General features: G+C 52.6%; 113 protein-coding genes, 2 tRNA genes and 1 riboswitch (1 of these 116 only partly in view). Of the genes, 86 read left to right on the forward strand and 29 right to left on the reverse strand.

Annotated features, from left to right (window positions below):
* Nucleotides 1-75 precede the first annotated feature (75 nt).
* From glpK to CIG75_RS08950, 4 genes are all read left to right on the forward strand, one after another.
* Entirely contained in the window at nucleotides 76-1,584 is a 1,509-nt protein-coding gene (gene glpK, locus CIG75_RS08935; RefSeq protein ID WP_094236337.1) for a glycerol kinase GlpK, read from the forward strand.
* Nucleotides 1,585-1,688: 104 nt separating this feature from the next.
* Nucleotides 1,689-3,104 (forward strand): leucyl aminopeptidase family protein, encoded by a 1,416-nt coding sequence (locus CIG75_RS08940; protein ID WP_094236338.1) that lies wholly within the window; start codon nucleotides 1,689-1,691, stop codon nucleotides 3,102-3,104.
* A gap of 25 nt (nucleotides 3,105-3,129) precedes the next feature.
* A complete protein-coding gene (locus CIG75_RS08945; RefSeq protein WP_094236339.1) occupies nucleotides 3,130-3,414 on the forward strand; it encodes a hypothetical protein in 285 nt (94 codons plus the stop codon).
* 24 nt (nucleotides 3,415-3,438) lie between these two features.
* The gene (locus tag CIG75_RS08950) at nucleotides 3,439-3,798 is read left to right on the forward strand and encodes a hypothetical protein (RefSeq protein WP_094236340.1); all 360 of its coding nucleotides are present in this window, start codon (nucleotides 3,439-3,441) and stop codon (nucleotides 3,796-3,798) included.
* A 47-nt stretch (nucleotides 3,799-3,845) separates the two neighbouring features.
* On the opposite strand, the gene CIG75_RS08955 is transcribed toward CIG75_RS08950, so the two are convergent.
* Both CIG75_RS08955 and CIG75_RS08960 read right to left on the reverse strand, forming a co-directional pair.
* Nucleotides 3,846-5,075, reverse strand: a complete 1,230-nt coding sequence (locus CIG75_RS08955; protein WP_094236341.1) for an S-layer homology domain-containing protein — start codon at nucleotides 5,073-5,075, stop codon at nucleotides 3,846-3,848.
* Between the two features lie 5 nt (nucleotides 5,076-5,080).
* Nucleotides 5,081-6,076, reverse strand: a complete 996-nt coding sequence (locus CIG75_RS08960) for a DNA-3-methyladenine glycosylase family protein (RefSeq protein ID WP_094236342.1) — start codon at nucleotides 6,074-6,076, stop codon at nucleotides 5,081-5,083.
* A gap of 74 nt (nucleotides 6,077-6,150) precedes the next feature.
* Between CIG75_RS08960 and CIG75_RS08965 the strand changes: the two genes are divergently transcribed.
* Together CIG75_RS08965 and CIG75_RS08970 are read left to right on the forward strand one after the other, a co-directional pair.
* Entirely contained in the window at nucleotides 6,151-7,092 is a 942-nt protein-coding gene (locus CIG75_RS08965) for a GNAT family N-acetyltransferase (protein ID WP_094236343.1), read from the forward strand.
* A 67-nt stretch (nucleotides 7,093-7,159) separates the two neighbouring features.
* Complete coding sequence (locus tag CIG75_RS08970) at nucleotides 7,160-7,978, forward strand: DUF2797 domain-containing protein (RefSeq protein WP_094236344.1); 819 nt, start codon at nucleotides 7,160-7,162, stop codon at nucleotides 7,976-7,978.
* A gap of 72 nt (nucleotides 7,979-8,050) precedes the next feature.
* Here the strand turns inward: CIG75_RS08970 and CIG75_RS08975 are convergent, their stop codons facing one another.
* Nucleotides 8,051-8,293 (reverse strand): YuzB family protein, encoded by a 243-nt coding sequence (locus CIG75_RS08975; RefSeq protein ID WP_094236345.1) that lies wholly within the window; start codon nucleotides 8,291-8,293, stop codon nucleotides 8,051-8,053.
* Between the two features lie 136 nt (nucleotides 8,294-8,429).
* Here CIG75_RS08975 and CIG75_RS08980 point away from each other — a divergent pair, with 136 nt between their 5' ends.
* Both CIG75_RS08980 and CIG75_RS08985 read left to right on the forward strand, forming a co-directional pair.
* On the forward strand, nucleotides 8,430-8,747 hold the full coding sequence (locus CIG75_RS08980) for a hypothetical protein (protein ID WP_094236346.1): 318 nt from the start codon (nucleotides 8,430-8,432) through the stop codon (nucleotides 8,745-8,747).
* A 2-nt stretch (nucleotides 8,748-8,749) separates the two neighbouring features.
* The gene (locus CIG75_RS08985; RefSeq protein ID WP_094236347.1) at nucleotides 8,750-10,042 is read left to right on the forward strand and encodes a helix-turn-helix domain-containing protein; all 1,293 of its coding nucleotides are present in this window, start codon (nucleotides 8,750-8,752) and stop codon (nucleotides 10,040-10,042) included.
* Nucleotides 10,043-10,088: 46 nt separating this feature from the next.
* On the opposite strand, the gene CIG75_RS08990 is transcribed toward CIG75_RS08985, so the two are convergent.
* From CIG75_RS08990 to lepB, 3 genes are all read right to left on the reverse strand, one after another.
* On the reverse strand, nucleotides 10,089-11,105 hold the full coding sequence (locus tag CIG75_RS08990) for a hypothetical protein (RefSeq protein ID WP_094236348.1): 1,017 nt from the start codon (nucleotides 11,103-11,105) through the stop codon (nucleotides 10,089-10,091).
* 12 nt (nucleotides 11,106-11,117) lie between these two features.
* Nucleotides 11,118-12,926: an HSP90 family protein gene (locus tag CIG75_RS08995; protein WP_227874389.1), complete on the reverse strand. Its 1,809-nt coding sequence runs from the start codon at nucleotides 12,924-12,926 to the stop codon at nucleotides 11,118-11,120.
* 117 nt (nucleotides 12,927-13,043) lie between these two features.
* Nucleotides 13,044-13,583 carry a signal peptidase I gene (gene lepB, locus CIG75_RS09000; protein WP_094236349.1) on the reverse strand — a complete coding sequence of 180 codons (540 nt, stop codon included), beginning with the start codon at nucleotides 13,581-13,583 and terminating at the stop codon, nucleotides 13,044-13,046.
* Between the two features lie 253 nt (nucleotides 13,584-13,836).
* Between lepB and CIG75_RS09005 the strand changes: the two genes are divergently transcribed.
* From CIG75_RS09005 to CIG75_RS09035, 7 genes are all read left to right on the forward strand, one after another.
* A complete protein-coding gene (locus CIG75_RS09005) occupies nucleotides 13,837-14,388 on the forward strand; it encodes an NADPH-dependent FMN reductase (protein ID WP_094236350.1) in 552 nt (183 codons plus the stop codon).
* A 19-nt stretch (nucleotides 14,389-14,407) separates the two neighbouring features.
* Entirely contained in the window at nucleotides 14,408-14,839 is a 432-nt protein-coding gene (locus tag CIG75_RS09010; RefSeq protein WP_094236351.1) for a sirohydrochlorin chelatase, read from the forward strand.
* The gene (locus CIG75_RS09015; RefSeq protein WP_094236352.1) at nucleotides 14,817-15,059 is read left to right on the forward strand and encodes a hypothetical protein; all 243 of its coding nucleotides are present in this window, start codon (nucleotides 14,817-14,819) and stop codon (nucleotides 15,057-15,059) included. The genes CIG75_RS09010 and CIG75_RS09015 overlap by 23 nt, the downstream gene beginning before the upstream one ends.
* A 15-nt stretch (nucleotides 15,060-15,074) precedes the next feature.
* Nucleotides 15,075-15,269 (forward strand): Fe-S cluster assembly protein IscX, encoded by a 195-nt coding sequence (iscX, locus tag CIG75_RS09020; RefSeq protein ID WP_094236353.1) that lies wholly within the window; start codon nucleotides 15,075-15,077, stop codon nucleotides 15,267-15,269.
* A 112-nt stretch (nucleotides 15,270-15,381) separates the two neighbouring features.
* Nucleotides 15,382-15,615 (forward strand): hypothetical protein, encoded by a 234-nt coding sequence (locus CIG75_RS09025; protein WP_094236354.1) that lies wholly within the window; start codon nucleotides 15,382-15,384, stop codon nucleotides 15,613-15,615.
* A gap of 113 nt (nucleotides 15,616-15,728) precedes the next feature.
* Nucleotides 15,729-16,358, forward strand: coding sequence for a DUF1450 domain-containing protein (locus tag CIG75_RS09030; RefSeq protein ID WP_193791338.1), 630 nt, complete (start codon nucleotides 15,729-15,731; stop codon nucleotides 16,356-16,358).
* A gap of 96 nt (nucleotides 16,359-16,454) precedes the next feature.
* Entirely contained in the window at nucleotides 16,455-17,954 is a 1,500-nt protein-coding gene (locus CIG75_RS09035) for a leucyl aminopeptidase (protein ID WP_157729466.1), read from the forward strand.
* A 40-nt stretch (nucleotides 17,955-17,994) separates the two neighbouring features.
* Here CIG75_RS09035 and CIG75_RS09040 read toward each other — a convergent pair whose 3' ends face one another.
* Entirely contained in the window at nucleotides 17,995-18,873 is an 879-nt protein-coding gene (locus tag CIG75_RS09040; protein WP_227874390.1) for a HoxN/HupN/NixA family nickel/cobalt transporter, read from the reverse strand.
* A gap of 104 nt (nucleotides 18,874-18,977) precedes the next feature.
* Between CIG75_RS09040 and CIG75_RS09045 the strand changes: the two genes are divergently transcribed.
* The 3 genes from CIG75_RS09045 (at nucleotide 18,978) to CIG75_RS09055 (ending at nucleotide 22,643) form a co-directional block, all read left to right on the forward strand.
* Nucleotides 18,978-19,742: a S1C family serine protease gene (locus tag CIG75_RS09045; RefSeq protein ID WP_094236357.1), complete on the forward strand. Its 765-nt coding sequence runs from the start codon at nucleotides 18,978-18,980 to the stop codon at nucleotides 19,740-19,742.
* A 143-nt stretch (nucleotides 19,743-19,885) separates the two neighbouring features.
* Nucleotides 19,886-21,274 carry a TldD/PmbA family protein gene (locus tag CIG75_RS09050; RefSeq protein WP_094236358.1) on the forward strand — a complete coding sequence of 463 codons (1,389 nt, stop codon included), beginning with the start codon at nucleotides 19,886-19,888 and terminating at the stop codon, nucleotides 21,272-21,274.
* A gap of 7 nt (nucleotides 21,275-21,281) precedes the next feature.
* Complete coding sequence (locus tag CIG75_RS09055) at nucleotides 21,282-22,643, forward strand: TldD/PmbA family protein (RefSeq protein ID WP_094236359.1); 1,362 nt, start codon at nucleotides 21,282-21,284, stop codon at nucleotides 22,641-22,643.
* A gap of 12 nt (nucleotides 22,644-22,655) precedes the next feature.
* On the opposite strand, the gene CIG75_RS09060 is transcribed toward CIG75_RS09055, so the two are convergent.
* A complete protein-coding gene (locus CIG75_RS09060; RefSeq protein WP_094236360.1) occupies nucleotides 22,656-23,891 on the reverse strand; it encodes an MFS transporter in 1,236 nt (411 codons plus the stop codon).
* A gap of 223 nt (nucleotides 23,892-24,114) precedes the next feature.
* On the opposite strand from CIG75_RS09060, the gene CIG75_RS09065 reads away from it, so the two are divergent.
* A complete protein-coding gene (locus CIG75_RS09065; protein WP_094236361.1) occupies nucleotides 24,115-24,909 on the forward strand; it encodes a hypothetical protein in 795 nt (264 codons plus the stop codon).
* 12 nt (nucleotides 24,910-24,921) lie between these two features.
* On the forward strand, nucleotides 24,922-25,080 hold the full coding sequence (locus CIG75_RS20680; RefSeq protein WP_157729467.1) for a hypothetical protein: 159 nt from the start codon (nucleotides 24,922-24,924) through the stop codon (nucleotides 25,078-25,080).
* Between the two features lie 102 nt (nucleotides 25,081-25,182).
* On the opposite strand, the gene CIG75_RS09070 is transcribed toward CIG75_RS20680, so the two are convergent.
* Nucleotides 25,183-25,644 carry a hypothetical protein gene (locus CIG75_RS09070; protein WP_157729468.1) on the reverse strand — a complete coding sequence of 154 codons (462 nt, stop codon included), beginning with the start codon at nucleotides 25,642-25,644 and terminating at the stop codon, nucleotides 25,183-25,185.
* Between the two features lie 333 nt (nucleotides 25,645-25,977).
* Between CIG75_RS09070 and nth the strand changes: the two genes are divergently transcribed.
* Nucleotides 25,978-26,649 (forward strand): endonuclease III, encoded by a 672-nt coding sequence (gene nth, locus CIG75_RS09075; protein ID WP_094236363.1) that lies wholly within the window; start codon nucleotides 25,978-25,980, stop codon nucleotides 26,647-26,649.
* Between the two features lie 3 nt (nucleotides 26,650-26,652).
* On the opposite strand, the gene CIG75_RS09080 is transcribed toward nth, so the two are convergent.
* Nucleotides 26,653-27,324, reverse strand: a complete 672-nt coding sequence (locus CIG75_RS09080; protein ID WP_094236364.1) for a TRM11 family SAM-dependent methyltransferase — start codon at nucleotides 27,322-27,324, stop codon at nucleotides 26,653-26,655.
* 231 nt (nucleotides 27,325-27,555) lie between these two features.
* On the opposite strand from CIG75_RS09080, the gene CIG75_RS09085 reads away from it, so the two are divergent.
* The 5 genes from CIG75_RS09085 to CIG75_RS09105 all read left to right on the forward strand — a co-directional run bounded on the left by CIG75_RS09085 (nucleotide 27,556) and on the right by CIG75_RS09105 (nucleotide 30,921).
* A complete protein-coding gene (locus CIG75_RS09085) occupies nucleotides 27,556-27,912 on the forward strand; it encodes a Lin0512 family protein (RefSeq protein ID WP_094236365.1) in 357 nt (118 codons plus the stop codon).
* A 157-nt stretch (nucleotides 27,913-28,069) separates the two neighbouring features.
* Nucleotides 28,070-28,780 carry a C40 family peptidase gene (locus CIG75_RS09090; protein WP_094236366.1) on the forward strand — a complete coding sequence of 237 codons (711 nt, stop codon included), beginning with the start codon at nucleotides 28,070-28,072 and terminating at the stop codon, nucleotides 28,778-28,780.
* An 89-nt stretch (nucleotides 28,781-28,869) separates the two neighbouring features.
* Nucleotides 28,870-29,805, forward strand: coding sequence for a cysteine synthase A (gene cysK / locus CIG75_RS09095; protein WP_094236367.1), 936 nt, complete (start codon nucleotides 28,870-28,872; stop codon nucleotides 29,803-29,805).
* 1 nt (nucleotide 29,806) lies between these two features.
* Nucleotides 29,807-30,148, forward strand: coding sequence for a rhodanese-like domain-containing protein (locus CIG75_RS09100; RefSeq protein WP_094236368.1), 342 nt, complete (start codon nucleotides 29,807-29,809; stop codon nucleotides 30,146-30,148).
* Nucleotides 30,148-30,921: an SDR family NAD(P)-dependent oxidoreductase gene (locus CIG75_RS09105; RefSeq protein ID WP_094236369.1), complete on the forward strand. Its 774-nt coding sequence runs from the start codon at nucleotides 30,148-30,150 to the stop codon at nucleotides 30,919-30,921. Before CIG75_RS09100 ends, CIG75_RS09105 begins: the two co-directional genes overlap by 1 nt.
* A gap of 35 nt (nucleotides 30,922-30,956) precedes the next feature.
* On the opposite strand, the gene CIG75_RS09110 is transcribed toward CIG75_RS09105, so the two are convergent.
* Complete coding sequence (locus CIG75_RS09110) at nucleotides 30,957-31,337, reverse strand: hypothetical protein (RefSeq protein WP_094236370.1); 381 nt, start codon at nucleotides 31,335-31,337, stop codon at nucleotides 30,957-30,959.
* 151 nt (nucleotides 31,338-31,488) lie between these two features.
* On the opposite strand from CIG75_RS09110, the gene CIG75_RS09115 reads away from it, so the two are divergent.
* The 6 genes from CIG75_RS09115 (at nucleotide 31,489) to CIG75_RS09140 (ending at nucleotide 37,372) form a co-directional block, all read left to right on the forward strand.
* Nucleotides 31,489-31,689 carry a cold-shock protein gene (locus CIG75_RS09115; RefSeq protein WP_094236371.1) on the forward strand — a complete coding sequence of 67 codons (201 nt, stop codon included), beginning with the start codon at nucleotides 31,489-31,491 and terminating at the stop codon, nucleotides 31,687-31,689.
* A gap of 138 nt (nucleotides 31,690-31,827) precedes the next feature.
* Nucleotides 31,828-32,439 carry a YkoP family protein gene (locus tag CIG75_RS09120; protein WP_157729470.1) on the forward strand — a complete coding sequence of 204 codons (612 nt, stop codon included), beginning with the start codon at nucleotides 31,828-31,830 and terminating at the stop codon, nucleotides 32,437-32,439.
* A gap of 12 nt (nucleotides 32,440-32,451) precedes the next feature.
* Complete coding sequence (locus CIG75_RS09125) at nucleotides 32,452-32,913, forward strand: hypothetical protein (protein ID WP_094236373.1); 462 nt, start codon at nucleotides 32,452-32,454, stop codon at nucleotides 32,911-32,913.
* Between the two features lie 270 nt (nucleotides 32,914-33,183).
* Nucleotides 33,184-35,613 (forward strand): transglycosylase domain-containing protein, encoded by a 2,430-nt coding sequence (locus tag CIG75_RS09130; RefSeq protein ID WP_094236374.1) that lies wholly within the window; start codon nucleotides 33,184-33,186, stop codon nucleotides 35,611-35,613.
* Between the two features lie 232 nt (nucleotides 35,614-35,845).
* Nucleotides 35,846-36,409 carry a GTP cyclohydrolase I FolE gene (folE, locus tag CIG75_RS09135; RefSeq protein WP_094236375.1) on the forward strand — a complete coding sequence of 188 codons (564 nt, stop codon included), beginning with the start codon at nucleotides 35,846-35,848 and terminating at the stop codon, nucleotides 36,407-36,409.
* Nucleotides 36,410-36,505: 96 nt separating this feature from the next.
* Nucleotides 36,506-37,372, forward strand: coding sequence for an NAD(P)H-dependent flavin oxidoreductase (locus CIG75_RS09140; RefSeq protein ID WP_157729471.1), 867 nt, complete (start codon nucleotides 36,506-36,508; stop codon nucleotides 37,370-37,372).
* Nucleotides 37,373-37,489: 117 nt separating this feature from the next.
* On the opposite strand, the gene CIG75_RS09145 is transcribed toward CIG75_RS09140, so the two are convergent.
* Nucleotides 37,490-38,182: a metallophosphoesterase gene (locus CIG75_RS09145; protein ID WP_094236377.1), complete on the reverse strand. Its 693-nt coding sequence runs from the start codon at nucleotides 38,180-38,182 to the stop codon at nucleotides 37,490-37,492.
* Nucleotides 38,183-38,217: 35 nt separating this feature from the next.
* Here CIG75_RS09145 and CIG75_RS09150 point away from each other — a divergent pair, with 35 nt between their 5' ends.
* The 8 genes from CIG75_RS09150 (at nucleotide 38,218) to CIG75_RS09185 (ending at nucleotide 47,346) form a co-directional block, all read left to right on the forward strand.
* The gene (locus CIG75_RS09150) at nucleotides 38,218-39,468 is read left to right on the forward strand and encodes a rhomboid family intramembrane serine protease (RefSeq protein WP_094236378.1); all 1,251 of its coding nucleotides are present in this window, start codon (nucleotides 38,218-38,220) and stop codon (nucleotides 39,466-39,468) included.
* Nucleotides 39,469-39,615: 147 nt separating this feature from the next.
* On the forward strand, nucleotides 39,616-41,310 hold the full coding sequence (locus tag CIG75_RS09155; protein WP_094236379.1) for a methyl-accepting chemotaxis protein: 1,695 nt from the start codon (nucleotides 39,616-39,618) through the stop codon (nucleotides 41,308-41,310).
* Between the two features lie 98 nt (nucleotides 41,311-41,408).
* A complete protein-coding gene (locus tag CIG75_RS09160; RefSeq protein ID WP_094236380.1) occupies nucleotides 41,409-41,891 on the forward strand; it encodes an NUDIX hydrolase in 483 nt (160 codons plus the stop codon).
* Between the two features lie 24 nt (nucleotides 41,892-41,915).
* A complete protein-coding gene (locus tag CIG75_RS09165; protein WP_094236381.1) occupies nucleotides 41,916-42,374 on the forward strand; it encodes a SprT family protein in 459 nt (152 codons plus the stop codon).
* 83 nt (nucleotides 42,375-42,457) lie between these two features.
* Nucleotides 42,458-43,402 carry a hypothetical protein gene (locus CIG75_RS09170; RefSeq protein WP_094236382.1) on the forward strand — a complete coding sequence of 315 codons (945 nt, stop codon included), beginning with the start codon at nucleotides 42,458-42,460 and terminating at the stop codon, nucleotides 43,400-43,402.
* 22 nt (nucleotides 43,403-43,424) lie between these two features.
* A complete protein-coding gene (locus CIG75_RS09175) occupies nucleotides 43,425-43,673 on the forward strand; it encodes a hypothetical protein (protein WP_094236383.1) in 249 nt (82 codons plus the stop codon).
* 33 nt (nucleotides 43,674-43,706) lie between these two features.
* Nucleotides 43,707-45,938 carry an ATP-dependent helicase gene (locus CIG75_RS09180; protein WP_094236384.1) on the forward strand — a complete coding sequence of 744 codons (2,232 nt, stop codon included), beginning with the start codon at nucleotides 43,707-43,709 and terminating at the stop codon, nucleotides 45,936-45,938.
* 184 nt (nucleotides 45,939-46,122) lie between these two features.
* Nucleotides 46,123-47,346 carry an aminopeptidase gene (locus CIG75_RS09185; RefSeq protein ID WP_094236385.1) on the forward strand — a complete coding sequence of 408 codons (1,224 nt, stop codon included), beginning with the start codon at nucleotides 46,123-46,125 and terminating at the stop codon, nucleotides 47,344-47,346.
* A gap of 24 nt (nucleotides 47,347-47,370) precedes the next feature.
* Here CIG75_RS09185 and CIG75_RS09190 read toward each other — a convergent pair whose 3' ends face one another.
* From CIG75_RS09190 to CIG75_RS09205, 4 genes are all read right to left on the reverse strand, one after another.
* Nucleotides 47,371-48,441, reverse strand: coding sequence for a GDSL-type esterase/lipase family protein (locus tag CIG75_RS09190; protein WP_157729472.1), 1,071 nt, complete (start codon nucleotides 48,439-48,441; stop codon nucleotides 47,371-47,373).
* An 8-nt stretch (nucleotides 48,442-48,449) separates the two neighbouring features.
* Nucleotides 48,450-51,542, reverse strand: a complete 3,093-nt coding sequence (locus CIG75_RS09195; protein WP_094236387.1) for an efflux RND transporter permease subunit — start codon at nucleotides 51,540-51,542, stop codon at nucleotides 48,450-48,452.
* Complete coding sequence (locus tag CIG75_RS09200) at nucleotides 51,539-52,768, reverse strand: efflux RND transporter periplasmic adaptor subunit (RefSeq protein ID WP_094236388.1); 1,230 nt, start codon at nucleotides 52,766-52,768, stop codon at nucleotides 51,539-51,541. The genes CIG75_RS09195 and CIG75_RS09200 overlap by 4 nt, the downstream gene beginning before the upstream one ends.
* A gap of 373 nt (nucleotides 52,769-53,141) precedes the next feature.
* Entirely contained in the window at nucleotides 53,142-53,483 is a 342-nt protein-coding gene (locus CIG75_RS09205; RefSeq protein ID WP_094236389.1) for a hypothetical protein, read from the reverse strand.
* 154 nt (nucleotides 53,484-53,637) lie between these two features.
* Here CIG75_RS09205 and CIG75_RS09210 point away from each other — a divergent pair.
* The 3 genes from CIG75_RS09210 (at nucleotide 53,638) to CIG75_RS09220 (ending at nucleotide 56,235) form a co-directional block, all read left to right on the forward strand.
* Nucleotides 53,638-53,713, forward strand: a tRNA-Thr gene (locus CIG75_RS09210).
* Nucleotides 53,714-53,899: 186 nt separating this feature from the next.
* Complete coding sequence (locus CIG75_RS09215; protein ID WP_094236390.1) at nucleotides 53,900-55,210, forward strand: UDP-glucose dehydrogenase family protein; 1,311 nt, start codon at nucleotides 53,900-53,902, stop codon at nucleotides 55,208-55,210.
* Nucleotides 55,207-56,235 (forward strand): glucose-1-phosphate thymidylyltransferase, encoded by a 1,029-nt coding sequence (locus CIG75_RS09220; protein WP_094236391.1) that lies wholly within the window; start codon nucleotides 55,207-55,209, stop codon nucleotides 56,233-56,235. Before CIG75_RS09215 ends, CIG75_RS09220 begins: the two co-directional genes overlap by 4 nt.
* Nucleotides 56,236-56,270: 35 nt before the next feature.
* Here CIG75_RS09220 and CIG75_RS09225 read toward each other — a convergent pair whose 3' ends face one another.
* The 3 genes from CIG75_RS09225 to CIG75_RS09235 are packed head-to-tail and all read right to left on the reverse strand — an operon-like array spanning nucleotide 56,271 to nucleotide 60,501.
* A complete protein-coding gene (locus tag CIG75_RS09225; RefSeq protein ID WP_094236392.1) occupies nucleotides 56,271-57,221 on the reverse strand; it encodes an NAD-dependent epimerase/dehydratase family protein in 951 nt (316 codons plus the stop codon).
* On the reverse strand, nucleotides 57,218-58,345 hold the full coding sequence (locus CIG75_RS09230) for a glycosyltransferase family 4 protein (RefSeq protein ID WP_094236393.1): 1,128 nt from the start codon (nucleotides 58,343-58,345) through the stop codon (nucleotides 57,218-57,220). Before CIG75_RS09230 ends, CIG75_RS09225 begins: the two co-directional genes overlap by 4 nt.
* The gene (locus tag CIG75_RS09235) at nucleotides 58,342-60,501 is read right to left on the reverse strand and encodes a CotS family spore coat protein (protein WP_094236394.1); all 2,160 of its coding nucleotides are present in this window, start codon (nucleotides 60,499-60,501) and stop codon (nucleotides 58,342-58,344) included. The genes CIG75_RS09230 and CIG75_RS09235 overlap by 4 nt, the downstream gene beginning before the upstream one ends.
* Before the next feature lie 205 nt (nucleotides 60,502-60,706).
* Between CIG75_RS09235 and CIG75_RS09240 the strand changes: the two genes are divergently transcribed.
* From CIG75_RS09240 to CIG75_RS09275, 8 genes are all read left to right on the forward strand, one after another.
* Nucleotides 60,707-61,894, forward strand: a complete 1,188-nt coding sequence (locus tag CIG75_RS09240; RefSeq protein WP_094236395.1) for a threonine synthase — start codon at nucleotides 60,707-60,709, stop codon at nucleotides 61,892-61,894.
* A gap of 113 nt (nucleotides 61,895-62,007) precedes the next feature.
* Nucleotides 62,008-63,612, forward strand: coding sequence for a glycosyl hydrolase family 18 protein (locus CIG75_RS09245; protein WP_094236396.1), 1,605 nt, complete (start codon nucleotides 62,008-62,010; stop codon nucleotides 63,610-63,612).
* 556 nt (nucleotides 63,613-64,168) lie between these two features.
* Nucleotides 64,169-65,434, forward strand: a complete 1,266-nt coding sequence (locus CIG75_RS09250; RefSeq protein ID WP_094236397.1) for an MFS transporter — start codon at nucleotides 64,169-64,171, stop codon at nucleotides 65,432-65,434.
* Nucleotides 65,435-65,658: 224 nt separating this feature from the next.
* Nucleotides 65,659-66,132, forward strand: a complete 474-nt coding sequence (locus CIG75_RS09255) for a DUF6884 domain-containing protein (protein ID WP_094236398.1) — start codon at nucleotides 65,659-65,661, stop codon at nucleotides 66,130-66,132.
* A gap of 107 nt (nucleotides 66,133-66,239) precedes the next feature.
* Complete coding sequence (locus CIG75_RS09260) at nucleotides 66,240-67,244, forward strand: substrate-binding domain-containing protein (protein WP_094236399.1); 1,005 nt, start codon at nucleotides 66,240-66,242, stop codon at nucleotides 67,242-67,244.
* Nucleotides 67,245-67,248: 4 nt separating this feature from the next.
* The gene (locus CIG75_RS09265) at nucleotides 67,249-68,232 is read left to right on the forward strand and encodes a 2-hydroxyacid dehydrogenase (protein ID WP_094236400.1); all 984 of its coding nucleotides are present in this window, start codon (nucleotides 67,249-67,251) and stop codon (nucleotides 68,230-68,232) included.
* Nucleotides 68,233-68,275: 43 nt separating this feature from the next.
* The gene (pepV, locus tag CIG75_RS09270; protein WP_094236401.1) at nucleotides 68,276-69,658 is read left to right on the forward strand and encodes a dipeptidase PepV; all 1,383 of its coding nucleotides are present in this window, start codon (nucleotides 68,276-68,278) and stop codon (nucleotides 69,656-69,658) included.
* 98 nt (nucleotides 69,659-69,756) lie between these two features.
* Complete coding sequence (locus CIG75_RS09275; protein WP_094236402.1) at nucleotides 69,757-70,365, forward strand: adaptor protein MecA; 609 nt, start codon at nucleotides 69,757-69,759, stop codon at nucleotides 70,363-70,365.
* Nucleotides 70,366-70,430: 65 nt separating this feature from the next.
* Here the strand turns inward: CIG75_RS09275 and CIG75_RS09280 are convergent, their stop codons facing one another.
* From CIG75_RS09280 to CIG75_RS09290, 3 genes are all read right to left on the reverse strand, one after another.
* Nucleotides 70,431-70,889, reverse strand: coding sequence for a DUF441 domain-containing protein (locus CIG75_RS09280; RefSeq protein ID WP_227874423.1), 459 nt, complete (start codon nucleotides 70,887-70,889; stop codon nucleotides 70,431-70,433).
* Nucleotides 70,890-70,978: 89 nt separating this feature from the next.
* Nucleotides 70,979-71,779, reverse strand: coding sequence for a phosphosulfolactate synthase (gene comA, locus CIG75_RS09285; RefSeq protein WP_094236404.1), 801 nt, complete (start codon nucleotides 71,777-71,779; stop codon nucleotides 70,979-70,981).
* Nucleotides 71,780-72,134: 355 nt separating this feature from the next.
* Entirely contained in the window at nucleotides 72,135-73,418 is a 1,284-nt protein-coding gene (locus CIG75_RS09290) for an MFS transporter (RefSeq protein ID WP_094236405.1), read from the reverse strand.
* 143 nt (nucleotides 73,419-73,561) lie between these two features.
* Nucleotides 73,562-73,675, forward strand: a riboswitch (SAM riboswitch).
* 74 nt (nucleotides 73,676-73,749) lie between these two features.
* Between CIG75_RS09290 and CIG75_RS09295 the strand changes: the two genes are divergently transcribed.
* From CIG75_RS09295 to CIG75_RS09305, 4 genes are all read left to right on the forward strand, one after another.
* Entirely contained in the window at nucleotides 73,750-74,907 is a 1,158-nt protein-coding gene (locus CIG75_RS09295) for a trans-sulfuration enzyme family protein (protein WP_094236406.1), read from the forward strand.
* An 18-nt stretch (nucleotides 74,908-74,925) separates the two neighbouring features.
* Complete coding sequence (locus CIG75_RS09300; RefSeq protein WP_094236407.1) at nucleotides 74,926-76,086, forward strand: trans-sulfuration enzyme family protein; 1,161 nt, start codon at nucleotides 74,926-74,928, stop codon at nucleotides 76,084-76,086.
* A gap of 850 nt (nucleotides 76,087-76,936) precedes the next feature.
* A complete protein-coding gene (locus tag CIG75_RS20685) occupies nucleotides 76,937-77,164 on the forward strand; it encodes a hypothetical protein (protein ID WP_157729473.1) in 228 nt (75 codons plus the stop codon).
* A gap of 228 nt (nucleotides 77,165-77,392) precedes the next feature.
* A complete protein-coding gene (locus CIG75_RS09305) occupies nucleotides 77,393-78,667 on the forward strand; it encodes a Glu/Leu/Phe/Val family dehydrogenase (protein ID WP_094238393.1) in 1,275 nt (424 codons plus the stop codon).
* A gap of 55 nt (nucleotides 78,668-78,722) precedes the next feature.
* Here the strand turns inward: CIG75_RS09305 and CIG75_RS09310 are convergent, their stop codons facing one another.
* A complete protein-coding gene (locus CIG75_RS09310; RefSeq protein ID WP_094236408.1) occupies nucleotides 78,723-79,700 on the reverse strand; it encodes an asparaginase in 978 nt (325 codons plus the stop codon).
* A 125-nt stretch (nucleotides 79,701-79,825) separates the two neighbouring features.
* Here CIG75_RS09310 and prsW point away from each other — a divergent pair, with 125 nt between their 5' ends.
* The 4 genes from prsW to ypeB all read left to right on the forward strand — a co-directional run bounded on the left by prsW (nucleotide 79,826) and on the right by ypeB (nucleotide 83,010).
* Complete coding sequence (gene prsW, locus CIG75_RS09315; protein ID WP_157729474.1) at nucleotides 79,826-80,512, forward strand: glutamic-type intramembrane protease PrsW; 687 nt, start codon at nucleotides 79,826-79,828, stop codon at nucleotides 80,510-80,512.
* Between the two features lie 68 nt (nucleotides 80,513-80,580).
* Nucleotides 80,581-80,745 carry a hypothetical protein gene (locus CIG75_RS20940; RefSeq protein WP_172844441.1) on the forward strand — a complete coding sequence of 55 codons (165 nt, stop codon included), beginning with the start codon at nucleotides 80,581-80,583 and terminating at the stop codon, nucleotides 80,743-80,745.
* A 123-nt stretch (nucleotides 80,746-80,868) separates the two neighbouring features.
* Entirely contained in the window at nucleotides 80,869-81,669 is an 801-nt protein-coding gene (gene sleB / locus CIG75_RS09320; RefSeq protein ID WP_094236410.1) for a spore cortex-lytic enzyme, read from the forward strand.
* 18 nt (nucleotides 81,670-81,687) lie between these two features.
* Nucleotides 81,688-83,010 carry a germination protein YpeB gene (gene ypeB / locus CIG75_RS09325; protein WP_094236411.1) on the forward strand — a complete coding sequence of 441 codons (1,323 nt, stop codon included), beginning with the start codon at nucleotides 81,688-81,690 and terminating at the stop codon, nucleotides 83,008-83,010.
* A gap of 31 nt (nucleotides 83,011-83,041) precedes the next feature.
* Here the strand turns inward: ypeB and CIG75_RS09330 are convergent, their stop codons facing one another.
* Nucleotides 83,042-83,728: an N-acetylmuramoyl-L-alanine amidase family protein gene (locus tag CIG75_RS09330; protein WP_094236412.1), complete on the reverse strand. Its 687-nt coding sequence runs from the start codon at nucleotides 83,726-83,728 to the stop codon at nucleotides 83,042-83,044.
* A 121-nt stretch (nucleotides 83,729-83,849) separates the two neighbouring features.
* On the opposite strand from CIG75_RS09330, the gene CIG75_RS09335 reads away from it, so the two are divergent.
* The 7 genes from CIG75_RS09335 to CIG75_RS09365 all read left to right on the forward strand — a co-directional run bounded on the left by CIG75_RS09335 (nucleotide 83,850) and on the right by CIG75_RS09365 (nucleotide 89,705).
* Entirely contained in the window at nucleotides 83,850-84,527 is a 678-nt protein-coding gene (locus CIG75_RS09335; protein WP_157729475.1) for a flagellar brake protein, read from the forward strand.
* 53 nt (nucleotides 84,528-84,580) lie between these two features.
* The gene (locus CIG75_RS09340) at nucleotides 84,581-85,084 is read left to right on the forward strand and encodes a hypothetical protein (protein WP_094236414.1); all 504 of its coding nucleotides are present in this window, start codon (nucleotides 84,581-84,583) and stop codon (nucleotides 85,082-85,084) included.
* A 167-nt stretch (nucleotides 85,085-85,251) separates the two neighbouring features.
* Nucleotides 85,252-85,932: a (d)CMP kinase gene (gene cmk, locus CIG75_RS09345; protein WP_094236415.1), complete on the forward strand. Its 681-nt coding sequence runs from the start codon at nucleotides 85,252-85,254 to the stop codon at nucleotides 85,930-85,932.
* Between the two features lie 12 nt (nucleotides 85,933-85,944).
* Nucleotides 85,945-86,535: a lysophospholipid acyltransferase family protein gene (locus tag CIG75_RS09350; protein WP_094236416.1), complete on the forward strand. Its 591-nt coding sequence runs from the start codon at nucleotides 85,945-85,947 to the stop codon at nucleotides 86,533-86,535.
* A 212-nt stretch (nucleotides 86,536-86,747) separates the two neighbouring features.
* The gene (gene rpsA / locus CIG75_RS09355; protein ID WP_094238394.1) at nucleotides 86,748-87,890 is read left to right on the forward strand and encodes a 30S ribosomal protein S1; all 1,143 of its coding nucleotides are present in this window, start codon (nucleotides 86,748-86,750) and stop codon (nucleotides 87,888-87,890) included.
* A 23-nt stretch (nucleotides 87,891-87,913) separates the two neighbouring features.
* Nucleotides 87,914-88,969, forward strand: a complete 1,056-nt coding sequence (gene fni, locus CIG75_RS09360; RefSeq protein WP_094236417.1) for a type 2 isopentenyl-diphosphate Delta-isomerase — start codon at nucleotides 87,914-87,916, stop codon at nucleotides 88,967-88,969.
* Between the two features lie 25 nt (nucleotides 88,970-88,994).
* Nucleotides 88,995-89,705: a DUF1028 domain-containing protein gene (locus tag CIG75_RS09365; RefSeq protein ID WP_094236418.1), complete on the forward strand. Its 711-nt coding sequence runs from the start codon at nucleotides 88,995-88,997 to the stop codon at nucleotides 89,703-89,705.
* 114 nt (nucleotides 89,706-89,819) lie between these two features.
* Here CIG75_RS09365 and CIG75_RS09370 read toward each other — a convergent pair whose 3' ends face one another.
* Nucleotides 89,820-90,482 carry an HAD family hydrolase gene (locus tag CIG75_RS09370; RefSeq protein ID WP_094236419.1) on the reverse strand — a complete coding sequence of 221 codons (663 nt, stop codon included), beginning with the start codon at nucleotides 90,480-90,482 and terminating at the stop codon, nucleotides 89,820-89,822.
* A gap of 319 nt (nucleotides 90,483-90,801) precedes the next feature.
* Between CIG75_RS09370 and CIG75_RS09375 the strand changes: the two genes are divergently transcribed.
* From CIG75_RS09375 to CIG75_RS09455, 17 genes are all read left to right on the forward strand, one after another.
* Nucleotides 90,802-91,455, forward strand: a complete 654-nt coding sequence (locus tag CIG75_RS09375; protein ID WP_094236420.1) for a YphA family membrane protein — start codon at nucleotides 90,802-90,804, stop codon at nucleotides 91,453-91,455.
* On the forward strand, nucleotides 91,448-92,338 hold the full coding sequence (locus tag CIG75_RS09380) for a YIEGIA family protein (protein WP_094236421.1): 891 nt from the start codon (nucleotides 91,448-91,450) through the stop codon (nucleotides 92,336-92,338). Before CIG75_RS09375 ends, CIG75_RS09380 begins: the two co-directional genes overlap by 8 nt.
* Nucleotides 92,339-92,361: 23 nt before the next feature.
* A complete protein-coding gene (locus tag CIG75_RS09385; protein WP_094236422.1) occupies nucleotides 92,362-92,550 on the forward strand; it encodes a capping complex subunit for YIEGIA in 189 nt (62 codons plus the stop codon).
* On the forward strand, nucleotides 92,550-92,999 hold the full coding sequence (locus CIG75_RS09390) for a DUF3189 family protein (RefSeq protein WP_094236423.1): 450 nt from the start codon (nucleotides 92,550-92,552) through the stop codon (nucleotides 92,997-92,999). The genes CIG75_RS09385 and CIG75_RS09390 overlap by 1 nt, the downstream gene beginning before the upstream one ends.
* A 2-nt stretch (nucleotides 93,000-93,001) precedes the next feature.
* Nucleotides 93,002-93,487, forward strand: coding sequence for a DUF3189 family protein (locus CIG75_RS09395; RefSeq protein WP_094236424.1), 486 nt, complete (start codon nucleotides 93,002-93,004; stop codon nucleotides 93,485-93,487).
* Nucleotides 93,488-93,560: 73 nt separating this feature from the next.
* Entirely contained in the window at nucleotides 93,561-94,889 is a 1,329-nt protein-coding gene (gene der, locus CIG75_RS09400) for a ribosome biogenesis GTPase Der (RefSeq protein ID WP_094236425.1), read from the forward strand.
* Between the two features lie 33 nt (nucleotides 94,890-94,922).
* The gene (plsY, locus tag CIG75_RS09405; protein WP_227874391.1) at nucleotides 94,923-95,513 is read left to right on the forward strand and encodes a glycerol-3-phosphate 1-O-acyltransferase PlsY; all 591 of its coding nucleotides are present in this window, start codon (nucleotides 94,923-94,925) and stop codon (nucleotides 95,511-95,513) included.
* Between the two features lie 12 nt (nucleotides 95,514-95,525).
* Nucleotides 95,526-96,569 (forward strand): NAD(P)H-dependent glycerol-3-phosphate dehydrogenase, encoded by a 1,044-nt coding sequence (locus CIG75_RS09410; protein WP_094236426.1) that lies wholly within the window; start codon nucleotides 95,526-95,528, stop codon nucleotides 96,567-96,569.
* A 94-nt stretch (nucleotides 96,570-96,663) separates the two neighbouring features.
* On the forward strand, nucleotides 96,664-97,044 hold the full coding sequence (gene gcvH / locus CIG75_RS09415) for a glycine cleavage system protein GcvH (protein WP_094236427.1): 381 nt from the start codon (nucleotides 96,664-96,666) through the stop codon (nucleotides 97,042-97,044).
* Nucleotides 97,045-97,055: 11 nt separating this feature from the next.
* The gene (locus CIG75_RS09420) at nucleotides 97,056-97,886 is read left to right on the forward strand and encodes a lipoate--protein ligase family protein (protein ID WP_094236428.1); all 831 of its coding nucleotides are present in this window, start codon (nucleotides 97,056-97,058) and stop codon (nucleotides 97,884-97,886) included.
* A 309-nt stretch (nucleotides 97,887-98,195) separates the two neighbouring features.
* Nucleotides 98,196-99,674 carry a stage IV sporulation protein A gene (gene spoIVA, locus CIG75_RS09425; RefSeq protein WP_094236429.1) on the forward strand — a complete coding sequence of 493 codons (1,479 nt, stop codon included), beginning with the start codon at nucleotides 98,196-98,198 and terminating at the stop codon, nucleotides 99,672-99,674.
* Nucleotides 99,675-99,880: 206 nt separating this feature from the next.
* Nucleotides 99,881-100,153, forward strand: coding sequence for an HU family DNA-binding protein (locus CIG75_RS09430; RefSeq protein ID WP_094236430.1), 273 nt, complete (start codon nucleotides 99,881-99,883; stop codon nucleotides 100,151-100,153).
* 142 nt (nucleotides 100,154-100,295) lie between these two features.
* On the forward strand, nucleotides 100,296-101,912 hold the full coding sequence (locus tag CIG75_RS09435) for an acetate--CoA ligase (RefSeq protein WP_094236431.1): 1,617 nt from the start codon (nucleotides 100,296-100,298) through the stop codon (nucleotides 101,910-101,912).
* A gap of 36 nt (nucleotides 101,913-101,948) precedes the next feature.
* Nucleotides 101,949-102,821, forward strand: a complete 873-nt coding sequence (locus tag CIG75_RS09440; protein WP_094236432.1) for a DUF1028 domain-containing protein — start codon at nucleotides 101,949-101,951, stop codon at nucleotides 102,819-102,821.
* A gap of 110 nt (nucleotides 102,822-102,931) precedes the next feature.
* Nucleotides 102,932-104,284, forward strand: coding sequence for a hypothetical protein (locus CIG75_RS09445; RefSeq protein ID WP_094236433.1), 1,353 nt, complete (start codon nucleotides 102,932-102,934; stop codon nucleotides 104,282-104,284).
* A gap of 532 nt (nucleotides 104,285-104,816) precedes the next feature.
* Nucleotides 104,817-104,893, forward strand: a tRNA-Pro gene (locus CIG75_RS09450).
* Nucleotides 104,894-105,055: 162 nt separating this feature from the next.
* Nucleotides 105,056-105,883 (forward strand): tyrosine-type recombinase/integrase, encoded by an 828-nt coding sequence (locus tag CIG75_RS09455; protein WP_094236434.1) that lies wholly within the window; start codon nucleotides 105,056-105,058, stop codon nucleotides 105,881-105,883.
* Nucleotides 105,884-105,935: 52 nt separating this feature from the next.
* Here CIG75_RS09455 and istB read toward each other — a convergent pair whose 3' ends face one another.
* Both istB and istA read right to left on the reverse strand, forming a co-directional pair.
* A complete protein-coding gene (istB, locus tag CIG75_RS09460; protein ID WP_094234918.1) occupies nucleotides 105,936-106,664 on the reverse strand; it encodes an IS21-like element helper ATPase IstB in 729 nt (242 codons plus the stop codon).
* On the reverse strand, nucleotides 106,661-108,160 hold the full coding sequence (gene istA / locus CIG75_RS09465) for an IS21 family transposase (RefSeq protein WP_094236435.1): 1,500 nt from the start codon (nucleotides 108,158-108,160) through the stop codon (nucleotides 106,661-106,663). The genes istB and istA overlap by 4 nt, the downstream gene beginning before the upstream one ends.
* A gap of 80 nt (nucleotides 108,161-108,240) precedes the next feature.
* Between istA and CIG75_RS09470 the strand changes: the two genes are divergently transcribed.
* The 3 genes from CIG75_RS09470 (at nucleotide 108,241) to CIG75_RS09480 (ending at nucleotide 112,693) form a co-directional block, all read left to right on the forward strand.
* Nucleotides 108,241-108,540 (forward strand): tyrosine-type recombinase/integrase, encoded by a 300-nt coding sequence (locus CIG75_RS09470; RefSeq protein ID WP_094236436.1) that lies wholly within the window; start codon nucleotides 108,241-108,243, stop codon nucleotides 108,538-108,540.
* 166 nt (nucleotides 108,541-108,706) lie between these two features.
* Entirely contained in the window at nucleotides 108,707-111,688 is a 2,982-nt protein-coding gene (locus tag CIG75_RS09475) for a hypothetical protein (protein ID WP_094236437.1), read from the forward strand.
* A 297-nt stretch (nucleotides 111,689-111,985) separates the two neighbouring features.
* Nucleotides 111,986-112,693: an HNH endonuclease signature motif containing protein gene (locus CIG75_RS09480; protein WP_094236438.1), complete on the forward strand. Its 708-nt coding sequence runs from the start codon at nucleotides 111,986-111,988 to the stop codon at nucleotides 112,691-112,693.
* 414 nt (nucleotides 112,694-113,107) lie between these two features.
* Here the strand turns inward: CIG75_RS09480 and CIG75_RS09485 are convergent, their stop codons facing one another.
* Both CIG75_RS09485 and CIG75_RS09490 read right to left on the reverse strand, forming a co-directional pair.
* Entirely contained in the window at nucleotides 113,108-113,818 is a 711-nt protein-coding gene (locus tag CIG75_RS09485) for a PaeR7I family type II restriction endonuclease (protein ID WP_157729476.1), read from the reverse strand.
* A 33-nt stretch (nucleotides 113,819-113,851) separates the two neighbouring features.
* Nucleotides 113,852-115,343: the 3' portion of an Eco57I restriction-modification methylase domain-containing protein gene (locus tag CIG75_RS09490; RefSeq protein WP_172844443.1), read on the reverse strand. 188 nt of this gene lie beyond the right edge of the window; 1,492 of the gene's 1,680 nt are visible here — the last part of the coding sequence; the start codon falls outside the window, past its right edge — the gene reads right to left on this strand; its stop codon occupies nucleotides 113,852-113,854.

Genomic DNA, 115,343 nt, shown 5'->3' on the forward strand with positions numbered 1-115,343 from the left:
AAGAAGGGTTGGCTTCTGGCCTAATTTTCAAAATTCAATTAAAATAAAGACAGATGAGAAAGGGGGGCGCACTTCATGTCGGACAAAAAGCAACGAGGCTATGTGGTGGCGCTCGATCAAGGCACAACTTCTTCGCGGGCGATTGTGTTTAACCGAAACGCCCAAGCGGTTGCAGCAGATCATCTTCCTCTTTCACAGCACTACCCAGCGCCTGGTCATGTCGAACATGATGCGCTCGAAATCTGGGACACGCAGTTGCTTGTATTGCAAAACGCCTTGCAATCTGCGGGCATCTCAGCTGACGAGGTGGCGGCAATCGGCATCACCAATCAGCGGGAGACGACGGTGATCTGGAACAAGGCGACCGGGCAGCCGATCCACAACGCCATCGTCTGGCAGTGTCGCCGAACGGCTGGGCGCTGTGACGAGCTCCGACTGGCTGGATGCGCGGACATGATCCGCGCCAAGACGGGATTGGTTCTCGACGCCTATTTTTCGGCAACCAAGGCCGAGTGGATGCTCAATGCGTCGCCTGAACTGCGCGAGCAGGCAGAACGTGGAGAGCTTCTGTTCGGAACGATCGACACTTGGCTGATCTGGAAGCTGACCGCAGGGAGACTCCACATCACCGATGTGACCAACGCCTCGCGCACGATGCTGTTCAACATCCATTCACTCGATTGGGATGATGAACTGCTCGCCCTCTTTGGCATTCCTCGTGCGATGTTGCCGGAAGTGCGCGGGTCGAGCGAAGTGTACGGCAAGACTTGTACCGGCGTGCTGGGCGTGGAAGTACCGATCGCGGGCATCGCAGGGGATCAGCAGGCCGCCTTGTTCGGACAGGGCTGTTTTACACAAGGCATGGCGAAAAACACATATGGCACCGGATGCTTTTTGCTGATGAATACCGGATCGAAGCCAACCGTGTCGCATCAAGGGCTGTTGACCACCATCGCTTGGAAGGTTGGAGATGATGTGCAGTACGCGCTGGAAGGCAGCGTTTTTATCGCTGGAGCTGGAGTCCAATGGCTTCGCGATGAACTGCGCATCGTAGAAGATGCTGCCGAATCGGAACAGCTGGCCATTTCGGTGCCTGATACGGGCGGTGTCTACATCGTGCCTGCTTTCACCGGGCTTGGCGCGCCATATTGGGATGCGTATGCGCGAGGTTCGATCTTCGGACTGACCCGCGATACGTCGCGAGCGCACATCGCACGGGCGATGCTGGAAGCGATCGCCTATCAAACCCGCGACGTGCTCGATGCGATGCAAGCGGATGCCGGCCTTGAGATCACACAGCTGCTCGTCGATGGTGGCGCGACGCAAAACAACTTCTTGATGCAGTTCCAAGCTGACCTGCTCGGTGCGAAGGTCGTGCGGCCCCAGCACCATGAGTCCACAGCCAGAGGTGCCGCTTTTTTGGCTGGGCTTGCGATCGGTTTTTGGGGAAGCATGGAAGACTTGCAGCGCATCGGTTGGGAAGAGACCGCATTTCTGCCGCAGATGGAGGCGGCGGAACGCGAGCTACGCTATGCGGGGTGGAAGCGGGCGGTCGAACGTACAGGGGGATGGATATCGCCCTAGTGGGAAAAACTTTCCTTGGTGTTTTCAGGTGAAAAAGGTATAATGACAGAGAAGAATATTTCCATATGCGAAAGTTTTGAAAGCGCGAAAAGGGGGACCTTGAGATGAATTTTAACCTCGGTACATATCAAGCGGGCAAGACGACGATCCTGCCTGTGTTTATCGGTCAAAATGTGGAGAAACTCGGCCTGAAGCTGAGCGATTATCATGGTAAGAAGAAGGATCATGTCGTATGGTTTGATGCGGAAGGCACTCGCTTTGTCGTCATCGGCCTCGGCGATGTGAAGAAGTTCGATCTGAACAAATTCCGTGACGTGGTAGCTTTTGGCGCGCGCGCAGCACGCAAAGAAGGCGTTTCTGACGTGACCGTCCTGCTTCCGGAAGGCACCTCTTTCTCCAATGAAGACCTCGTGCACACAGTAGCTGAAGGCTATGTGATGGGCGAGTACCAATTTAATAAATACAAGGCGAATAAAGAAGAAAGCACGGTGAAAAACATCACCGTCGCTTCCCTCGATGGCGACTTGACCGGTCTGGAAGGCGCGCTGAACCGCGGTAAAATCTACGGTGAAGGCACTGTGATCGCTCGCGAGCTGAACAATGAGCCGACCAACAAAATGCGTCCGTTCGATCTGGCAGACTACGTGGTAAATCTGTTCAAAGACTCGGGTGCTACAGTTGAGCTCTTCAAAGGCGCAGAGCTCGAAGAAAAGCAGTACAACGGCCTGATCGCAGTCGGTCGCGGTTCCGCGCACAAGCCGGTCATGATCAAGATCAACTTCCAAAACGACACCTCCAAACAAGCGACCGCACTGGTCGGCAAAGGTCTGACCTTTGACGTAGGCGGTTATTCCTTGAAGCTGTCCCGCGACCTGTCCGACATGCGGATGGACATGGGTGGTGCGGCCGCTACTGTCGGTGCAATGTACATCCTGACCCGTCTGAACGCTCCGGTCAATGTGGTCGGCATCATCGCTTCTGCAGAAAACTTGATCGACAACAACGCGCTGCTGCCGGGCGAGATCATCGAATACCGCAACGGTAAGTCCGTTTCGATCGGCAACACCGACGCGGAAGGCCGCCTCGTGCTGGCGGATGCGCTGATCCTCTCCCAAGAGATCGGTGCTGAGCGTGTCATCGACATTGCGACCCTGACTGGCGCTTGCATGCGTGCACTGGGTTCCAAAATGTCCGGCCTGTTCGCTAACGATGAAAGCGTTGCAAACGCGGTAAAAGAAGCGGCAAACTACACCGGTGAAAAAGTGTGGGAACTCCCGCTGTTCGACGAGTACGAAGATCTTCTGTACTCCCCGATCGCCGATATGGCGAACATCGGCTCCGGCGACCTGGCAGGCGCGATCACCGCGGCGCTGTTCCTGCGCAACTTTGTCGGCGAGAACCAAAAGTGGGCGCATGTCGATATGGCAGGCCCGATGGCTGTCAACCGTTCGCACTCGTACAGCAATGAAGGCGCAACCGGCTATGGTGCACGTTTGCTGGCCGATTTTGCACAGCGCTAATCGCGCTGACTGAGAGGCAACAAGCATGTCCTATTATCGTTTTTGGTGGCGGACGTGTCTCATCTTTTGCCCAACCGTCTTTCTGATCCTGTATCTGAGTGGAGTCTCGTTGCTCTATTCGCTGCTTTCGGGACTTGGCGTGGCAGTGATCGGGTTGCTTTTGATCTTGCCATTCATCTTTATCTTCTCTCGGGTGGACCGTTCGATGTGGTCCCCCGAAGAGGAGATCAAGCGCAAACTTCGCTACCAGCAGAAGTTGCGAGAGTGGGAAGGCCAGGATGACGAGGAGGAAGAAGAGCGCGAACGCTAACCATTGGAAGCGAGGAGCCTGGAAATGTATTACGCTTATGTTCTCGAACAGAGCCGAAAAGCAAAAGCGACGCGCAGCGCCTATGAGCATTGCAAGTCGCATACGAAATCGCCGCTTTTGCCGCCGGTCACCATCGCCGATTTTCCGTTGACAGACGGGGTGGCGGTGCCGCAGCAGGATAAGCACCGCGTGCTCAACCTGCGCCTGCACGATGAGCATCTCAGCCCATATCTGAAGTCGAACGCTTCCTTGTTCCATCTGCTGATGATCGACGACAAGACCGAAACAAAGATCTATCGTGCAGAAAATGGCTGGATGCTCGTCTTTGAAGGCATTCAAGCTCAACCGAAACCTTTTGGACAAAACGGATTCGATCTGCGGTAGAGTTGACGGTACGAAAAACACCATCCTCGGGGATGGTGTTTTTTCATTTACTCAGGGTATTTGAGCAGAGGTGGGAAGACGTCAATATTGACGACCGTGTTGTTGAGAATCGTGAGTCCTACTTTGTCACCGACTTTGACATCGGCAAACGTTTTCGTTTTGCCATTCATGATGACCGGAGCATCTGTTGCGATGTCGAGCGTCAGTTTTTTACTCGCCTGTTTTAAGGCGGTCTTCGATTGCAGCAACACGGTGATCTTCCCTTTCTTGTTCGCTTGCGGAGCTGTGTAGGCCAGCACCTGCCCGTGTGCAAACGATTCGAACTGCTCATGTTGCGGTGCTTGCTTTTTCGCCTGGATAAAGACGATTTGGCCCCGCTCATTCAGGAAGACGCGCACGTTCATCCCAACTTGCAGTTGGGAGGCGGAGGAGATCTTTTCATCGATGAACACGTAATAGGTGCTGGCGAACTTCAGGTTGAGGTCTTGATGTGTGCGGCTTTTAAAAGTCAAGCCTTCAGATGTGACCATGGCGATCGTGCCGGTCAGTTGACCTTGGGTCTGCACTTGAAGGTCCTCATCATATTCAAAGCGGTTTTCTGCATGGCAGAGGATGACGGCCATCTCGTTGCGTTTGACCGGCTTGTTCGGCTGGAACGTTTTGTCCGGATAGCCGAGCAGGATACCTTTTTCGACAGCGACCGCTATGTATCCCACCGCGTCCGCTTTAATTGCAGAAGCGTCTTTGAAGGACAATTTGTCTTCTCGATGTGCTTCTGCTTCCGCTTGTAGTCCGATAGCGCGAACGACCAGTTCGGTCACCCATTTGCGATCTGCGCTTGCCTGTGGGGCGAGCAGGCTGTCTTGATCAAGCAAGTCGTTTTGAATGGCAAGCGCGACGAACGGGCGTGCCCACGTTGAAACTTTTGCTGCGTCTTGCAGTGCGAGCGGTACTTCTTTTAGAGCGAGCGCATTGTCGGTCAATCCCATCGCGCGGACGGTCATGACGATCGCTTCTTCGTGTGAGACGTTGGCGCTCGGATGGAATTGACCAGAGCCGTCGCCGCGGATGATACCTTTGGTACTAGCTTCGGTGATAAAGCGCAACGCCCAATCATCTCGATGTACATCGAGGAAGCGCAGACTTGCTTGGAAAGCGCCTAGGATCGAGCCGCTCGTTCTGGTGTCATTGTTTGCAGGCATCGTTGCCAGTGCAGATGTGCTGCTGAGTGTTGTGATCATCGTTGTGGCGAGTAGAAGGGAGAGTCTTTTTTTCATTCGAATCACTCCTTGTCTCGTTCTGCCATATTTTTCGAATTTTTGCGCTTTGCTTTGGGGGTGACCGTTTGTTGTTTCTGTGCGGCGCGGGCGAGTCCGAGCGCTGTCCAAAGATAATAGGTGAAATAGGATTCGTGACCTCGCCAAGGAACTGCAAATTCGCGTACTTCCTGTTCGGTCGGTTGATGATCCAAGCCCCAAAAGTGCTGGATCGCATTGCGCAACCCAATGTCGGCAGCAGGAAGCAGGTCTGGTCGGCCAAGGCCGAAGAGCAAGACGCATTCGGCCGTCCAGCGACCGATGCCGCGCAGTTTGATCAGATAGTCGATCGCCTCTGCGTTGCTCATACCTTGCAGGGAATGGAGGTCGATACTGCCGTTTGCTACACCGCGTGCAAAGTCGATCACATACTCAGCCTTGCGCTGGGAAAATTTCATCGCTCGCAATTGTTCATAGTTGAGCGCTGCGATCTGTTCAGGCGACGGGAACGCATAGTGCGTGGAGCCATTCACGTCGATGGAGGAGGCGCAGAGTTCGACGAGTGAGCGTTTGAGATTTTCGGCGAAAGTCAAGTTGACCTGCTGGCCGATAATCGAGAGTATCGTCGATTCAAACGGGCTGGAGTCGAGCAACAGGTGCATGCCGGACAGGTCGGAAGTGATCGTTTTCAGCACCGGATCGGTCGCCGCTTGCTGATAAAAAGGCAACAGCGGACGGTCGATCGACAGCATATGGCGCCAGATGTCGGCCGCTTGGTCGGCCCTAGCATCGCTATGGGCTCCCTGCACGTCGAGCCTGATGACAGGGGCGTTGGGTGTGGAGGGCGTATCTAAAGTGATGTGCACCAAAACAGGGTGACCGCCGATGATGTGCGCACGGGACAGCGCGTTCTCTCCGATCGAATAGAGGTAGGAATTGGACGAGTTCTCCACCCGCTTTTGAAAATAATCAAAACGATAGGGCGCTTGCGGTGTCAAACGGTAAGACTTGCTGATCGACATGTTCCAGTATCCCCCTTTCTCTAATTTTACTGTATAGTAGAATTGAGCAGAGAGTCAAATGAACGGAGGGATTCATGATGAACTTTCAGATTCGCTTAGTCGAAACGGGTGATGTGTGGGATATCACACGCTTGGTGCACAGATCTCGCGGTTTGGAAGGTGCGATCTTGGAGGCGCAGGTGGAGCAAGAGGTGGCCCGCTTTCAAGAGCAGGGTTTGGTGGCAGAGATTGAATCACAAACGCTGGTGGCGCTTGATGGTGCACGGTTTGCTGGCATTTTGCGCTACGGAGGATTTGAAACTGAGCTCCAACTGCAGCGCCCAGACGTCGATCCGGCTTATGATGAGCGGGAAGTGACTAAGGCGTTTTTGCAAAATATTTGGTCTTATGCTGGTCCTAAGATCCTCAAGGCGACCTATGTGGATTATCATACGCGCTTGGGAGCGCTCGGTGATGTGTTTGAAGCGGCCGGTTTCACGCGCTGGGTGGATCGAATAGATATGCGGCTGAAATTGACCGCAGAGATCGCACCTGGTCAGAAGGGGCTGACGTTTCAAAGTTACTCGGAGGCGATCAACGAACGCTTTTTTCAGGTCTACAAAGCATCATATCAAGATAACCTCGATCCGATGATGGAGTGGGGCGCAACCTATCCGGAGAAAAGTTTCAAGATGTTTCAGACGCGATTTGGCGAATTCGATCGGGACCTGTGGGTGCTGGCGACAGATGCGGACGGACGTGATGTCGGGTTTGCGATCTTTCACGATTTCCCAGGCGGTCGCTATGCCGGGGATACGGTGCTCTTGTATACTGGGGTGGCTCCGATCGCGCGGGGCAAAGGCTTCGGTGGCGAGATCGTGCGTGAAGGAGTGCGGCGCGTGCGAGCGAAGTATGGCCCGGGACATGCGGTATCGCTCAGCGTGACACAGGGCAATGAACCGGCTGCGAATAACTATAAGAAGTTGGGATTCCGACCGACTGAAGCGTTCTCCGTCTACAAAATGGTCAGAGGTTAGGGTCGATACCCATCCCTATTTTTGATACACTTGTAAAGAGAAGAGCAGGTTGGAAAGGAAGTGGGTTATGACGACGTATCAAGGCTATTTGAGCCACTTGACACATCAACCGCATGCTCCGGTGAGTTACACGCTGGAAATCGGTGAACATAAGATCCCATTAAATGAAATGATCGGGACGGAAATTCGCTTGTCGTTCCTGCACGAAATGGCATGCGGCACCTGTGGCCGAAAAGTGAAAAAACTGTACGGTGGTGGCTACTGCTATCCGTGTGTGACGACGCTCGCTGAGACCGATCTTTGTATCGTCAAGCCGCACGAATGCCACTTTGATAAAGGCACTTGCCGCGATGAGGAGTTTGCGCAGACGCATTGCATGATTCCTCACTATGTATACCTTGCGCTGTCGTCTGGTATCAAGGTCGGCTTGACCCGCAAGAATCGCGAGTTGACCCGCTGGGTGGACCAAGGTGCGATCAAGGCGATTCCGATCGCAGAACTTCCGACCCGCAAGATGGCTGGCGAATTGGAGATGGCGATCGCAGAGCATATTGCCGACAAGACCGACTGGCGCAAGATGCTCAAGGGTGTGGTCGAAGATGTGGATCTGTTCGAGATGCGCGCCAAGATCAAACAACTTGTGCCCGAACAGTTCCAGCAGTACCTGTTCGATGTGGAAGAACTCTATGAGTTCACCTATCCGATCTTGGAGACGCTGGAGAAGATCAAATCGATCGGTTTTGACAAAGCGCCGCTGATCTCCGGCAAACTGCTCGGGATCAAAGGACAGTATCTGATTCTCGACTGCGGTGTGCTCAACATCAAGAAACACACAGGGTACAAGGTGGAAGTTCAATTTCAAAAAGCGGATGAGTTGACCGCATAAACTGCATCGATGCGCGATGCTGATGCAAGGAGGGCCTGACCGATTTGTAACCGGCCGGGCCCTCCTCCTGTGCTAGAGCAGTTCGGCAAGTTCTGCTTCGATCGCCGCTCCGAGTTTGTTCCAAAGTTCGTCCGTCGTGTCAGCCCAGTGAATCTCGCCGTTAACATAGGCATAAGGGTGAACTGCACACTCCGAACAGTTGCTGAGGCAGGGCGTGCGGATGACGCTCGTGCCAGGATATGTGGTCTCCAAACGTTCCAGATCCAATCCGGAAGCCGGGTTGACATCGCAAACTTCCACAATCACGATTCCCATTGTCTCGACGACTCCTTCGTTTGTTGCTTTTGGTGTTTAGTGTACCAAGAATGGGCAGGGTTTACTAGGTGACCGCTTGCAGACACTATTAGATACATATCATTCATATGCTGGTAAAGAGGAGCTGTTTGAAAGTATGGACGTGCAAAAAAGTTCGCTAGGTTTTGCTGAAATTACTCATTTCTCGATGAGCGATGCAAAAGGAAAAATGGAGTTTGCTGTGATTCCACTGCCGCCGCAATATCTGCTGGGCATGGCGATGGGGTCGAAGCTGGTGATCTTGTCGGCGCCGTATGAAGGTACCGCATTGTTCCAAGCGGGCGTTACGGCCGATGAAGTACAAGCTCAGTTTAACCTGCCAAACCGTGAAGAAGCGTTGCGTCTTTCGGTGATGCTGACCACCGCCTTTATGGAAATGCCAGGTGCCGGTCATACGCCGCACATCATTTTCTAATCGTGTCCACGCTTGGCGAGAAAATCCGCATGTTGCGGAAAAAAGTCGGTCTGTCACAGCGTGCTTTAGCAGAAGGATTGGTTACCAAAAGCATGATCTCGCAGATTGAAACCAACAAAATCCAACCTTCTGCCGATCTGTTGACGAGGATTGCACAACGGCTTTCTGTGCGTCCAGAGCAGTTGTTGCCGACAAAACATGAAGATCATGAACGTCTGGTCTGCTACAAGCAGGCTCAGGCGTTTTTAACATTGCGACACTTTGCCGAAGCGTTACCGTTGCTACAAACATGTTTGGAAGATCCCCACCCCTCATGGTCGCTGTTGCGGTTAACGTATCGGACGGCTTGCTGTCAGCAGCAGTTGGGGGCATATCAGGAGGCGCGGCGGCTCTATGAAAAGGCGTTGCACCATGCGATTTGTGAAGAGCAGACTGGTGAGATGATCCGTCTTCATGTGCGGCTTGGGGAAGTGGCACAGTCGTTAGGGCAATTGGAACTGGCGTTGGTCGAGTGGCGGCGGGCCGAGCGGGAACTAGAACGCCATCCTGCTCCACCAGAAGAGCCGCTTCTAGCGCTCGATGTCTGTTTGTATCTGGCGAACGGACTGCGCAAATTGGGCGGCTCACGGGAGGCGCTGCATCATTATCGGCTTGCCGAGCAGTTTTTGCAACGTCTGCCGGAGCAGACGAGAAGACGCGCTGAGGTGCAGTTCGGCATTGGCTTGGTGCTGGAGAAGCTGGAGCAGTTTGAGACAGCAGAAAGCTGTTTCGAGCATGCTGCTTCGTTGTATCTAAGAGCGATCGACAAGCGGATGGCGACGCTCGCGAGGATCTCCCGCGGGCGTTTGCTCGGCAAGACGGGGCGGCATGAGGAAGCGTTGACCGAATTGAGAGCTAGCTTGCAGGAGGCGAAGAGCTTGAGTTGTCCAGAAGTGGAGGTGCGCGCCTATTGTGAGTTGAGCCAAGCGTGCGAGGCGATGGGGAAGCGGATGCTGGCCGAGTCACTTTTGCAAAAGGGGCTTGCTGTGAAGTGCGAATGCCCTGTCGAGCGTGGTTTGACCTTTTTGGCACTGGCCGAGCTGCATAGGGATGCTCAGCGTTACGAGGAAGCGTTGGAAGCGGTTAGGCAGGCGTTATACTTGTTGCATGAGAACATGGAAGAGTTACTCGTGGTCTATCAACTGTTGACCGACTTGTACAAGCGGCAGGAGGATTACGAGCAGGCAAGCTTTTGGGCGGAACGTGCCGATCGTTTGGTTGGCAAGCAGATGCAACAGCGGGGCTGGAAAGCATAGGAAAACCCTCGACCAAGCTGTCGAGGGTTTTTTGGAACGCGCAGGATCAGTAGAGCAACGCGAGCGTCTTGTCGATCAAAGTGGCGTGATAGGTGTTGCCATTGCGTTGATCGAACGCGTCCGCGAGGGCGCGTGTTTCGGTGATCAACCAAGGCAACAGATCATTTTGCTGACCCTCGCGGTGCAGGCGTTCGTATAACAGCCAGCCAGCGAGGAAATAGCGGAATTTGTTGCGCAGATGAGAGGTGTCCTGCGCTTGGCGAAGATGCTTGTGAAACAATGTTATCGCTTGCTCGGGATCGGTCAGGGCGAGAAAGCGGATGTGGTTGGCGAAACCGTGCATAAAGGACGGCTCATTCTCGATTTTGGCATAGCCGCGTTTCTGTAGCTCCTGCGCATCTTCGAGGCGATCCAATCTGACGAGCGCTTCCAGCAGATCGTGCAGGGTGTTGTGCGGGACGGTCGAGCAGGCGAGCTGTCCGTTCAAAATCGTCTCCGCTAGCGCCAGCGCTTTTTCGTCTTCGCCAAGCCAAACCATGTATTCGACCTGATGTGCCCGCTCGCAGGCGTTGCAGTCGCAAAAATCATCGATCGCAGCAGCTAGCCAAAGGCGGTACGCAGTGTCAGCGCGCGCTCTGTCGCCCGCATACATCGCCTGAGCGTGCTGTTGGCGATAGTACGGACGCAAGGAGAGGCCCTGCGCTTCGTAGCGGGTTTTCATGTCCTCCATCAACGCATCGACCTGTGTGCGTGTGATCTGCGGCAAGGCATCGATGTGGCCGACAACCCATTTGTACTGCCAGAGCATCCTGGTGGGTTCGAACTGGTAGGGATGTTTGTCCATCTGGGTCAAGCACCAGGAGAAAGCGACGAGCATGCGCATCGGGTCACCAGCGCCGACAGACGCATCGATCAGCTTTTCGCGCAATTCGAAGGAGTCGATCAGTTCGTTGTGTGCATCGGCAAGTTGGATCGCCTGTTGGAGCAACGCTACTTTGGCATCGCCGTCGGGAAGCATGTCCGCTTGGCTTTCCAACTGTGAGAGTTGAGCCTGATAGTTCATCGTCACCCTCCTTTATCTCATGCCCAATTCGATCAGGTTGAACAGGCCGTTGTTGAGCAGTTTCATCTCGCGGTGGTTGAGTGGATGATGCCCCATCAACAGCGCCTGTACATAGATCATCTCGATGGCCATCTGTTGCAGTTTCGGGTCGGCCGACTGCACCAGTTTGAGGATGACCGGGTTGTTGAAGTTGAAGCAAAGCTGCCCGTGTGCGGCAGGTGCGCCAAATGCGGCGTTCAACGACTCGAGGATGGAAGCGAACAACGGATTGGATTCCTCCTGTGTCCGCTCCACGGAGCGCAGAAATGTCGCTTCCTCGCTGGTCGAATAGAGGGCGGGTAGTTCCAACGGCAGAAATTTTTTAATCTCCGCATTACAGCCGAACGATTGTAACACGGTGTTGGCGGTGCGCATGAATTGAAAGGCCAATTGTTGTTCAGGAATTGTCAAATCCTCTAACGACTCGGTGATGTCGAGCGGATCGACGCGCTCCACGCTGTACTCTGGGAAAAAGTCGGGAAGACGCTCGATCAACTCCGCGTCGAACACATAACCGCCGTTGATCACACACATCGACTGCGCGGCCGATACACGGGAGATCTGTCTGTATTCATCGAGTGAAGGTGTGTAGCGGATCAACTTGTTCCTTTCTAAAATTTGCTCCATCGTCAGGCGACCCTGCGACGTTTCGAACGGCAACCACTTGATAAACAGCCGATAGAGTTGGTCGTCTTGCACCGCCAACGCTTTGATCGACAGAAAGTGGATCGCGATCAGCTTGTGCAGGCGGGGCAGGTCGTGTTCGGCGAGGTAAATCAGATAGTCGCGCAGGCAGTTCCCGAGCGTTTCCCGCACGACAGACAGCTTGCTGTCCTCGTAAAATTCTTCGCGTGAAGCTGTCGGCAACAGGTCGTTGGTGTTGATGATACATTTGACAAAAAAGGCCCAATTCGGCAAAATGTTGTCCACATTTTCAGAGAGCAACATCTGCTTGAGATAGACTTGATGGTTCGTCTTGGTGGTGATCGCGGCGCGGTGAGGCAGCACGAACGCGATACCAGTCACATCACCCGTCTCTGAGCGTAGCGGGATATAATCGATAAACGATTCCCCGAAAAAGCGTCTGCCATAGTCGAGCATCGCCTCGTGGGAGACGGTCTGCTGCCAGTTGGGTAACAGCCAGAGAGGTTTGCTTTCATTGATCGTCTGCGTGCGGATGCCATCCGAGACGGAGACGGGGTAGGGGAGCAGCCCGCCATAATGACGGCAGAGATCGCGAACGGTCGCGATGTCAAAATACTCTTCGAAGCCGAGCTTGCTACGCAGGTAGATCCGCGTGCCCGGTGTGAAGTTGCCTTCTAACTGGCGGATCGTATAGGTGCCGTCCGGTCTACCGCGCCATTCGACAGCGGTCTCGCTGTGAATGGAACGGGTGATCACGACGATCTCATCACTGACGACAAAGCAGGAGAGCAGACCGATGCCGAAGCGGCCGATAAAATCGGTGTTGCGCATCTCTTCTGCGCGCTTCGAGGATTCGCCGATGATCGCCAAAAACTGATGAACTTCATCTTCGGTAAGTCCCACGCCGTTGTCTTCAAAGATCAGCGTGCGAGGACCGTCGGCGGAAGCAATCACTTCGAGTGAGATCTGCCCGGAAAAGTCTGTGTCGGTCTTGGCCCGAGCTCGGATAGCATCGGTCCCATTTTGCAACAGTTCACGAATATAAACGCGCGGCGAGCTGTACAGATGGCCGGACAGCAGCTCGATCATGCCTTGTAGATTTACTTTGAAACGGTAATTTTGCTCTTGGTGCTGCAACTTATTTTCACCTTCCTATATCGGTTAAAACATGAGTAAATTTTTCTTTATCCATGCACATCATATCATAAAAAAGAGCCCCTGAGCGCAGGTGCTCTTTTACGATCTGTCAACAATTTATTGTTGGGTATCAACCCAGTGCAAAGACGGGTAGAGCACGAAATCAACACGGCCCTTGAGAATTTCTTCGGGTACGAACCCGACACGCGGATCGCGAGAATCGAGCGACGCGCCAGGGTGCCGATTGTCGCCCATCACGAAGACGTGTCCGTCTGGCACGATGGTCGGCGGGAAATCATTGGTGATCGTGTCGATGTACTTCTCCGCCTGTTTCTCTCCGTTGAGGTAGAGCACGCCTTGGCTGATCTTCACTTCATCGCCCGACAGTCCGATGATGCGTTTAATGTAGTCGCGAGTGTCGTTCGGTGCAGGGAAGACGACGATGTCGCCGCGCTTTGGTTCTTCCAAGTCGTAGGCTAATCGATTCAGATAGACGCGCTCATGGTTTTCTAAGGTCGGTTGCATCGATTGACCTTCAATCTTGGTGATCGCAAAGACGTGCTCGCGGATGAGGAGATTGATGAGAAAAGCGACTACTAAAAGGGATGCCCAGCTGAGCCCTTCGCGAAGCCATTTGTTTTTGATTTTTTTGAACATGTAGAAGAACCCCCTTATTTATTTTTCGATTAATTCTGCATTATTCTTACTATTCTCTTTTTGACAGGAGGATTCCTACAGAAAGGGTACCAATAATTGTCTAAATTTTGACGAGTCAGCGTTCCATTTCACATGTCGCAAGGAGGGAATCTTTTTTCGGAAAAAGCATTGCAGATTTCCAGACTTAGGGTATATTATGAATAGTTACATAAGGGAATTCTTATTCTTATACAGATAATTGGAGGTAGTAGTTATGAAAATTGTAGCTCTCATTGGTAGCTTGCGTACCGATTCGACCACGATGAAAGCGGCACAGGTCGCGATCAACGCGGCAAAAGCAGCGGGCGCAGATGTGGAAATTTTCGATCTGCGTGAACGTCCGCTTCCGTTGTATGATCCGAACGATGAAAACAAATACGAAGAAGAGAACGTCAAATATTTTGTAGAACTGATGAACCAAGCGGACGCCTTCATCCTGGGCTCGCCAGAATATCACAACGGTATCTCCGGCGTGTTCAAAAACGCGCTGGACTTTGTAGGATACAATCAGTTCGCTGGCAAACCAGTTGGCCTGATCGCTTCTGCTGGTGGCGCGGTTGCGACCAATACGTTAAACCAAATGCTGACCATCTTGCGTTCTCTGCACGCCTATGTCGTGCCGCAGTTCGGTTCGGTCGGCTACAATGATTCCTTTACGGAAGATGGCAAATTTACCAACGAGAAGTCGCAGGAGCGCTTTGAGCAAATTGGTAAATCGGTCGTCAACTTGACGAAAGCTATGAAACAGTCTGTTGAGGTGAACTAGTTTTTCTCGACGGAGGGGTATGATGACAACAGGCGTTCTTTTTGTTGCGCACGGCAGTCTGCTGTCTGCTGCGAACCAGGAACTGTTCGATCTGATCGAAGCAGTCAAGGCGCGGGGTACATACGCGCTGGTCGAGCCAGCTTTTTTGGAAGGGGCATCGCCAAGCCTTCCAGAGGGCTTGTCTACGTGCGTGGCAAAAGGGGCGGACAAGGTGGTCGTCATCCCCTATTTTTTATTGCTTGGCAAACATGTGACGGATGACTTGCCGCGCGCAATAGCTGCGGCGAAGGAGCGGTTTCCGCCGGTCGAGTTTGTTCAGGGGGAGCATTTGAGCTTCTCGGAACGGCTTGGGGCGGCGGTGCTGAGCAGAATTCGTGAAACAGGTGTGTTACAATGGGAAGCAGAATCTGCTGAAAGAGGCGAACGTCATGGAAGCGATGGAGACGTTTGAGTGCCCGTCATGCGGTCATGTGGTCAAACCGGACGCGCTGGTGGGAGAAAAAGGCCATCAGGAGGCGACCTGTATGTCTTGCGCGGCCAAGTATGCGCGGACGTTTGCAAGATATGAGGACGAATGGGTGTTCGGGCTTTGGCGGAGCAAGGAGACGGGTCGTGTCGCTTGCTCATATTACAAGACCGCATTTGGCACCGATGCTTTTGATTGTGACTAAGGAGGGAGATTGGCAATGAATTGGGAAGATGCACAAGACATTGCAGAAGCGTTGAACGAACTGCATCCCGATGAGGATGTGCTGTCGTTGCGCTTTGCAACGCTGCGCCGCTGGGTGTTGGAACTTGAGGGTTTCGAAGGGAATCCGGAGGATACCAATGAGAAGATTCTCGAGGAAATCCAGATGGCTTGGTACGATCTCGTTTCGTAATCCGAACCGATCAGTCTCAGAAAACGCCGCCCGTGCTTGCGGGAGGCGTTTTTTTATTCGAACAGGGGCATCCTACTCCTACATACTTTTGTCAGGTGAGGAGGAAGTTGTCGTGGAGCAGGTGTGTCCGCTGTGCAACGGATTGACGGATGCAGGGATTACATGCAAAAATTGTGGGGAAGCGATGAAGGACGGCGGGATGTGGAGCGATTATATCGGACCATATGCACCTTATGAGATGACCGCGCATGTCAAGCAGCAAAACGGGGGGCAATGCACACATCTTATGCATTGTGCACACTGCGGGAATGAGGCGTATGCGATCATTCAGAGTGACTTCATTTGAACGGAATGTTAGAATAGGATGAAAGCGCGTACTTTTTGTGGAATTGCATCTACAATTTGATGTAAAATAAAGAAGTCGTTGCGTTAAGTTTTTTTCTAAAGGAGATGTCTGTCGTGGCTTCATCTGTGAAATGGGTGTTCTGTAAGCAAAACCTTGAGAAGCATTCCCAGCGAGTTTACGATGCGTTGCTCTCTAAATATCCGGAAGAAAAAGTAGACATTAAGGATTGTGCAGGTGCAGACCTGTGCTCTTTGTGCTTGGATGTGCCGTTTGTGCTTCGCAACGGTTCGATCTTGCATGCGAAGGATGAGCGCGACCTGTACTTTAAAATTGACAGCTCGATGCAGTTCCTGAGCCGTGAGCGACTCGTTCCGCTCCCACCGGCGCCGCCGGCAGCAGAAAAAGACGCAGCTGCCAAACCAGCTGCTGCGAAGCCTGCCGCTGCACCAAAAGCTGAAGCACCAAAAGCTGATGCGCCAAAAGCTGAAGCACCGAAGGCTGAAGCACCAAAAGCTGAAGCACCGAAGGCTGAAGCACCAAAAGCTGAAGCACCGAAAGCTGAAGCACCGAAAGCTGAAGCCCCGAAAGCTGAAGCTCCGAAGGCTGAAGCTCCGAAGGCTGAAGCACCAAAAGCTGAAGCCCCGAAAGCTGAAGCTCCGAAAGCTGATGCACCGAAAGCTGATGCACCGAAAGCTGATGCAGCTGCGGAGACGAAAGCGGACGAAACGCCTAAATTGGACTAAGATTCACCGACCAGAATTGGTCGGTTCTTTTTCTTCATGCATCTACATAAGTAATAGGTTAGCCAAACTAATTAATTTGAAGGGAGAATGAATATCGTGAACATTAATCTCCAACTGCAATCTGTTGTGAATGTGGAAGCTGACGTTCTTGTTGTCAGTCTATTTGAAGGGGTGACCGAACTAAGCGGTGCAATTGGCGCTGTCAATGAAGCACTGGGTGGTCAAATCACCGCTCTGATCGAAACGGGCGACCTGACGGGTAAGTTCAAACAAACCCGCCTCCTCTACAGCTTTGGCAAATTGAATGCGAAGCGCGTCTTGATCGTAGGGCTAGGCGAAGCAGTCGAGTTTTCCAGCAACCGTGCTCGTTCCATCGCTGCGATCGCTGCGAAGTCGGCACGGGAGTTGGGCGCTTCCACTTTGGCGACGATCGTCCACGGTGCGGGACATGGTGATCTTCAGGTTGAACAGGCTGCACAAGTGCTGGCAGAAGGCACTTTGCTCGGTCTTTACCAGGTGAAAAACCTCAAGAAACATCAAGCTGTTGCGAAACTGACCGATTTGATCGTCGTCGAATCGGCGGAAGCAAACCAAGCGGAAATTGCAAAGGGGCTGGAAATTGGCCAGATCTATGCGCAAGGCACCAACTTTGCTCGTGACCTGATTAATGAACCGGCAAACATCTTGACCCCGACCCGTCTTGCCGAACTGGCGACCGATGTGGCTGTGAAAACGGGCATGGGCATCACGGTGCTCGGCGAAGCGGAAATGCGAGATCTCGGCATGAACGCGCTCCTCTCCATCGGCCAAGGCAGTGACGAGGAATCGAAATTGATCGTGCTGTCTTACTACGGCAACCCAGACTCGGAAGAAGTTCTCGGTCTCGTCGGTAAAGGCGTCACCTTTGACACCGGTGGTTACTCATTGAAACCGATGGCAGGCATGGAAAACATGAAGACGGACATGGGTGGCGCAGGTGCTGTCATCGGTGCGATGCAGGCGATCGGACAACTGAAGCCGAAAGCGAACGTCGTAGCGGTGATCGGTGCGGCAGAAAACATGATCTCCGGCAATGCGATCAAGCCTGGCGACGTGGTGGTGGCGATGAACGGCAAGTCGATCGAAATTGTCAACACCGATGCAGAAGGCCGCGTCGTGCTGGCCGATGCGCTGACCTATGCGATCGAGAAGTGCAAGGTGAGCAAGGTGGTCAACGCCGCCACGCTGACCGGTGCGATCTCCATCGCGCTGGGCCGCAAATTGTGCGGGATGTTCTCAAATGACTCCGATTTCGCGTCGGAAGTTAAAGATGCATTCCACAGCTCCGGTGAGCGGGTCTGGGAAATGCCGCTGGTCGAAGAATACCAAGCGGCTTATAGCTCCAACGTTGCCGATATGAAAAACTCCGGCGGACGTGACGGCGGTTCGATCACGGCCGCACTGATCTTGCGCGAGTTTGTCGATAATACCCCGTGGGTACATCTGGACATCGCGGGTGTGGCGCGCGACCAAGAGGGCGGCGGTGACCTCAATCCGAAAGGCGCTACCGGTTTCGGCGTGCGCACGATGATCGAATTGGCGCTGGCCCAAAAGTAATTTGGCATAAAAAACCCCGACGTTGTGGTCGGGGTTTTTTTTATCCGAAAAGACTAAGTTTGGAGATCGATTCATAGGTGACGAGGAAGCCGATCAGCACGATGATACCGGCACTGAGCGTCGCCATCACCTCGCCAAAGCGACGGCGTTCAAGGAAGCGGACTTTGTGTTCCGCCTTCAGCAACAGAATGCCGAGCAGCGACAAAGCCAGCGCTCCGCCGATCGAAAAGGCCACTACTAGCCCGACGCCAAGACTGACCTGTCCTGCCGAAATTGCGGCGAGCAACATGACGAGCGCGCTCGGACAAGGGATGAGTCCAGTCAGAACTCCAATCGTCAACAAGCGGCGGATGGAACGTTCCTGTGTGGCGACGACTGCCAACGCCCCCGAAGAGTCATGTCTGTGCCCGTGGTGGTGATCATGTGTATGGTGGTCATGCGCATGGCTGTGCAAATGGTGGTCATGAGAATGGTCATGCGTGAGTCCGTGGTTCCCTACCGCTAGCTCTGAGATGTGATGAACGTGCCCGTGGCTGCAGACATACGTTTCCTGTGCATCGCTCCCGAGCCGCCCGAGCGAGACAACAGGTGGGTACAGGCGCAAAAAGACCATGCGCAAGCCGATCACAGTGATCACCGCGCCCGAGAGCAGACCGAGCCATGCTTCAATCTGTTCAGGGAGCCAGAACTGTAAGGCGGTTGTGGTGACAAATGCCAGAAACAAGATGGAGAGCGTATGCGAGATGGCCGAAGTAAAACCGAGAAAAACCGCGTCGCGAAGCCTGGCCCGCGAGGAAATCAGATAGGCGGTCATCACCCCTTTGCCGTGACCTGGCTCCAAGGAATGCAGCGCGCCAAGGCCGAGGGCCATCAGGATGGCAACAAAAAGATTCAAATGGGTCACCTCCGTTACTGACAAGGCTTGTCATCCTATATCTATGCGAGACATGCGCCCTTTTTGCTATCGGGGACAGACTTAGGCGAACCGAGTGTGAGGGCAAGCACATAGGATGATGTTACGAGGTGAGTGGAGTGAAAAAGCGCGTACCGAAAAGTGGCTATCACTCGGCGTCAGGTCGTCGCCGCACAACATCAAAGCTCGCGTTCCCAAACTTTGTGAATATTGCAAATCGATTTAAAGATGCAGTCGTGAATATCGAGGTCGTCAAACGTGAGCGACAAAGCAACAGTTCTCGCCGCCGCGATTCGATCGGGCGATCGGATGATGATTTGCGCAGGACGACGAACATCGGGACGGGATTCTTTTTTGACAAGCGAGGATACATCCTGACGAACGAGCATGTGATTCACAGTGCTGACGAAGTGTATGTTCGCTTTTTTGACGAGGAAGATGATGTTCTGGCCGAGGTGATCGGCTCCTCCTATGAACTCGACCTAGCAGTCTTGAAAGTCAAGCCTCCAAAAAGCTTACGTACGCTACCTTTTGGCGCATCAAAGAACATCCAAGTCGGTGAATGGGTGGTAGCGATCGGTTGTCCACTCGGCTTAGACCACAGCGTCACCGTCGGAATCATCTCCGCCAAGGAGCGCCCAATCACGATCGGCGACCGCAAGTATGCTCGCCTGATCCAAACGGATGCCGCGATCAACCGTGGCAACAGCGGCGGTCCGCTGATCAACATGCGCGGTGAAGTGATCGGTATGAACACTGCCGTCAGCGCCTCTTCGCAAGGCATCGGCTTTGCGATTTCGGTCGATGTGATCAAAGACGCGATCGATGACCTGATGGATGGGGTGCCGAAACGAAAACTCAAGCGTAGGAAATAGTGAAAACCACCTGTCATGGGTGGTTTTTGTTTGTACCGCCGTGTTGGAGTCTTTTCTTCGGCTCACGAAAATTTTCGGGCAATAAGTCTGACTTTTGTGTTACGATTACAAGATAAACCAAAAGGTAACGAGGGGGTACACACATGCTGTCTCAAGCTTTGATCGAAGACGTACTGGCAGCGGCTCTGGAGACCGGAGGCGATTTTGCCGATGTGTTCGTGGAAGATAAGACGATTACGACGATCCACATGATTGGAGGCAGCGTCGAGTCCGCTTTATCTGGCCGAGATTATGGCATCGGAATTCGTGTGATTTCCGGTCTGTTTGCCGTTTATGCGTATACGAATGATCTTCGTCGCGAGAACTTATTGAAAGTGGCTCGCTCAGCAGCGCAGGCGATTCGGGGAACGAAGCGTGACATCACGCTCGATCTGCGGGTAACCACGTTGCAATCGGCCCACCCGGTTCTGATTGTGCCAAGCTCAGTGAGCAAAGCGCAGAAAGTGGAAGCGATGCGCCGCGCACATGTGGCGGCGACCGCATATGATCCGGTCATCTCCCAGACTTCCGTTTCGTACAAAGATGAAGACCAAAAGGTGCTTATCGCCAATTCCGAAGGTCTGTTCACCGAAGACCGCCGGACCCGCACCCGGCTGTTCATCGAAGCGGTTGCAACTATTGGCAATGACAAATCGGTCGGTACCGCGACACCGGGTGCGCAAAGCGGTTATGAGTTTATCGAGAACTTGAACATCGAAGAGCAAGCCCGCATTGCTGCACATACGGCCAAAACGATGGTCAATGCCGAATTTGCGCCGAGCGGCAAGATTCCGGTCATCATCGACAATGAATTTGGCGGCGTTATTTTTCATGAAGCGTGTGGTCATGGTTTGGAATCGACTTCAGTTGCGAAAAAAATATCTGTCTTCTCCGACAAACTCGGGGAACAGGTCGCCTCTCCACTTGTCACCGCCATTGACGACGGTACCATTCAGAACGCTTGGGGCTCTTCGACAATCGATGATGAGGGCACACCGACTCAGCGCAACCTGCTGATCGAAAACGGGATTCTCAAAGGCTATCTGATCGACAAGTTGGGCGCTAAGCGCATGGGCATGAAGTCTACCGGTTCGGCTCGCCGCGAGTCGTACAAGTTTGCTCCGGCTTCGCGCATGAACAACACCTACATCGCAGCGGGCAACTCCACGCCCGAAGAGATCATCGCCAACACTGAGTATGCGCTCTATGCGAAATATCTCGGCGGCGGATCGGTCAACACGGCGACAGGCGACTTTAACTTTGTTGTTCGCGAAGGCTACATTGTCAAGAATGGCAAGATCGAGAAGCCAGTGCGCGGCGCAACCTTGATCGGCAAAGGCATGGACGTGTTACAAAAGATCGACATGGTCGGCAAAAACTTAGGCTTTGGCCAAGGAATGTGCGGCTCGATCTCTGGCAGTATCCCGGCCGATGTCGGTCAACCGATGATTCGCGTGGCGGAGCTTACGGTCGGCGGACGGAAAGGGGAGTGACGGAGCGATGACGATGGAACTCAGTCAGTTGAAACAGTACGTGTTTGAAAAAGGGCGCGAGTACGGTTTTTCCGAAATGGAGATTTATTATCAAGCGGACCGCGCTTCCACGGTGCGAATTTTTAAAGGAGACATCGATTCCTTCAACACGATTGAACGAGCGGGCCTGTCGTTTCGCGGCGAATACCAAGGCAAGATGGGTAGCGCGTTCACCGAAAAACTCGATGAAGAATCGATTGACCAACTGTTACTGGCGGCACGGGAAAACGCAGAAGTGACGCAAAGCGACGAGATTGCGGAGCTTTATGAAGGTTCTGCGCATTATCAGGAGGTAGCTAAATTCTCCGAGGAACTGTTTAACACCGATGCATCCACGCTGATCCAAACAGCGCTTGAGATGGAAAAAGCAGGATTGGCAGCCGACCCGCGCATCGAATTGCTGAACACCTGCGTGCTGGTCAACAGCAACAATGAAATCATGATCGTCAACACAAAAGGTCTTGATTGCCGCTCGGCCAGCACGACGGCCGTCTGCCAAGTCTCTGCGCTGGCGAAAGCTGACGGTGCAGTGGCGACCGCATACGATTCCGATTTCAGTTCGTCAAGCCTTGCCGATCTGAACGTGAAGATTTTTGGTGATCGGGTCGGCCGCGACTCGGCCGAGAAACTGGGTGGCCAGACGGTCGATTCGGATGATTATGAGGTCATCTTCCGCAACAATGCGATCGCGACGCTGTTGCAAACCTACTCGCCGATCTTCTCTGGCTCCAATGCGGAAAAAGGGCTTTCGGTGCTCCAAGGCCGCCTTGGGGAAGCTGTTGCAGGGAGCAACATCACGATGGTTGACGACGCGCATCTGCCAGGGGCGCCGGGCAATACGCCCTTCGACTCGGAAGGGGTTGCGACAGGGCGTACGAACGTGATTGATAACGGGAAGCTGGTCTCCTTCCTGCACAACTTGAAAAGTGCGAAAAAGGCGGGTGTCGCTTCGACTGGTAACGCTTTTAAAGCGGGTTACCGAGGCGATTTGACCACGCTACCGAACAACTTGTATATCGAACCGGGCAATCAATCGCTTGACGATTTGATTGCAGGTACGAAGCGAGGGATCATGATCATTGAGTTGCAAGGGTTGCACTCGGGCACCGATCTGATCTCGGGCGAGTTTTCACTCTCCGCCCTCGGTCACTACATCGAGGACGGTAAAATTGTCCGCCCAGTCAATCTGATCACAGTCTCGGGCAACATCCTCCAACTGCTGCAAAACGTGGAAGCCCTCGGCAACGACTTGCGTTTCCAAGGCGTCGGACGCGGGGCCTGCGGCGCACCTTCGTTGAAGATCAAATCACTTTCCATTTCTGGGAAATAAAAAGAACGGACCTCAGGTCCGTTCTTTTTTCTGTGTTCGTGCATACAAGATGAAGGCGAAAAGCGGGAGCGCCAGCACAGCAACCATGACGAGTAACAGGTTGCTGAAACTGGTATGGTCGTAGAGCAGTCCACCCAATAACGGACCAAGCATGCGTCCAACAGTGGCCGCACTGCCGATCAGCCCTTGTAAAAATCCGGCCCTTGATGGCGGAGACAGTTGCGAGACGGCGGCTGGAACGCCCGGCCAGAGCAACATTTCTCCAAATGTCAGGATCACCATGCCGGCCAGATAGATCGCAAAGTTGTTGGCCGTTAGCAACAGCGAGAAACTGAGGAAAAACAAAGCGATGCCAAGGTACATCTGAGAGGATAAGGATTTGAAGAACTTTACGGTATAGGAAAGCAAAGGCTGCCCGACGAAAATCAACACACCGTTCAGCGTCCACAGCATGCTGTACATGGAAAGACTGATGCCATTGGCTTGCATGTGAACTGCAATTGAAGTCTGCCATTGCACATAAACTAACCAAGCGACCAGCAAGCCAACAAATAAGGACATGACTGGCAGCCAAGGAATTTTCGGTTCCGTCCGAAGACGGGTAGCTGCCATCTCTTGGGCAGAGGTGCTTTGCCCCACCTGTGCGGCGACCGTGTCAGCAGTCGCGGGGCGATCATGAATTTTAAAAAGTACAAAAATGGCAAAGATGACAAAAGTGATCGCAGCTGAGAAAAAGGCCAGTTTAAAAGAATAGGATGCGACCAATCCACCCGCTGCTGTACCTGCTGCCACGCCGAGGTTATTGGCGACGTAGATGAAGTTAAACGCACGCCGTCCTCCTTCCGGCCATGATTTGGCCGCCAAGGCGTTCATAGCGGGAAAGACGAGGGAAGCGGATAAACCGTACAAGAACATCACAGCTACATACAGTGGCCACGAGTCAAAAAATCCGATCAAACTCATCAGGACGGAAGAACTGAACAGTCCGAGCAACAGCACGGGACGTCCGCCGATCTTATCAAACAACGTTCCACCTGTCAGCTGACCGATCGATGCACCTGCCGAGTGCAATAAGAGTACGATGCCAGCGACGGTGAGCGGACGACCCAATTCGTCGTGAATGTAGATCGAGTTCAACGGCCAGATAAAGGACAACCCAGCCACATTTAAAAACGCACCGAATGCGAGAAACCATAAAATTTTGGGGTAGGTGTTCAGCGCGCCACGAAGGCGGGTCATCATGCCCATGCAAAATCATCTCCAAATCTTTCGACTATGACGTGCCTATTCTATCAAACAAGTGTTGAAGCGACAATAGAGATGGATTGTATTCAAGAATCCCAAAATGGGGTGGGATGCACTATTCTTTATGAAGCTGTCAGGATGTCTTATACTCGATTGCTCTTGCTTTGACTTTTCTTTATAGTGGAGACAGAATGGACGGTCAGAGCTAACTCAGGAGGGGAATTGCATGCAAAGGTGGCTGGAGCGGGCACGCGAAGCGGTGTGGCCGATGTGGAGTTATGAAGAGATGATCCAAATCAAATTGCTCTTCCTCGATTATTTAGGTAAGTCGTTTGAGATCGGACAATTGGAAGAGAGCGTGCGGCTTGCGGAGCATCTGGAGGCATTCGGCGGTGAGGAGCAAGCGATGTTGTTTGCCACTGGAAACATGGTCAGCGCACCGCAAGCGGCGCTGGGAAATGCGGCGATTCATGATGCACCACTGTTGTTTCCGACGGTGCTGGCGGCGATTGAGCTGCAAAATAAAGGTGGCAAAGAGTTGACTGCAGCGCTTGGCGCAGGGCTGGAAGCTGCGCATCGCTTGGGCGATCATCCGCAAGCGCAATTGCTGGGTGCGTTACTTGGAGTCGCCAACGCATTCGAACTGGATGAAGATGGTTGGCAGATTCTGCTCGGTGCCGTATTGAACAACCGAAATTTTAATGCTTCCTCAGGGATGGCGCGTGCGTTGCTTGCACACGATCTGATCGTCGCAGGGGCGCTGGCACGTGATGAATGGAGCGACATGATGACCGAGAGAGGCGAGGTACCGGTAGAATGGTTGCAAGCGTTGCAGCTGGAATCTGAGGAGTCAGGTCTGAACAGCTTTCTCAATGCGATCGATCTGAACACAGATGAGATCGTCGCCACGTTCCGCGCAAGGTCTGCGGGCAAGATTCCCGCTCCACATATTGAATATTATATCGACGCGGTGATGGGGCTGGAGGATATCTGTTGTGTCCCGCTCTTCTATAGAAGGTAAGAGGACGAGCTTGTGCTTGATGTGTTCTACGAGGCACTAGGAGTTCAGGGCTTGGAGCACAAGGCTGGAGATATTGGCAGGGGAAATAAGCTGGAGCGATCACGTGGCAATAAATGGAAAATTATCGTTTCGGCGTTACTAACTATCGAACAACTACCAGAAGCAGTTTAGTTCGAGATGTTGCGACAGGCTCCCTTTGTTTATGGGCAAAGAGTGCAGATGAAGCGGTGAGCAGAAAAAGAGCAGGCTGCTAAAAGAGCCTGCTCTTGTTTGTTAGTTTTGCTCAGATTCTGCTGGGGCGCTGGCTAAGAGGTCTTCAGAAAATCCGTGTTCGCGCATGTTCTCCACCAACTCTGGCACCTTGTCTGTATGGCAGACGATGCTTTTGCTTGGCGAGACGCCAATGACGAGCGTGATCTCTTGATAAGTAATCAATGCGAGCACCGCTTCTAAGAACGCTTCGCTAACCCCTACAACGCGCCATTCCGGGTCGGATTCGCGGATTGCACTTTCACATTCGCGTGCAATCTCTTCGGTTGGAAACAGTGGAACGACCATACCTTGGCGCCCAAAAGAGAGCGTGACACCCGGATAGGCAAAAATTTCTCCGAGGTTTCGTTCACCTTCAAATTTCATCAGAGTATAAAAAGGTTCGCCTGCCGATCCGAGATTCGGTTGATGTTCCTCCCACAACTTGCGCATCGAATCGATCTGTTCCTGGGTCATAGTTGTCATGATGAACCTCCTTTTCGGAATTTTATATCTTTTGTACTCTTTATTATAGATTATTTTCTATTTAAAGCAAATGGGTAGGACGCCTGTTTTTGGCGATCTTCGTACAGTGGCCGTTCCGAGTGCTTTTACACGACATAAAATGAAGAAAAGTCGTGCAAAAGAGGTGTCAGTGATGGAAGTACCCGATTGCTTACGCAAACATCGGCAAAAGATGCAGTGGAGCTTAGGTGTGCTCTGGTCGGTTGGCATGGGTGTCCTGTTTCTCGTCCACTATCTTTAAAAAGGAATCGCGGTACTCTTGTCGAAGGAGGAGACCGGGAGGATCGAGCGACGATGAAGAAAGCAGACATACCTATTATGATCGGGCATCTGAAAGAGCTGTACCCGGATGCTCATTGTGAACTATTGTACAACAATCCATTCGAACTGTTAATTGCGGTGCTACTGTCTGCGCAATGTACGGACAAACTGGTCAACCAGGTGACGCCAGGGCTGTTTGCAAAATACCCGAAACCGGAAGACTTTCTGAGCTTGAGCCAAGCGGAGATGGAAGACGAGATCAGACGGATCGGGTTGTTTCGCAACAAGGCGAAAAACATTTTGGAAACATGCCGTAGACTGGTTGTAGAACAGGGTGGACAAGTACCTAATGACTACGATTATCTAGTTGGGTTACCAGGAGTGGGGCGCAAAACTGCCAATGTGGTACTGAGCACAGCGTTTGGTGTACCGGCCATCGCGGTAGATACTCATGTTGATCGACTGTCACACCGCTTGGGTCTGACCAAAGCGACCAGCGTGTTGCAGACGGAGCTTGACCTGATGAAGAAGCTTCCGAAAGCAGAGTGGACGTTCACGCATCATGCGCTGATACTACATGGGAGACGTGTGTGCACGGCCAGAAGTCCGAAGTGTGGGCTCTGCTCATTGCAGAGTATCTGTGATTTGCATCAGAAAGAAGCGAAGAAAGTGGCGAAGCAAACCCGAAAGCAGGCTGAAGCATAGGTCTTAGCGGTGTTGTTTCGCCGCTTTTTGTTTTTTCTGGAAGATAAACAGATATTCATGTTTGTGTAACGAAAAGGGTAACTTGTAGGCAGGTGTGCGGGAGTCGTAGATGTCTTTTACGGAGAAACCGCGGGAGAGAAAGCGATGGATGAACTGAAAGCCGAGCGGTATCATGCGGCCGCTTTCTTTGATGTCACCGATGAGCAGCGCGCAGATGCCGTCTGCCTGTAACACGGTGTACAACTCAGCCGCTACCTGTTCGATCGACAGCAGAAAGTCGCGGGAAGGGAGCAGGGACAGATCGTCCGGATTGTGTGAAGAAAAACGGTACGTGCTGCCGTAGGGTGGCTGGGTGACCACAAGATTGACCGATTCTTCAGGGATCAGGGCGCTAAGCTTGCGGGCGTCTCCGCAGAGCAGGGTGGGGGATTCATTCTCTGCGAAGACTTCCATGCGCCGCAATGCTCGATCGAGCATGTGTTGATTGCAATCGATGCCGATCGCCTTTCGTCCCATCATCAGCGACTCGAACACAGTGCCGCCTGTGCCGACAAAAGCGTCGAGCACCGTATCGCCAGGACGTGAGAAAGAATTGATTAGAAAACGAACCAAAGTGGGGGAAAAGGAGAGAGCGAAGGCTTCGGCTTCCTCCCGCCCGGATGGGGGGCATTCCACTCAGGACAGAGCAGATCGAGCTGTGCACCTTGGAAAACCTCATGTGAACGAATGGGGGATTGGTTCAAAATTGCGGGAGTTGCCATAAACCTTCACTCCTTTCAAAGTCTCTGTAAGTAGATTGTACTATGAAAGGATTGATTTGACAAGAACGTATGTTCTGTTTTGTTTACGATGCACATTTTCTATATGATCATAGTTGGATAAGAACGCCAAGAAAGGGGAATTGTTATGAACGTGGTCTTTATTGAAATCGGAATGGGAGTTGACCTGCATGGGCAGGACGCTACATCGGCTGCTGTGCGCGCCTGCAAAAATGCGATCGGTACCAACTCGATGCCGGGCATTCGCAACATCCTGCCAGATGGTGACATCAACAACATGAAGGTGCGGGTGAAACTCGGTGTTCCCGTTCCGGCCGAGCAAGTGGACATTGAAAAGGTAAAAGCGACATTTCCTTATGGACAGGTTTCGCTGGAGATCGTACCAGGCGGTTTGATCTGTTCGAGCGGCGTCGTGCTGCCGGACAAGGGAGATGTCAATGACGAAGTGATCGTCGTCAACGCGGCTGTCGAGGTCGGGTACTAACACCCGCGAATCAGCCGTGGATTTTGCTGTGGACAGGTTTTGTTTCTAAAAGGTGGATGAACCTACATAGGTTGAACAAAGAAGATCACTCTGCTACAGGGTGATCTTCCTTTTTTCTCGAGGTTATGATGGAGAATGCAACTATGGAAGGAGTCAGATGATGAACAGGAGTCAGCATTGGTTTTCCGTTTGGCTTTGCACGATGCTCCTCTGCGTGCTCGCGCTCTCTAGACCGCAGGGCAGCGTCACCGCGCTGGCAACAGGAATGCCCACACTGCATATGGCCGAAACAGAGCATGCGCTGGTCCTACGCACTGAGCAAGGACAGTTCTCCGTTACGTATTGGAGTGCAAAAGGAATCGGGTATGAAGAACTGCGCGCGGAAAATCAAAAGCTCAAGGAGCAAAAACGACTCGAGCATAGCCAACAGACCGTGATGAAAAGTCTGCTTGCCTCGCGCTCCATCCATCTTGCCCAATATGCCAAATGGGTCAAAGCTCAAGAAAGGCTCCGCGTTGCCCACGATGCATTGCGTTTTGTCGGGACCCCTTACGTTTGGGGCGGCACGACACCAGATGGATTTGACTGTTCAGGATTCACACAATATGTCTATGCCCAGCATGGCGTGGACGTGCCGCGCAATTCGTATGACCAGTACGATATGGGAAAACAGGTGCAACAGCAGGAGCTCGAACCGGGCGATCTCGTCTTTTTCACCACCTATGCACCTGGTCCTTCTCATCTGGGCATCTATGTTGGCGAAGGGAAATTTGTTCATGCGCTCAACAATCACACAGGTGTGATCACTTCTATGCTCGACAATGAATATTATAGAAACCGCTTCTTAGGCGCGAAGCGCGTCATCTGAGCGCGCAGACCGTAGTTAGATTGACAGGCAGGGAAAAACATGCCACGATTAACACAAATGCCTGAATCATTCATCAGGAGTTGGGGCCGATGAAACTCGTACATAATATGGCAGAACTGATAGGTGAAACACCGGTGGTCAAGCTGTCTCGTCTCTGTGAAGATGGGATGGCCGATGTGTATGTCAAACTGGAGATGTTCAATCCGAGCCGCAGTGTGAAAGACCGTGCGGCGTTCAATATGATCGCAGAGGCTGAACAGGCCGGTCTCTTGCGTGAAGGCTCGACGATCATCGAGCCGACGAGCGGCAACACGGGAATTGGACTCGCGATGGTGGCAGCTGCCAAAGGGTACCGTGCGATCCTGGTCATGCCGGACACGGCCACTAAGGAGCGCATCTCCATTCTCCAGGCATATGGTGCACAAGTTGTGTTGACACCGGGAGCAGAGCGAATGAGCGGGGCTGTGAACAAGGCAGAGCAGCTCGCAGCGGAGATTCCGAACAGTTTCATCCCGATGCAGTTTGAGAATCAGGCCAATCCGAATGCACACCGCGGGACGACCGCGCGTGAAATCTATCTACAGATGGATGGAAAGCTCGATGCCTTTGTTGCGACTGCCGGAACGGGCGGCACGATCACCGGAACGGGCGAAACGCTAAAAGCCATGATTCCAGGGATTAAGATCTATGTGGTGGAACCGGAGTCTTCGGCTGTGTTGTCGGGCGAACCGCCGGGCCCGCACAAGATTGTAGGCACGTCCCCTGGCTTTGTACCACCCATTTTAAATCGCAACGTATATGATGAAATTTTTCGTATCTCCTGTCAGGATGCACAGGAGATCACACGCAATCTGGCGCGACAAGAAGGTATACTCGTCGGCACGTCAGCAGGCGCTGCCGTTCATACCGCGCTTGCGGTAGCTCGGAGGCTTGGTCCGGGCAAACGGGTGTTGTGCATCGCGCCTGACACGGGAGAGCGTTATCTGTCGAGTGATCTGTTTTGCAAGGTAAAGGAGGAAATGTAAGATGGCAAAGGAAATTGACGGCATCCGCCAAATGGACGCTGCTGAATTGCAAGAGTTGATCGCCAAGCTCGAGCAAGGCAAGGTCAAGCTGATCGACGTTCGTGAACCGCACGAGTATACAGCGGGACATATCCCGGGCGTACCGCTGATTCCGATGAACTATATTCCGGGCAAGATGACCGAATTGAACAAAGAGGATGAATATGTGTTCATCTGCCGTAGCGGCAATCGCAGCCAGCAAGTGGCTCGTTATCTGAAGATGAACGGGTATGACAAAGTGATCAACTTCTACGGAGGTATGCTTTCTTGGGCTGGCCCAACGAAGCAAGGGATGGAAGAATAATGCTGATGCTACAGAATCAGATCGTCTTGATCACCGGTGCCTCCAGCGGTATCGGGCGAGACGCAGCACTATTGTTTGCGAAGCACGGCGCTTTGCCCGTGCTGACTGCACGTTCGATCGACAAACTAGAAGCGTTGTCGGCGGAGATCAAGCAGCTCTATAATATCGAGGCACCTTTTTACGCGCTCGATGTCACCGACGGGGAACAAGTAGAGCGAGTGGTTGCAGAGGTGTTGCGGCGCTTTACCCGCATTGATCTCTTGTTGAACAGCTCGGGCTACGGCCTATTTATCCCGACCGATGAGATCGCGATGGAAGAGGTCGAAGGCATGATGAATGTCAATTACTTCGGCCTTGTTCGCGTGACCAAAGCGGTGTTGCCTTCCATGCAAAAGCGAAACAGCGGTCATATCATCAACCTCGCCTCGATCGCCTCCTTTATGGCTGGAAAGAAACATGGTGCATATGCGGCGACCAAACATGCGGTGATGGGCTTCTCCGACGCGTTGCGCTATGAACTGCACGGCACGGGGGTTACATTATCTACAATCAACCCCGGCCCAGTCGAGACGCCCTTCTTCGACCGAGCCGATCGGAAGAGCGTCCCGAAGCTCGTCCGCTTCTTAACATCTGAGGAAGTGGCAGCGACGGTATTGAAAGCGGCGGTCCAAAAAAAGCCGCTCTATCTGATGCCAAAATCGGCTGGTATTCCGGTCAAACTTCGCCATCTGTTCCCTCGCCTGTACGACTGGGCGATGAGCATTGTCAAATAAAAACAGCTCCCTCCATAGCGGAGGGAGCTGTTTTTTTACTGGACGAAATGGTTATACGAATTGCCGGGCAGGAAGAACGGTTCTAAAAAGAAGAATTGGCGCGGTGAGCCGTTATAGATGGCATGAAGGATCGGTAGCATGTCATCGACGTGCAGATCGAAGCGCTCCTCATACTGAAGCGTAACATCGTTCAACTGTACTTGGTGATTGCGGTAGATCACACTTTCTTCGAGCTCTTTGTACGGGAACTTCTGCACTGCCGCTCGCAGGAAGTTGTGTCTGGAATCGGCGGTGAACAGCGTGAAATGTCCCTGTTCGTCGAGAAACAGTACACCTTCCGGTTTGTAGTAGTAATCGTCAGGCTCTTCAACGTTTATAAGATAAACATTGGTGATGCGCGTAGGTTTTTTTCTCATTGTGGACTCGCTCCCGTTTGGATCATTAATTGAATTTATCCTGTTTTGGATGATTGACTTCGAATTTCAGACAAGGTAAAATATTACACAAAGGTAAGGTTGAAACGACTAGTCTTGCCTTTATCTTTAATGTACCGTTAGGAGGATTTCCATGCAAGGTAAAGTGAAATGGTTCAACGCTGAAAAAGGCTACGGTTTCATCGAATGTGATGATGAAGGCGGCGACGTATTCGTTCATTTTTCCGCGATTCAATCTGAAGGCTTCAAAACACTCGAAGAAGGTCAACCGGTAACTTTTGACATTGTCGAAGGCGCTCGTGGCCCGCAAGCATCAAACGTTATTAAGCAGTAATAAACTGCGAACGAATCCTCTGGGAACCCATTCCCAGGGGATTTTTGTTTTTTTCAAGTGTGGACGCGTCCAGCATACACTTGATATGTGAGGCCCATACTAGGTAGGCATACTTTAACAGCTTTGTAAGGGGAGACCATGATGAACCGAATCGAGTTGACCCTGTGGAAATGGGGGGACGTCCTGTACCGAATGATCAGACGGTTCGACTATGAGGACCGACAGGGGAAAAATATTTTTCGCATCCGTGTGCGCCCTTACTCAGGGCCTGCGATCCACCTGCCGGGCGGAGAAGCGATACAAAGCGGTGACTGGGTTGGCTTCTTGCACTTTTATAATCTTCGTCTTCAACAAATCCTACATGGCGTCACGTCCGATAACCGCAGAGGCATGATCGTACTGCGGGAAACGCAGCGCTCGCTGCCGGAATTGGTCGAGTTTGTGCGCAAACATCCGTGCGGTGAACGAATCAAAGCGCTGATCGGCATCACGCTGTTAAACCGTGGGGTGGAGCCGCTTGGCTTTACGGTGCAAAGCGTACCAGAAACGAGTTGGTTTCGCTTTAAGGCGTGGTACATGCGGCTGATGATACGATTCTGCCATCCAGATGGCAAACGGCGAGTCAAACATCAAGGAAAAGATCTGCCCCTCAAATGCGTGCTGATTCCGGTGGAAGATTTGATTCGGAGGTATGGGCAAGTCTCATCCACAACTGTCATAGACATAGAGAAGGGAACATCTAAATTGTGAGGGACGATTGAGGTGAAGTCTTTGAAAGCTTGGGTGGTCGCCGGCATCATCGCTGCGTTTGCGTATGGAGTGTACAGCATCCCGTTGAAATATTTAAGTTCAGACAAATATCTCAAAGCACCCCTGGAATTGATCGCGATGGGACTCGCCCTCGGCGTTGTCGTCACGGCGGCTGGATTTGCTTGGCTGCGCGGCGGAGTGGCGATCACGAGTGGCCCTTATCTGTGGACGCATCTCCTGATCGGGGCGGCAGCAGGCTCAGTTTGGTTGATTGGCACGCTGACGGTGACCGGAGCATTTCGCGACCCGGCGACCAATGTGGCGCAACTGATTCCGCTGGTCAACGCCAACACGTTGGTGGCTGTCGTCCTCGGTTTGATCTTTTTTCAGGAATTGGCCAATGGCGTCGAACTAGGCCGGATCGTGATCGGTGGCAGTTTGATTATGGTAGGCGGTTACATCTTGAGCGCCTAATCTTATCGAATATGTCTGAAAATTACATCTACAGTGAAATGTGAAACCCCTTCCCTTTGTGATCCGTCTATACTTGGGCAGGGGTTTTTCTGTGGACAGAAAAACGGCTGGCGCTACGAAAAGAAGTAAGAGGTACGAAAAGAAGTGAGAGCGATGAGGTTGAACGCTTTATTTTGCGGTCAGAGAGACGGAAATCGCGATTCTTGTACGGGAAGCTCGTTTGTAGGATAGCGGGTCGTGCAGTAGAATGTGCAAAAGAGGTGATAGGTTGTGGGGAAAAAAATCTTGAGGAGCATCTTGATCGCCTTTTTGGTGACGGGCATCGCTGTCATTCTCATCGGATGCAGCATTGCGCTCCCGACTTTTGATAAATCAAAGCTGGAGATCGAATACAAGACCTCGTACATTTATGATCGAGACGGTAACGAGATCATGTCCTTTCAATCGGTTGCTGGTGAAGGGGCCAAATTGAGTGAGATCCCTAAGCAATTGCAAGAGGCGATCGTAGCGGTCGAGGACACTCGATTTAAAGATCATAACGGTGTCGATTTCCGAGCGATCGGTCGTGCAGTCTATCGCGACATCATTACCGGCTCGAAAGCGGAAGGCGGCTCGACGATCACACAGCAGCTCGCCAAAAACGTCTACCTCTCCCACGAGAAGACGTTTACGCGCAAGGTAAAGGAGATTTCGCTTGCTGCTCAGATTGAACGCAATTATTCAAAGGATGACATTTTGGAAATGTATTTCAACCGCATCACGTTTGCGGGCAACGTGACCGGAATTAAATATGCAGCAGAAATTTATTTTGACAAAGGTGACCATATGGAAGACTTGTCGCTGGCAGAGAACGCGTTGCTGGCCGGTCTTCCGAACGCTCCGAGCGCGTACAATCCACGCATCAATCCGGAACTGTCCATCCAACGTCGAAACATCGTGCTCGATCAGATGCTCAAGTATGAGTACATCTCGCAAGCAGAGTATGACACTGCGACCACCGAACCGCTGATGCTCTCGGAGAAGCCGGGCACCGACATCAAGGGCATGGACCAAGTGGTCAAGTACCCTTATTATCTCGACTACGTGCTGGAAGAGGCATCGAACAAACTCGGTATCGAAGCGGAGCAGGTGTTGCGCGGCGGGGTGAAAGTGTACACCAACCTCGATCCGAAACTGCAAGACACGCTGCAAGAGGCCTATCGAAACGCCGAGAACTTCCCGCGCAATGCGGCGGATGGAATGTGGGCGCAGTCGGCATCGGTCATCGTTGATCCAGAGTCGGGCGGCGTGCTTGCACTGGTCGGCGGTCGTGATACGCCGGATACGGAGCACACTCCGCAGGCTGTGCTCAACCGTGCCTCGATGTCAAAAGTTCGTCCGGGCTCGTCGTTTAAGCCGATCATCGTCTACGGACCTGCGATCGACACGGGCAAATATTCGACTTCCTCGATCTTGAATAACAAAGCGGGTACCGAGTTCGCAGGTGGCTACAAGCCGAACAACTGGAAATTATGGCCGAAGGACAAAGTGTCGCTGACCGAAGCGGTCATCTGGTCGCTCAACATCCCGGCCGTGTCGGTGCTAAACGACATGGGCGCCGATGTCGGCTATTCCTACGCGACGAAAAACTTTGGGATTCCATTGAAAAAAGAAGACTCGCAGCGTCTGGGTGTTGCACTTGGCGATGTTGACTTGACACCGCTTGATCTGGCGGGCGCCTACACCGCTTTTGCCAACAACGGTGTGCGCACCGAGCCTTATGCGATTCGCGAAATTCAAAATGCTAGCGGTGATACGATCGCTTCAATCGGCGTGAAAACTCACAATGCGATCAAGCCGGATACGGCCAAAACGATGACCAAGCTTTTGAAAAGCGCGGTCGAACAAGGAACTGGCACCAGTGCCCGGATCTCCGGACGCGATGTGGCGGGCAAAACGGGAACGACCGAGATGGGCAACACGGGCGGCAACCGCGATGCTTGGTTTGCAGGCTACACGCCGGGCTATGTGATGGTGACATGGATGGGCTTCGACCAATCGGACGAACAGCACTATCTTGGAAGCCAAGGCTCGGAAATTCCGGCCTCCTTGTTCTCCAAGGTCCTGTCAAAAGGGTTGCAAGGCCGTCCGGCTCCGCGCTTTGACACCAACGTCACAGAGAAGCCGGTCAATGAAGAAAAGGATGACAAGGACAAGGCGATCATCAACGATCTGTCTGTAACTCTGCAAGGCAACAAGGCGGTCGTCTCCTGGTCTCCGGTCGATGTGAAAGACGTAAAATACTTCCTGTTCCGCGCCGAGAAGAACTCGAATGGCACGGTCTCCAATTCGGGAGGTATCGGAGAGTTGACCAAGCCGGGTTATACGGACAGCACTGTGCAACCGGGCAAGACCTATCTTTATTCTGTTGTCGTCATGAAAGGCAGCGAGAAACTATCCGACTCGAACTTTGCCCAACTGACCGTACCCGGTCAGGAACCAACACCGCCGCAGGTGCCACAAGAACCACAGTCGCCGGGCGGAGGTAGCGATAAGCCGCCGACCGATCCGACACCGCCGGGTACACAGGTGCCGAATCAACCGAATCAGCCAGGCCAACCGGGGGATGGCAATACCACGCCGCCCCAGCCGGGTGGCGGTGATCCGGGTGGAGGCGAAACGGGCGGGGGAGTCAATCCGAATCCAAACGGTGGTACCTGATCCTGATTGTGGACTTCTTTATCTCAGGATGAAGAAGTCCATTTCTTCTTATGTGGAGCATGATTTCGGCAGAGATAGGTAAGCTATGGAGAACGAGGCTTTGATCGGGAAAATACAGCCAGACGTTATTTGACAACAGAGGTGCGATTTGTTTATAGTAGGGATTGCATTTCTATGATTCTATGTACAATAGATCAAGCTATTGTCCGACATTCGCTAGGAGGTTTCTGCAATGGCATTTGATTACGATAAATTACAATCTGCAGTCCGCATGCTTTTGGAAGCGGTCGGTGAAAACCCAGATCGTGAAGGATTGCTCGACACACCGAAGCGTGTCGCTAAGATGTACGCCGAAGTGTTCGAAGGTCTCGGCAAAAATCCGGAAGATGAACTTTCGGCGATCTTTAATGAAATGCATGAAGAAGTGGTGATCGTCAAGGACATCCCGTTTTTCTCGATGTGCGAACATCACCTCGTACCTTTTTATGGCAAGGCGCATGTCGCCTATATTCCACGTAACGGTCAAGTGACCGGACTTTCCAAGCTGGCTCGCGTTGTCGAAACGGTGGCACGTCAACCGCAACTGCAAGAGCGCATCACATCGACCGTTGCCGATACGCTGGTCAACAAGCTCAATCCGCATGGAGTAGCGGTCATCGTCGAGGCGGAGCACATGTGCATGACGATGCGCGGTGTTAAGAAGCCGGGTGCATCGACCATCACCACCTCCGTGCGAGGCATCTACCAAGAGTCTGCCGGAGCGCGTGCAGAAGTGTTCTCGCTGATGCGTGGCTAAGCGGTCAATCAATAGGTTCCATTTAAAAGGATGCCGTCAGCGGCATCCTTTTTTCTGTCCGTTCTGGTATGATAACTATCAGGAGGCGAAATGTTGATGAAACAGCGATTACTGGAGTTACTGGGGATCGAATATCCGATTGTCGAAGGCGGCATGGCGTATATCGGGGACGGGAATCTGGCAGCGGCCGTCTCGAATGCAGGCGCCTTTGGTCAGGTCGGCTCGGCCGGACGCACGCTTTCCGATTTTGAACAGCAAATCAGACTCGCCAGCGAGCGGACGGCGCGACCTTTTGGGGTCAACCTACCGATCGGGGAGCACAGCGACCCGCGCGAACGAGTTGAAATGATCTTAAAATACAAAGAGCACATTCGAGCGGTATCGATCTCTGCAGGCAATCCCAAACCATACATACCCGTTTTTAAAGAAGCAGGACTGCCGGTGATGGTCGTCGTCTCGACGGCGATGCATGCGGCAAAGGCAGAGCAGGCTGGCGCTGACATCTTGATCGCAGAAGGAACCGAAGCTGGAGGGCACAACGGTCCGGCTGAATTGACCACCTTTGCGTTGATCCCGCAGGCGGTAAGCGCCGTCTCCATTCCGGTGGTCGCAGCGGGCGGCGTAGCGGACGGACGCGGCTTGGCGGCGGCGCTCGCACTTGGCGCAGCAGGCGTGCAGATCGGCACCTTGTTGATCGCTACAGTGGAGTCCCCGGCACATGACATGTACAAACAGGCACTGCTCACCGCCCGTGGCGAGGATACGACGATGATGGAGCGCAGCGTCGGTGGCGTCACCCGCGTGTTGAAAGGTTCGTATATCGATGAGGTGCTGGCGTTTGAGAAGACGGGGCCGACCCGTGAGACGCTCTACCCTTACATCAAAGGGAGAAGAACCGTCTCGCCGTGCTCGAAGGTAAACTGGATCAGGGCTATGCTTACAGTGGACAGGGTGTTGGGTTGATCGATGAGATACTCCCTGTCGAAAAGGTGGTTCGCAAACTGGTCGAAGAGGCACGGCGTACAATTGCAACTCTCCCCACCCTGTAAGTAAAAAAAGCCCCGCGGCTCACGGTATCGGTTACGTGAGCTTGAGCGGGGCAAAATCGAGGAAATCACAGGCGGTCAGGTGAAACTCGATGCCGTGATGCAGACCTTGCAGGGCATGGCGATGGCCTTCCTTGCCGTGCAGGTGGCCGTAGACCACTTGATCGACCGGATATTGGGCCAGCACTTCCATGAAGCCGGAGGAATGATGCTTCTCATTGGTCGGTGGGTAATGCAACATGACATACAGATGTTTCGCTTTCTGCTTCATCGCAGCATCGAGCGACATTTGCAGACGCAGGACTTCGCGTTCGTACACTTTGCGGTCATGTTCATCAAACATGTACCCGCCCGGACAGTCCCAGCCGCGAACCCCGGCAATCGTGACATCGCCGATGGTGATCGCATCGTTTTGCAGGGCGTGAATCGAAGGATGCAATGCTTTGCGCACTTTGGAGATGGAAGCCCACCAATAGTCGTGGTTGCCGCGAATCATCACTTTAGTGCCGGGCAGCGCAGCGACATAATCAAGGTCCTGCTTCGCTTCGTCTAAATACATCGCCCAGGAGATATCACCGGGAATCAGCACGAGGTCATCTGGCGAAACGACAGCCTCCCAAGCAGCACGGATCTTCTCCGGGTGGTCCGTCCAATTGTCGCCGAAAATATCCATCGGCTTGGGATTGGCAAAAGAAAGATGCAAATCGCCGAGGGCGAATATGTTCATGTAGGACACATCCTTTCAAGGGGGTGAACGGGAGCGTGGAAACTCCAGAACAAGTACTTCGTCAGACTTCCTTGTTGTACCAGATGGCACAGAAGCTGATCGAACATGATGATTTTTCTATTCTGCCACAAGTTTCCCAAATGGAGCAAGAAACATTCGCAGAGCAGGAGCTACGCCCTATTGTGTTGGTGCGTCGCAAGTGGAACACCGCTCAGGTTGTGCGATTGTTTCCGGCGGATCGCATCGGTACGGATCAGATCGAGCAGATGTTGATGCAGGAAGCTTTCTATCTGCGCCAAGCCAAGCGGCAAAACGGTGTGCGCAAAATGTATTCGCTTACGCTTTTTATTTTCTCGCACTGGCGCTCTGAGGAGAACCTCAATGCTATCGCTCGCGCTGGCACCTATGCAGGCATGGGCAAGACGACAGGTGCGGTGGCGGTCGGCATCGACCTGATGCGCGGTATCGTAGGTCCCGCGCCGTGGGGCTCGGCCGCTGAAGACATCGGTCTCGGACGTTTGGCCGAATTGGTCAAAGTGTATGCAGAGGAGCCGGATCGTGCAGAAAATCTGATGCGAAGCCCAGATGAGTGGCAGGAGCATTTGTTGCTACTCTCACAGGAAAAGCGCGAACAAGTGGCCGAAACGCTGAACCCCAACCAAAAGACGCGTGGTGTGACCGCGATCCTCGTGATCACCATTTTGGTTTGGCTTTTCGGAATGCAATATCCCGATGAGATACTCGGCTCCCTGCTGTTGATTCCAGAAGCGGTTCGGCTTGGCGAATGGTGGCGTCTGTTGTCTTCCGTCTTCCTGCACTACGAGTTGACGCACATCGCGTTTAACATGGTGACGCTTTACTTTTTCGGTCGCATTGCCGAGCGAATTTTCGGCTTGCCGCGGTTTATGGTCATCTATGTATTGGCCGGGGTTGCAGGCAGTTTGTTGTCGGTCGCGTTCAGTCCGCACAATTCGCTCGGCGCATCGGGTGCCGTATTCGGACTGTTCGGTGCGTTGCTCGCTTTCGGACAGTTTAACCGCAAAGCGTTTGCCATGACGATCGGCACGTCCGTCTATGCGCTGTTGGCGATCAATCTAATCTTTGGATTCATCATGCCCAATGTCAACAATTTTGCCCATATTGGCGGTATGATCGGCGGCTTTTTAAGCGCGATGGCAGTGGGAGTGCCCAATACGCCAAACAACAAGCGCTGGTTGTTCGCTGTACTCTATGCCGGATTCGTTGCCCTTTCCCTCTGGATCGCTTTGGAAACCCCTTTTCGCTAAAGGCGAAAAGGGGTTTTAAGTTTTAGTAAAGAACTTTCGATATTGATTAACTATTGTGAATATATTATTATAGAGTAGGGAATGTATTTTGCGTGATTTACTCTAGGGGAGTAATTGTTTAATTCTGTAAAAGGGGGAAAAGGGGAAATGAAGTTATCAAAATTGATTAAGTGGATGTGCGCGATCGTTTTGATCCTCTCACTGATCAATGCGACCAGCCTGTATTGGCTGTTCGTGTCTTATCATGAGGAATTGAAAATGGTCGATCGCAAGTATGAGTTCAAACTATTGGGGGTTGAACTCATGGATGCGTCCAATCGCTTGACGAAACATGCACAGAGCTATGTACAGTTTGGGGAAACTGCACATAAGGATGCGTACTTGCAGGAAGTCAGCAACGTGAAAGCATGGGACAAAGCGGAGGCACGCCTCGTCGAAATTGGGGCTCCAAAGGAAGATCTGGACTTGATCACTCAGGCAAGGTGGGCTTTGTTAAAGCTACAAGCACGCGAAGAAACGGCCATTCGACTCGCGGATGAAAAGCGGTTTGACTCGGCGCGCGACATGCTCTTTGGGAAAGAGTATGAGCAGGAGAAGCAAACGATCACGAATTTGCTGGTCGCATTTGAAACGAGAATGGACGATCGTTTGTCTAACGAAGCGTACGTGGCCAGCCGCAAGACGGCCAACATCTTAAACTGGGTCAACGTCGTCGTGGCCCTGACACTGATCGCGGCAGTCGCCACCGGCATTGTGTTGCACAAACGAATCACCAAGCCTTTGCGCGAGGTGATGGAGGTAGCAGAAAAAATGGCCAAGGGCGATCTGCGCGTGCAGGAGATGGCGGTGTTGCATGAAGATGAGGTCGGCGTGGTGGCCCGAGCGGTCAATTCGATGGCGGCCAGCCTGCGCAGCATCATCCTGAAGGCGAACGACACGACTGTACAGGTTGCTGCCTCTTCTCAACAATTGCTGATCCATGCGGAAAGAACTTCTTATACCACCGAACGCATCGCGGCTGCGATTCAAGAGGTGGCCAGCGGTGCGGAGACGCAGATGCGCGGTGCGGAAGACAGTCTTGCTTCGATGGAAGAGATGGCAGAAGGTATCAAACGCATCGCCGAAACGACCGGTGTGGTGGCCGAAGCTTCGCAAGTGACCGAACAAGAAGCGGAGCATGGCAATGAATCGATTCAAAAAGTGGTTCGTCAGATGGGAACGATTCAAGAGGAGACAGACAATGTTGCCAATGTGATTCAGCAGCTCAACGAACATTCACAGCAGATTGGCAATATTGTTGAAGTGATCACCGAAATCGCTTCGCAGACCAACCTGCTTTCGCTGAACGCTGCGATCGAAGCGGCGCGGGCAGGCGAGCATGGCAAAGGTTTTGCTGTCGTCGCGACCGAAGTTCGCAAATTGGCAGAACAGTCGCAACGTTCGGCAGGACAGATCGCCAAGTTGATCGAGCATATCCAGACCGACACCGCCCGTGCGGTGCAAGCGATGGAAAAAAGCTCGTCCGAAGTGCAGGAAGGGAAGGACATCGTTGACGAGGCGGGGGTGGCATTCCAAAAAATTCTCTCCGCTACCCAGCACGTTACCGATCAGATCGCCGACATCTCGTCAGCATCTGAAGAAATGTCCGCAGGTTCGGTACAGGTGACCTCCTCGGTAGAAGAGTTGACGCGCATCGCGCGCCAATCGGCCTATTCGTCGAACAATGTGGCTGCCTCCTCACAGGAACAATTGGCGTTGATCCAAGAGATCACGGCCTCGATGTCCACACTGACCGAAGTTTCGCAAGACCTGCATGACACGATTGGTCAATTTAAAATCTAGCAGCGAAAAGAAGGGGTGTAACGCCTCTTCTTTTTTGTTGCATTGTGCGGTCGATTTGGATAGAGTAGGAATACTGAATTCAGGAGGTACTGTTCGCGATGATGATCACAATCGATGCGGGAAAATCCAGGTTTAACCATCGTACGGCCGGTGTGTTTATCGATGAAGGGCATGTGTTGTTGCACCGATTAGCGCGCGACGACTTTTGGGCGTTGCCAGGCGGACGAGTTGAACTGATGGAAAACACCGAACAGACGGTGGTTCGTGAGATGAAAGAAGAAATCGATCTCGACGTGCAGGTGGAGCGTTTGCTGTGGGTTGCCGAGAACTATTTCTCAAACGAACAGGGTCAGTATCACGAAGTGGGCTTCTACTATCTGCTCTCAGCCGATCGCACGTTGCCTATCTATCAAAAGGACGTTGAACACCAAGGCACGGAGTTTGGGGTACCGCTGATCTACAAATGGTTCCGTCTGGACGAGTTGCCATCGCTGCGCTTGTTCCCTGCTTTTTTGAAAGAAAAGCTGCAACAACTTCCTGCGCACATCGAACATATCGTCTTTACTGACGAAGACGAGTAAGCGGAAGCGAGGTGAGTTTGGCTCGTGGACAATCAGCAGTTGCAATCCTTGACAGAACAGATTTCGCAGCAGTTTTTCGGTCGTCCGTTTTTGCATTGCGCCACCTTCAACGGTCGCCTTCGCACGACGGGAGGTCGCTATCTGCTGCGGACGCATGATATTGAAATCAATCCGCACCATTTTGAAAAACACGGATTGGAGTCGATGATCGGCACGATCAAACATGAACTGTGCCACTATCACCTGCATGTGCAAAAGCGTGGTTATCGCCATCAGGATCGGGATTTTAAAGAGCTGTTGGAACAAGTAGGGGGATCTCGCTACTGTCCGGATACGGGGTTGCGTCGTGAAGTGAAGACGCGCTATCTATATGCCTGTGTAACATGTGAGCACAGGTATGAGCGCAAGCGTCAGATCGACGTGAGGCGCTATGGCTGTGGACGCTGCCGAGGCAAACTAAAATTGATACAATCCTTCTCCTAAAAGACAGGAATCAATCATGTACTGTCGAATTTATTGTAGGTAGAGTAGCGGCATTTTTTTTGAGTAAAGGGGATGAAAGCAACATGCTGCAACAAAGCTCTTGGACATTTCGCTACAGTTTGGAAGGATTTTTGAAGCGTGTGTTGCACTGCGCACCATGCCCGTTGACTGCGGAAGGACTGGTTGAAACCGTTCTGTCCGATTGGGCAGGACCGGAGCAGTCTCGCGAATCGATCGCCGCTCGCGTTCGCGCCTCGCTGGAAGCGACAAATGGAGCCTTTGCTTCTGTCGGCAACGATAAGTTTACCCTGCGCCAGACGGCGGGGGACGATTTGCAAAACCACGCGTATCACTTTTTGAAAAAAACGAAACGCCCGCAAAAGCAAGGCGACATCCTGCGCCACTTGCAACAGGTGACTGGTCGCGGCCGCGGGGAGTTGATGTCCCGCGTCGATCTCGACTGTGACCCGCGTTTTGCCCGTTTGGACGGCGGTGAATGGCTGTTGACCGAATGGCAGCCCGCCAACGACAAGATCGTCCAAATGATGCAAGCCCGAGGGATTCGCCGAGCAGATAGTGTTGACTTGTTGGAATTGGTAAACGAAGAGGCCGAGCAGGAGTATCATATTTTTTATCCGGAATACGATCCGAGATTTGCTCTTGTCGGCACAGTAGTCGAATGTTTGCTCGTCGAGTTGGAAGCGGCTGCGACGGCTGAAGATACTGGTATGAAAACGGAGGAAGATAATATGACCACAACGGAACAAGCTACCGTGACATCGCAAGCAACGGAGACAACCGACCTTTCCGCAATTTCGACCCATCAACTCGTCGCTACTGTATTGAAGCAGTTGACCGATGTGAGCAACGAACTGAAGCAACGCAATCAGGATATTCCCAACGAGGTTTTGACACTGTTTAATTCGGAAGACCTCGCCGGGATTGAAGTTCTGATGGGCGAGCGCAAGCGTGTCGGGGCGCTTGCGGATGATCTGGCCCTGTTTGTATCCAAATGGAGCGCAGAGTAGTCGGTCTGGGACAACCTGAGTGATGTTGGTGCCGCCAGAGCGTCTGGATGTGCGATTCGACCGCATGCGAGTGATTGTTGCCGCTTGGGAGATTCGCTATAATCAATTACCTGAACGAGTTGTGGCTCTGTTTGACCTTCAAGACCTCGATTCGATTCGCGAACTGCTGGAGGAGAAGCGTCAACTGGCGCGTTTGATTCCCGACACCAAGGAATTTATTGAACGCTGGGAGCCCGTTTCCCAGCCGATCGCTACACGTAATGAGGAATAAGCGGACCTCTGTTCATTTGTAGGAGGTTGGAAGATGTTAGCAACCGATTTCATGGCGCAAATCAGCCAATTTGGGATTGAATTGAATGACGAGCAGCGAGAGGCAGTCTGCCATACGGCAGGGCCTCTCGTCGTTTTTGCGGGGCCTGGTAGCGGGAAGACAACCGTCTTGACGTGCCGGGCTGCTTATCTGTTACAAGTTGAACGCGTCCCGGCCGCGAAGCTGTTGATCGTCACCTTTACCAGAGCGGCCGCGATGGAGATGCAGAGCCGCTTGGCTGCGATGCCAGGTCTGGGCCAGCAGAGCATCCGCGCAGCCGAGATCGGCACGTTCCACTCGGTCTTCATGCGCATGTTGATGCAGCAAAGCGGAGGGCAGCTGCCCCAGTTGATGGAGGAAGGTCAGCAGCGTGCGATCGTCAAGACGTTGTTGCGCGAACAAGGTGAAGATGGTGATGATGAGCAGGTGGCAGACGTGTTGTCCAAGATCGGGCTGTGCAAAAACAACCTGATCATGCCGGAGCGGATCAAAGCGACAAAGCCGGAGAATCAAAAGTTCCGCGACCTGTTTGCTGGATACGAGCGGGTGAAGCAGCAGGAAGGGCGTTGGGATTATGATGACATCCTCGTCGCTGCCCACGCGATGCTGAAAAACAACCCGACTGTGCGCGATCATTATCAAAAGCGCTTTGCGTATCTGCTCGTCGATGAGTTCCAAGACACCAATCTCGCCCAATACGAAGTGATCAAAATGCTGTCCGGGAATGGCAACCTGTGCATCGTCGGCGATGATGATCAGTCGATCTACCGCTTCCGTGGGTCGCGGGTCGAGTTTTTGCTCGATTTTGAAGAGACGTTTCCCGGTGCGAAAAAAGTGATCTTGGCGGTCAATTATCGCTCGACAGACAATGTGATCGAGACAGCGTCGCGGGTGATCTTGCACAATCGTGTGCGGCAAAGCAAGTTGATTCGCGGCACTGGGAAAAAGGGTGAGCATCCGGTTCTGTTGCGTCCGGAAGGGGAGAAAGACGAGGCGGAGCAGATTTTGCATGAAGTGGCCGATCTGTTGGCTGCGCAGCCTGAACTGGACGGGCAGGAGATCGCAATTCTTTACCGCACAAACATTCAGGTGCGGGCGATGATCGACGGGCTGGTGCAGAAAGGGCTGCCGTTTACTTTGCACGATGCTGACGGCGATTTTTATGGACGTTGGCAGGTGCGGGATGTGCTGACCTATTTTAAACTTGCCTACAACCCGGACGACTTGGACAACATCGTTCAGATCTTGAACCGCCCCAAGCGCTACATCTACGCAGATCGCTTGGTCGATGAAGTGCAAAGGTTGCGGCGGACGAAGCAGATCACCTATCTGGAAGCGTTCACTGAAGTGGAGAGCTTGGAGGCATACCAGCGGACGAAGGTAGAGCAATTGATAAAAGATCTTGTCGAGCTACGGCTTTTGACTCCGTTACAAGCGTTGCACAAAATTCGTAAAGAGATCGGCTATGACCGTTATCTGGAGGAGTTTGCCGCGAAGACGGGCAATGATGTGGCACTGGTCAGTGAACCACTGGAAGAGTTAGAACAGGCGGTGCTCGGACACCGCACACTGCAAGACTTCCTCGGACATGTCGAGGAGGTCAAAGAGACGGTGCGCAGATCGCGGGGCAAAGGGGAAGGCATCCAATTGATGACGATGCACAAGGCGAAAGGCTTAGAATTTAAGCATGTCTACTGCATTGGGCTCGTCGAAAACATGTTGCCGCATCCCAAGGCGCTACAGGGTGAAGGAGATAAGAGGTCGGCAGCAGTTGAAGAAGAACGGCGCTTGTTCTATGTTGGCATGACGCGTGCCAAGCGCTATCTGACTTTATCCGCGCCACTTCGATATCATGGGCACCGTGCTGAGCCATCTCCCTTTCTCTATGAAACGGGACTTCTGGCGCGCCCGAAGCGGGTGGCGATCTCGAACTCCCAAAACGCAGGGCCTGCCGCGCTGAAAAAAGAACCGGTGGTCGTCACCGTATCGGCCAGCGAGCGGATGAAGTCCGCCTTGGACAAATACGGAGCTACTCAGTTCTCGGTCGGCGAGGCGTTGCACCACAAAGATTTAGGGACGGGTAAGATTCAGGAACTGAAATTGCTGACTGGTGACAGCGGTCGCCGGGTGCTGATCAAATTCCCAGGTCAAGAGAAAGTACATGATCTGCATTTGGAGTTGTGCCTGTCTCTCGGGTTGTTGAGTTCACCGGTTCGGGTGAACTAGGGATTTCCAATGGACCGTCAGGATCATCCTGACGGTCTTTTCATTTTGATCTGAAGCTCATGAATCGCTCGGTCATTTCGTTCGCATGCCCGGTTGTGGGAGGCGGTTGAACAAGATAGCTTAGGCAGCATGGCCAGAAGATGGTATGCTAAGAGAAAACAGGATAAGCAGGAGATGAAGAAAAATGACACCTGAACAACTTACTAAATATGCAGAACTGGCAGTTCGACAAGGCATCAATGTGCAACCTGGACAAAAAGTGATTGTGCGTGCCCCTGTCGATACGGCGCCTTTTGTCCGCAAAGTGGTGGAGAAAGCGTATGAAGCTGGTGCCCATTACGTAGCGGTCGATTGGATGGACGATGATTTGCAACGCGTTCGTATGTTGCATGCCCCTGAGGAGTCGTTGTCGATCATTCCAGAAGGGTGGGCTCGCGATTTTATTGGGCTACTGGAAGAGGGCGGGGCGATGCTTGGCGTAGTCGCACCGAAACCAGGCCATCTCAGCGGCGTAGAACCTGGGCGGGTCGGCAAGTACAGCCAAGCGCTGGGCATCGCGATGCGCCGCCAGCGCGACCTGCAACAGGCGAGCAAAGTCAGCTGGGCGATTGTCGTGCTGCCGACTCCGGAATGGGCGAAAGTCGTGTTTCCAGAACTCTCGGACGAAGAGGGGATGGAGAAGCTGTGGGAGTACATCCGCTATATCACAGGTCTCGATCAAGACGACCCGGTCGCGCATTGGGAAGCGAAAGTGCAAGCGATTGAAGACCGCGCTCAATGGTTGACCGAGCAGCAATTTGCGCGCCTGCATTACAAAGGCGCGGGCACCGACCTGAGCATTGAGTTGCCGCGCGGACACCGCTGGGTGGGTGGGCGACTGAAAGATGAGAAGGGCACGCTGTTTTTGCCGAATATCCCGACCGAAGAAGTATTTACTGCTCCTGACAAGAGCGGAGTGAACGGCGTAGTGAAAAGCACACGTCCGCTCGATTTCAACGGGCAGTTGATCGATGGCATGACCTTGAAGTTCGAAGCGGGGAGCGTCGTCGAAGCGACGGCTGAGGTTGGCGAAGCGGCGTTGCACCAGATGATCAGTGCGGACGCGAACGCCAAGTTCCTCGGCGAAGTGGCGCTGGTGCCGCAAGACTCGCCGATTTCGAACCTCAACACCATTTTCCGCAACACGCTCTTAGATGAAAATGCCTCCTGCCACCTCGCTTTCGGCTCCGCCTACCCGTTGTGTGTGGAAGGCGGGCAGGAACTGACCAGAGAAGAGTTGGCCAAATTTGGACTGAACACCAGTATCATTCATGTCGATTTTATGATCGGCTCGGCTGAATTGGACATCGACGGCGAGACGGAAGAGGGGGAACGGATTCCCCTGTTCCGTGGCGGCAATTGGGCCTAAGCAAAAAACCTTGACCTATTCGGGTCAAGGTTTTTCTTTTGTAAACACCGAGATCGTCAGACTGTCTGGCACCCAGAAGACCCGAGCCCCGAGCGTTTCGATGACCGGACGGAGCGGGAGGTAGGGCGAACCGTCTTTGAGTAACACGGGGGACGGTAAGATGATGCGCTTGCCGTTCACGAGTGCTAGGAACGAGCCGACTCGGGAGCGGAGGCGCTTGAGTCCACCCTGATGCAGTTCCTGAATCTGCGGGAGGGAGGCGTAGATCGTCTGATTTTCAAAAATCAGATCGGAGGAGAGCGGACGCGGTTCCCCATTCCACAGCAGGTTGGGTTTCTTGTTCTGCTCTACAGTAAGCGGTACAAATGAGCCAAACAACGTGTGCGAAATTGCTTCGGCGATCACTTTATGCCCGCTCGCATTGGGGTGAATGTCGTTGTTGGCGAGGTTGACATACTCTTGTTCATGTGACAAAAACAAGGTCGCCACCGGGACCACGTCAGCGTCGTACGCTTTGGCTGCTTCGCGGATCGACTCGTTCACCCAAGTGATCCATTCGCTGAGCTGCTTGTGGCGAGGGTCTTTTACAGCAAAAGGATTGTAGACCTCTAATACGAACAAGCGCGCATCCACGTTGAGTTGGCGGAAATGGGCGAGGATCGTGAGGATGTTCGTTTTGTATTTGGTTAGCGCCTCATGCATCGCCATCACATCGCCAGGCTTTTGGTGATCCGTCCAGATGATGTCGTTACCACCGATCGAAAGGGTGATCAGATCGGCTTTTTGCAAAAGCTGGCTCGCTTCTGGCCAATGTTCGAGCAAAAAGAGAAACTGGCTGCTGGTAAGCCCTGCGACACCAAGGTTGTGCAAGGTCGCCTGACCGCGCACTTGCATCTGGCGGTGCAGGTGTGAGACATAGCCGTTCACACGTGCTCCGCCAATTGCAGGTGTGCCCCAGCCAGCGGTGATCGAATCGCCGATCGCCACATAGCTCACTTGTCGAGGCCAAGATGCCAGATCACCTGCCAACGCATGGTGGGCCGGGAGCAGAGCCAACAAGGACCAGAGGACGAGCAGGAACCGACGCAGTATCATGTTGCGGTTCACCTCCGAGCCTTCCAGCGTTCCAGCCACATGTCAAACGAAAGGTAGACGACTGGAATCAACACCAGGGTGATCAGCGTGGAAAAGGTCAGCCCAAACAAAATCACAGTTGCCAAGGGCGCCTGTATTTCCGCTCCTTCTCCCAAGCCGAACGAGGCGGGGAGGACGCCGAGCACTGTGGCACCCGCCGTCATCAAAATCGGGCGCAGGCGGATCGGTCCCGCCTGTAGCACCGCTTGCATGCGGTCAAGTCCGCGGCGGCGCAGTCGGTTGACATAGTCGATCAGGATGATCGCATTGTTGACGACGATTCCGACCAAAACGATCAACCCGATATACGCGCCAACGCCAAGCGAGCGACCGGTGATCAATAGGCCAAAGACGACGCCGACGAGCGTGACCGGAACTGAGAACATGATGATGAACGGATAGAAAAACGATTCAAACTGAGCTGCCATCACCATATAGACCAGCACGATGGCCAGCACTAATGCGCCTTCCAGCTTGTGAAAGGCATCATTCATCTGCTCGGACTCTCCGCCGTACTCGATGGAGTAGCCTGCTGGAAGCGAGAGGTTACGACTGAGCCGTTCGCGAATATCGTCCATCACATGGCCCAGATCGCGTCCAATGTAGTCTGCTTCCACCGTCAATTCGCGCAAATTGTTGTAGCGGGAGATGCTCGACGGACCTTGCACCAAGCGAATCTCTGAGATCGATCCGAGTGTGACGGTCGAGTTGAGCGGTGAGGAGATCGGCAGCTGTTTGAGCCGCTCGACCGATCCGCGCATCTGAGGCGGGATTTGCAAGCGGACGTCGATCTCTTGATTTTTTGTCCGGTATTGGGTGACCGTTTGTCCTTGCATCGCAACATTTATCATCTGGGCGACTTGCGCGTGGGTCAGCCCGTAGGAGAGAGCCGCCTCGCGGTTGACGTTGATCTGTACCTCCTCGACCAACTGATCGCGCTCAGCCGATGCTTCCCGCACTCCTTGGACGGCCATCATCTCCGTCGTCGTCTTTTGCGCCAACTTCCGCAGGCGGGCATCATCATCCCCGCGCAGGCGGATCTGGATCGGGCGTCCCGTTCCGCCGCCGAACTGGTCGCCCGTCACTTGCACGTTGATTTTCGCTTCTGGGAGATCGCGCAGTTGGGTGCGAAGATCGTCTGCCACTACGAGCGTGCTGCGCGTGCGCTCGGAGCGGTTTTTGAGCTGGATGTTAAATGTCGCCTTGTGCGATTGGACGCCTGCCGTCGGGTTGTAGAGATTGCCACCGCCGAGCGTGACAAAGGTCGTCTTGACTTCGGGTATCCGCCCGATCAACGATTCGGCTTCGCTCACCCGCTTGCTTGTGCGCTCCATCGTGGCTCCGGCGGGCAGGTTGAGGCTGACGGCGATCATGCCTTGATCGCCTTTGGGCAGGAATTCCTTCCCGATCAAAGGATAGGCGGCCGCCGAGAGCAGTACGAGCAGTAGCGTGGTTAGCATGACCGTCTTGCGGTGATGCACGGCCCAGTTCAAAAGCTTGGCGTACGTTTGACCGAGGCGCCCTAGTTTTGCTTCACCGCCATGCAGTTCGGCACGTTCGGTTTCAGCCGGTTCGCTCACCGTAAACTGCTTTTCCCCGCGCAAAAAGTAGTACGCAAACATCGGTACGAGCAACAGTGCGCTGAACAGCGAGGCGAGGTGTGAGAAAGTCACGGTGAGCGCCAAGGGTCGGAACAATTGGGCGGCCAGTCCGGAGACGAAGATGATCGGTGCAAAGACCACCACCGACGCAAACGCCGCCGCTGTCACGGCTAAACTGACTTCGCTCGATCCTTCCAGCACTGCGTCATATAAGGAGCGCCCGAGCTGACGGTGCCGGAATATATTTTCCAAAATGACCACCGCCGTATCGACCATCGCTCCTACGCCAAGCGCCAAGCCGCCCATCGTCAGCATGTTCACAGATTGTCCGGCGAAGTAAACCATGATGAAAGTCGCGATGATGGAGACTGGGATGGCGAGCGTGATGACCAGTGTACTTCGCCAACTGCGCAGAAAAAAGTACAACACCAAGGCGGCAAATACGCCACCGAGCAGCATATCTCGGGTCAGCGTTTTGATCGATTGTTTGATAAAGTCGGCTTGGTCGAACAGAGGCACGAGTTGCACGTTTTCCGGAAGCTCCATTTTGAGTCCAGCTAAAGCGGCTTGGACCCCATTGGAAACATGAACGGTGTTCGCTTCGGACAGCTTTTGAATGGACAGCGCGATGCTCGGCTTGCCATTCATGCGCGAGACACTGCCCGATTCGACGACCACCTCTTCGACCGTGGCTACATCACGCAAATGGAAGCGGTTTCCTTGTTCAGAGGCCAGCGGCAAACTGCGCAGTGCTTCGAGGTTGGGAAAATCGCCTTTGACGACGATCGACAGGTCGCGCTCCGCCTCGCGAACCATTCCGCCGGACAAGGTGAGATTCTCGGAAGCGAGCAGTTGGCTCAACTGGCTGAGCGTCAGTCCGCGCTCCTGCAAAGCGAGCGGGTTGACGGTGAGTTGCACCACATGCTCGGTGCCGCCTGCGATCTGTACGGCGGCTACACCTTCGACGCGTTCGACGCGAGTGCGAAGCGTCTCGGCGATCTGGTTGAGTTCGGACAGGTCGCGCCCGCCGGTCAAGCCAAGTTGGATCACCGGTAGCAGGTTGGGATCGAAGCGCAGCACGATCGGCTGTTGGCTTCCTGCGGGCAGCTGGTTGCGAACAAAGTCGATCTTCTCGCGCATCTGTAGGGTGGCAAAATCCATATCCGTGCCCCAGTCGAATTCGACCAAGACCATCACGCCGCCACTTCGGGTGACCGAGGAGATATTTTTGACCTTGTTGGTCGTGCCAAGAATCTCCTCCAGTGGCCGTGTGACCATCTGTTCGAGCACTTCAGGTGCAGAGCCAGGGCTTTGCACGGTGACAGCGGCGAGTGGAAAGGCCATGCGCGGGAAGAGTTCGACAGGCAATTTGGACAGAGAAACTGTGCCCAAAATGACGAGGGCGATGATGATCATCGTTGCGGCGACCGGACGTTTGACAGACAGCTCAGAAAGCTTCATCGCGGCTGCTCCGTTGCGATGACTTTGACAGGGCTCCCCAGTTGAACGCGCTCAATACCGCCATAGACCACCTGATCTCCATTTTTCAAACCGGAGCGCACTTCCACCCACGTGCCATTGTCATAGCCGAGCTTGAGGCGGGCGATACTTGCGGTGCCGTTTTGAATCTGGAGGACAAAAGGGCCAGTTTCATCGGTTAAAAGAGCCGCTTTCGGTATCGCCAGCACGTTGTGATGTGGATCGAGTGTGACGGTCGCTTGACCGATCATGCCCGGTTTGAACACACCTTGCAGATTGGGCAGCGGTGTGCGGGCGGTGAATGATTTCGTTTGCGGTTGGAGGGCCGGGGAGACGATGGTAAGCTTGGTGCTCGCAATGGGCTGTGTGCCGACCTGCACGGCTACTGCTTGTCCCTCTTGCAGGCGCGGGACGAGATTGGGGTCAACGAATACTTCAAACTCAACCTGCTCGACCGTGCCGATGCTAAACATGGGGGCTCCAGGCAGTGCCGGGCTGCCTTTGGCTGCGTTTTGGGCGAGCACGACGCCTTGGATCGGGGAGGTGATGCGAGCGGCAGTCACCTGTGCTTCGGCCGCTTGCACCATCTGCCGGGCTTGTGCCACCTGCATCTGCAAGCCTTGCAGGAGCGGGGGGCGCAGTTGATTGAGCGATTCGGAAACGGCCGATTCGATCTGCAGTTTGGCCAATTCGTTTTGCAGGTTCACCAATTCGTGACCGGAAGCGATCAGTTCAGCTTGTGTCGGTAGCGCACCAGCTTTTGCAGCGTCAGTCAGGTTGTCGATGCGCCGACGGATCTGATTTTGCAACTGGTCGAGCTTACCAGAGGGGGTGACTCCACCGAGGTTTTGCAGTCTGGCAAGCTGTGTTTCGAGCGACGTTACGTTTCGTTTGGCCTCGGCCAGACTGTTGCTCGCGGCTGTGTCGTTCAAGGTGGCAAGCAGTTGGCCTGCTTCGACGCGGTCGCCGACCTGAACGGAAATGCCTTGCACCTGTCCGGGAATGCTGGCGGAGACAGCAACTTCATTTCCAGCGACAACGCGGCCGGGCAGCAGAATCGTTTCGGGGATATCGCGCGTCGTCACGCTATAGGCGCTGACCGGAGTTGCTTGCGGAGCAGCTCCCGGCTGTTGCTCGGTACCGCAGCCTGTCAGTAAAAGCGCTGATAGGCTCAATGTGAAACATCCGGTGCGGACGATCGGATGCATCTGCTCACCTCCACCTTACGAACATTTTCCAAAGGTGGATATAGTGTAGAACAAAACCAGTATTTCTATGTGCAGACTTAAATTGGGGGTGGAGAAGAAAAGGAGAGTATTTACGTATAATTGCTTGATAGAGCGGGATATTCTCATCTCATGGCTAGTGGAGATGTTTGAGCGGATTGTAAAGAACATGTTATAGTCACTTCAAGGAACGACAACGTTCGACAACATGATTCGACAAACTGAACTACGTGGTTAACTTTGCTCTTCAAAGATCAGCTGATTGGGTCGGCTCGGTGTTTTGAAGGCTAACTACATATCAAGTACGCCTTGTTGCAGAAGGGACTGCGGCAGGGCGTACTTTATTTTTATCCGATTATTTTGCAGTGTGCAGATTGAGCAGTCGCAAGAGCCAGTAGCCAAGGCCACCGCCGCCCAAGATGGTGACAAGATCGAGCACCAGTCGAATCAAGATTGCATAGGTATCGATCATCACGAAATTTGGATGCCGCATCTGATGAGCGACCACCGCTAAGAGCACGATCAAAATCACTGCCACTGCTGCTCCATAGACCCCGCGAATGCCGAAGATCAGATAAAAGAAAAAGCCCAGCAGGAGCGTCGCGACCAAATGCGGCTGCTCAGCAGACTGCATGATTGTTAAGTTGGTTACCAAATATGCTGTAAAAACGGCCCATGCAAGCACCCATTTCTTCATGATGTTGACACCCCCCCTCGTCCAAGCGTATGTGCCATTAAGGGAAATAATTCCTTGTAAATAAATAATTTGGAAATTGCTGATTTCTTTTATTTTTCGTGTTGACTTCTTGTGTGATCTTCGTTATTCTATTGCCAATAAAACGACAGTTCTTGCCGGTGTAGCTCAGATGGTAGAGCAACTGACTTGTAATCAGTGGGTCGAGGGTTCGATTCCTTTCGCCGGCACCATTCCAAAACTAGCGTGTTTTCAACCACGAATCAGCGTGGCTGGAAGCACGCTTTTTCGTATGTTTCGACATTGCTTCCCGAGAATGGGGAGACAAAAACAGAGGATTGTACGTATGCACCGTTTCCACTGCGCAGCTCTCGACATAATTTATAGAAACCAAACTATCAAAGAAAGCAGGGAGGAACATGAACGTATCGGTGATTGGGACTGGATACGTGGGAGCGACAACAAGCGCTGCTCTGGCGGAGCTCGGACATCAGGTGATCGGCGTCGATGTCGATCAGAAGAAAGTAGGGATGCTAAACGCCGGACGTTTGCCTTTCTATGAGGAAGGTTTGGAAACGCTGATGCAGGCCTTGCTGAAGAAGGGAGCGCTTGCCTTTACGACCGACTTGGCGCGCGCGGTGACAGGAAGTGACATCCTCTTTCTCACCGTCGGGACACCTTCCCAAGCGGACGGTTCGGCCAACCTGCGCGATCTTGAGCAAGCGGTGCGACAGATCGGACGTGCGCTGAACGGCCATAAGATCATCGTCAGCAAAAGCACAGTTCCGGTCGGAACAGGGGAGCGGGTGAAAGCCTGGCTACAGGAAGAAGTGACCAAACGCGGCTTGAGCATTCCATTCGATGTGGTCTCCAACCCTGAATTTCTGCGTGAAGGCAAAGCGCTCCACGATGCGTTGCACCCCGAGCGCATTGTGATCGGTTGTGAGTCGGACAAGGCACGAGCCATGATGACCAAGCTTTACCAAGGCATGCAAACCGATTTCTGCTACACGACAGTTCGCGATGCGGAGATGATCAAATACGCATCCAACTCATTTTTAGCCACGAAGATCTCCTTTATGAATGAATTGGCGCGCCTTTGTGAACAAACAGATACTTCGATCTCGAAGGTTGCGCATGGCATGGGGTTGGATTCGCGGATCGGATCGCAGTTTTTACGAGCGGGCATCGGATATGGTGGCTCGTGTTTTCCAAAAGATGTGGAGGCGCTCTTGCATTTGGCCCGTGAAAATGGCGTGCCGTTGCGCCTGTTGGATGCGGTGGCAACGGTCAATCGAGAGCAGTCGGGATGGTTTTTGCAAAAAGTGCGAACGGCGCTGGGAACGCTATCGGGTAAGCAGATCGCCTTGCTTGGACTTACGTTTAAACCGGGCACGGATGATATTCGCGAAGCGCCAGCACTCAAGTTGATCCCTGTGCTGCTCGCAGCTGGCGCACAGATCACAGCATATGATCCCAAAGGGATGGAGGCGGTGGGTCGCTTGCATCCCAAAGTACGTTGCGCCAAGGATGCCTACGCAGCGCTGGACGGGGCGGACGCGGCGCTTTTGCTCACCGAATGGCCGGAGTTTCTGAAACTGGACTTCGCCCGAGTGATCGGTTCGATGCGTAAGGCCCTATTTTTTGATGGGCGCAATGCGCTGGACGGTGCGAAGATGCGCAGCTACGGATTTACGTATGACGGTGTCGGGGAGCGGGGAACAGCATGAAAGGACTGATTCTTTGTGCGGGACGCGGCACGCGGATGCAACCGTTTTCCAATACGATGCCTAAGACCCTGCTCCCTGTCGCCAACCGACCTTTGCTCCACTACTGTATTGAAAAATTGAATCGGGTCGGAATCACCGAGATCGGTGTTGTGATCAACCCGCAACAAAAGAGCATCATCGAATTTCTCGATCGGATACAATTTCCCAGTCCGATCGAAATCATCAAGCAAACTCGGCCGCTTGGCATCGCCAACGCCGTGCAAAAGGCAAAGGCGTTCATCGGCGACGACCCGTTTGTGCTACTGCTTGGCGACAACTTGATCTGTGAAGAACTGCACATGCTGGTGGATGCTTCGCGGGGACATGATAGCGCCATTTTGCTGTCGCGCGTGGAAAACCCGAGTGATTATGGCATCGCCGAGATCGAAGATGGCAAAATCCACTCCTTGGTGGAAAAACCGAAAGCGCCCAAAAGTGACTTAGCGGTGATCGGCGCCTATGTGTTTCAACCGACGATCTTTGATGTGATCGCAAAGCTGAAGCGTTCGGCGCGCGGTGAATATGAGATCACCGATGCGATTCAACAGTTGATCAGCGACGGGTACTCCGTTTCTTTTTCGGTCACAGACAAGCCATATTCGGATGTCGGCACGCTAGAGCGTTGGATTGTCGCAAACGGCTGGATGCTTAACCAGGTGCACGGCGACCAAGTGAAGATCGGTCAGAATACGACGGTGGAGAACTGTACGATCAGAGGCCCGGTGTTGATCGGGGAGAACTGTCTTCTGCAGAATGTCGTGATCGGACCGTACGTTTCGGTGCAGGATGGCGTATCGCTGCGCGATTGTGAGATCGCCGACAGCATCTGTCTGGAAGACGCGTCGATCTGCGGTATTGGGGTCAAAATTGTACAAAGCGTCTTCGGGCGATCGACCAATCTGCAAGGAGAAGGCGAGACGAAAAAGGTCACGTTTATGCTTGGCGATCACTCACAAGTCACGTTTCCCATCGATCATAAGGAATAACAAAACCCCCTCATTATGAAGGGGGTTTGTTGTGTTCAGATGTTGTAAAGCGACTTCACCTGCTCGATCTGTAAGCGGATACCATGTTCGATGTCAAATTGCGGGTCATAACCGAGGTGAGTTTGTGCTTTACGGATGTCAGCGAAGGTATGCTTGGGATCACCTGGCTGTGCGGGGAGCAAGCAGCGATTTGCTTGCTTCCCGGTGTGAGACTCAATCATTGACAGCACTTCGTTTAGGTTGAGGCGGGAGATCCCGCCGATGTTATAGACCTCTCCGGTCAGAGGAGAATTGGCTGCGAGTAGGTTGGCCGTCACCGCATCCTCGATAAAGGTGAAATCGCGGGACTGTTCTCCGTCGCCGTAGATTTCGATCGGCTGCCCGGTCAGGACGCTTTTGATAAATTTGTGAAAGGCCATATCGGGACGTTGACGTGGACCGAAGACGGTGAAATAGCGCAACGAGACGACAGGAACGCCGAATTGGGAGGCATAGAGCTGGCAGAGTTGCTCGGCCGCAAGCTTCGTCACGCCATACGGTGAAATCGGATGGGGGGCCTGCGTCTCTTCGGTCGGCCCGTTCATCCCGCCGTAGACGGAGGATGAGGAGGCACAGACGATCTTGTTGAGATTGGAGTCTTTTGCCGCCTCGAGGAGCGCCTGTGTGACGAGGATGTTGTGATCGACGTACTCCTGAAACTGTGTGCCCCATGATGTGCGGACGCCGGGCAGTGCCGCCTGATGAAAGACGACGTCAACCCGACTGATCAACTCGGAAAACGACAACGTGCGCAAATCTCGTTCAAAAAAGCGGAACTGAGGGTGTTCCAACAAATTGCGCAAATTCTGCTCTTTCACCCAGCGGTCATAATTGTGCAGAAATGCGTCGATCCCGATGACCGCATAGCCTTCGCGCAGCAGACGTTCGCTTAAGCTAGAGCCGATGAAGCCGGCACATCCGGTGACGAGGGCGCATTTTCGTTTCATTGCCACACCTCGAGGATCTCGCGAATGACCCGTTCAAATCCGTAATGCGTTTCGACCATACCGCGACCAAATTGGCCCATCGAGCGCATCATGGAGTTGTCGGCGAGCAGCTTGGAAATCTGTGCGCCAAGAAGTTCTGGGTCTTCTGGTCGCTCGACTAGCAGCCCGTTTTGGTCGCTGCGCAACACTTCCGGATTCCCCCCGCGTGCGGTGGTGATGATCGGCAGGTTGGCAGCCATCGCTTCATAATGGACACGAGCGAGCGGTTCCTCCCATTGGGAGGGGCAGACAAACAGGTCACCGGCAAAGAACCAGTGATGAATCTGATCGGCAGGTACGTAGCCTGTCGTGATGACAGGAACCTTGGAGCGGCTGGCCAGCGCCCGCACGTAAGCGACATAGTCGGAGATGCTGTCGTCGCTGAACCATTTGCCGCCGACGATGACGAGTGCCGCATCGGGATGGCGTTGTGCGACATATTGCATGGAGCGAACGAGGATGTCGGCTCCTTTTTTCGGGGAGAGACGGCCGACGAACAGGACGACTTTTTTGCCCTCAAGCCCGTGTTGGGCGCGCAATTGCTCGCGGATCGTGCGCGATTGGGAATTGACCGCATAGCGGTTTAGATCGACGCCCGAATAGATCGTGCGCAGTTTTGGTTCGACTGACGGGTACAGAGAAGCGATTTTGCGTCCGACATAGTTGGAAACGGTGACGATGCGCTCCACTTCCTGAATTGTCGTCTCCGCTTCTTCCTCCGTGAGCTTCTCTCGGGTGAACATATCGTTGTGCATCGAGAGCACGAGGCGCGAATTTGGAGCCGCTTGACGCACGGGACCGACCAGACGAGGGCGATTGAAGATGTGGATGAGGTCGAAACTCTTGTCTTGCAAAAAGCGCACAACATGTTCTGCGTAGATGTCAAACAGTCTCCCCGGCACACGCTCAAACTGGATCAGGTCAACCCGTTCCGAATCGGGCAGGCTGGGGTCGGTGATGCCTAGAATCGTGATGTCGTGGTGTTTGGCCAGTTCCGGGGCGATGCCCGCGATGTAGGTCTGAATGGCACCGCCGCGCACCGGTGGAACGGGGAGTTTTTCTGTACAGATCATCAAAATCTTCATTTGTTTTCTCTCCCCTTCCGCTTGTTGACAATTTTATTGAGCAGTTCGTGTGTGTAGGGGGAGAGTTGCCCAGGCTGTGGTAGCGATAGGTTGGACAGATCGAGCGAGGGTAGCGAGCTTTTGATCCGATTAAGGGGATCGTGCTGGTCAGCTTGAGATGCTTTGCGCTTGCTTTCTTCCTTGCGCGTATGCTCGGAGCCAGTATCCTTCGAACGGTTCGTCTTTACCGTCTTTTCATCTCTGCGGCTCGTAGTCGGAGCGTTTTCTGGCACAGTGGGCTCAGGCTGGTTTTTAACGATCTCTCGCTCTTCTGGAGTTTGATGGGAGTTGGCCTGTTCAGGGCGGGATGCTTTGCGCTTGCTCGCTTCTTTGCGCGTATGCTCGGTGTCAGTATCCTTCGAACGGTTCGTCTTCACCGTCTTTTCATCTCTGCGGCTGGTGATCGGAGCGTTTTCTGGCACAGTGGGCTCAGGCTGGTTTTTAACGATCTCACGCTGTTCTGGAGTTTGATGGGAGTTGGCCTGTTCAGGGCGGGATGTTTTTGCTTTGCGCTTGTTTACTTCCTTGCGCGTGCGCTCGGTGCCAGTATCCTCCGAACGGTTTGACTTCACCGTTTTTTCATCTCTGCGGCTGGTGATCGGAGCGCTTTCTTGCACAATTGGCTCAGGCTGGTTTTTAACGATCTCGCGCTGTACTGGCAGTTGACGGGTGTCGCCCTGTTCAGCACGGGATTCTTTCTGCTTGCTCGCTTCTTTGTGGGTGCGCTCGGCGCCAGTATCCTTCGAACGGTTCGTCTGCACCGTCTTTTCATCGCTATGGCTGGTGAGCGGAGCGTTTTCAGGCACCGTGGGCTCAGGCTGGGTGGTAACGATCTCCCGCTGTTCTAGCACAGGTTGTGCCTCCGCGACGTCTGCTTCTGGTTGAGCGACCTGCAAAGGGTCAAAGTCAGGCTGGTTGTCTGTGGTGATCGTCTCCCGCTCTGGCAATGGCAGCACAGTCTCCATGTCGAAACTGAGTTTGCTCGGCTGTATCAAGTGGAAATTGAGCGAAGGCTGCCAGTCGGCAGGCGCTTCGAGAATGTGGGCGCCAAGTTCTGCCAAGGCAGGCCACTTGGTGGCATCGGTCGCTTCCATCCGCTCGAGCATTGCCTCCGTCTCGGCGCTAAAAAACAGTTCCGGCTCATAGACGACCTCTTTGACATGCTTGTAAAATTCGTTGGGCATCGCCATGTCGATCAACAGTACCTGCATCAGTTCGGGTTCGATCGGATTGGCTTGGTGATAGGCGTCGATCATGCCTCGAATCCAAGCCAGATCCCAGCCCCCCATGTCTTCCATCGTGGATGTCATCAGTTTGCGCAGGTCGCGGATAGGCAGGTCATAGGCGACACCGTCCAGGTCGATGATCCAGATCTGTCCGTCCGGGCCGACCTGTCCGTTCGACCATCCATAGTCTTGATGGGCGAATCCCCAAGCAGTTTCACCGCGCTGTACCAGCTCTTTATAGGGCGATTGTTCTAACGTATACAGTGCGTTGCGGGCCTGCATCTCATATTTGTCGAGCAGCGAATGGAGCTTTTGGCTGGCTGGCAGATCGGAGTAGAGAATGGAGATGTGGCGGAACCAGTCGAATTTGGTGAGGATTTTAAAATAGGACATCGGGTAGCGATAGAGGCGGGAGGCGTTCTCAGCCCCTCTGGGCGGCACATAACCTTGCGACATTTTGTGAAATTCACCAAGGCCGTAGCAAAGCTGTTCAGCGCCGGTGAGGTCGATTTTTGCAGCGGGGGTCAGTGGTTCGATCCAATCGGTGACGATCCACATCTTGCCGCCGTGCTCGACCGACAACTGACCTGTTATGCTCGGAATTAGGCCGGGCACCCGCGCCCCTTTTTCCTTGAGATACTGCTGTGCATAGATGCTGTACAGACTGCGCTGTGGCGTGCGGTGCAGCACTTTTAAACTGCGTGGGCCGTGGTCGGTTTGGATTTTCCAAATCGCACCACCCTTGTCTGGCTTGGTGGTGATCAAAAGCATGTCGCTGACCGTCATGTCGTATTCTTTGACGACCTCATGTGTCATCGCTTCTAACTCCGGCGGGACGGTCGGCACATCGCCTTCCACGTCTCCCCACGGCTGTATCAGCCATTGTTCCATGGGCTTCCCTTCCTTTTGTATGCATTTTCTATCAGTGTATTTGCAGGACTGCGCTCTCGTAACGGACAGGCAACCAGAGGCTCTTGGAATTGGTTGGGTGCTATGCTATTGTGGAAGAAATCAGAAAATAGTGGAACGTAGGCGTCTGCCTGCGCAGCGGTTCGAAGTGGTGGATGTTCTTGGGTCGAAAAGGAGGGTCAATGAAATGTACATGCGAAACGAAGCAGCAATCGCGCTTTCTTGCCTGCGCTGTGGGAACGAGTATGAACTGAACGATTATACAACTGGCTGCCCGTCCTGTTTGGGAGAAGGTTACCCGGTCTCGCTGGAGGTGAAGTATGCAGCGGTGGAGTGGAGCGTCGATGCGACGAAACGCGGGATGCAACGTTTTGCTGACAAGCTCCCGTACCGCACGTTTCCAATGCTCGGAGAAGGGGACACGCCGTTGCTTCCTTTGGCCGATCTGGCCACAGAGCTTGGCGTGCAGGAGTTGTGGTTGAAAAATGAAGGGCAGAACCCGACCGGTTCACATAAAGATCGGATGAGCGCACTGGTCGTCGCACGGGCCAAAGCGAGCGGGTACACGACGGTCGTCGCCGCTTCGAGCGGCAATGCAGGCGCGTCGCTGGCCGCTTATGCAGCGGCGGCCGGGTTGCGCTGTGTGGTGGTCACCACCGTGGGGATGAACCCGATTTGGGCCCAGGCGGTGCGGGCGACAGGGGCGGAACTGGTCGCAGCGCACGATGCGAAACTGCGCTGGAAATATATGCGGCGCATGGTCGAGGAAGAGGGCTGGTATCCGGTGACCAACTATCTCGATCCGCCGACGGGCAGCAATCTGTTTGGCGTGCAAGGCTATAAGACGTGCGGGCATGAGATCGCTGAAGCGTTTGCAGGAAATGCACCGACGGCCATCGTCGTGCCGACTTCGCGCGGCGATTTGCTGTGGGGGATCTGGCGTGGCTTGCAGGAAGCTCGCGATGCAGGCTGGATCGCGACTTTGCCGCGTCTTTATGCGGCAGAACCGTTTGGTCGCTTATCACGAGTGCTGGCAGGAGCGGACTACCGAGGTAATTTTCCAGGGGATCACAGCAGCACTGAGTCGATCGGTGGCTCTACTGTGACCTTCCAATCGCTGGTCGCCCTGAAAGAGTCGGGTGGGGGTGCGGTCGATGTCTGTGGAAAAGACGCTTTGCAGGCGCAAAACAAATTGGCGCGGCGCGGTCTGTATCTGGAGAGTTCATCGGCGATCGTTTGGGCGGCCGTTCAGCAACTGAAAGACAGCGGTCAGCTCGGTGCGCAAGACCGAGTGGTACTTGTTGGCACATCGAACGGGTATAAAGACCATTATTTTGCACAATTGCCCGCAATCGACGTGATCGACGCAGACTAGTGGGTTGCTTCAAGCAGCGCAGGTAAAAGTTGCGGCTTGAACTTTCCTTTCCTTCATCTGTAAACTAATAACGAGAATAATAGGCTTCGAGACTGGAAAGCGAGGAGAGAGCTATGCGTAAATGGTTGCGAAACATGATCGCTGGACTGTTGAGTGCAGCCATGCTCTTGCCGGGGACTTCCGGGTTTGCAGCGGACGGCAAGTTTAACATGTCCTATCTTTATTTTGGTAGTACGTCTACGTATGTGCAGACCGTAGAACGTACAAAAGGTGCACTACATGTAGTGTCTCCCGATTTCTTCAATCTTAACGCAGATGGCTCATTGAAACTGACAACCAAGCTGTCCACATCATTTATAGCGGAGATGCACAAGCGCAACATCAAAGTGGTGCCGTTCCTGAGCAATCATTGGGATCGGGAGTTGGGGCGACGTGCTTTGCAAAACCGTGAACAGTTGTCCACGCAAATCGCCAACGCGATCGCGACGTACAACTTGGACGGTATCAACGTGGACATCGAAAATTTGACAGAGACCGACCGTGCTGCCTACACCGACATGGTGCGTCTCATCAACTCGAAAATTCCGGCCCATAAGGAAGTGTCGGTGGCGGTGGCCGCCAATCCGTTCGGTTCGAATGTGGGCTGGAAAGGCTCTTATGATTACAAGCAGTTGGCGGCTTACAGCGACTATCTGATGATCATGGCGTATGACGAAAACTATTCGGGGGATCTTACGCCTGGCCCAGTCGCAAGTGATGCATTTGTGAAGCGATCGATCGAATACGCGCTGAACCAAGGTGTGTCCAAAGAGAAAGTGGTGCTCGGCATCCCGTTCTTCGGGCGGGCATGGAGCGCAGACGGCACGATGAACGGCGCTGGGGTTTCAAACTGGCGCGTGCCGGAGCTGGTGAAAAAGTATGGTGGGCGCATCGTGTACGATGCACCAACCAAGTCGGCCAAAGCAACGTTTACAGTCGCGCCGGGCGATGAGGTGACGGTGATCGGAAGCACGACATTTTCGGCTGGAACCTATACGATCTGGTTTGAAAATGAAGCGTCGATCAAGGAAAAACTACGCTTGGTCGGTCAGTATGACATCAAAGGCACCGGCTCCTGGAGTTTGACCCAAGAAGAAGCAGGTACGTGGGACTATTATTCGCGATGGCTGAATGGACGATTCTTCATTGACACGGAGAAGCATTGGGCCGCTCAGGACATCCTGGCCATGCTTGATAAGGGCTGGATGGTCGGCACTTCGCCGCTGAAATTTTCGCCGGAACAGCGGTTGACTCGTGCACAAGCTGCCGTCATTCTCGTCAAAGCGGCAGGTCTTGAAGATCAGTCTGCGCCGAATGCAGGTTTTCGCGATGTGCCGTCCGGCTTTTGGGCGAAGCGTCACATCGACATCGCCAAACGGGCGGGCTTTATCACAGGGAAGGAATACAACCTGTTTGCGCCCGATCAGCAGGTGTCCCGTGAGGAGATCGCCTCGATGCTGGCACGCATTCTGAACCTACAGATGGAGCCGGAAAGCGAGCCGCCGTTTTCTGATGTGCAGGGCGGCTGGTCATACGATGCGGTGCTTGCGATGAAGCAGGCAGGAATTTTGAACGGATTTGAAGATGGTACCTTCCATCCGAAAGACGGCACTTCTCGTGCGGAGATGGCGTCGCTGATGAACCGGATTGGAGATCGACTGAACGAGCACAACAATTGATGTACAGCTACCTTGCGCTTTTATCGCGCAAGGTTTTTTTTGTGCGCGCAGCCAAAAAGGCGAGTCACTGCAACAAGTGGAAGAGCTGGCTGAGCGGCCCTCTGTTCAGCGTACGGACCAGCGGACGGCAAAAATCATGCAGAGAACGGTTCGAGGATTCATTTAATAAACGAAGGAACTGTGTAGTGCTTGGCGAACTAAAGAAATGTGTACTCGTTTCTAAATAGCCGGTTGCCTTCAACTGAGTAGCGCTATTTTTCCTATCCGAACACGACTTGATGCCTGTGCAATCGTATCGAGCGGGCCTGCTGCCGAAGCAGAATTTTCTACCGCCTATTGCCAAGCAGGGTGAAACGGCATAAACTCAATTTATCACTTCGTTTATTAACTTTGATCCAACCAACCTGAAAGCGCAACTGCACGAGTTGGAGGATCTATGAAAATAGCATAACCTCTGCTCTCATTTCGGCGGATCGAAAGCTGTATGCCGCTGCAAGTGAGTGAGGTCACACGGTAAAAGGGGAACGATGAAGGATCATCACTGGGAGGATACTACATGAGTCAAAAAAAATCGATGTTTGCGCCGGTCAAGCAGCGTTCGTTTCGGAACCTGTTTATCGGCTCCCTGTTTTCCGATTCGGCGAACTGGCTAGACATGACAGCGCTTGCGGTCGTCATCGCCTACGAATGGGGTATGGGGGCGACACAGATCGCCTCGATGATGATCGTGCTGGCGATTCCATGGATCTTTATCGGCCCCGTAGTCGCCGTCTGGGCGGATCGATTGCCGCGCCGGGCACTGATGGTCACCTGTGTGCTGATCCGCGCTGTGCTGATCTTGGGACTGTTCTTCGTACCGAATCTCTATGCGATGCTGGCTCTCGTCTTCCTGCGGGCGACGGTGGCGACATTGTACAATCCGGCGCGTATGTCGGCGATCCGTACGTTGGTCGCGGATGACATGTTGCCGCAAGCGCTGTCGCTTGGGCAGATGTCGATGTACCTCACTCAAGTCGGGGCTCCGATGCTGGGTGGCGCATTGATCCCGTTGATCGGTGCACGTCAGGTGTTTTTGGTAGAGATCGTTTTCCTGCTCGTGGCCGTGGCGTTTATCGCGATGTTGCCCCCGCTGCGAAGCGAAGCGGTCGATGGTGATCGCAGCCCGCACTTCTGGACGCAGTTTATGGAAGGGATCGTGCATGTGAAGTCGAAGCGTATTCTGTCCGTTTCGATCGTCCTGATGTCGATCGGCATGTTCATCGTTCTGTTGTATGACGGCATGCTCGTCATCTGGACGAAAGATATTGGGCTTGGCGAGCACGCGTTCGGTTATCTGGTCTCCGCGCTCGGTATCGGCTCGGTCGTAGGCGCCTTCGCGATGGGGTCAATTCCGAGATGGCACGAAAAGCCGCTGCACGCGCTGGTTGCGCTGGCTATGGTCTGCGGCCTGCTCGACGTGGTGATCGGCCTGGGCGGACTGGGCTACATCAATGCAGGGTTGGCGATGTGGTTCGTCTACTTCTTGTTCTTTGGGATCTTCTCCGCTGCGGCGACCATTCCGTTTTCCTACATCATTCAAAAGGAAACGCCGAAGCATCTGATCGCACGCGTGAGTGGCGTTTCGACCGCTACTCAGGCCGCGTCGATGCTGCTCGCCCCGGCGGTCGGTGCATGGATGACTTCGCTCATCGGCATCGGTGGCACCTTTGCGGCGGCAGGTTTGTTCATGGCGATCATCGCCGTGCTCGTGTTGCTGATGCTCAACCGCATCTTACAGGAGAAAAAAGGTGTAGGCGGTGAAACGACCGCACCTTCAGCGTAAGACGACAGGTCAGGCCCCTTATGGGGCCTGATTTCGTTAGGAGGATGGTTGGGACGCGAGGAGCTGTCACCTTTTCGAGCCTTACAGACTAGGAATACGCGAATGCAGGGATGTTGAGCCAGATCGTTTGGGCACAAGAAGGTGTGGCTACTTGCCAAGGATGCTCTTGGCCATCTGTGATCTGCAAACGAGCAGTAAACACGATTTGAAAGAGGTGAGTTCCCATGAAACGATTGTGCATCATCCCCTGCGGCTCCCGTAAAATTTGGGATCAGCATCCCGATTTTGCAGGGCCTGCCGAGGCGCAACACACCTATACAGGCACCTTGCATAAACTTTGCCAAGCTTATGCAAAAAAGTTTTTTGGCGACGATTGGCTGATCCTTTCGGCCAAACACGGATTGCTTCGTCCCGAGGACATCGTGTCAGAAAACTACGATGTCCGCTTCACCTCTAACAACCCGCTACGTCACGTCTCTTTGCAGGCGTTCATGCGGCAGGTTGAAGAGAAAGGGCTCACCGCCTATGATGACATCACCATTCTCGGCGGCAAAAAATACACGCTGATCGTGCCAGCGATCTTTGGTAACACCCGCACCTACCACATGCCTCTTCAGGGCTGCAAGGGCATCGGTTTTATGTTACAACGGCTAAAGCGTGCGCTCGCAGAAGGAAAAGAGCTCGCGGACGATAACTAAATCCTCCTGCATCAAAAGCACAACCGGCTCACGAGGTTGTGCTTTTTTGCACAACCTCGATATGGTAAAATGAGGTCACTATTTGTGTAACGAAAAGAGGAGTTCCCGTGAACAAGACCATTTATGATGTAGCAAGAGAAGCGGGCGTTTCGATGGCGACCGTGTCCCGCGTGCTAAACGGTACGGCGGTGGTCAAAGAGGAGACGAAAGCGAAAGTCCAAGCTGCCATCGAAAAGCTGGGCTATCGTCCCAACGCCGTCGCGCGCGGGCTGGCCAGCAAGCGGACGAAAACGATTGGTGTCATCCTGCCTGACGTTTCGGACCTTTTCCATGCAGAGGTGCTGCGGGGGATTGAGGATATCGCCATGATGTACCACTATCACATCATCTTGACCAGTTCTGACGCCCGCGAGGATCGGGAAATCGATCTGATCGGCACGATGTGGGAGAAACAGGTGGATGGCCTCGTTTTCATCTCGGAACGCATCACCAAAGAGATTGTCAGAACTTTTGAACAAGCGCAGTTGCCCGTCGTGCTCTGCGCGACCGACGACCCGGAAGGACGCATCCCATCCGTGGCGATTGACAACGAGTCGGCCGCCTATGACGCGACTCGCTTCTTTCTTGATCAAGGGATCGCCAACATCGCCTTCTTTGGCGGCCCGACCACGCATCGCGTCACGATGGAGCGCCGTCATGGCTATGAGAGGGCGCTACAGGAAGCTGGGCAGTCGGTGCAGGAAAGTCTGATTCTTCACGCCCCCGACATGAAATATGAAGGTGCGCACTCGGTCGCGGCCGAATTTTTGCGACAAGGTCACCACGCCGCAGCAGTTGTGGCTGCCAGTGACGAAATCGCACTCGGCTATCTCAACGCCGTCCGCGATCGGGGCGGCAATTCGCCCCAAGATGTGCTCCTGCTTGGATTTGACAACACACGCCTGTCCACCATCGTCCGCCCGGAACTGACCACCGTCGCGCAGCCGACCTATGACCTCGGTGCCGTTTCGGTGCGTCTGCTCACCAAACTGCTCAATGAAGAACCGATCGATGACTACACCGTCCGTTTGCCACATTCGATCATCGAACGGACTTCGACGAAACGGGGATGAGCAGATGAACGGACGACCTCGAGTTCTCGTCACTCGCGCGCTACCGGAAGCGGGGATGAACAAGCTCTTTTTGCACTGTGATGTGACCGTCTTCTCCGCAGAACGCCAGCCAACCGCTGAGGAGTTGAAGGCGCTCCTCCCGCAGTATGACGCACTTCTGTGCACACTCATGGACAAAATTGACCGCGAACTGCTTCAAACAGCCCGTCCAAAAGTTGTCAGCACCTACGCGGTCGGCTACGACAACATCGACATCGCTGCCGCTACTGAATTCGGGATTCCGGTCACCAACACGCCGGGTGTGCTCACCAACGCGACCGCAGAGATCGCGTGGGCGCTCTTGATGGCCGTAACTCGGCGCATCGTCGAAGCGGATCATTTCGTCCGCCAAGGCAAATGGAGCGGCTGGTCTCCGCTGATGCTGCTTGGCACCGAACTGGCAGGCAAGACGCTCGGCATCATCGGTTGCGGTCGCATCGGGCTAGCGGTGGCGAAGCGGGCGAAGGCATTTGAGATGAACACGCTCTATTTAAACCGTCGTCGCTTAGAGGAAGCGACCGAAAACGAATACGGCCTGACCTACGCCGATCTTGACACGCTGCTCGGTCAGGCAGATTTCGTATCGCTACATGTGCCGTACACGCCCGAAGCGCATCACCTCATCAACAGAGATGCGTTGCGAAAGATGAAGCGGTCCGCCTTTTTGATCAATACGGCACGCGGGGCGGTCGTGGACGAAGCGGCCCTTGTCGAAGCACTGCAAATGGGGGAGATCGCCGGGGCTGGACTTGACGTTTTTGAAGCAGAGCCGCAAGTACATGCAGGATTGCTCCCTCTACAAAATGTGGTGTTGGCACCACATTTAGGCAGCGCCACTTGGGAGACCCGCACCAAAATGGCCGAGATCGCTGTGGAAAATACGATCAAGGTGCTCCAAGGTGAACACCCGATCTCACTGGTCAACCCAGAAGTCTGGACAACGCGCTAGACTTTTGCAAAAATACACAAATAACTGAGAGGAGTTGCATACGATGTTTGAAAAGTGGATTGATCAAAACCGCGACGACATCATCGCCAAAACACAGGGAGTCTTGCGCATCGATTCGGTGGGTGCCGAATCGACCGCTCCCGATCAGCCGTTTGGCCCAGGATGCGCCGAAGCGCTGGACTACGCGCTTCAGCTTGGTCAAGAGCTCGGTTTTGCCGTGAAAAATGTAGATGGCTATGCGGGCCATATCGAATGGGGAGACGGGGACGACTATATCGCCGTACTCGGTCATCTTGACGTCGTGCCGGTCGGGACTGGCTGGACCTATCCGCCTTTTGGCGCAGAGATCCACGACGGCAAAATTTATGCCCGTGGCGCAATCGACGACAAAGGGCCGACGATGGCCGCGCTCTTCGCAATGAAAGCGATTCAAGCATCTGGCGTGCAACTCAGCAAAAAGGTCCGCTTGATCATGGGACTTGATGAAGAATCGAACTGGCGCTGCATGGATCGCTACTTTGAAAAAGAACCGTTTCCGATCGGCGGATTTACTCCAGATGCCGACTTCCCGCTGATCTATGCCGAAAAGGGCATCTACTGCTTCAACCTGACCAAGCCGCGTCACAACATCGAAACCGCTTCGGTTGTCGTTCGTGAGCTGTCCGGCGGCAATCGAGTGAACATGGTGCCAGACAGTTGCCGCATCGTGCTGACCGCAACTGGGGATGCCGAAGCTGTGGCATCGCAGTTGCGGCATACGGCCGAGCAGGAAGGGGTGAAGTGCCAAGTCGATGTGAACGGTAGCGAGATCACGTTGATCGTGGAAGGGATCTCCGTCCATTCCATGGCACCGCAGCATGGGATCAATGCGATCGTACAAGCGGGCAAATTGCTCAAAGTGCTGGACACAGCCGACCAAGCGATCTGGGCGTTTCTCTCCGAAGTGGACACAGATGGCGAGCGCATCGGCGTCAAGATGACCTGCCACGCGACCGGTCCTTTGACCAGCAATCTCGGCCTAGCCAGCGTCGATGAGGAAACGATCACCTTCACGTTTAACCTGCGTTTTCCGGTGGACAAAACGGAGGATGACTTGATTGCTTTGATCAAACAAAAAACGGGGCCGATCGGTTTTGACGTCACAGACCCGGGCATTGCCAACATGAAACCGCACTATGTGCCGCTCGATTCGGAAATCGTGCAAACGCTGCTCAAGGTCTATGAAGAGGAGACCGGTGAGAAACTGGCTCCGCTGACCACAGGCGGAGGCACGTATGCAAGGGCGATCCCGAATGCGGTCGCATTTGGTGCACAATTTCCAGGACAGCCAGATGTCGCCCATCAAAAGGATGAGTTCTGGGAGGTAGAACATCTGCTCAAATGCACCAAAATCTTTGCGAAAGCCATTTACGAACTGGCAAAGTAACCTTGCTTACAGAACGGGTGATCTTGTCGTTGCATAATGATAGGTAAAGAGGTAGTGTACCATCTTGCACCCAATCTCTCTGCAAAGGAGTGATGAGAATGCGCGTAGAGAAGCTCGGAGACAACAAAGTCCGGATCATGCTCTCTTATGACGACCTCGATCAACGCGGCATCGACCGGGAAGAAATTTGGCAAAACGGTCGGAAAGTTCAAGAGCTGTTCTGGGATATGATGGAGAAGGCTTATCTGGAAACCGGTTTTGAAGTCGCCGGTCCGATCGCAGTGGAAGCGTTCACGATGCCGACCGAAGGCGTTGTGGTCGTGATCACCCAACTGCCGGCACTACCTGTTCAAGCGGAGCAGGAGCTGGTGGAAGAGGATGACGAGGCGGATGCGGCGATGGACTCACCCGATCCGTTCGGTGCGTTCACCTTCGTGTTCCAAGACTTGGAAGACGTGATCCGCGTCGCGCACTCGCTCCAAGCGTATGAGGCGGTAGGCGGCACGCTTTACCACTACAAGGAACGCTATCATCTGTTCTTCGATGAAGAAGAGGTCGGAGAAGACTTGTACGACACGTTCTGGTCGATTTTGCATGAATATGGAGAGTTGTCGCCAACCACGAAGGCGATGCTCGATGAATATGGAAAGCGGGTCATGGACGGCAATGCTGTGCAAACGATCACGCAGCACTTTCCGCTTCGCTAAACCAAATACATGAAAAGCTCCCGTGCCACTGTGGCCGGGAGCTTTTTTCTGATTTATTCATTTGGTTACCGAAACATATAATTGTAAAGTTTCAGCAAAATGGCAGCGATCGCCGCGGCCATCAGCGGGCCGACCGGGATGCCTTTGAGGAAGACGATGCCAAGCACCGTGCCGATGACCAGCCCGATCGTCAACTGAGGGTCCATTTTTAGCATATACAGACCTTGACCGTTCAGATACGTAGCCAAGATTCCGCCGATGATCGCACAGATCCCGGCTACCGATACAAAAGCGCTCATTAGATCTTTGGTGGACACTTTTCCGTTGACGAGCGGCACCAAGACTGAAATCATCAGAAACAGCAGTCCGATTTCCAGCCCTCTGCGCTCGAGCGTTGGAAAAAACCGCTGTAAACTCAGCAGTTTCAAAATGAGTAAAAAGCTGGCAGCTGTGGCTAAAATACTGGCTCTGCCGACGATGCCAATGATGATCAATACGACCAGAATGATCTCTCCGACCACGATCGACCGCCCCTTACGTGTGCAGATTCCTTGACACATGTATATGGACAGGGCGGACAAGGTAGACCAATCGAGCGCATTGCGGAGGTCGCTTACAGGGTCAAGCGAAGCGTGTCGCTACGCAGACCGACGCGTAGCGCTTCCAAGGCGACGATGTCGCGCGGATTGATATTTCCGAAATTGACGTTCGGGCCAAATGCACCGATCAGTTCTTGCTGTTGCGATTTGAGCGGTGCTTCCCAGATCAGTTGATCCAGATTTTGCACCTGCGATGTGAGCTCATCAAAATCGTCTTGGCGGATCGAACCGTCCTCTGCAAAGAAACCGACCGACTTGCCTGATTCACGCCCTTCCAGAATCACTTTGAAGGCACCCGCCTGCAAGTCAGCATCGATCAGTTGCAACTGTGTCTCGACGGGGAGGTGGAGGCCGTCCTCCTTCTTACCTACTTCGGTGATCACTTTCAACCCCTGATGAGTCGCGTAGCGGATGATCTCTGATCGCTTTTCCGGCGCGAGCGGGATCGTTCCATCCGACACTTCTACGGTCTGAAATCCGAGGTCGAGACAGCGTTCCAGAAACGGTTGCCACCTGTTTTGCAAAATGGCTGCTTCGAGGAAGGTTCCGCCAGGGTAGACTTCGATGTGGTGAGTTTGTAAAAAGGAAATTTTGTCACGCAACACGGGCACAGGATACAGTTTCGAAGTGCCAAATCCCAATTTGACAAAATCGATATAGGGACCGGACAACTCTACCAGATCATAAGTCTCAGTCAGGCCGAGACCTGTATCGATCAACATGGTAAGGCCGCTGGTCGTTCGCGGTTTGGCGAGACGACCAGGCAGCGGATCACGCAAGATGTCATCCCAAGCACGTTCGAACGATGAACGCATACCTTCCGGCTCCTTTCTCTTTCCCGAGGGTAACCAGCGGGTAGTAGGCTCTAGCATCGTATGAAAAAGGATTGCTGATGGTGAAGGGTGTACAATCCTCGAAAACAAGGGATGTAAGGGGAGCGCGATACGGCCAGCAAACACAAGTCCTAGTACGAGCTGAAACTGCAAGAAAAAGGGAGCCGATGTTGACGGCTCCCATCAAATGCATCTCGTCTTCGCCTGAGAACGTCTCCTCTGTCCGCTAGCAACAGTCGAAACGTGATGCTGGAAAGCTCAAAGCTCAAAGCTCAAAGCTCAAAGCTCAAAGCTCAAAGCTCAAAGCTCAAAGCTCAACGAAAGCGCGGGCGTGTGATTACGCCCGCGCTTTTCTTCGCGTCAGAAGCTTTTGTTGTTGGGCAATCTGTTCATACCGTTCGGGATTGCTACCGCCACCCTCTGTACCGACCTGGATCAGGAAGAAAGCCATCACCGCACAGACACCAGCCAAAGCGGCCATGATCGAAAACATGATCTTCGGAGTGTCCATCAAAGCGCCGAAGATCGGGGGGCCCGCCGCGACGCCGAGGAAACGCACGCTGCCATAAAGCGCTGTGACCGCCCCGCGCTCCGCTTTCTGTACGGCGGAGGTGATCATCGTGTTCAGGCAGGGCAGGACCAGTCCGGTGCCGATCCCGGAGACGACGAGCAGGCCGAGCGACACATACGGGTTGTTGAAAAAGGCGGCGATCGCCAGCGGAACGCCGATCAGCGCCAGTCCGGATACGATCAAAATCTTCATCAACCGCATGTTCTTTTTGATCTTCGCGCCCGTCACCAGTGAGGTCGTGCACATCGCCAGCAGTGGAATGGACAGGATCAGGCCGCGCATCAGGTCGGCAACCTTGTATTTTTCTTCGAGGATCTGCGAGATATAAAAGAGGACGCCAAATAGGATAAAAAGTGCGATCGAACCTGCCAAATAGGCGGTGAGCAGCCATTTACCTTGCGCCTTGAATGTTTTTTTCAAAGCGCCGATATACTCTTTTGGCGATTGTTTCGAGCCGCTTTTCTTTGGTTCTTTGACGAAAAAATAGACCAGTGCGGCCGAAAGGATACAGATGATGGGAAACGCGAAAAATGCGGCGTACCAGAACAAGAGTGCAATCAAAGAGCCGATGATCGGTGACAGCACTTTGCCTAATCCGTTCGAAGCTTCGATGATGCCAAGCGCCTTGGCGCGCGAAGCACCGCTCCAGAGATCTCCAGCCAGCGCCATCGCGATCGAAGCTGTCCCCGCCGCCCCGAGACCTTGCAAGACGCGTCCAGCCATGATCACTGCATAAGGTTGGTCCATCAGCCAGGCAGCCACTCCGGCGACAACGCCTCCTGCTCCATACAGGAGCAAGGCCGGAATGATGACAACTTTTCTTGTGTAACGGTCGGAGAGAAAGCCGGCCAGCGGGATGATCACCCCAGCTGGGACAGAGAACAGCGTGATGACCAAGGAAGCTTGGAATTTGGATATGCCGATCTCCTCTTGCATCTGAGGGAGGATTGGGATCAGCATCGAGTTGCCAAGCACCATGATCAGCGGTACGGTTGCCAACGCGAACAAGGGAAGGAAATGAATCGCTTTTTTCGGTTTCGTCGCGGCCATGGTGTCAGTCCTTTCTCCCAAAAAGCAGGTTGCATCAGGTCTAGTGTGTCGTGCGCAAGTGCGCAGTATGACTGACAAAATATACTTGACAGCCGAGCACAACTGAGGCTACATTTAGTATCAAACAACAACAGCAAATAGTTCTCTTATCAAGAGTAGGCGGAGGGACTGGCCCGACGATGCCACGGCAACCGACACGATATTTCGTGCACGGTGCCAATTCCAACAGGTTGTTTATGCAACCTGAAAGATGAGAGAAAGCGCTCTTTGTAGCTATCAAAGACCTTTCTCAATTCTGAGAGAGGTCTTTTTGCTTGAGGAGGAAATCAGATTGCATCCAGATACTTGTTTGGCTCAAATTGGCAACAATAAAGCAGAAAAAACCGGCGCGATTTCGTCGCCGATCTATCTTTCGACCACGTATCGTCATCCGCGGCTTGGCGAGAGCACAGGATTTGATTACACGCGGACGAAAAATCCGACTAGGCAGACGCTGGAAGACGCGATCGCACAGCTGGAAGGCGGGGTACAGGGATTTGCGTACAGTTCGGGAATGGCGGCGATCGCCGGAGTGCTCGGGTTGTTTGGGCAAGGAGATCATCTGCTGGTCTCTCATGATCTATACGGAGGCACTTACCGCCTGCTGGAGCAGATTTTGCCGCGTCAGGGCATCACGACGACGTTTGTCGATACAGGTGACTGGCAGAAGGTTGAAGCTGCGGTGCAGGAGAACACCAAAGCGATTTTTCTTGAAACGCCGACCAATCCGACGATGCGAATCAGCGATTTGCAGGCGATCATCGGCGTGGCCCAAAGAAACGGGTTGCTGACCATCGTAGACAATACGTTTATGACGCCCTATCTGCAACGACCGCTGACACTGGGAGCCGATGTGGTCGTACATAGCGCGACGAAATACCTCGGCGGGCACAATGATGTGCTTTCTGGGCTGGCGGTGGCGCGCGAGCAAGAGTTGGCGGACCGCATCTACTTTTTGCAAAATTCGATTGGAGCGACACTGGGCCCGCAAGACGCATGGCTGTTGATGCGGGGGATGAAGACGTTGGCGCTGCGCATGGATCGACATCAGGAAAATGCGATGGTGCTCGCCAAATGGCTGACCGGGCACCCTTGCGTCAAGCAGGTGTATTTCCCTGGATTGGAAAACCACCCTGGACGCGACGTACACATCGGGCAGGCGGATGGCTATGGTGGGATGTTGTCTTTTGAGGTGGTGCGTGAGGAGCTGGTCGAGCCGCTGTTGCGCCATTTGAACCTGATCGCCTTTGCCGAATCGCTCGGCGGGGTCGAGTCGCTGATCACCTACCCGGCGCGACAGACGCATTTTGATGTGCCGGAAGCGGTTCGCAATGAATTGGGTGTGACAAGTTCTTTGCTCCGTTTGTCCGTGGGGATTGAACATTACGAGGATTTGATCGAAGATATGGCGCAGGCGTTCGCCGCGTCGGAACGTGAATTGGCTGAATAGGAAGGGAGTTTGGCTTAGATGAGCGAGGAGAAAAAACTGACATTTGCGACACAGCTTTTGCATACGGGAAATGAGATCGACCAGACGACTGGAGCATCGGCCATACCGATCTATCAGGTCTCGACGTTTCATCAAGAGGACCCTGACAATCCACCGCAGTATGAATATGCCCGTTCCGGCAATCCGACGCGGAACGCGCTGGAACGGACGATCGCCGAGCTGGAAGGCGGGACGCGAGGGTTTGCCTTTGCATCGGGGATGGCGGCGATCTCCACGGCGCTGTTGCTGTTCTCGGCAGGTGATCATCTGATCGCGACGGACGACATCTACGGCGGTACATTTCGAGTGCTGACCACCGTGCTGAACCGTTTGGGGATCGAGACAACATTTGTCGATGTGACCGATTTGGAAAACATTCGTGTCGCGATCCGTCCCAATACGAAAGGGATACTGTTAGAAACGCCATCCAACCCGCTTTTGAAGATCACCGATCTGGCAGGAGCGGCTGCGATCGCGAAAGAGCACGGACTGCTGACCATTGTGGATAACACCTTCCAGACCCCGTATCTGCAGCGCCCACTCGACGTGGGGATCGACGTGGTCGTACACAGCGCAACGAAGTTTCTCGGCGGTCACTCCGATCTGGTCGCCGGGCTTGCAGTGACCAAAGACCGCGTGCTGGGGCATCGCCTAGCCCAGTTGCAAAATTCGTTTGGAGCGGTGCTCGGCCCGCAGGACTGCTTCCTGCTGCAGCGAGGGATCAAGACGTTGAAAGTGCGCATGGACGCCTCCTGTGACGGGGCTGAGCGTATCGCGCACTGGCTTGCAGAGCGCGAAGAGATCAGCGCGGTGTTTTATCCCGGATTGTCCACTCATCAAGGACATGAAGTGCACCGGAAGCAATCGACTCGATCTGGCGCGGTACTTTCGTTCGATACTGGCAGCGCCGAGCGTGCCAAGCTGTTGATGCAACAGGTCAAAATCCCGTTGGTCGCCGTATCTCTTGGTGGTGTGGAAAGTATCCTCTCCTACCCGGCCTCGATGTCGCATTCGGGCATGCCGAAAGAGGAGCGCCACAAGCGCGGGATTACAGACGGCCTGCTCCGTCTATCGGTCGGCTTGGAAGATCCAGATGATCTGATCGCCGATCTGGAGCGGGCGTTGCTTCAACTGAGCTAAGGTAAGTTTAAAACTGTGTTAGAACACAGTGGATTTATGCGTGAAATTTCAGTAAAATAAAAATGTAACATCCATCGCGGCACCTCGTTTTTCAAATCGAGGTGCTGATCGAAGGGCGATAGAAGCAGACAAGGGCGACGAAGCAGTCAACGATTTGGTCATCTCGCTCGGCACGTTTGACGTGTTCGGCGTTGCGAATGGGGTAGCGTACTTGATCGTTCGCATTTGTCCGGATCGCGAAGCGGCGACCAATGTCGCGTAACTGTTTCGATCGTGCTAGTCGGTCACCGCAATTTTAGGTGGCGATCTTGATCACCTTGGTGCGTGGTTCGGTGTCTGTGGCTTGATGACCGCTTGTCAGGTTGGTGCATCCCCTTGGCAATCACCAACAGATGGCCTTGAGCGTGACAGCCGTGCAGATGGCAAATGTTGACCAGACCAGCAGTCTCAAACTTCTATACCTGTTGATCTTCAACTTGCTCAGATCGCTCAGTTTGTTTTGTCTCACTTTCCGACGCGTCGTTGTACGACAGGTGCGTTGTGCGCTTCTGCATGTTGACCATTGCCCGCAGACCAAATTTTATGAGATTAGGCGAGGGTCGAGGTTGCGATGTTAGGGTATGTCATATACTGCTCTCAATCTGATCTATCGTTTTGTGAGAGAGCGGCGTGATTTTGACCTAGTGCCTCTGGCATTGCTTGTCCTATGTGCAGGGCTTTCAGCAGCAACGCGGCAAGATGCAGGAACTCGCCGTCATTATGATTCAATTCTTATGTTCCGCACGACCGTACGAAAAGCGGGAACGGTGGGCATTGTAGTTGAAGGAACTCGAAGGCAGGGAGCATCCTGATGACGATCTTGGGCATTCTAAACGTTGAGAATCCACGCCAAGGGGGAATTAACGTGAAGCCCTTTAACGCACAGACCCGAAAAGACGGTGGCAAATCCGATCTGATCGCCTTTGATAACCCAGATGACATGCTCGAAAATATCCCGCCGCAAGCGCAAGGTTATGCGGAAACGATGGTAGTTGTTGACAATCCGGATGATTTTGAAGAGGAAGGGACAGAGGTGTAATCAAAGCGAAACATTCCCGAATCGGAAAACGGAGGACAACAGCGCAAATGAATCCAATACAGCTAAAACCGAACCAAACTCTTGTTATTGACCGTGTTTGAGGTTGTTTCGAACAATTAAGGTCTTTGCTAACCTTTCCTTGTTCATGAGTAAGGTGTATATTGAGGTCAAGGTTCACGAATACCTGTATAAGTTCAAAGGGAGTCGAGTCGATTGAATACCCAGAATTTGCCTTCTAACAATGCTACTGCAAATGAGCCTGCTGAAAATTTGAACATTCTAACTAGCACTCAACTTGTGATTCAAGATGCTTTGAATAAATTGGGCTACGGTCAGGACATGTTCGAATTGCTGAAGGAACCGTTGCGTGTGCTTACCGTACGGATCCCGGTGCGCATGGACGACGGCAGTGTCAAAGTGTTCACCGGTTACCGTGCCCAGCATAATGATGCGGTTGGTCCGACCAAAGGGGGCATTCGTTTCCACCCGATGGTTACCGAGGATGAAGTGAAGGCACTTGCAATTTGGATGAGTTTGAAGTGCGGGATTGCCAACTTGCCTTATGGCGGCGGGAAAGGCGGCATCATCTGCGATCCGCGTGAGATGTCGTTCCGTGAGCTTGAGCGCCTCTGCCGCGGCTATGTTCGCGCAATTTCGCAGATCGTCGGCCCGACTAAAGATATTCCGGCTCCGGACGTGTTCACCAACGCACAGTCGATGGCATGGATGATGGACGAGTATTCCCGCATCCGTGAGTTTGACGCACCGGGCTTCATCACCGGCAAACCGCTGGTGCTCGGCGGTTCTTATGGCCGCGAATCGGCTACCGCGCGCGGCGTGGCGATCGCGATCGAAGAAGCGGCGAAAGTGAAAGGTATCGATTTAAAAGACGCTCGCGTGGTCGTGCAAGGGTTTGGTAACGCCGGTGGTTATTTGGCGAAATTCATGCACGATGCAGGGGCAAAAGTCGTCGGGATCTCCGACGCGTATGGCGGTCTGTATGATGAAAAAGGTCTTGATATCGATTACTTGTTGGATCGTCGTGACTCTTTTGGCACAGTGACCAAGCTGTACAAAAATGTGATCACGAACCAAGAACTGCTTGAACTCGATTGTGATATCCTCGTTCCGGCAGCAATTGAGAACCAGCTCACGGCGCGCAACGCGCACAACATCAAGGCGAGCATCGTCGTGGAAGCTGCGAACGGCCCGACGACGATCGAAGCGACCAAGATTCTCTCGGATCGTGGTGTTCTGCTCGTGCCGGACGTGGTTGCGAATGCTGGTGGTGTCATCGTTTCTTACTTCGAATGGGTACAGAACAACCAAGGGTACTATTGGTCGGCAGAAGAGGTCGATTCTCGCCTCAAGACGATCATCTCCCGTTCGTTCCACTCTGTATACGAGACATCGAAACTTCGCAAGATCGATATGCGCTTGGCAGCGTTCATGGTCGGTTGCCGTCGGATGGCGGAAGCTTGCCAACTGCGCGGTTGGGTGTAAGTCAGTCGTCAAAAAAGCCGTCTGCCACGCTGGCAGACGGCTTTTTTTGATGCGATCAATCTTGAACAAAATACTGTTGTAAATGCTCAAGATCATTCGTTTCTTGCAACGCTGTCATCAGCTTGATGCGCGCTTTCTGCCCGTTGAGACCGTTGGAGAACAGCACGCCCAGATCGCGAAGTTGTTTTCCGCCGCCTTCATACCCGTAGATGTCTTGAACAACACCGTTAAAGCACCGGGAGACCAGCACGATGACAACTCCCTGTGCAATCGCTTTCTTGATGCCAGGCACGACCATCGGAGGGACGTTGCCCAAACCGAGCGCCTCGATGACGACGCCGCGCACCCCCTTATCGAGCAGGTATTGTAGCAGCGCGTCATCCATCCCAGCCGCCATCTTGAGGAGTCCGACCTCGTGCACGAGTCCGTCTACAGGGATGTGCGCATGAGGTTTGGGAATGTGGCGAATCTGTACGGAGCGTTTGTCCAAAAAGCCGATCGGTCCAACCGAAGGCGACTGGAAGGTGGCAACATTGCTCGTGTGCGTCTTTGTCACAAATCGTGCAGCATGGATGTCGTCGTTAAAAACGACGAGCACGCCTTGGCCGATCGCATCGGCGGAAGCAGCTGTACGCACCGCATTGAGCAAGTTAAGCGGGCCATCCGCGCCCAGTTCATTCGAGGAGCGCATCGCACCGGTCACGATCACCGGCTTGCCCGGCGGCAAGATCAGGTCGAGATAGTAGGCCGTCTCTTCGAGCGTGTCCGTGCCATGCGTGAGCACGATGCCATCGATGTCTTCCTGGAGCAGTCTTTCTTTGATCGCCGTCCCCAGCTTGGCGAGGTGGTCGAGCGTGAGATGGGGGCTCGGCAGGTTGGAGAACGCTTCGACCTGCACGTTTGCATACTGGTTGAGATGCGGGATGGCATTGGTCAGGTCGGACGCGTTTTCGGCCGGTCGAACTGTCTGGCTTTGCGGGTCTTCGATCATCGCGATCGTGCCGCCCGTTGTCAGGATCAGGATCGTTTTCATTGAGAGATCACACCTTTGTCCGAATCGGTTTGTTCTAGCATATTATGCCCCGCAGTGGCAGGCTCTGTCAAAGCAGGATTTTCATAGACCAGTTCGAATTTACATCATCGGGAGGGGAAATCGAAGTGGAATTTTTGCTGTTAATCGGGTGCGCTGTCGCACCTGGAATCGCCCTGATGTCCTTTTTCTATCTTCGTGACCGCTACGATTCTGAGCCCTTGAGTCTGGTGGGATTGCTGTTCTTTTTGGGAATGTTATCGACCATTCCGGTCATGTATCTCAGCGACTGGCTCGCCCAGGGCATGAGTTCGCCTTACGGTCGTGCCTTTTTTGCTGTGGCGCTTGTGGAAGAATTGGCCAAATACATCTTGACGATCCTCATCGCGCTTCGGCACCGCGAATTTGATGAAGAGATCGACGGGATCGTCTATGCGGTCGCCGCGTCGCTTGGGTTTGCAACGCTTGAGAACATCATCAAAGCAATGGTGCTCGGCTGGGAGACGGTTGCGATACGGGCCTTTTTCACCGTCCCAGGCCATGCACTGTTCGGGGTGGCGATGGGCTTTTATCTAGGGAAGGCGAAATTTGCCACGTCCAAGAAAAAGCGTTGGCTGCTATTTGGCGGTGCCTTCTTTTATCCGTGGGTGTTCCATGGGATCTATGATTCCCTGCTCGTTTCGGAGCAGATGGCATGGATCATGTTGATCATTCCGTTCATGATCTTCTTGTGGGGCTTAGGCATGTGGAAAGTGCGCCATGCACAGCGGCGTTCCCCCTACAAGCCGATGGAGGAACAGGTGCAGGATGTATAAAGAAACGGTGAGCCTGTCAAGACTTAATTTGCAGGGATGAAATCATAGACTCCTTAAGGAGGGAAAGCATGTCAGTACGAGACGAACGGGTAAAAGTTCACATTCGCTGTCGTCTGTGTGGAGAGACGTTCATTTTGCGTGGCTCTCGTGACTATCGTGGGCAGGTGGACACCGGATTCAAACGTTGCCTGTGTGACAATGAAGAAGCGTTCGACATTGAAACACTCATTTAAAACTTGCAGGGTGGAAAGGGAGTTGCCTATTTGGAGGCACTCCCTTTTTTTGGTTCTCATATCAACTTGCTTCCCATCTCACACTAAGGTCAGAAACGATCATCTTAAAATGGAGGGGGTACCATGAGTAGGAAGTGGAGATGGCTTGTGGCAGCCTTTGCCCTGATGTTTGCGGTCCTTTACGTCTCAGTAGATTCGATGCAGTTCATTTCGAAAAAAGAGGAGTCGGTCTTCACCACGCGCAAACTCGTGCGAGGCAGTCAAGGCACCGACGTCCGTGAACTGCAAGGCCGCTTGAAACATTTGGGTTATTACAAGGGCCGCATCGACGGCGATTTTGGTTGGGGTACATACTGGGCGGTTCGTAACTTCCAGTACAAATTTGGCATGAAAATTGACGGTATCGTTGGCGACAATACGCGAACTCGTCTGGTTCGCGCCACTCGCGGCTATAATCCGTGGGCGGCAGGTGGAGGAGGAGGCGGGGCAGCAGCACCAAAAGGCGGTGGCGGCGCGCCCAAAGCGACCGCTCCGGCGACCAAAAGCGCCGCGTACGCAGGGAAAAACCTGTCGGGCAATGACTTGAAACTGCTCGCCAACGCCGTCTATGGCGAAGCGCGCGGCGAACCGTACATCGGACAGGTGGCGATCGCAGCCGTGATCTTGAACCGCATAGACAACCCGAACTTTCCGAATACCGTACCCGGTGTGATCTTCCAACCAGGCGCGTTTACGGCGGTTGCCGACGGACAGATCTGGCTGTCCCCGAACGCGCAGGCCATGAAGGCAGTGCAGGATGCGATCAAAGGATGGGACCCGTCCTCGTCGGCGATCTACTACTTCAATCCGGCGACGGCAACCTCAAAATGGATCTGGTCGCGTCCGCAGATCAAGCGGATCGGCCAACATATCTTCTGCAGATAGAAAGGAGGTATCGACCGTATGTTTAGCAAAATCACATCCCTCGTGCTCGCCGTGGCCTTGGTGGTCGCAGGCTTCTGGGGCTACCGAGAACACAAAGAGAAACAGGCATTGCTCTTGAAGACGGAAAACCAATACCAGCGTGCCTTTCATGATTTGAGCGACCGAATGAATCTGCTTCAAGATCAACTGGGCAAGTCGCTTGCTATCAATACAAAGAAGCAGCTCACCCCCTCGCTGACCGAAGTGTGGCGGCTGGCTGCCGAAGCGCGCACCGACGTGGGCCAACTTCCGCTCTCCTTGATGCCGTTCAACAACACGATGGAATTTATCAATGATGTAGGGAACTTCTCCTACCGCACAGCGGTCGATCGCGACGGCAAAGAAGGATTGAACGAACAGGAGTTCAAGACGCTGAACGAACTGTACAAGCGTTCGAAAAAGCTGGAAAATCAGCTCGCAGAAGTGCAGTCCGCCGTCATCAAAAATAACCTGCGCTGGATGGACGCAGAACTGGCGCTGACCCAGACGGAAAAGAAGACGGACAACCAGATTCTCGACGGTTTCCACGCGATGGAGAAATCGGTCAAAAATTCTACACCGCTGAATTTTGGCCCGACGCTACAATCGATGAAAAACCGCAACCGAGTGAACGTGAAAAATCTATCCGGCCAAGATGTGAACGAAGCGCAAGCGGCACAGATTGCAGCTGCGTGGCTTGGGCGTAGCACGGCAGACGGAATCACCGCGCAACGCAACGGCAAAGGCGCACCGTTCCTGTCGCACACCGTCACCGTACCGCAAGAGAAGCGCCGGGAAGCGCTCTTCACGATCACTGTTCGCGGCGGTAAAGTCACTAACATGCTGAACGACCGGACCGTGCTAGAGGAAAAGCTCGATCTGTCTCAAGCTTCACAAAAAGCGATCGCCTATCTGAATCGATTTGGTATCAATGACAGCTTAGAAGTGGTGAATATCGACACGCACGATCACATCGGTGTGTTTGACCTCGTACCGCGTCAAGGCGGCGTCCGCCTCTACCCGGACAAAGTGATCGTGCAGGTAGCGCTCGACAACGGGGAGATTCTGGGCGTCAACTCACGCGAGTATGTGTTCAATCACAAACCGCGCACCTTGGCGAAACCGAAGATCAGCCAAGCACAGGCCCGCACGTTTGTCTCCTCGCGCGTCAAGGTGCAAGAGACTGCGCTCGCTGTGGCCCACAATGTGCAAAACGAAGAGGTGCTCGCGTACGAGTTTGTCGGCACGATGGACAATGACACGTACAAAATCTTCATTTCGGCACTCAACGGCGATGAAGTTGGGATTGAAAAGTTGAACTGATGGGAGGGGGTATCCCCCTCCTTTGCTGTGACTATTGGCTCTCCAAATAGGCTTGTACCCCTTCTGCAATCGCTTGGGCCAGTTTTTTCTGATAGGGAGGCGAGATCAGACGGCTGCGGTCACCCGACAAGTTGAGATAGCCGCATTCGATAAGCAGTGTGGGAATGGGCTGTTTTCGCAAAAGATAGTATTTGGCCGGTTTCGCGGCGCGCTTCGTCATCTCCGGCAGGGTGTGCAGTTTGGTTTGTACAAACTGGGCTATCTTTTTTGCCTCGGGCAGTTCTTCCATGTAAAACACTTCTGCTCCCCCTCTGGAAGCGAGGGGCGAGACGTTTACGTGCAGGGAGAGAAAGAGAGTGGCTCCTTGTTCGAAGGCCATGTTCATCCGATGGTCGAGATCGGCACGCTTGGCGACCTTTCCTTTCATGCCAGGCTTCGCGAAGTCAATGTCTTCGGTGCGGGTCATCACCGCTACGATGTTCTTTTCACGTAACGCAGCTTGCACTTCTTTGCTGATGGCAAGCGTGAGGTCCGATTCACGCAGATCACCTGAGAGCACGCCAGGGTCATAACCGCCATGTCCTGCGTCGATCATCACATAGGCAGGTACCTTTGAAGGTAGGGTCAGCGCTTTCTTGACTGGCGAAAAGGGGCTGACCAGGAAAGCAAACAATAGAATGAGGGAGAGTGGGAGCGCATAAGGCCTGAAAGGTTTCATTTTTCCTCTCCTTGTCCGAAATTGTCTGTACAGGTTTATTCATGAATGAGGGCAAACATTCGTATCTTAAGTAGGAGAAGAACAAGAACTGGGAGATCAGATCCCTTGGAGAGTGAGAACTTTGGCATACCCAGACATCGGCCAGACGATCACCTTGGTCATCACAGATGGTTACTATGAAGGGCGGTATCAGGCGAGGGTGCAAGACATGGAAGAGGACGGCATCTTTATCGAGATTCCGCTCAAACCAGGAGCGATCATGCCGACCAATCTGCCGACAGAACAATCTGCTCTGGTGCAATATCGTGCGGCAGACGGTGCTCTGTGCACGTTTCAAACGGAGGTGCAGGGCCGTGACGTGCGGCAGATCCCGCTCTTGAAGCTGTTGAAACCGGATGAAGAGCACATCTACCGCCAGCAGCGCCGTGAATTTTTGCGAGTGCCGATCATGGCCACTTTTCAACTGATCTTCGTGGACAACGAGACGAAAGAAATCATCAACGCCGATGCATACGGGTACGACATCTCCGGCGGTGGCCTGTCGCTGCGGGTCCAACATGACCTACCGATGCGCAGTGAAGACATTATCGGTTTTCGTTTCCGGTTGCCGCTAGAAAGCATGACGCATGAAATCGTCGGCAAAGCGCGTGTGATTCGCATCGCCCCGCAAGATCGGCACGGCTATAAGCTGGTGTCGCTCAAATATTATGAGCTTTCGGAGCGTGATCGTCAGCGCATCATCCAGTATTCTTTTAGACGACAGATTGAACTGCGCGATAAAGGTTTGTCCAATAGATAGTATGAATCCCTCCAGACTGGCATAGGATGGAACGTATCTGGGGGTGGTACAAGTTGGAACAAAGACGCCAGCAAACGTATGAAGAGCGCTTCTTGCGCGCCTACGAACGTCTGGAAAAACCGCTGTTTAAACTGATCTTGCTCGGCTTTGCCCTGATCTTGATCGGGCAGATGGCACTCTCCACAGCGGCAGGGCGGCAGTTTTTGTCGGCCACCGACCGGATGGAAGGGCAGCGTGCCAACGGAGTGATGCCAGCGGCGGCGACCGAAAAATCGACGGCGAACATCACGATCCGCTCGGTAGAAGCGGATGCTCCGCTGTCCAAGGTGTGGGTGAAGGTCAATGGCGTTCCGTCTGCTGCTTTCCAAGACGAAGAAGTGACCGTCTCTGTGCACCAAGGAGACGTTGTGACCGTCGATACGTCCGAACTGCCCGGTGTCTACCGTTTTGAAGTCGATCATGACAATCCGGGGATCTCTTATCCAGTGCCTGGGATGCTGGTCGAAGCGATGGAAGGACAGTTGGCAGAAGTGGGTCCGATCCACTTTATGAAGTAACTTTGAACTCCGATTCCTTTTGTTGCACCTGCTGCGGCCGTTATGATACTATCAATATTGAAGAGATTGACAATTAAACAGGTCGCGCATGAGAAGCGGGCGATGCCTGCTTTTTGTGTTCTCGACCATTTCATGGTCAGATGCGAATCAGGAGGCCGAATTACTTGATGAATACATTACGAGTGGCTCTAGACGGCCCGGCTGGCGCTGGGAAAAGCACGGTGGCGAAACTGGCGGCGAAGGCGCTAGGAGTGACCTATGTTGACACCGGAGCGATGTACCGCGCCATCACTTGGAAAGCATTGCAGGAAAAGATCGACCTGGCGGATCAGGCCGCTTTGACAGAACTGTCAACCCGAGTGAAGATCGAGTTCCAACTCACCAAGGAAGGACAAAATGTCTCTGTAGACGGTGCTGACATCACCGAGGCGATTCGCTCGGGCGAAGTGACGAGCAACGTATCGGCCGTATCGGCCGTATCGGGCGTTCGCGAGGCGATGGTCAAGCTGCAACAGGAGATCGCCGCGCAGACCGGGGTCGTGATGGACGGACGAGACATCGGGACCGTCGTGCTACCTGATGCGAATGTCAAAATTTGGCTGACTGCATCGGTGGAGGAGCGTGCACAGCGCCGATACCAAGAACTGGTCGCCAAAGGGCAGACACTCGACTACGATCAACTCAAAGCGGAGATCGAGCGCCGCGACTTATTGGACAGCGGCCGCGAGCATTCGCCGATGAAAAAAGCGGATGATGCTATCGTCGTGGACACGACCGGGCAATCGATCGAAATGGTCATCGAGCAAATCTTACATATCTGTCGCTCCGCAGAAGCACAGAACGACTAGGAGGCGTATACTATGGTGTTGTATCGCTTTCTTCGAGCATTGCTTCGCATATTTTTCCGCTTGTTCTATCGATGGCAGATCAGCGGGACGGAGAACATCCCGCAAACAGGCGGAGTCATCGTTTGCGGCAACCATATTTCCAACTACGACCCGCCGCTGCTGGGCTCAGCGATGGAGCGAGAGATTACCTTTATGGCGAAAGACTCCCTGTTTAAAATTCCGTTGCTCTCAGCGATCCTTCCGTCACTAGGCGCGTTCCCGGTCAAGCGGGGCGCGGGTGACCGCGGTGCGATTCGCGCTTCGCTCGAGATACTCTCGGCGGGCAAGGCGCTATGCTTGTTTCCGGAAGGCACCCGTTCCAAGACGGGGGAGGTCGGCAAAGGACAGGGTGGCGCTGCGATGCTGGCGATACGGTCGAACGCAGAGGTCATACCTGCTGCGATCATCGGGCCATATCGGCTGTTTCGTCCCGTCAAGATCGTCTATGGCAAACCGGTCGATCTGTCGGCGTTTCGAGGGCAAAAAACGAACAGCGAGATGATCGAAAATGCGACGGAAGCGATCATGGAAGCGATCCGTCAGCTGCAGGCCGAGCATCGCTAAGTTCGTATGGAAAGCCTGTTGTCGTATCATACTAGGTGATGTTACCAACTGTTCTCATACTATTATTATCTGGAGCTGTCCTTTTACCGGAGAGGAAGAGGTAACTATGGGAGTCGTCCGAGTCTCATGATACCTTCCCTATAAATCAACAATTCAAAGCGTTTTCTTTTTGGGCGCTAGGCGAATAGGAGGTTTTTTCATTGGTAGAAGACATGAAAGAGATGGAACTCGTCACATTTCAAAAAGGTGACGTGGTGAAGGGCCGGATCACAAAAATTGAAGATGGTCAGGCTCTTGTAGATGTAGGTTTCAAATATGACGGTGTGATCCCAATTGGCGAACTTGCGCCTGTGCGCGTGGAAAATGTCAGCGAAGTCGTGCAAGTGGGCGATGAAGTTGAGGTGAAAGTTCTGCGCATCAACGATGAGGAAGGCAAGATCATCCTGTCCAAAAAAGCGGCCGATGCGGTGAACTCTTGGGATGAATTGAAACAAAAATTCACCGCAGGCGACGTGTTCGAAGTGAAAGTGCTCGATGTCGTCAAAGGTGGCCTTGTCGTCAACGTTGGCGTGCGCGGCTTCATTCCGGCCTCTCTGGTCGAGCGTCATTTCGTAGAAGATTTCACCGACTATAAAGGTCGCACGTTGCGCGTGAAAATCGTTGAGTTCGACCGTGAAGAAGGCAAAGTGATCCTGTCGCAAAAAGCGGTGCTCGACCAAGAGATCGAACAACAAAAAGAAGGCCGTCTGAACGAAATCGAGCCAGGCCAAACTTTGACCGGAACTGTGCAGCGCATCACTTCTTTTGGCGCGTTCGTAGACCTCGGCGGTGTAGACGGTCTCGTGCATATCTCTGAGATGGCGCATCATCGCGTGGAAACGCCTGCCGATGTCGTCACCGAAGGGGATACGGTACAGGTGAAAGTGCTGAAAGTGGACCCCTCTGCGGGCCGCATTTCCCTGTCGATCAAAGCGGCTTCTCCAGGGCCGTGGAGCGGTGTGGAGAACCAATTCCATACAGGTGATATTGTGACCGGTACCGTAAAACGTCTGGTAACCTTTGGGGCATTTGTTGAACTGCTGCCAGGTGTCGAAGGTTTGGTGCACATTTCGCAGATCGCCAATCGCCATGTGGCGACTGCCGATGAAGTGTTGGAAGTCGGCCAGGAGGTCAAAGCAAAAGTTCTCGACGTGAGCGAAGGTGGGCAGCGCATCTCCCTTTCCATCCGTGAGGTGGAAGGCGAGCGTGGCCGTCGCGAAGTGGAGACGTTTGTCAAGCAAAACAACACCAATCAGGATCAGGGCGGCGGCCTCGGCACGCTTGGCGATGTGTTTGGCGACCTGTTCAAAAAATAATCTTTTGTTAGCGAGGGAAGCTGGTGTCGATTGAACAGCGCAAGTTAGATCATGTGCGGTATGCGTTGGAGCTACCGATCACTGGTAGCACAGGCTTTTCCGATCTTAGTTTCGTGCATCGCGCTTTGCCTGAGAGCGACCTTGCGGATGTCTCCCTTGCAACTTCCGTCGGCGGACTGGATCTCAGTTCGCCGATTTTGCTTAATGCGATGACTGGCGGTGCGGGACCGACCGAAGCGATCAACCGCAAACTTGCCGAATTGGCCAAGCACAGCGGAATCGCGATGGCGGTCGGCTCCCAGCGTGCCGCATTGAAAGATCCCGCCCTCTGCTCGACCTACTCCGTTGTGCGCGAAGTGAATCCGAACGGGATCATCATCGGCAACCTGGGCGCCGGAGCGACGGTGGAAGACGCAGAGCGTGCTGTTGAGATGATCGGAGCCGATTTGCTTCATCTGCATTTGAACGTCGCACAGGAGTTGACGATGCCAGAAGGGGACCGCAGTTTTTCGGATCTGCTCGAAAAGATCCAACGTGTGGTCGAAGGCGTTTCCGTACCGGTGATCGTCAAGGAAGTTGGCAACGGGATGAGCATCGAGACTTATCGCATGCTCGCAGACATTGGTGTCCAAGCGGTCGATGTGGCGGGGCGCGGCGGAACCAATTTTGTAGCTATCGAAAACCAGCGTCGCAGTGGGCGGCAATTTCAGCATCTTGAAAGCTGGGGGCAGACCACCGCTGTTTCGTTGCTCGAAGCGCAAGATTTTGTGAATACGTTTGATCTGATCGGATCTGGCGGGGTGCAACACGCACACGATGCGGCGAAGTGCTTGGCTTTGGGAGCAAAGATGGTGGGACTGGCCGGTGCGGTGTTGCGCCCATTGATGGAGCACGGTGTGGAGTACGCAACGGAGTTGGTCGATCATCTACATAGCGAACTACGGGCCATTTTGACCCTGCAAGGGTGCCGCAAGGTCGGTGAGCTTGCACAACGACCGTTGATCGTGCGCGGGGAGACGGCAGAATGGTGTAGGCTGCGCGGTCTGCGTTTGGAGCCGCTCGCACGGCGCGGACTGTAACGTAAGTAGAAGGAGGTCAGGATAGATGGAAGAGATCGAACTGAACACCTTCTCGATCGTCGCCCGCGACCCGCTGACGGGGCGATTTGGTATCGCGGTCACCACAAAAGCGTTGGCTGTCGGCTCGCTCTGTCCCTTTGCAAAAGCTGGCGTTGGCGCTGTGGCGACACAGGCTCGCGTCAATCCGACGCTTGGGCCGAAAGGACTGCGGTTGCTGGAGCATGGACTGTCAGCGGAGGAAGTGTTGCAAGAACTGCTCGCAGGCGATCCGGGCCGCGAGTTGCGACAGGTCGGCATCGTTGACCGTTACGGGCGTTCTGCTGCCTTCACAGGTGCAGAGGTCAATGAAGGCAAAGGCCACATCATCGGTGATAATTTTGCGGTGCAGGGCAATCTGCTGACTGGTGAAGCGGTGGTTCAAGCGACCGCTGCGGCGTTTAATGGCTCGAACGCACCGTTTCCGGAGCGACTGCTCAAGGCGTTGGAAGCGGGGCAATTTGCGGGCGGTGACAAGCGGGGCAAGCAATCGGCAGCCTTGCTTGTCGTCGATACGGATGAATTCCCCTATATCGACCTGCGTGTCGATGACAATCCCGAACCGCTCAAAGAGCTCCGCCGACTCTATGACATCCATAAAAATGGTTTGATGTCTTCATACCACGAATGGGTCGAAGCTACCCAAAATGGCATCGTCCTCTCTGAAACGGTGAAACCGGACGAAGAGAATCGGTCCTAGCAAGCGAAAAGCGCCCCTGTCGGCCAAGGCAAGGGCGCTTTTGCGTGCGGTAGTGCTGCTCGTTTGTGCGCTGTTCGACTCACAGCTGCGGGGAGCCCTGCGGAACGCTCTGCTTCAAGAAAGGATATCGAACAGCTCGTTCAGGGAGTCGATCTCATGATCGGCCCGGGGCAGATCGTCAGGCCATGCGAAACTGTTGGCAAACCAGACGGTGCGCATCCCTGCGTTGCGTGCGCCAGCGATGTCGTTGGCCGGGTGATCGCCAACAAACAGGCAGTCAGCAGGTGCGACCCCGAGTCGCTCGGCAGCCCGTTCGAAAATCTGCGGGTCGGGCTTGCGCAAGTTTTCATGTTGCGAAATCAGGATGGTGTCAACCAACTCAGGAAGCATCATCGCGTCCATATTGCGTTGCTGGAACTCCGTTTCGCCGTTGGTGATAATTCCAAGCCGATACGATCGTTGCCGCAGTTCGGTCAGTACGGCACGCCAATTATCGAAACCGGACACATGGTGGCGAAATCCTTGCTGATAATCCTCAAGCAACTCCTCAAAGGTCAGACCTTTTATCTGCCACTCTGCTAACAATTTCTGATAGACCACACGTTTATGTACATACCCTTTTTCGTCCAAACTGTGGAATCGACTCTGAAATGTCACAAAGGGAATCTCCTGAAAATGGGTTTGATAACGAGTGTGTTGCTCGTGTAAAAACCGATTCAGTGACGCCGTGCGGTCGAGCAGCGTCTCATCTAAATCGAACAAAATTCCCTGTATCATCAGAACTTTCCCACCTTTCTCATCCGTACTATTATAACAAAAAATAGGACTTGCACATCAATATCGACCGTGGTATATTACCAATTGTCGTTGCAAGTTGTTCGTCACCTTTCAACATTTTTCGACACCGAATTTGCTTCTCCAGATCGCTCTGGCCCGAAGCTGCATATAGATCTACCCCGTTTAAAGTCCTGTGCCGCCTACTGGTTCAGGGCTTTTTTGGCAACTCTTACAAACGTATACCCCCACCAGTGATCGGCAAAACTGACAGCATACTGTTCGTTTTGCTTTTTTTGTGCCTGGAAAGGAGGGACTTGGGGTGAATCCGGGTGTAATTTCCAACATCATCATGATCGTGCTCGTGATCCTCATCCTGACCGGATGGGGAGCGAAGACACTGCGCGACGGTCACTTGTCGCCCAAACTGGCAGCCTGCGGACTGATTTTGTATGTGTTCTGTAGTGGGCTAAACTTTGCAGGGCCGCTGGATGGTCGCTGGAATTTCGGCGGCACGCTGTTCCCGGTTCTGCTTACGCTATGGTCGCTGACCATTTTCCAGAACTGGCAGCACCGCTTGCAATACCTGCTGGGCGTGCTGACCGTCTCAGTCGCCTTGCTGGTGCTGTTGACCTTGGTGCCGCTCGACCCAGCATTTTTTATCCTTGATCCAGACTTGCTGTACCCGTTTACGGCAGTGATCATCTCGGTGCTCAGCGTGAAAAGGCCCTTTGTAGCACTGTCGATCGCTTGTGTTGGATTGATGATTTCGGGCAGTGTCGATCCGATTTTGCACCGTGCGTTCCAAATGGATGGCATCGTCTTTGGCGGCGGAGAGATTCGCGACATGCTCGCATTGACCGGGGCGGGTGTGCTGGCGGTGCACGGGTTTTATCATACAGGTGCTAACTATGTGCAGAGCATGGTGAAAGGTTGGCGCGAACGGCGGTCGGAGGGAGGCCCGGAGCATGCATGAGTATACGATGATCATCGTGGTCGGTGCGTTGTGTGGGATCGCCTGCCGTCTCAATCTGTTGAAAACAGACTACAGACAGTATCCGACCTACCCGCACGGCATCGTCATTCACATCGCACTTGGCGTGATCGCTTCGGGTTTAGGGGCCGTGTTGGTCGCGACCCTTTTGAAAAAAGATTACACGGCCGTCACCTTCCTGACGCTGGCCGCACAGCAGTTTCGAGATGTGCGCAACATGGAACGACAAATGCTAACCAATGTCGATGAGTTGGAACTGGTGCCGCGTGGAACGACCTATATTGAAGGAATCGCCATGGCATTTGAAGGGCGAAACTACCTGGTGATCGGCACAGCGTTTTTCGCTGCCTTGGCCACCGAATTTTTCCACTGGTGGGGTGGGGTTGTCATCGGTCTGATCTGCATCTGGCTGTCCTCTTGGTTCATGTCTGGCAAAACGTTGGTCTCGATGGTCAACATCAAGGAAGCCGAGGTGCGATTTGACGGGCCAAATCTGTTTGTCGATGATGTCCTGATCTACAACAGCGGCCTGAAAGACACTCAAGAGAGAATCTTGAAAAACGGGATGGGCTTCATCCTCGAACCGAAGAATGCGAACAGCACGGTGACGATCGGCAACCTCGGACAGCGGCAGGCCATCTTGCACGATGTCTCGACCATTTTGGGTGTCTACCGCGACTCGGGAGAGCCGTCGCTCGTACCGCTGTCCAAGCGCGACCTCAACTCGGGCAAGCTCGCTTTGTTTTTGCTGCCGATGGACCGCGACCCGGTCAAAGCCAAGGAGATCATCGAACGGGTGCCCGTTTTGGAGAACTCCTACCGCAAACCCTTAAAGGCGGATGTCAAACCGGATCGCAAACTGTAACTTGAAAGGAGGCACGCGCTCCGATGTCCACCGTGAACAATTTCATTCTTGCCGTCTGCACCACAGCAAATGATAGCGTCGGCGGTTCTGGGCCGATCTTTTTCTGCCAAGATGATGAGGACCTGCAAAAGACCTCGTTGTATCTGGAGAAGATTCTCGATGCGATGGCGCACGAGATTCGACCGGGCACGATGATTTTGGTGAAACACTGATGAAACATCGCGTCTATTATGACAGCGGTGGTGGCGTCGCAGCCTTGCTGACGGCGGCGATTCGTCTGCAAAAGCTGCCGGGGGACGTACTGCCCGATGCCGATCATGTCGCCTCCTTTTTGCGCGATCACGGCAACAAAGCTCATCCACAGGGCACGGTGTATCTGATGGGCGAAGAACGCGGTGAACGGATCTATTGGTGCGGATTGGGCGGTGTGACCCACATTGCGGTGCGGACGTGGCGCCATTTTTTACATCTCTATCAACTTCCGCAAAGTGACTTCTCATTTTGTTATGTGCCCAAGCCATCCTGCAGGCGATGGAGACGCGGAGAGAAACTGCTCAAGCAAGGCCGACGCGAAGAGAGCAGGAAGTGGTTTGCCGGAGCGGCGGTACAAGAGTACGCCGTTTTTTTGACCGTGTTGATGTCCGACTGGCGGGGGGAATGACGGTGCACATCATCTATCATTGTTATGGTAGCGCCCATTCCTCGGTGGTGGCCGCGGCGATCCACCTTGGGAGATTGCCGAGTGACCGTGTGCCATCACATGAAGAGGTGCTGAAGCTAGCCGATTATGACAGTGTGGAATCGTGGCAGATCGGTACGCTTTTTTTCAAAGGGCATGATGAGTGGGCCAATCCGATCTATACGCTTGGGCTCGGCAAAGAATCAAAGCGGAGCAAACAAGCGTTGGTCACTTTTTTGGAACTGCTGAATATCGACACCGCGCAGCTCTTTTTTAATGAAGCATTGCCGCATATCAACGTCTATGCAAAAGTCGGCGGTGCATTATCGAGGCGATACGGAATTGTGCGCTTGGGGCGTCCCTTATCCGCCTATGGCATTCGCAGAGGGTACTTCCAACTGGTCCGCTTTGTCCAGCAGGTCAAAGCGGAAGTGGAGCATCGCATGCAGGGAATGGGTAGAAACGGTTGACGTACCAATCTTACTTAGCGGATAATAGTAAACTGGACAATGTCAAGAATCATAGAAAGGCAGGGATTTTGCCATGCCAACACCAGTGGTTGCGATTGTAGGCCGACCGAACGTCGGAAAATCGACCTTATTTAACCGCCTCGCAGGGGAGCGTATCTCCATTGTTGAGGACAAACCGGGGATTACCCGTGACCGAATTTATGCGAGTTCGGAATGGTTGGACCATAAGTTTCGTATGATTGATACAGGTGGGATCGAAGTCGGGGAAGAGGATGAGATTCTGTACCGCATCCGCGAACAGGCAGAGCTTGCGATGCACGAAGCGGATGTGATCATCTTCCTCGTCGATGGACAAGACGGTGTGACCAATGCCGACAAAGAAGTAGCGCAAATTTTGTACCGGACGAGAAAGCCGATTGTGCTTGCAGTCAATAAATTGGACAACCCCAAGATGATGCAGACGATCTACGATTTTTATGAACTCGGCTTTGGCGAGCCGTTTGGGATCTCGACGTCGCACGGGACAGGGCTTGGCGACATGCTTGATGAAGTCGCGAAGAATTTCCCGGAAGACTACGATGCCAGCTATCCGGAAGACGTGATCAAAGTGTCGATGATCGGCAGGCCGAACGTCGGCAAATCATCGCTTGTCAACGCCCTGCTCGGCGAAGAGCGCGTCATGGTTTCCGAAATTGCCGGCACCACCCGCGATGCGGTTGACACCGAGTTTGTTTACGATGATCAGGACTATGTGCTGATCGACACTGCGGGGATGAGAAAGCGCGGCAAGGTGTATGAAAACACCGAGCGCTATTCGGTGATGCGCGCGATGTCTGCGATCGAGCGAAGCGATGTCTGCTGTCTGGTCATCAACGCCGAAGAGGGCATCATCGAGCAGGACAAGAAGATCGTAGGCTATGCGCTGGAAGCAGGGCGTGCGATCATCATCCTCGTCAATAAATGGGACGTGCTGGAGAAGAACGACAAGACTGCGATCGAGTTTGAAAAGCAGATTCGCAAAGAGTTTCCGTTCATGCCGTGGGCGCCGGTCCTGTTCGTTTCGGCAAAAACCAAGCAGCGCGTACATAAGATTTTAGGTATGGTCAAAACGGCTTCGGAGCACCATTCGATGCGGATTCCGACTTCGACGGTCAATTCGATCATCGAAGACGCCGTGACGATGATCGCACCACCGACAGACAAAGGCCGCAAGTGCCGCGTTTACTACACGACACAGGTGGCGGTGCGTCCGCCTTCGTTTGCTGTCTTCGTCAACGATCCAGAGTTGATGCACTTCTCGTATCAACGCTATTTGGAGAACAAACTGCGCGACTCTTTTGGATTTGAAGGAACGCCGATCAAACTGTTTATCCGAAAACGCAAGCAGGATGAAAAGAACTAAGCGCAACAACAAGAGGGGAACGGGGGAGAGAATGTGGCAGTCTTATTTGTCATGTTGATCGCCTATCTGCTCGGGTCGATTTCCACCTCGACCATTCTGGCGAAGAAGGTTGCGGGGATTGACATTCGCAAGCATGGTTCCGGCAATGCCGGGGCGACCAATACACTGCGCGTTCTCGGGCCGAAACTGGCAGGGATCGTGCTCGTCTTGGATGCAAGTAAAGGCGTGATCGCCGTCCTGTTGGCCAAACTGCTCGCTATGCCCGATCTGGTCGTCGCGGGTTCGGCCATCGCGGTGATTGTCGGCCACAACTGGCCGATCTTTTTCCGCTTTCGAGGTGGAAAAGGGATCGCGACGACGATCGGCGCTGTGTTGGCGCTGGTGACAGTACCAGCGCTGCTGGCCGGTGCGGTCGGACTTTTGGTGTTGTACGCGACGCGCTACGTGTCGCTTGCCGCGCTGAGTTTCACCGCGCTGTTGCCACTTTGCAGTTATCTTTTGCAGGCGCCAGATCAGTTTGTATGGTTTACGTCTGCAGCGTTTGTGCTGTCCTTGTGGGTGCACCGTGCGAACATCGGACGCTTGGTTGCTGGGAGAGAGAATAAGCTCGGAGCAAAAAGGTAAGGAGGAGAGCCCATGATTCAACATGTGGCTGTCATCGGGGCAGGAAGTTTTGGCACGTCACTCGCCAACGTGTTAGCAGGCAAAGGGTGCCAAGTCGATCTGTACGCACGCCGTCAGGATCAGGCAGATGAAATCAACCAAGAACATACGAACAACCGCTATCTGCCAGATGTGTCCCTCCATGAAGGGATATGCGCATCGGCAGACATCGCGCACGTGGTGCGGGACAAAAAGTGGGTGCTGATCGTCACACCGTCCTCGGTGTTTCGGGAAACGCTGCGGATGATGCGACCGCACCTCGACCCGGATGTGCGGATCGCGCATGCGACCAAAGGCTTTGATTTGGACACCGGGCAGCGCATGACACAGGTGATGGAAGAGGTGCTGACAGGGATCGACCCAGGCAGGTTTGCAGTCATCTCTGGTCCCTCCCACGCCGAAGAAGTGTCACGTCACATCCCGACCACCGTCGTGGCCGCATCGAGAAGTCAACGCACAGCAGAAGGATTTCAAGAGCTGATGATGACGCCCTATTTTCGCGTCTACACCAACCCTGATGTGATCGGTACTGAGATTGGTGGGGCTCTGAAGAACATCATCGCGCTTGGCGCTGGCATCTGCGACGGCTTGGGCTATGGAGACAATACCAAAGCGGCGCTGATGACGCGCGGTCTGACCGAGATCGTGCGACTTGGCGTGTCGCTTGGCGCGTCACAGATGACCTTATCAGGGCTCGCTGGGGTCGGCGATCTGATCGCCACCTGTACGTCGCTGCACAGCCGCAACTACCGGGCTGGTTTCGCGCTTGGACAGGGCAAAAGCTTGGAGGAAGTGCTCGATCAGATGGGCATGGTCGTCGAAGGGGTTCGTGCGACAAAAGCTGCGCACAAGATCGCCCTTGAAAAAGGCGTTGAAATGCCGATTACTTCGGCGATCTACAACCTGTTGTTCGAAGGCACACCGCCACGGACGGCAGTCGAAGAGCTGATGGGACGCCGTCGCATCCATGAGATGGAAGAAGTGGCGGAAGCAGTATCGCTGACTTGGGAGTCTTGATCGAGAAAGCGCTCTGCCTGTTGTGAGGGAGCGGTATGATCTGGTACAATAGGCGAGAGTTTGGAAACTTTTTTTGGTGCAGGGAGGAATCATTGTGAGCAACGTACCGAGCGATTTGAAGTATAGCAAAGAACATGAGTGGGTACGCGTTGACGGCAACCGCGCATACATCGGGATCACCGATTTTGCACAGTCCGAACTGGGTGATATCGTATTTGTCGAACTTCCGGAAGACGGCGACATCACGGCAAACACCACGTTTGGCACCGTTGAGTCGGTCAAAACCGTTTCTGACCTCTATGCTCCGGTTTCCGGCAAGATTGTGGAAATCAACGCCGCGCTGAACGACGCGCCGGAGAAGGTCAACGAATCTCCGTACGAAGACGCTTGGATGCTGGTTGTGGAACTGTCGGATGTTTCGGAGCTGGACAACCTGATGTCTGCTGACGAATACACCGCGCTGACCTCCAAGTAAGGTAGCAGCGGATGGAAACGTGGCGCGTTTTGAATACGGGATTTTCTGATCCCGCCTGGAACATGGCGGTCGATGAAGCCATTCTAAACGCTCATAGTCGGGGGCTCGTGCCTCCGACTATTCGTTTTTTTGGCTGGGACCCGCCAACACTTTCGATCGGCTATTTTCAGCGGTCGGCGAAAGAAGTAAATTTGGAAGCACTGCAAGCAAAAGGTCTTGGCTTTGTGCGCCGTCCGACAGGCGGACGAGCGGTCCTGCACGATCAGGAGCTGACCTACTCGGTGATCGTCACCGAGTCGCATCCGATGATGCCGAGCAGCGTCAATGAGAGCTACCGCGTCCTATCGATGGGACTGCTCGAAGGCTTTCGCGAACTGGGCTTTGCGGCGGAGATGGTGTCGCTCGCCGATGAAGAGGAGAAAAAGAAGTTCGAGTCGATGGGCTCAGCCGCTTGTTTCGACTCACCGTCCTGGTACGAACTGGTCGTCGAAGGCCGCAAAGTGGTTGGCAGCGCACAAGTGCGCCAACAGCATACGATCTTGCAGCACGGCTCGATCCTTTTAGACCTCGACGTTGAGCTTTTGTTCTCGGTGCTGACCTTTTCCTCCGAACGCATTCGCGAGCGGATGATGGAGACCTTCAAAGAACGTGCTGTGTCGATCAAGGACTTCTCTGGTGAAGTGATTTCCTACGACCGCGCCGTCGAAGCGTTTACGGTCGGATTTGCCCGTGGGCTTGGCATCAAGCTGGAAGCGGCAGGGTTGACCCCTTATGAGCAGGAGTTGGCCGAGCAACTGGTGCAAGAGAAATATGGCACCGATTCGTGGAATTTTAAAAAATGACCTGACATATCATGACATTCGGGAGGCAAACTTCCCGGGTGTCTTTTTTTATGCAAAGAGACAGCGAGGGCTTGTTCTACTTCTCAAATAATGGTCATAGAGTAGAACCATAGCACATCCCAAGCGTGTTGGACAAATTGTAGAGCCTGATCAGCATAATCTCGTTTTGGAGTCATATACATGTACTGTCCAATTGGGAGAGTTTGAGTTTCGGCTTTGATAGATGCCGTATTCGCCTTTCAAGGGGAGGGATCGGCTCACGGGGATTGCGTACAGAGTCAACGCCGATCAGAATAAGGAGGGAACAGAGTGGAAAAGTTCGACATTTTCAAAGACATCGCGGAACGGACCGGAGGCGACATCTATCTGGGTGTCGTGGGCCCTGTCCGGACGGGGAAATCTACTTTTATCAAGAAGTTTATGGAACTGATCGTCCTTCCGAACATCAAGGAAGAGGCGGACCGCGTACGCGCCACTGACGAGCTGCCGCAATCGGCTGCTGGTAAGACGATTATGACCACCGAGCCGAAATTCATCCCGAACCAAGCGGTTGAAATTGGCGTTGCAGAAGGGCTCGACATCAATGTCCGCCTTGTGGACTGCGTAGGCTACTGCGTCGAAGGCGCACGCGGCTACGAAGATGAGAACGGCCCGCGCATGGTAAGCACACCTTGGTTTGACGAGCCGATTCCGTTTCAGGAAGCGGCAGAAGTCGGTACGCGCAAAGTAATCGCGGACCACTCCACGATCGGCTTGGTCGTCACCACCGACGGCTCGATCGCAGAGATCGACCGCGACTCCTACATCGCAGCAGAAGAGCGCGTCATCGCGGAACTTAAAGAGATGGGCAAACCGTTTGTCATCGTGATCAATTCGACTGAACCACACTCTGAGCGCGCCGAATCGCTGCGCCAAGAGCTGATGGAAAAATACGACCAGCCGGTCATCGCACTCTCCGTGCAGGCGATGCGTCAAGAGGACATCATGGCAGTTCTGCGCGAAGCCCTGTATGAATTCCCTGTGCATGAAGTCAATGTTAACCTGCCGAGCTGGGTGATGGTGCTCGATCAAGAACACTGGTTGCGTTCCAATTTTGAAGAGTGCGTTCGTGAGACGGTCAAAGACATCCGTCGTCTGCGCGACATCGACCGAGTCGTCGCTCACTTCGGTGAATTTGAGTTCGTATCTCGTGCGGCGCTGGCCAATATGGATATGGGGCACGGTGTCGCCGACATCGACCTGATCGCGCCAGATGAGCTGTACGACCAAGTGCTGACCGAAGTGGTCGGTGTGGAGATCCGCGGCAAGGATCACCTCTTGCAATTGATGAAAGATTTCTCCTATGCCAAGCGCGAATATGACAAAGTAGCAGAAGCGCTGCGCATGGTGCGCATGACCGGGTATGGGATTGCGCCGCCGGTGCTGGAAGAAATGACGCTCGACGAACCGGAACTGATCCGTCAAGGATCCCGCTTTGGTGTCCGCCTGAAAGCGACTGCGCCATCGATCCACATGATCCGCGTCGATGTGGAAAGCGAATTCGCACCGATCGTAGGCACGGAGAAGCAGTCGGAAGAATTGGTGCGTTATCTAATGCAGGACTTCGAGGAAGATCCGCTCAAGATCTGGGACTCGGACATCTTCGGCAAATCGCTGGCTGCGATCGTGCGCGAAGGCATCTCGGCCAAACTGTCGATGATGCCAGAAAATGCGCAGTATAAGCTAAAAGAAACGCTGGAACGCATCATCAATGAAGGCAGTGGCGGACTGATTGCGATCATCCTATAATGGCGAACGATCGGTGGAGCATAGGATTTCCTGTGCTCCTTTTTGTGATAACCTGAGTCAAAAGTCCCGTTGCGATGTACGAAACTGGACATTTGATAAAACATGCCATATAATCACCATAGATTCTGATAGAAACCTTTGGCAGCACGTATAGATTCATGCTTTCTTGCTAAAAAAGGTAATATGCAGAGGAGGTGTAATGGGTCATGAACAAGACGGATCTGGTCAACCTCGTAGCCGAAAAGGCGGACCTCTCCAAGAAGGATGCTGCAGTTGCAGTCGATGCTGTTTTCGACGGTATCGTGGAAGCGCTGGCAACTGGCGACAAAGTACAACTGATCGGCTTCGGTAACTTCGAAGTACGTGAGCGTTCTGCACGCAAAGGCCGCAACCCGCAAACCGGCGAAGAGATCGACATCGCTGCTGCGAAAGTTCCGGCATTCAAACCGGGCAAGCAATTCAAAGATTCCATCAAGTAATATACATAGAAAGAGAGTCTCGTAGGGGAGGCTCTTTTTTGTTTTAGTTTTGGAGGAATTTTCGCGCAAATCGTGGAAATAAGGTACGTGAGTATACGATTACACTTTACTAGTCTATAGGAGCATCGAGGGGGCTATTCACGTGACAACTGACAAAGCTTATGAACAACAAGTGAATGCATTCACGTTAGACGTGCCGGAGACCTACAATTTCGCCAAACAAGTGGACGTCTACGCCGAACTGAATCCGAGCCAACTGGCCGTGCATTGGGAAAATGAAGCGGGCGACATCTTGCAACTGACGTATGGCGAATTAAAAGCTGCTTCAAACAAGTGGGCCAACGCGCTGCAAACGATCGGTCTGACCCGTGGGGATCGCGTGATCGTATTGTTGCCGCGCTCGCTGGAAGCGTACATCGTCTATCTCGGTTTGATCAAGGCAGGCGTTGTCGTCATGCCGGGCTCTGAGATGCTCCGACCAAAAGATATCGAATACCGTGCCAACCACGCCGGAGCTACTGGGGTGATCGCGTTTGGCAACATCACCTCCGAAGTCGATCAAGTCCGCACACAGTGCCCGACGCTCACAAAGTTTATCATCGTCGGCAGTGAAAAAGAGGGCTGGACTTCGTACGAATCGTTGATTGCCGACCAATCTAGCGAATATGAGGCTGTGGCAACACGCACCGATGAGATGGCATTCCTCTCCTATACTTCTGGTACCACAGGCGGCCCGAAAGGCGTCGTGCACACGCACGCTTGGCCGTACGCGCACCAAAAGATTGCCGCAACCTATTGGTTTGATGTGCAAGCAGGTGAGATGGCTTGGGCGACGGCAGGTCCTGGGTGGGCGAAATGGATCTGGAGCCCTTTTGTCTCCATCCTTGGCAAGGGCGGTACGGCTTTTGTCTACGCAGGCCGTTTCAATCCTGAGACGTATCTCAATCTGCTGGCCAAATATCCGATCGCGGTGCTCTGCTCGACCCCGACCGAATACCGTCTGATGGCCAAAGTGGACAACATGGAGCGCTTCCAGCCAAAAGCGCTGCGCAGCGCGTGTTCTGCTGGTGAGCCGTTGAATCGCGAAGTGATCGATGCGTTCCATAAGCATTTGGGAATCACCGTCCGTGACGGCTACGGCCAGACGGAGAACTCGTTGCTCGTCGGCAACTTTGTGGGTCTTGATGTGCGCCCGGGCTCAATGGGACGTCCTTCACCGGGTGTCAACGTGTCGATCATCGACGAAGACGGTAACGTCGTGCAAAGCGGTACGGTCGGTGACATCGCGGTACACAAAGACGCACCGATTCTGTTCAAAGGCTACCTCAACGACGAAGTGCGCACTGGCCGCGCATTCCGCGGTGACTGGTATATTACTGGCGACCAAGGCAAAGTGGACGAAGACGGCTATATTTGGTTCGAAGGCCGCGCCGATGACATCATCATCTCGTCGGGTTACACCATTGGGCCGTTCGAAGTGGAAGATGCGCTGGTGCAGCATGCAGACGTGGCAGAATGTGCAGCGGTGGCGAGCCCAGACCCCGACCGCGGTCACATTGTCAAAGCGTTTGTCGTGCTCAAACGTCCAGAGCTGGCATCTGAGCAAAAAGTGCGCGAGTTGCAAGAGCATGTCAAAAACCTGACCGCTCCTTACAAGTACCCGCGCGTGATCGAATTTGTGGAAAGCCTTCCGAAAACGACGTCTGGCAAAATCCGCCGCGTCGAACTGCGTGCCGCTGAGAGAGACAAAGCACGCTAAGCACGAGACAGTTGAACATCAGGAGGTACGTAAAACATGCGGAGTGATCGTCTGATTCACACCTTTTCTATCGTCGCCTGTGACCCGCAAACTGGGGAGATCGGGGTGGCGGTTGCTTCAAAGTTTTTAGCGGTTGGCTCGATCGTGCCGTGGGCAAAGGCCAACGTAGGGGCAGTGGCAACGCAATCGTGGGCCAATACTGGCTTTGGCCCAGACGGTTTGAAACTGCTTGCCGAAGGCAAGACGGCGCGCGAGACGCTCGAACTGCTTTTGGAGGGCGATGAGGACCGCGATTATCGCCAAGTCGGCATCGTGGATCGCCACGGCAATGCGGCGGCGTTCACCGGCAAAAAGTGCCACGACTACGCCTTCCATCACATCGGAGAAGGTTTCACTTGCCAAGGCAATCTGTTGGCCGGACCGGAAGTGCTCGACGCGATGGCGATCTCGTTTCAATATGCAAAAGGCGACTTGGCAGACCGCTTGCTGGCCGCTTTGATCGCCGGAGACGAAGCGGGCGGCGACAAGCGTGGGAAGCAAGGGGCAGCGCTTTATGTCGTCAAGGAAAAAGGAGCGTATGATGGCCACATCGACCGCTATGTTGACCTGCGCGTCGATGATCATTCGTCCCCGACCTATGAGTTGAAGCGCCTGCTCAACTTGCATCGTCTGTACATGGGGGAAACTGACCCGAGCAAACTGCGTCCGATCGAAGGCGAAGTGCTGGTCGAACTGGTCGGGCATCTGACCCGCTTCGACTTCCTGAAGGCGGACAGCGAGTTCACCTCCTACGATGAGACGGTGAAAAAAGCGCTGCAAGATTACTGCGCTGTTGAAAATTTTGACACGCGCTGGCGGGAAGATGGTCAGATCGACGAGGAGATCTTGGCGTTCATGCGCACGAAGTAACTGCATATAGATACAGGGTAGGGGAGCCGATTTTGGGAAGAGGCTCCCCTTGTGTTATCATAAAGGGAGTATAATTCCGAGAAAATCGACCAGATAGAGGGAGGGAACCGATGAGCCGCACAATGCGCAGGTGTTGCATAGTCGTTCTGTCGCTAATTCTGTTGCTTGGAATGGGGAATCTTGTTTCGGCTGCCGAGCAGGTACAAGCAACTTATACGGCACCTGACGGAAAGGTGCTCACCAGTTACTCTCCGAAGTGGGATAAAGCGAAGTTACAAGCGCTACATGGGGAATTGATGCAAAACTTGCACGGGGACGAGATGGACCTGCTCGATGAGATCGCCGTCTATGATGGCTACCCGCATGGCAAAGGCGTCGCTGGGCAGTACATCTTCCAGACGGTGACCGGAGTGTTCCAGAACAAGACGAAGATGCGGCCCGGGAAGATCGAGCTGTATGGTGGAAATGAGCATACCACACCCGCTGGATTTGCTCATACGTTAGCTCACGAATATGGTCACCATGTCACCCATTATTATACACTCCAATATGATAAGATCACCTTGACCGACAGCAAACGCTGGAAAGAGACAACGTATGCAAAAATGCGCGGCTTGTCCGAAGATGTCCGCATCGGTGTGTCCGAGAGCACCGAGCACCGCTGGCAGTTGGCCGAAGTGGCTGCCGAAGACTATGTCCAATTGTTCGGTTCACCGCTTGCCAAGGCGAAAACACCGTTCGAGTCGCGCATTGAGCAGACCTTGAACGGTAAAGAGGTTGGGGCGATCTCGTGGAACGGCTCGATGTTCAACATCCAGCCGCAAGAAAACCTGACCCTGCCGCTGGCGAGCGAAGTGCCGGGGCTGTACGAGTTTTTCATCAAGCAGATGAAAAAGCAGGACCCTGTGTTCACGCCGCCAGCCAAGCCAGAATTAAAGCTTGCGTCTTACTCGGAGCAGGGAGATGCTGGTTACCAACTGCACTTCACGTGGACTCAAGCTGGGGAGCAGGACAATTATCATTACACTTTGGTCACCTACCAAAGCGATGATCTACTCGCTGAACCTATTGTCACTCGTGAGGCGAACGACAAGCAGGAAGCGTTGTATGGTGCTGTGACGGTGCGCAAAGGCGGCTATCTTTATACCTATAAGGAGCCGAAAGCGACAGGCATGCGTCACTTCAAGCTCTACGTGTTCGGCCAGAATGGTTGGGTAGCCGATTCGGCGGTGCTGACGGTCGATATGGGCAATCCTAGCGAGGTGCAAGTCAACGACGAGCAGGTCGTTCCGGTCGAACATGTCAAAGGGGAACCTGCGCTTGACCCGGTCTTTGGGATTCCAAAACTTGATTTTAGCGCCTGGATCGAAACGGGAAAGGGAGGCTGGCTCGATAGCCTTTTGAACGCGTTGACCAAAGTGATCGATGGAGTTGCGTGGCTATTGGGTAAACTTTGGCCATAAAGATATTTCCGTGGGAATTAGAAAAAACGCACGAAGTGACAAAAGACCTGCGGAGGTATCGAAACATGGCGACGGCTAGTTGTGTGCGATTCGAAGTGGAAGACGGTGTGCGCTACCGTTTTACTGTAGGGCGATTGAGTGCTTGAGCTAGCGGGGCGGTTGCAGTTTGTCTGCACCGCCGTGCTAACTAGGGTCGAGTACGATCTAGGGAGCGTGTAAAGCTGTTAGCACCTGTTCAGCCGTACAAAGTGATCTGTGCCGACTTGAACAATATAGCCTACGCGACAGGCACTCTAGCTGGCGTAGGAGCGCTTCATTAAGGAGACCTTCCGAGGTGACGCTGCAAGGCGTTGGTACGCTTATAACCCGTGTCAGGGCATAATGATGCGACCTCGGCATATAGATATAGGGCTAGAGGGATTTCTGAGCCGAATTCCCTCACTTTTTTTGAAACACCCCTTGCATTCGACTCAGTATTACTATATAATCACTCTTGCGCCCATCAAAAGCGCAAACCCAAATTCAAGATCATCGGAATATAGCGCAGCCTGGTAGCGCGCACCCTTGGGGTGGGTGAGGTCGTGGGTTCGAATCCCGCTATTCCGACCATATTGTAAGAAAGCGTGTCGGGACTTGGTTCCGACACGTTTTTTTGATGAGGATAAGCCTTGTAGGAGTCGCATGGGTGCGCTTCCGATCTAAACAAGGGCTCGCTCTTCCACAACGCCTTTCCATTCGGTTACTGACTGAATAGGAGGCGTTTTTTCGTTTATGGCGGACAAAAGAACTGGCAGACGAGTCAAGTTTGAGCGCAAGGTACAATCGGTATCACTCGCATTAGTGGATTTGTTTCAGGTATTCTATGAGGCGAAGGTGGCGGAAGGCGTTTCAAAACGTACATTAGAGACGTACATGGAGAATTTTAGATTCTTGTGCAACTTTCTGGATATGAACCAGATTCCACACGATGTTACAGAAGTCACACCGGAGGTACTGAGAAGTTACCAAACATGGATGCTCACTACAAAACAACGATTTGAAGGACATGATCACAAGTCGGAGAAGGAAAAGACGGTCGGTTTATCACCTGTTACGGTTAACACTCGCACGAAAACGTTGCGTGGCATGTTTCGTTTCTTGTGCAAAGAGGGGCTTATTGATCACGATCCTTGGACGAACGTAAAGAAGGCAGAAGAGGCACAATCGGAGATAAAAGTAATGACGGTGGAACAGCTCAAAAAGTTGCTTCAGACGCCAAACCAGCGTAGTTATGCAGGCTTTCGCGACTATGTACTCATGAATGTTTTGATTGATGGCTTTTTGCGAATCAATGAGGCTGTTTCGTTACAAAAAGACGATATTGATTTTGATTTGGAAATGATCACAATACGAGCAGAAGTTGCAAAAACGAAACGATCAAGAATGGTTCCGCTCCAACGAAATACAATAAAATTATTGAAAGAGCTAGTTCATGAAGGTGAAGAATTCGGAAACAGGTGTGTGTTTCTCACCAACTATGGTGAGCCGCTTAGTCCGAACCAATTCCGTCACCGTCTTAAGGAACATGCAAAAACAGCAGGGTTTGTGTTTCGCAACTGAAAAGTGCAGAGTATCGCGGCCATTTTGTGCATAGCACCGCCAACATCGAAATTCATGAATTTATGCTCGACAGAGCATGACGCAAGCGATAACTCTCGCCCGTAAAACTCAGGATGTGCGCGTGGTGAACTAAACGATCCACCAGCGCTTTCGTTAATCTAGTATCACCAAACACGCTGTTCCATTGCCCAAACTCCAGATTGGAGGTCACTATGAGACTTCGCTGCTCATAGCATTCCGAGATAACGTGAAACAGAAGTTCAGCACCCGTTTGGTGAAACGGCACGAAGCCCACCTCATCCAAAATCAACAGATCGCACTTCATCAGTTCTTTTTGAAATCTCGTCAGCGTCCCGCTCGCATGTCTTTCCTGCAATTTGGCGACAAGCTCCGAGACGCGATAAAACCTCACATCAAGCCCCTGCCGACAGGCTTCCACCCCTAACGCAATTGCCAGATGGGTTTTCCCAGTTCCCACCTTTCCCAACATCAAGATGTTCTCTTTATGTTTCAGGAAGTTAAGCTCACGTAGAGACTGCTCCGTGCAATGATTCGGAAACGTGATCTCCTCAAAGTTGTATCCTTCGAACGTTTTCAATTGAGGGAATCCGGCGCGCTTCATCAATCTCTTCATTTTACTGGACTCACGTCCTTGGATCTCTGACTGCAGGATTGCCAGCAAGAAGTCAGTACGACTCTCGAACGGAACCGATTCGTAGTGGTTCATTACATGTGCCAGATGGAGCGTTTTGCACGCCTGCGCCAACATTTTTCGATTCATAATGTCACCCCCAACAGATCGTTGTAATTGGCCAAGTCACCTGGATGATAGCCTTGAATCTTCGATGGGGTGTGTACCTCTTGGAACGGTTCAGGATGAAACTCGGGATATCGTTGTTTGTACAAAGCGTGCTCCAACGCTGTTTCGACGCGAGAATCCCAAGGCATGAGTTCGTGCAGGCCTTTAGCGATCTCCCCCATCGTGTAGTTCTCCAACAAACGCCTCACAAGGGACAGGCGTGCCTTGCACGTCTCCGACTCAACTTCCCTCAGGAAGTGTTTCAGTGTTTCTGGCATCATCGACACAAAAGTCGAATATCTGACGGAGCGAGGGCGTCGCTTGAGTCCATCTAACACAGCTCTCCACTCGATCTCCATCGTCTTGTCCGTATAAGGCCGAGGGAACTCGAAGATTTTGCTGTACGACTCGTCCAATACCTCGATCAGATCCCACTTAATCTTGAGCAACACGCGCTGCTCTGCCTTGCATTGCGGGAGTGGGTACTTGATGTTCTCGAACGACAGTTCACGAAATTTGTTCAATCGACCTGTATCCAAACGAAATACCTCTAGCGGTTCAAGCGGCAGGGAATAGAGCATTTTCTGCTCCTGTCGCCATAGATCGTCCACTTTCTCCTTCTTCGAATAGTGAATGCGCTGACGATCCTCCAGTGCCTCCATTTCAAGATGTACTGCGAGTTCATCGAGCGATTGAATGACTGGGATCGGGACACACCAGTTCCGCCTTCCGTAACCAACCTTGTTCTCTACATTGCCTTTCTCGTTGCCTCTCGCCACATTACAAAAGACAGGCTCGAAGCGGTAATGAGCACAGAACCTTGTGAACGCATCAGTTTGCTTTCGTTCTCCGTTTTTCTCGATAGATGCAACCGCAGCCGCGAGGTTATCGAACCAGATGCGTCGCGGTACTCCGCCCATTTGTCCGAACAGCCGCTTCAAGGCTTCGAGAAAGCACTCGCCATTCTCAGATGGAACGGGGAAAGCGAAGGCCGCATTGCTAAATGGGAAGGACGCGGTAAGAATCTTACGTTCCACGAGCCTCCCGTTCTGCGCAACCTGTACGGTTCCAAAGTCTACCTGGGCTTCGCCACCTGGATGCTCCAGCCGTTCGTAGCTCTTCGCTCGGTCATGGGCGTAAGCCGCCCGCCATTTAGCCACGTACTCCTGTACCGTTCGTTCGCCACCAGTAAATTCATACTCCGCTTTGAGACGGTTAAAGATCCGCCGAGCGGTGTGGCGCTGTTTGCGGGGAAGAGCCTCGTCCTCCAATAGCCACGTATCTATGATTTCGAGAAACGGACTGAGAACTGGGTAACGACCGAATCGTTTTCCCACCGTCTCGTTCCAATCGTCTTTGTCCGCATATTTTTTGGCAGTTCGCCAATTCAAGTTCATTCGTTCTGCAATTTCGGTTATCGAACACCCTTCGTGTTCGCGCAAAAATTTGATATACTGTTGTTCAGGCACTTTCAACATCCTCTCGATCCCCCTTGGTCGTCGCAAACCGTAGGGTAAGTTAGTAGATCGATGTTGGCAAGTGCTTTTTTTATGCCAAAATGTCGCGGGCAAAGTCTGCACTTTTACGCCGCGACATTCTGCAATTTCATTATGCGATAAACACAGGGTTAACAATTCGGGTGCATCCGCATTTGTTCCGCCATACTTCAGCCACACTTTTCCTCGAACAAGGTGGAGAGATTCGCCATCTTGCTAAAATCCTTGGACATGCAGACCTAAGAATGGTGATGAGGTATACTCACTTGTCGAATAAGTCTATCAAGGTTCAGCATGAGAAATTTTCCCCGCTGAATCATATTGTTGGGAAATTGAATAAGGATCGTATCGTAACAAGGTGAAAAGGAGCGGGTCGAATGACTCGCTTTTTATTTTGATATTTATAGTTATTTGTTTGGTTACTATTTATTTTGATATTTGTAAAATTATTTTTACATATTCTAATTGTTATGATATGATACTTCTCATATCGCTCTTAACGGGGTTCAACTGCGAGGGGATGACAACATGACAAATCACAATCTATCCGAAATTGGGACGTTCCTGTACGATTTTCTCACTGCTTTTCATGGTGACCAAGCATTTGAAATTCGCTATGTACGTGAGAAAAATGGAACTGGTCAAAACTTCAGTATCATGCGATCAGGAAATTTTTTCTATGCGAACTCGACAGATGGAGGAAAGAGTATCATTGGGCATTTTTCTGCTGAAGGTATAATTGATCTTCTTCCCGATTTGTTTTTACGAACTGATTCCTTTCCCTGTTTTACGGTGAACTCACCTAATTTCGACAGAATGGATCGATGCGTCTCGACTGATGAAGACATTAGGAAAGGCGGTCGCATTCAGTGTCAATTTGTCGATATTGACGCACCAAAGAAATATAGAAACACCAAGGAAGTGTTAATGAGATGGAAAAGGAAGACAGCTAAGAAGATACTGAGTTGTCCTGTATCACCATCTATTGTTGTTGAAACAAAACATGGCTACCATGTATACTGGCTTCTTAATGAGGCGGGAAACCTCAAAATGTACCGCCCAATACAACTTCAATTAATCCAATACTTCCAGAGTGATGAAAGCTGCATGAACGAATCAAAGGTCATGAGGTTGACTCGATTTCCTCACCGAAAAGACCCAAAAGACTCTTTTCTGGTCAGAGAAGTATTTTTTCATCCGCAAACTAGGTATTCACAACAGGAACTGCTGGACAGTTTTCCGCCTGTTACCGAAGAAAAACTCGTTAGGATTTTGAAGAAGCTGAGCCGAAGAAAGAGTAGTAAAATTGTAAGTACGACAAGGGATGCGATTCTTAATCTCTTAGCGGAAAAATTGTCGGTTGTTCGTGATCTGGATGAAAAATTGATTTGCCATTGCTGTATGCCTGATCATGAAGACCGCAATCCTTCAGCTTGGTTCAACAAAAGTGTGTTATGGTATCATTGTTCGGGCTGTAACGTTCATTATTCAATTCGAGAACTTGCTTTGGAGCTTGATTGGGAAGATATTATCGATGAACTTGAACAGAATGAGTTGGAAGTGTCCGAAGAGATCAGGAGGATCAATTCTCATAAGGTGAGTGCTGATGATCTGCTCAAGGACACACTGACCAGACAAGATCTTGCCATAGCAGACAGTATCACGACTCAAGTTTTCGAATATTTCCGCGCTGTCCATCAAAAATTGACTGCCAAGCATGAACAATACGTATCTGATCTGATTCATGTACTTGTCGGATACAGGAACCACCAGAAGCCAGTTTTAGTCCCGCTCGATATGGGGGGAGGGAAGTCTACGATTATACGCTACTTCCTTACGGAAATGGTGAAAAGCAGGGATGATTTCGGGGCTGTCGTCGCTGTTGAACGAGTAGAAACGGGTAACGACCTCATGCAAAAAATAAACTCGATGGTCGGACGTGATGTCGCATTTGCGATGAGGGGATTCGATGTCATGGAGTGCAAACTGAACCAAGCGGATGGTTCAATGCTCTCAAGTTGTCTCGCTAGGTCAAAACCTTATCTATGCGAACATCGACTCAACTGTAGGTACTATCTGCAATTTGATGACCAGACGAAATATCCTATCGTGATTATCTCATTCAAAAGGCTTGAATTAGAATTAGGAAACTTTATCGGAAAATTCGGTAAGTTTAAACGTGAACATCTGCAATTCAGTAGGGATCTTTTACTCATTGATGAAAAGCCACCAATGATCGGAGTACAAGAGATAACACAAACAGAGTACGAAAGGTGGCTTCAATATGCTCTGATCTTCTTTAACTCTGAGTATGCGACCGAACTGAATCGAGTCCTTCCGATTGTAACATCACTGTTCTCTCAAGAATTCCAACGCCGGGAGTTGATTCCCTCGCAAGATCAGGCGTTTTCGTTTTCGAATGATTTTTGGATGGCGTGGCGTAGAAATTTTTCATTTACCGATGACATTTTCAAACTTCCGAGATTCATCGAAAGTCTCATGAAAAATGGTGGTCACCTTTCCCTCCATTCAGGTAGTCAGACGACAAAACTGACGACATCATGGAGTAACAAATTCAACATGGCCTCCGACATACAGACTGTCATCTTTGATGGAACAGCCGATCTTGATCAGAGCTACAAACATGAAGAATATCACCTACTGGATTTTGGGAGTTTGAGAACTTACGAAGGGCTAGAGTTCCATATTTGTGATTTCATTAGTGGAACTAAAACCGCTCTTACCGATGAGAAAATGGTAAAGGCTCTGTGTAGGGAAGTTGAAAGTATTGCTAATGAGAATCCCCGTGAACAGATTTTCTTTCCAGTGTTTAAAAAAATCGAGCCAGTCGTTGTGATGGAATTGGCAGACCTAATCGTGAGTGGCAGAGTGAAAGTCGCTCATTATGGAGAAACAAGGGGCAGCAATGATTTTCGAGAGTGCAGCATTGTTGTAATTGGAGGAATTCTTCATAAGGGAGAAGACTATTATATCGCGAAAGCACGGTCAGTTTACGATGACCTTCAAGAAATTGAGGCAACGAACATAGGGAGGGTACGGAGATTTCATGATGACCGGATCGAGCAAGTTAAGATTCTGGACATGCTTGTTGATTATTCGCAAGAGATCAAACGTACTAGTCAGCGAGACAATTCGACGGAGGTAAAGGGGAAAGTGTTCGTTTTTCATACCGACAATACGCTTCTCAAACACATTGGGATCAAGTTTCCCAAAAGCCGAATGTATGCGTGGAGCCCAATGACGATTGTGGAAGAAAAGATCAAGTCAACATCGAATAATACGAATCAACAACGGCTGCTGGTTTATCTTCAAAATCGAAAAGCAGCGGGTGATCGGGAGATTTATTACGAGGAAATCAGAGATCATCTAAATCTAGATTCAAAAGCTCTGACGAAACTACTTGGTTCAGTTAAGATGGAAATGGTCATAGAGCCTAACTATCGAGTTGAAATTGAAGGTAAGAAGAAAAAATTAGTTGCCAAGTCGTAACCTGACGATTAATTTGAAACAACTAAACAGTCACCCATTTTCTATAAGATATATACTGGATATTGGGTGACTATAGCATTTCTTTTATGCAGTTGATTTCGAATATAGTAGCCTATGGGAATGGTTATGCCAATCCCTAATTATGTTTCTGTCGGTGAAATTAGCAAAATCACTTGATGAATTTTTCTCGGAGATACAATCTAAAATGTCTTTCTAATTTAACATTATTGAAGCGTGCTGTGATAAAATGTCGAAAATAGGCTATGTTTGATAATAATTGAGGTGGTGTTGATAGGTATGGTTCAGCCAAGAAGATGGATCGACGAATTATTGGATGTTTTTCATGAATTGGATGGAATAGCTCATTATAAACAAGTGTATGAAACTATTCGGATTAGGGGAGTTATGGATTTAACTTCTAACACCAATTGGCAGGCTGCTGTAAGGCGAACTGTTGAACAATATTCGAGCGATTCTGAGGCTTTTTTGAACAAGGAAGATTTTTTCTACACAGTTAAGGGGAAAGGAAAAGGGGTCTGGGGACTTAGAGAGATATTACAAGCTGATGAAAAACGACTTGTCTCAAAATTAACGAACGAAATTACCGAAACAGAGATAGAGAACATTTTTGAAGCTGACGACGAGTTGGTAAAAAAAATATTGTCACGAATTAATACGATTGCGAGTATTGAGGAGAGACAAGTCATAATAAAAGCGCGAAAAGCAAGTCGAGCAGTTATCTCAAAGTTAAAACAGTTATACGATCATTCTTGTCAGTTATGCAGATCCAATCATAACAGTAGGTATGGAGTAAATGTTGTTGAGGCACATCATATTGAGCATTTCTCAATTTCTCAAAATCACCATCCTTCGAATCTCGTAATACTTTGTCCAACACACCATCGGCTGGTTCATGCTGGTAAAGCTACTTACCTAAGAGATCGGCAATTGTTTGTATATGAAAATGGGTATGAGGAGACGTTGAAACTTAACAAACACCTGTAGAGGAATTTTGTGGAATGGCAATATGCCATTCCTTTTTTTCTGTCGCGGCCAAGACCGTCAGCAGATGTGCAATACGTCCAGCAGTTGTGAGTATCAAAAATAACCAATTTTTGCCCTATATTAGGTTTTCAGATTCAAGCCTGACCAAGTATACTACCTCCACTCAAAAACGCAATACAGGGCAAATGTGAAGGAGTGAGAGAGCATGAAGCTGGTCACTCTTTGGAGACATGATACTACCGCAAACATTTGAACCGTTTGGTGGCCAATATAGATCGACAGTCGCGGTCATGATTGACAGCAGACGGACAAAAGCGATCAGCAGTTGTTATATCAAATTGTCGAAATTAGAAATTCAAGTCTTACAATAAAGAAGAACCAGTTCAACTGAAGAGACTGGTTCTTCTTTATTAATTAGGAAGTTTGGTGAGCGATAATATGACCCACTAATGACCTTATGAGCAGTTCAATAGAAAGCTCTTCATTTGGTGTACGATAATCACCGAGCTTTTTAGTATCTGCAATGATGAGAGCACATTTGTCATATAATTGTTCTTGTACCATTTTCATCATAAATAATTCTGCTCGTTCCTCATAATTTGCTGGTTGTTGAGTACGGGGGAATTTTGTGTACTCATCCAGGGGACGGAATAGCATATTTCCACGCCGTTCCGTCCCCTTTTTGTTAGCCGGATGATCAGTCATTACGTAAATGTAACCTAAAAAAGGGCGTGAAGCACCAAAGGCTCCGTGCTCAAATGCCTTCCACAAATCGTAACTACTTCCTACAGCTTCTTCGGATCGATTATTAAGATTGTTACCGACAGAACCATGCATAGACTTAAACTCAATGACTGCAAGCAGACGTCTTGTACCGTCCTGTAAGTTCTTTAACACAATCATATCCCAGTCTTTTGACATCCGGAAATAGCCGGGTAATTTTGCCGAGCGACCGAAAATAATCTCTGTTTCGTGAACACCATTCTTCAGCAGAACGTCCATTAGGACATTGGCGAAGCCATCCATAGTTTTGCCGTCTAGCACTCCGTTGCTTCTGACCCCCCAAAAGTTCATAAGTGCGTATTGGGTTATATGTTTTATTTCATCATTTGATGGCATCCACATGTTCATGACGCCCCTTTCCGAGCAAAGTCTGTGTTAGTTCACAAGATCTCGAATATCATTCATTTCATCATCCGTGAGTGAGTATAACTTCTGTGCTAACTTTTCAATACCTTCTAAGTTACCAGAGTGATAATACATTTTCAAAAGATCTATTTCATCAATGCTTATATCAGTTGGTAGCCGTATTTTTTTCAGGTACTGAGCCTGATATCGTAGGTAATCTCCTCGCATCTTTGTTGCATAAGACCAAATAAAGAATTTCACAATCGAGCACGACAATAACGCTTGCAAAGCCTGAATATCCCACGAACCGGCGGTGAGGTAATACAAACTATGCTCAGGGTAATATTGTCCGCTGTCCAAAACAACAAGGTTTTTAGATTTAATGTCAGGGATGAGAAGTTTCGGTATTGAAAGACGTTCAGGATAGATTCGATCAATAGTCTTATACCATTTAGATGGGGAGTTCTTGGCAGTGCTGCGTGCTTTTAAACGCTCTTGGTGCATATTAAGGTACTTCATTAGCTTCGGGTATTTTTCGAGATCGACTAAACTTCCGTCGTTCTTATAGGGGTTAATGACATATTTTCCGCTCCAATCTACTTGTCCAGTTTTGATATCGTCTTTTGTTACAATTGGAAGGAGGATATCAGACTCTAGATCGACCTCATTTGGCTTAACTAGGTAGATATCGTTTGCCCCAGTTGCAACTCCAATCCCGACATGAATATTATGTGGAGCTTCAGTAATTAAGGGATACGACTGCTCAATTTTGTGTAATAATTCCCGTGCGCGCTCACCGTTAAGAACCCATGGATCTGAACCTATGAACCAATTTTTTAAGGTGTGTGAAGAAAAGTCTTGATCAACAATTTCTTCACCTTTAAGAAGATAACTTCGGGCATTTTCTAATTGCTTGGCTGAAAGTGCATTGAGTTTGAGGGTTCTAGATATTCCTTCTGAACCTTTCTGTAAGGTAAAAATACATGGGTACGCGGAAACTTGATCGACAAAAGGTTGGGTATTATGGATATCAACAAAATGGACAACATGATAGTTCCCATTAATATACCTTCGGATTTCTTTGCCATATCGATTCTTTGTAAAACGGTCGGTACAGATGTAACTCAAAACCCCTTTGTTTGATAGCATTTCAAGTCCGTGTTCAATGAACGCAATATAGATATCCGCTCTATCGTACAGTGTTGGGTACACACGGCGATAGTGCTTATCGTCGATATTGTTTAGATTCTCGATTCGAATGTATGGGGGGTTCCCAACAACAAAGTCGAATGTTTGAACTACAGGTTTGTTCCAACGGAGGAAGTCTGTACTAATTAACCATTGGTCGAGCAAGCGAGTAATCAGTGTTTGGGGAATGTTGTACTTGTTCAGTGTCTCAAAAATGTTTTTACGCAACTTTTCGTACTTAAGGGAATCGACTTCGATAGAACATATTGCATTCCTTAGTAAGTGAAAGGAATAGTCCTGATTCGAAAAAAGCGTGTTCACAACATGGTATCTC

The sequence above is a fragment of the Tumebacillus algifaecis genome (assembly GCF_002243515.1).
In the GTDB taxonomy this organism is placed as follows: domain Bacteria; phylum Bacillota; class Bacilli; order Tumebacillales; family Tumebacillaceae; genus Tumebacillus_A; species Tumebacillus_A algifaecis.

Coding starts and splice junctions, on each gene's coding strand:
- CIG75_RS09480 (WP_094236438.1), top strand. CDS start 111,986: ATGGTTCAGCCAAGAAGATGGATCGACGAATTATTGGATGTTTTTCAT.
- CIG75_RS09170 (WP_094236382.1), top strand. CDS start 42,458: ATGCTGCAACAAAGCTCTTGGACATTTCGCTACAGTTTGGAAGGATTT.
- CIG75_RS09105 (WP_094236369.1), top strand. CDS start 30,148: ATGCTGATGCTACAGAATCAGATCGTCTTGATCACCGGTGCCTCCAGC.
- CIG75_RS09065 (WP_094236361.1), top strand. CDS start 24,115: ATGCAAAGGTGGCTGGAGCGGGCACGCGAAGCGGTGTGGCCGATGTGG.
- CIG75_RS08990 (WP_094236348.1), bottom strand. CDS start 11,105: ATGAACTATCAGGCTCAACTCTCACAGTTGGAAAGCCAAGCGGACATG.
- CIG75_RS09245 (WP_094236396.1), top strand. CDS start 62,008: ATGCGTAAATGGTTGCGAAACATGATCGCTGGACTGTTGAGTGCAGCC.
- CIG75_RS09145 (WP_094236377.1), bottom strand. CDS start 38,182: ATGAACATATTCGCCCTCGGCGATTTGCATCTTTCTTTTGCCAATCCC.
- CIG75_RS08975 (WP_094236345.1), bottom strand. CDS start 8,293: ATGGGAATCGTGATTGTGGAAGTTTGCGATGTCAACCCGGCTTCCGGA.
- glpK (WP_094236337.1), top strand. CDS start 76: ATGTCGGACAAAAAGCAACGAGGCTATGTGGTGGCGCTCGATCAAGGC.
- CIG75_RS09085 (WP_094236365.1), top strand. CDS start 27,556: ATGAACGTGGTCTTTATTGAAATCGGAATGGGAGTTGACCTGCATGGG.
- CIG75_RS09330 (WP_094236412.1), bottom strand. CDS start 83,728: ATGAAACCTTTCAGGCCTTATGCGCTCCCACTCTCCCTCATTCTATTG.
- CIG75_RS09055 (WP_094236359.1), top strand. CDS start 21,282: ATGACGATGGAACTCAGTCAGTTGAAACAGTACGTGTTTGAAAAAGGG.
- CIG75_RS09070 (WP_157729468.1), bottom strand. CDS start 25,644: ATGACAACTATGACCCAGGAACAGATCGATTCGATGCGCAAGTTGTGG.
- CIG75_RS09475 (WP_094236437.1), top strand. CDS start 108,707: ATGACAAATCACAATCTATCCGAAATTGGGACGTTCCTGTACGATTTT.
- CIG75_RS09385 (WP_094236422.1), top strand. CDS start 92,362: ATGTCCACCGTGAACAATTTCATTCTTGCCGTCTGCACCACAGCAAAT.
- CIG75_RS09350 (WP_094236416.1), top strand. CDS start 85,945: ATGGTGTTGTATCGCTTTCTTCGAGCATTGCTTCGCATATTTTTCCGC.
- sleB (WP_094236410.1), top strand. CDS start 80,869: ATGAGTAGGAAGTGGAGATGGCTTGTGGCAGCCTTTGCCCTGATGTTT.
- istB (WP_094234918.1), bottom strand. CDS start 106,664: ATGAATCGAAAAATGTTGGCGCAGGCGTGCAAAACGCTCCATCTGGCA.
- folE (WP_094236375.1), top strand. CDS start 35,846: ATGGCATTTGATTACGATAAATTACAATCTGCAGTCCGCATGCTTTTG.
- comA (WP_094236404.1), bottom strand. CDS start 71,779: ATGCGTTCATCGTTCGAACGTGCTTGGGATGACATCTTGCGTGATCCG.
- CIG75_RS09300 (WP_094236407.1), top strand. CDS start 74,926: ATGAGCGAGGAGAAAAAACTGACATTTGCGACACAGCTTTTGCATACG.
- CIG75_RS09185 (WP_094236385.1), top strand. CDS start 46,123: ATGACACCTGAACAACTTACTAAATATGCAGAACTGGCAGTTCGACAA.
- CIG75_RS09215 (WP_094236390.1), top strand. CDS start 53,900: ATGAACGTATCGGTGATTGGGACTGGATACGTGGGAGCGACAACAAGC.
- CIG75_RS09155 (WP_094236379.1), top strand. CDS start 39,616: ATGAAGTTATCAAAATTGATTAAGTGGATGTGCGCGATCGTTTTGATC.
- CIG75_RS08980 (WP_094236346.1), top strand. CDS start 8,430: ATGGACGTGCAAAAAAGTTCGCTAGGTTTTGCTGAAATTACTCATTTC.
- CIG75_RS09050 (WP_094236358.1), top strand. CDS start 19,886: ATGCTGTCTCAAGCTTTGATCGAAGACGTACTGGCAGCGGCTCTGGAG.
- CIG75_RS09310 (WP_094236408.1), bottom strand. CDS start 79,700: ATGAAAACGATCCTGATCCTGACAACGGGCGGCACGATCGCGATGATC.
- CIG75_RS09380 (WP_094236421.1), top strand. CDS start 91,448: ATGCATGAGTATACGATGATCATCGTGGTCGGTGCGTTGTGTGGGATC.
- CIG75_RS20940 (WP_172844441.1), top strand. CDS start 80,581: ATGTCAGTACGAGACGAACGGGTAAAAGTTCACATTCGCTGTCGTCTG.
- CIG75_RS20685 (WP_157729473.1), top strand. CDS start 76,937: ATGACGATCTTGGGCATTCTAAACGTTGAGAATCCACGCCAAGGGGGA.
- cysK (WP_094236367.1), top strand. CDS start 28,870: ATGAAACTCGTACATAATATGGCAGAACTGATAGGTGAAACACCGGTG.
- CIG75_RS09160 (WP_094236380.1), top strand. CDS start 41,409: ATGATGATCACAATCGATGCGGGAAAATCCAGGTTTAACCATCGTACG.
- CIG75_RS09015 (WP_094236352.1), top strand. CDS start 14,817: ATGGAAGCGATGGAGACGTTTGAGTGCCCGTCATGCGGTCATGTGGTC.
- CIG75_RS08960 (WP_094236342.1), bottom strand. CDS start 6,076: ATGTCGATCAGCAAGTCTTACCGTTTGACACCGCAAGCGCCCTATCGT.
- CIG75_RS09265 (WP_094236400.1), top strand. CDS start 67,249: ATGAACGGACGACCTCGAGTTCTCGTCACTCGCGCGCTACCGGAAGCG.
- ypeB (WP_094236411.1), top strand. CDS start 81,688: ATGTTTAGCAAAATCACATCCCTCGTGCTCGCCGTGGCCTTGGTGGTC.
- rpsA (WP_094238394.1), top strand. CDS start 86,748: ATGAAAGAGATGGAACTCGTCACATTTCAAAAAGGTGACGTGGTGAAG.
- CIG75_RS09250 (WP_094236397.1), top strand. CDS start 64,169: ATGAGTCAAAAAAAATCGATGTTTGCGCCGGTCAAGCAGCGTTCGTTT.
- CIG75_RS09005 (WP_094236350.1), top strand. CDS start 13,837: ATGAAAATTGTAGCTCTCATTGGTAGCTTGCGTACCGATTCGACCACG.
- CIG75_RS09290 (WP_094236405.1), bottom strand. CDS start 73,418: ATGGCCGCGACGAAACCGAAAAAAGCGATTCATTTCCTTCCCTTGTTC.
- CIG75_RS09440 (WP_094236432.1), top strand. CDS start 101,949: ATGCGGAGTGATCGTCTGATTCACACCTTTTCTATCGTCGCCTGTGAC.
- CIG75_RS09200 (WP_094236388.1), bottom strand. CDS start 52,768: ATGCATCCGATCGTCCGCACCGGATGTTTCACATTGAGCCTATCAGCG.
- CIG75_RS09180 (WP_094236384.1), top strand. CDS start 43,707: ATGTTAGCAACCGATTTCATGGCGCAAATCAGCCAATTTGGGATTGAA.
- pepV (WP_094236401.1), top strand. CDS start 68,276: ATGTTTGAAAAGTGGATTGATCAAAACCGCGACGACATCATCGCCAAA.
- CIG75_RS08955 (WP_094236341.1), bottom strand. CDS start 5,075: ATGAAAAAAAGACTCTCCCTTCTACTCGCCACAACGATGATCACAACA.
- lepB (WP_094236349.1), bottom strand. CDS start 13,583: ATGTTCAAAAAAATCAAAAACAAATGGCTTCGCGAAGGGCTCAGCTGG.
- der (WP_094236425.1), top strand. CDS start 93,561: ATGCCAACACCAGTGGTTGCGATTGTAGGCCGACCGAACGTCGGAAAA.
- CIG75_RS09100 (WP_094236368.1), top strand. CDS start 29,807: ATGGCAAAGGAAATTGACGGCATCCGCCAAATGGACGCTGCTGAATTG.
- CIG75_RS09365 (WP_094236418.1), top strand. CDS start 88,995: ATGGAAGAGATCGAACTGAACACCTTCTCGATCGTCGCCCGCGACCCG.
- CIG75_RS08945 (WP_094236339.1), top strand. CDS start 3,130: ATGTCCTATTATCGTTTTTGGTGGCGGACGTGTCTCATCTTTTGCCCA.
- CIG75_RS09230 (WP_094236393.1), bottom strand. CDS start 58,345: ATGAAGATTTTGATGATCTGTACAGAAAAACTCCCCGTTCCACCGGTG.
- CIG75_RS08940 (WP_094236338.1), top strand. CDS start 1,689: ATGAATTTTAACCTCGGTACATATCAAGCGGGCAAGACGACGATCCTG.
- CIG75_RS09255 (WP_094236398.1), top strand. CDS start 65,659: ATGAAACGATTGTGCATCATCCCCTGCGGCTCCCGTAAAATTTGGGAT.
- CIG75_RS09240 (WP_094236395.1), top strand. CDS start 60,707: ATGTACATGCGAAACGAAGCAGCAATCGCGCTTTCTTGCCTGCGCTGT.
- CIG75_RS09455 (WP_094236434.1), top strand. CDS start 105,056: ATGGCGGACAAAAGAACTGGCAGACGAGTCAAGTTTGAGCGCAAGGTA.
- CIG75_RS09275 (WP_094236402.1), top strand. CDS start 69,757: ATGCGCGTAGAGAAGCTCGGAGACAACAAAGTCCGGATCATGCTCTCT.
- CIG75_RS09470 (WP_094236436.1), top strand. CDS start 108,241: ATGTCGCGGGCAAAGTCTGCACTTTTACGCCGCGACATTCTGCAATTT.
- CIG75_RS09235 (WP_094236394.1), bottom strand. CDS start 60,501: ATGGAACAATGGCTGATACAGCCGTGGGGAGACGTGGAAGGCGATGTG.
- CIG75_RS09110 (WP_094236370.1), bottom strand. CDS start 31,337: ATGAGAAAAAAACCTACGCGCATCACCAATGTTTATCTTATAAACGTT.
- CIG75_RS08965 (WP_094236343.1), top strand. CDS start 6,151: ATGATGAACTTTCAGATTCGCTTAGTCGAAACGGGTGATGTGTGGGAT.
- CIG75_RS09445 (WP_094236433.1), top strand. CDS start 102,932: ATGAGCCGCACAATGCGCAGGTGTTGCATAGTCGTTCTGTCGCTAATT.
- iscX (WP_094236353.1), top strand. CDS start 15,075: ATGAATTGGGAAGATGCACAAGACATTGCAGAAGCGTTGAACGAACTG.
- CIG75_RS09140 (WP_157729471.1), top strand. CDS start 36,506: ATGAAACAGCGATTACTGGAGTTACTGGGGATCGAATATCCGATTGTC.
- CIG75_RS09485 (WP_157729476.1), bottom strand. CDS start 113,818: ATGTGGATGCCATCAAATGATGAAATAAAACATATAACCCAATACGCA.
- CIG75_RS09205 (WP_094236389.1), bottom strand. CDS start 53,483: ATGAAGAAATGGGTGCTTGCATGGGCCGTTTTTACAGCATATTTGGTA.
- nth (WP_094236363.1), top strand. CDS start 25,978: ATGAAGAAAGCAGACATACCTATTATGATCGGGCATCTGAAAGAGCTG.
- CIG75_RS09370 (WP_094236419.1), bottom strand. CDS start 90,482: ATGATACAGGGAATTTTGTTCGATTTAGATGAGACGCTGCTCGACCGC.
- CIG75_RS08970 (WP_094236344.1), top strand. CDS start 7,160: ATGACGACGTATCAAGGCTATTTGAGCCACTTGACACATCAACCGCAT.
- CIG75_RS08950 (WP_094236340.1), top strand. CDS start 3,439: ATGTATTACGCTTATGTTCTCGAACAGAGCCGAAAAGCAAAAGCGACG.
- CIG75_RS09430 (WP_094236430.1), top strand. CDS start 99,881: ATGAACAAGACGGATCTGGTCAACCTCGTAGCCGAAAAGGCGGACCTC.
- CIG75_RS09115 (WP_094236371.1), top strand. CDS start 31,489: ATGCAAGGTAAAGTGAAATGGTTCAACGCTGAAAAAGGCTACGGTTTC.
- CIG75_RS09060 (WP_094236360.1), bottom strand. CDS start 23,891: ATGGGCATGATGACCCGCCTTCGTGGCGCGCTGAACACCTACCCCAAA.
- CIG75_RS09220 (WP_094236391.1), top strand. CDS start 55,207: ATGAAAGGACTGATTCTTTGTGCGGGACGCGGCACGCGGATGCAACCG.
- CIG75_RS09195 (WP_094236387.1), bottom strand. CDS start 51,542: ATGAAGCTTTCTGAGCTGTCTGTCAAACGTCCGGTCGCCGCAACGATG.
- CIG75_RS09175 (WP_094236383.1), top strand. CDS start 43,425: ATGTTGGTGCCGCCAGAGCGTCTGGATGTGCGATTCGACCGCATGCGA.
- CIG75_RS09120 (WP_157729470.1), top strand. CDS start 31,828: ATGATGAACCGAATCGAGTTGACCCTGTGGAAATGGGGGGACGTCCTG.
- cmk (WP_094236415.1), top strand. CDS start 85,252: ATGAATACATTACGAGTGGCTCTAGACGGCCCGGCTGGCGCTGGGAAA.
- CIG75_RS09090 (WP_094236366.1), top strand. CDS start 28,070: ATGATGAACAGGAGTCAGCATTGGTTTTCCGTTTGGCTTTGCACGATG.
- CIG75_RS09190 (WP_157729472.1), bottom strand. CDS start 48,441: ATGATACTGCGTCGGTTCCTGCTCGTCCTCTGGTCCTTGTTGGCTCTG.
- CIG75_RS09420 (WP_094236428.1), top strand. CDS start 97,056: ATGGAAACGTGGCGCGTTTTGAATACGGGATTTTCTGATCCCGCCTGG.
- CIG75_RS09010 (WP_094236351.1), top strand. CDS start 14,408: ATGATGACAACAGGCGTTCTTTTTGTTGCGCACGGCAGTCTGCTGTCT.
- CIG75_RS09225 (WP_094236392.1), bottom strand. CDS start 57,221: ATGAAACGAAAATGCGCCCTCGTCACCGGATGTGCCGGCTTCATCGGC.
- CIG75_RS09410 (WP_094236426.1), top strand. CDS start 95,526: ATGATTCAACATGTGGCTGTCATCGGGGCAGGAAGTTTTGGCACGTCA.
- istA (WP_094236435.1), bottom strand. CDS start 108,160: ATGTTGAAAGTGCCTGAACAACAGTATATCAAATTTTTGCGCGAACAC.
- CIG75_RS09390 (WP_094236423.1), top strand. CDS start 92,550: ATGAAACATCGCGTCTATTATGACAGCGGTGGTGGCGTCGCAGCCTTG.